This is a genomic window from Rubrivivax sp. JA1026 (assembly GCF_011065555.1).
Taxonomy (GTDB): Bacteria; Pseudomonadota; Gammaproteobacteria; order Burkholderiales; family Burkholderiaceae_C; genus Rubrivivax; species Rubrivivax benzoatilyticus.
On record NZ_JAALCQ010000004.1, the window covers coordinates 110,959 to 221,121 of the forward strand.

Sequence of the window (110,163 nt, forward strand, 5' to 3'; positions counted from 1 at the left end):
CTGGGCTCCTGGGAGCCGGCGGCCTTCGGCGTCAACCGCTCGTTCGACCTGCTGTTCATGATCATCATCGGCGGCCTCGGTTCGATCATGGGCAGCTTCTTCGGCGCCGCGTTCATCGTCGTGCTGCCGATCGTGCTCGACAGCCTGCCGTACTGGTTCGGCATCCCCATCGACACGGCGCTCGCCGCGCACCTGACCTTCATGATCTTCGGCGCGCTGATCGTCTTCTTCCTGATCGTCGAGCCGCACGGGATCGCGCGGCTTTGGTCCACGGCCAAGGAAAAGCTGCGCCTCTGGCCATTCCCCCACTGAAGTCCCGCTTCCCGTTCCCCCGCACCAGAACACCACGGAGACAACGACCGATGAAGCTGAAGCTCGCCACTTACGCGCTGGCCGCGACCGCCCTGCTGTCCGCCACCGGAGCCTCGTTCGCCCAGGCCAAGGAGCAGTTCTTCCCGCTGCTGGTCTACCGCACCGGCCCGTACGCGCCGAACGGCACGCCGTGGGCCAACGGCAAGCAGGACTACCTGAAGATGATCAACGCACGCGACGGCGGCGTGAACGGCGTCAAGCTGAGCTTCGAGGAGTGCGAGACCGGCTACGCCACCGACAAGGGCGTCGAGTGCTACGAACGCCTGAAGGGCAAGGGCGCGACGCTGTTCGACCCGCAGGCCACCGGCATCACCTTCGCGCTGACCGACAAGGCGCCGGCCGACAAGGTGCCGCTGCTGACGCTGGGCTACGGCCTGTCGGCCTCGGCCGACGGCGGTGTCTTCAAGTGGAACTTCCCGCTGATGGGCAGCTACTGGACGGCCGCCGACATCCTGATCCAGCACCTGGCGAAGAAGGAAGGCGGGTTCGACAAGCTCAAGGGCAAGAAGATCGCGCTCGTCTACCACGACAGCCCCTTCGGCAAGGAGCCGATCCCGCTGCTCGACGAGCGCCAGCAGATGCACGGCTTCGATCTGGTGAAGATCCCGGTCACGGCACCGGGTGTCGAGCAGAAGTCGGCCTGGCTGCAGGTGCGCCAGCAGCGCCCCGACTACGTGCTGCTGTGGGGCTGGGGCGTGATGAACTCCACCGCGCTGAAGGAGGCCCAGGCCACCGGCTACCCGCGCGAGAAGATGTACGGCGTCTGGTGGGCCGGCGCCGAACCCGACGTCAAGGACGTCGGCATGGGCGCCAAGGGCTACAACGCGCTGGCGCTGAACACCTCGGGCACGACGCCGCAGGTCATCCAGGACATCCTCAAGCACGTGCATGCCAAGGGCCAGGGCACGGGGCCGAAGGACGAGGTCGGCTCGGTGCTGTACACGCGCGGCGTGATCATCCAGGCGCTGGGCGTCGAGGCCGTGCGCCGCGCGCAGGAGCGTTTCGGCAAGGGCAAGGTGATGACCGGCGAGCAGGTGCGCTGGGGCCTGGAGAACCTGGCGCTGGACGACAAGAAGCTCGCCCAGCTCGGCCTGACCGGCGTGATCCGCCCGATCAGCACCTCGTGCATGGACCACCAGGGCTCGACCTGGGCGCGTGTGCAGACCTGGGACGGCGCCAAGTGGGGCTTCAGCTCCGACTGGTACCAGGCCGACGAGCAGATCCTGAAGCCGATGATCAAGAGCGCGGCGGACCGGTATGCGGGCGAGAAGAAGCTGACGCGGCGCTCGCCTGCCGATTGTCAGAGTTGACCCCCCCGTAGCGGCTTCGCCGCTCCCCCCCAGGGGGGCCACGCCAGTGGACCGGCGGAGCCGGTCCACGGCGTGTGCTTGAAGGGCGGGGCGCGCTTCGCGCGGCCCCTGTAGCGCGCGGCAACAACTGTTGAAGGACGGCGATGAGCAATGTGCTGCTGAACGTCAACGGCATCGAGGTCATCTACAACCACGTGATCCTGGTGCTGAAGGGGGTGTCGCTGCGCGTGCCGGAAGGTGGCGTGGTGGCGCTGCTGGGGGGCAACGGGGCGGGCAAGACGACCACGCTGCGTGCGGTGAGCAACCTGCTGGCCGGGGAACGTGGCGAGGTGACCAAGGGGGCGATCGAGCTGCGTGGCGAGCGCATCGAGAAGCTGTCGACGGCGCAGATGGTCGAGCGTGGGGTCGTGCAGGTGATGGAAGGCCGGCACTGCTTCGCCCACCTGACGATCGAGGAGAACCTGATGACCGGCGCCTACACGCGCCGCGACGGGCGCGCCGCGGTCGCCGAGACGCTGGACAAGGTCTACACCTACTTTCCCCGCCTGAAGACGCGCCGCACCAGCCAGGCGGCCTACACCTCGGGCGGCGAGCAGCAGATGTGCGCCATCGGCCGCGCGCTGATGGCCAACCCGAAGATGGTGCTGCTCGACGAACCGTCGATGGGCCTGGCGCCGCAGATCGTCGAGGAGGTGTTCGAGATCGTGAAGGACCTGAACACGCGCGAAGGCGTGACCTTCCTGCTCGCCGAACAGAACACCAGCATCGCGCTGAAGTACGCCGACTACGGCTACATCCTCGAGAACGGCCGCGTCGTGATGGACGGCAGCGCCGAGGCGCTGCGCGAGAACGAGGACGTCAAGGAGTTCTACCTCGGCATGGGCGGCGGCGATCGCAAGAGCTTCCGCGATGCGAAGAGCTACAAGCGGCGCAAGCGGTGGTTGAGTTGAGCCCCCAAGCTCGCTATCGCTCGCTACCCCCCGAGGGGGCCGCTCGCCGGCGGACCGGCGGAGCCGGATCCGCGGCGAGGGCTTGATGGCGAGTGCCGTGCTGGCCTCGCAGGCCCGCTGACCGCGAGGATGAAGAATGGCGGTTCTTCGACCGCATCGAGATCCGCCATGAACGACGACGATTTCCTGGGGTTCGCCCCGCCGGCTTTCAACCCGGCCGAGGCGCTGCAGCGGCTGCGGCGCGACCTGCGCGAGCTGGGGCTGGCGGAGCGGGCCGGGGTGTTCGAGCGCCGCGGCTGCGCGATCGCGCGGGTGGATCTGGACGACACGGCGCTGAAGGCGCAGACGGTGAAGCGGCCGTCGCGCAGCAGCCCGGAATGGCAGTCGAAGACGCTGCGCTCGGGGGCCGACGTGCGCGACTTCGTTGCCGACCTGAAGAAGCGGCTCGCCGCCTGGAGCGACCGCGATGACTAGGAGCCCTCGACGATGAGCGACACCGCCCTGGACCCGCTGGAGACCCGCGACCCCGCCGAACGCGAGGCGGCGCTGATGGCGGCACTGCCGGCCCAGGTGGCCGCGGCGCTGTGCACGCCGGCCTTCGCGGCGCGGCTGCAGGGCGTCGAGCCGGCCGCGGTGACCAGCCGTGCCGCGCTGGCCGCGCTGCCGGTGACGCGCAAGCACGAGCTGCTCGAACGCCAGGCTGCCGAACGTGCCGCCGGCGGCGACCCCTTCGGTGGCTTCGCGGCGATCGGCTGGCGCGGCATCGGCGCGGTGCGTGTCGCCCGCCGTGTCTTCCAGTCGCCGGGGCCGATCTACGAGCCCGAGGGTGCGGCCGCCGACTACTGGCGCTTCGGGCGTGCGCTGCGCGCCGCCGGCTTCACGGCCGGCGACCTGGTGCACAACAGCTTCAGCTACCACCTGACGCCGGCCGGCTCGATGATGGAAGGCGGCGCGCTGGCGCTGGGCTGCGCGGTCTTCCCCGGTGGCGTCGGCAACACCGAGCTGCAGCTGCAGGCGCTGGCCGAGCTGCGCGCCGACGCCTACGCCGGCACGCCCAGCTTTCTGCGCATCCTGCTGGAGAAGGCCGACATCGCCGGCCTGCGCCTGCCGGCGCTGCGCAAGGCCGCAGTCAGCGGCGAGGCCTTCCCGCCGGCGCTGCGCGACGCCTTCCGCGCCCGCGGCATCGAGGCCTACCAGAGTTACGCGACGGCCGACCTGGGCCTCGTCGCCTACGAGACCGAAGCGCGCGAAGGCCTGGTGCTCGACGAGTCGGTGATCGTCGAGATCGTGCGCCCCGGCACCGGCGAGCCGCTGCCCGACGGCGAGGTCGGCGAGGTCGTCGTCACGGTGCTGAACCCGGACTACCCGCTGATCCGTTTCGGCACCGGCGACCTGTCGGCGATCCTGCCGGGCGCCTGCCCGACCGGCCGCAGCAACGCACGCATGCGCGGCTGGCTCGGCCGCGCCGACCAGACGGCCAAGGTGCGCGGCATGTTCGTGCACCCGGCGCAGGTCGCCGAGGTGCTGCGCCGGCATCCGGAGCTGGGCCGCGCGCGCCTGGTCGTCGAAGGCGAGATGGCCGACGACCGCATGACGCTGATGGTCGAGTGCACGCGCCGGCCCGAGGGCCTGGCGGCGTCGATCGCGCAGACGGTGCGCGACGTGACCAAGCTGCGCGCCGAGGTCGAGCTCTGCGACCCGGGCCAGCTGCCCAACGACGGCAAGGTCATCGACGACCTGCGCCGCGTCGGCTGAGGCCGGGCCTCAGGCCACCAGCTTGGCCTGGCGCGCCAGGCGCTCCCAGCGCTTGAGGTCCAGGCGGATCGCGCCGGCCCACTCGATCGGCGTCATCGTCACCGGCGTGGCGCCCATCTGCAGCAGCTGGGCCTTGAACTCGCCGCTGTCGAGCAGGCGGTTGACGGTAGCGTTCAGGCGCTCGACGGTCGCGCGCGGCGTGCCGGCGGGGGCAACCGCGCCGTACCAGACCGGGGCGTCGAAGTTCGACAGCCCGGCCTCGGCCAGCGTCGGCACGTCGGGCAGCGCGAAAGAGCGTTTGGCCGTCGACACCGCCAGCGCCCTCACCTTGCCGGCGCGGATCTGGGCCAGCGCCGACGGGATGGTCTCGAACGCGAGCTCGATGTCGCCGTTGGCCAGCCCGGCCATCATCGCGTTGCCGCCGGGGAACGCGACGCCATCGAGCTTGATGCCGGCGCGGATGCGGAACAGCTCGGCCGTGGCCTGCTGGGTCGAGCCGGCGCCGACCGAACCGTAGCGCAGCCGGTCCGGCCCCGCGGCGGCGGCCGAAATCAGCTCGCGCACCGAGCCGACGCGCGAGCGCGCCGCGACCACCAGCACCGAGGGCACCGCGGCCATCGCGGCGACGGGCTCGAAAGCGGTGGCGAAGTCGTAGCCCAGCCCGGTCTGCACGTACTGCGCGACGAGGTGGTGCGAGGAGGCCAGCATCAGCGTCGAGCCGTCGGGCTCGGCCTTGGCGACCGCGGCTGCGGCGGTGGTTCCCCCGGCCCCCGGGCGGTTCTCGACGACCAGCGGCAGGCCCAGCGCCGGGGCCAGGCGCTCGGCCAGCGCACGGCCCATCGCGTCGCTGGAGCCGCCGGACGGGAAGCCGATGACGAAACGCAGCGGCCGCGCCGGCTGCGCGAAGGCCGGAGGCAGGGCCAGCGAGGCGGCGGCAGCGAGCAGGGAACGACGCGTGAGCGGGAGGTTCATCGGCGGCAAGGTGTCGTCATGGGTGAAAACCCGCAGGATTCTGCGGTGCCCGCCCGGTCCGCGCCGCGACGAACGGCGGCAGAGCGGCCATCCGTCACGCTCTCGGCCGGCGCGGCGGCCCGATGCTGCTGACAGGCGTCAAGTGCAGCGCGGGCGCGGGTTTGCCGCTACGTATTTCCCGACGTGGCGGGCCGTTTGCGCGCCCTAGGATTCGCGCATCCCGGACCTTGACCACCACTGAAGGAGACAGACATCTTGAAGAAGACGCTGCTGGCCCTGGCCGCCACCCTGGTTGCCGCCACCGCATCGGCCGCCTATCCCGAGAAGCCGATCACCGTCGTCGTGCCGTTCGCAGCCGGCGGCCCCACCGACAAGGTCGCGCGCGACCTGGCCGAAGCGCTGCGCAAGCAGCTGAACAACACGACCATCGTCATCGAGAACGTCGGGGGTGCCGGCGGCACGCTGGGCGCGGCCAAGGTCGCCAAGGCGACGCCGGACGGCTACACGCTGCTGGTGCACCACATCGGCATGGCGACCTCGCCGGCGCTGTACCGCAACCTGCCGTACAAGACGCTGGACGACTTCGAGTACGTCGGCCTCATCAACGAGGTGCCGATGACGGTGATCGGCCGCCCGGACCTGCCGGCCAACAACTTCGCCGAGCTGCGCAAGTGGCTCGAGGCGAACAAGGGCCGCATCAACCTCGCCAACGCCGGCCTCGGCGCCGCCTCGCACCTGTGCGGCGTGCTGTTCCAGCAGAGCCTGGCCATCGACATGACGACCGTGCCGTACAAGGGCACCGCACCGGCGATGACCGACCTGCTCGGCGGCCAAGTCGACATCATGTGCGACCAGACGACGAACACCACCGGCCAGATCGAGAGCGGCAAGGTCAAGGCCTACGCCGTGACGACGACCAAGCGCCTGACGGCGCCGGCGCTGGCCAAGCTGCCGACGCTGGACGAGTCGGGCGTCAAGGGCTTCAACGTGACGATCTGGCACGGTGTCTACGCGCCGCGCGGCACGCCCAAGCCGGTGCTCGACACGCTGAACGCCGCGCTGCGCAAGGCGCTGAAGGACGCCGACTTCATCAAGCGCGAGGAAGCGCTGGGTGCGGTCGTCGTCACCGACAGCCGCGTCGGCCCGGCCGAACACAAGAAGTTCGTCGAGGCCGAGATCAACAAGTGGGGCCCGATCATCAAGGCCGCCGGACAGTACGCTGACTGAGGACGTGTGACCGTGCCTGCTCACGGTCACACGCTGCAGTCAGGGTCCGAGCTCTGCGAGGACGCGGCCTGCAAGGCTGACTGAGCCCGGACGTGCGACGCCGGAAGGCGTTGCACGCCAGGCGAAGGCCCGAGCGCGATTTCACGCGCGAGGGCTGAGGACGTGTGAACGTGCCCGCGCACGGTCACACGCTGCAGTCAGGAGCAGCCCGGAGGCAGCCCGGGGTCAGGTCTCGCAAGACCTGACCCCGTCTTTCCCTCGCGCGACGTTCTGGCAGCCCGGGGTCAGGTCTCACGAGACCTGACCCCGTCTTTCCATCGTCCTCAGCCGGACGCCAACGAGGTCAGGCGATCCGCATCGGGATCGTCACCGGCCCGTCGTTGACGAGATGCACCTGCATGTCGGCGCCGAAGACCCCGGCAGCCACCGTCGGATGGCGCTCGCGCGCCAGGCGCAGCACATCCTCGTAGAGCGCACGGCCGAGTTCGGCCGGCGCGGCGCCGGTGAAGCTCGGGCGGTTGCCGCCCGAGGTGTCGGCCGCCAGCGTGAACTGCGAGACGATCAGCAGCCCGCCGCCGACGTCCTGCACGCTGCGGTTCATGCGTCCGGCCTCGTCGCTGAAGATGCGCAGCTTCAACAGCTTGTCGACCAGCCTGGCGGCCTGCGCCGGCGTGTCCGACGGCTCGGCGCAGACCAGCACCAGCAGGCCCTGCGCGATCTGGCCGACGACACGGCCTTCGACCTCGACACGCGCGCCAGCGGCGCGCTGGATCAGCGCCATCATGGGTTCGGGTCCTCCTCGCCCGGCAGCGCGATCGCCTCGGCGTCGACGGGCAGCAACTGAATGCTCGCGCGCAGCCCGGGCACCGCGGCCATCAGCGCCGCCTCGACCTCGGTGCGCACCTGGGCGGCATGGGACAGCGTCCAGCCGCCGGGCACGTGCAGGTGCAGGTCGACGAAACGCCGCTGCCCGGCACGGCGCGTGACCACGTGATCGAAGCGGATCGGCTGCCCGGCGAACGCCGCCAGCGCGGCGTCGACCTTGGCGATGACCTCGGGCTCCAGCGCCTGGTCCATCAGGCCGCTGGCCGAGCGCCAGATCAGCGAGGCGCCCTCGCGCAGGATGTTCAGCGCCACCAGGATCGCGAGCACCGGGTCCAGCCACAGCCAGCCGCTGAAGTGCACCAGCACCAGCCCGCCGACGACGCCGGCCGAGGTCCAGACGTCGGTGAACAGGTGGCGGGCATCGCCTTCGAGCGCCATCGAGCCGACGGCGCGCGCCTTGCGCAGCATCGACCAGGCGAGCGCGCCGTTGAGCACCGAGCTGATCACCGACAGCGCCAGGCCGAAGCCCAGCTGCTCCAGCGGCTGCGGGTTCAGCAGGCGCTCGACCGCGGCCCAGACGATGGCCAGCGCGGCGACGAAGATCAGCACGCCCTCGAAGCCGCTGGAGAAGTACTCGGCCTTGTGGTGGCCGTAGGGATGCTCCTCGTCGGCCGGGCGCGCGGCGATCGTCACCATCGCCAGCGCGAAGGTGGCGCCGGCCAGGTTGACCAGCGACTCCATCGCGTCGGACAGCAGGCTGACGCTGCCGCTGACCCACCAGGCGCCGGTCTTCAGCGCGATCGTCGCGATGGCGACCGCGACCGAGATCTTCAGGTAGCTGCTGACCTGCATCGCGGGGCGGACGCAGCGGACGCGGCGGGCGGGGCGCTCAGGCGCCCAGCGTCACGCGCGCGAACTTGCGCTTGCCGACCTGCACGACGTAGGTGCCGGCCGCCAGCTTCAGCGCCTTGTCGGAGACGACACCGCCGTCGACACGCACGCCGCCCTGTTCGACCATGCGCATCGCCTCGCTGGTCGACGGCACCAGGCCGGCCTGCTTCAGCAGCGCGGCGATGCCCAGCGGCGCGCCGGACAGCGAGCACTCGGGGATCTCGTCGGGCACGCCGCCGGCGGCGCGGCGCTGGAAGTCCTCGTGCGCGGCCTCGGCCGCGGCGGCGCTGTGGAAGCGCGTCGTGATCTCCTTGGCGAGCATTACCTTCGCGTCCTTCGGGTTGCGCCCGCCCTCGACCTCGCGCTTGAGCGCCGCGATCTCGTCCTCGCTGCGGAAGGACAGCAGCGTGTACCAGCGCCACATCAGCTCGTCGCTGATCGACAGGATCTTGGCGAACATGGCGTTCGCCGGCTCGGTGATGCCGACGTAGTTGCCCTTGCTCTTGGACATCTTCTCGACGCCGTCCAGGCCTTCGAGCAGCGGCATCGTCAGGATGCACTGCGGCTCCTGGCCGTACTCGGCCTGCAGCGCGCGGCCGACGAGCAGGTTGAACTTCTGGTCAGTGCCGCCGAGTTCGAGGTCGCTCTTCAGCGCCACCGAGTCGTAGCCCTGCATCAGCGGGTAGAGGAACTCGTGCACGCTGATCGGCGTGTTCGACTCGAAGCGCTTCTTGAAGTCGTCGCGCTCCATCATGCGTGCCACCGTGTAGCGCGCCGCCAGCTGGATCATGCCGCGAGCGCCGAGCGCGTCACTCCACTCGCTGTTGTAGCGGATCTCGGTGCGCGCCGGGTCCAGCACCAGGCTGGCCTGCTTGTAGTAGGTCTGGGCGTTGGCCTCGATCTGCTCGCGCGTCAGCGGCGGGCGCGTCGAATTGCGGCCCGAGGGGTCGCCGATCATCGACGTGAAGTCGCCGATCAGGAAGATCACCGTGTGCCCCAGGTCCTGGAGCTGGCGCATCTTGTTGAGCACGACGGTGTGGCCGATGTGGATGTCGGGAGCCGTCGGGTCCAGCCCGAGCTTGATGCGCAGCGGCGTTCCGGTGGCCTCGGCACGGGCCAGCTTCTTCAGCCAGTCGGCTTCGGGGAGCAGTTCGTCACAGCCGCGGCGGGAGATGCGCATCGCCTCCATGACGCGGTCTGTGATCGGCGTCAACGGGGCGGCAGAGGAGTCGGACATGGCAGGTTTTTTGATGCGGGCGGCCCCCTTGCTCGTGGGGGGCTTGGCTATACTCGCGCGGCCCGTTGTAGGACTGGGCGAAAGATTCTAGAGGACGACACGACGCCGACCCCGAAGCAGGGGCCTACAACGAGACCGGATCGACACGTTGGGACCGAGCATCTCCCCGGAGCGCCTCATCAGCCAGGCGCAGGCGTTCGCAGGACGCCACCGCCGCAGCATCATCGCCTCGGTCGTCGTCGCGCTCGGCGGCTTCGGCATCACCGCTTTCGGCATCGCGCCGCTGGCTCCCGACGCTTCGCTGCTGCCGCAGCGGCTGGTCACCGAGGACGTCGTCCCCGAGGACATCGCCAGCCAGGCCGCAGCGCTGGCCGATCTCTCGCTCCAGCTCGACCGCCACGAGATCACGCGCGGCACCGACACGCCGCAGAGCCTGCTGGCGCGCCTGGGCGTCACCGACGAGGCCGCCGCACGCTTCCTGCGCAACGACCCCTCGGCGCGACGCATCGTCGGCGGTCGCGGCGGCAAGATGGTGCGCGCCCGCGTGTCCGAGCTGGGTGAACTCGACGAACTCGTCGTGCGCTACCCGGCCGAGAACGCCGAGCAGGCACGCACCCACTTCACCCGCCTGACCGTCAAGCGCGACGGCAAGGGCTTCGTCAGCAGCACCGAGACGGCGCCGCTGGCGGTGCAGGTGCGTCTGGGCAGCGGCACGATCCAGAGCTCGCTGTTCGCCGCCACCGACGCCGCGATGCTGCCCGACGCGGTCGCGATCCAGATCGCCGACATCTTCTCCGGCGAGATCGACTTCCACCGCGAGCTGCGCAAGGGCGACACCTTCAGCGTCGTCTACGAGGCGGTCACCGCCGACGGCGAGGTCGTGCCCTGGAACGAAGGCGTCGGCCGCGTGCTGGCCGCCGAGTTCATCAACCGCGGCCAGACCTTCCAGGCCGTCTGGTTCAACCCCGGCACCCGCGGCGGCTATTACGACCTCGACGGCCGCAGCCTGCGCCGCAGCTTCCTCGCCAGCCCGATGGAGTTCTCGCGCGTGACCTCCGGCTTCGCGATGCGCCTGCACCCGATCCAGAAGACCTGGCGCGCGCACAAGGGCGTGGACTACGGCGCCCCGACCGGCACGCCGGTGCGCACCGTGGCCGACGGCCTCGTCGACTTCGCCGGGCGCCAGAACGGCTACGGCAACGTCATCCAGATCCAGCACGGCGGCGGCAAGGCCACGCTGTACGCCCACCTGAGCCGCATCGACGTCAAGAAGGGCCAGCGCGTCGAGCAGGGCCAGCGCATCGGTGCCGTCGGCGCCACCGGCTGGGCCACCGGCCCGCACCTGCACTTCGAGTTCAAGATCAACGGCGCCCAGCACGACCCGCTGCGCATCGCCCGCAGCGCCGAGCAGGTGACGCTGGACGCCGCCGCCCGCGCGCGCCTGGCCCAGGTCGCGCAGGGCCTGCGCGTGCAACTGCAGCTCGCCGAAGCGCGCTCGGGCCGCCCGAGCTTCGAATAAACCAGCCAGGGCGCCCACGGTGGCGATCGAGCTGGGGCTGATGTCGGGCACGTCGCTCGACGGCATCGACGCCGTCGCCGTCGACTTCGACGGCCCGGCGCCTCGTGTGCTCGGCCACCTGCACCAGCCTTTCGCACCGGCGCTGCGCGCCGAGCTGCTGGCGCTGAACAGCCCCGGCGCCGACGAACTCCATCGCGCCGCGCTGGCCGCCAACGCGCTGGCACGGGCCTACGCCGGCGCCGTGGCCACGCTGCTCGACACGCAAGCCATCGCGCCGAGCTCGGTTCGAGCCCTCGGCGCCCACGGCCAGACGGTGCGCCACCGGCCACGCGAGTTCGACGGCACCGGCTACACGCTGCAGCTGCTCAACGGCGCGCTGCTCGCCGAGCTGAGCGGCATCGACGTCGTCTGCGACTTCCGCAGCCGCGACGTCGCCGCGGGCGGCGAAGGCGCGCCGCTGGTGCCGGCCTTCCATGCCGAGGTCTTCGCGTCGCCGGGCGAACACGTCGCGGTGCTCAATCTCGGCGGCATCGCCAACCTGACGCTGCTGCCGGCTGACGGTGCGGTGTCGGGCTTCGACTGCGGGCCAGGCAACGCGCTGCTCGACCTCTGGATCCAGTGCCACCTGGGCCGGCCTTACGACGACGGCGGCGCCTGGGCATCCGGCGGCCGCGTCGACACGGCACTGCTGGCGGCGCTGCTGACCGACCCGTTCTTCATGCGCCTGCCGCCCAAGAGCACCGGCCGCGACCTGTTCAACGAGCCCTGGCTGGCGGCGATGCCGCTGGTTGGCGTCGCGCCACAGGACGTGATGGCGACACTGGCCGAGCTGACGGCGCGTGGCGCCGCCGATGCCGTGGCCCGCCACGCGCCGGCGACGGCACGCCTCGTGGTCTGCGGCGGCGGCGCCTTCAACGGCCATCTGATGTCGCGGCTGGTGGCGCTGCTGCCGGGCGCACGGGTGATGTCCAGCGCCGAACTCGGCGTGCCGCCCGATCAGGTCGAGGCCATCGCCTTCGCCTGGCTGGCGCGCGCCCACCTCGAACGGCGCGCCAGCAACCGCGTCGCCGTCACCGGCGCGCGCGGCGAGCGTGTGCTCGGCGCGTTCTACCCCGCCTGAAACGACAACGGCACGCGGGCGGGTGCCGGCGTGCCGTGTCAGAGAGCGCAGGCCGAACGGCCGCGCGGGGATTCAGACCGAGAACGAGGACCCGCAGCCGCAGGTCGTGGTGGCGTTCGGATTGCGGATCACGAACTGGGCACCCTGGAGGTCGTCCTTGTAGTCGATCTCGGCGCCGACGAGGTACTGCAGGCTCATCGCGTCGATCAGCAGCGTGACGCCGTTCTTCGTCATCTGCGTGTCGTCCTCGTTGACTTCCTCGTCGAAGGTGAAGCCGTACTGGAAGCCGGAGCAGCCGCCGCCCTGCACGAAGACGCGCAGCTTCAGGTCCGGGTTGCCTTCCTCGTCGACGAGCTCCTTCACCTTGGCGGCAGCGCTGTCGGTGAAGATCAGCGGCGCGGGCATTTCCTCGGTGGCGGGGGTGGCCAGATCGGCGATCGCGTTCATGAGTTCTCCAGTTCGGGCGTGACGGCACGCCGCCGGCGACCCGCCGGCTTCGACATTGTGGCGCCGCGCCATCGCAGGCCGGAGCGCCAGGAAACGACGACCGCGACGGCATCGCGGTCTTTCGCCGCCCACCGCGGACGGCAAAACGCCGCGCCGGCCGGTGAGGCCGCGCGGCGTCGTGCAACAACAGGGGAGCCGGACGAGCCGGCCCTCCCGATCAGCGCTTGCTGAACTGCTTGCGACGGCGGGCGCCGTGCAGGCCGACCTTCTTGCGCTCGACTTCGCGCGCGTCACGCGTCACGAAGCCGGCACGGCTCAGGTCGGGCTTGAGCGCCGCGTCGTAGTCGATCAGCGCACGGGTGATGCCGTGGCGCACCGCGCCGGCCTGGCCGGATTCACCGCCGCCGTGCACGTTGACCTGGATGTCGAAGGCCGCGTCATTGGCCGTCAGCAGCAGCGGCTGCTTGACGATCATGATCGACGTCTGACGACCGAAGTAGGCTTCGATCGGCTTGCCGTTGATGACGATCTGGCCGGTGCCCTTCTTGATGAAGACGCGGGCCACCGAGCTCTTGCGGCGGCCGGTGCCGTAGTTCCATTGTCCGATCATCGCAGTCCTCAGATCGCCAGCGGCTTGGGTTGCTGGGCGGTGTGCGGGTGCGTGTCACCGGCGTACACCTTCAGCTTCTTGATCATCGCGTAGCCCAGCGGGCCCTTCGGCAGCATGCCCTTGACGGCCTTCTCCAGCGCGCGGCCGGGGTGCTTGGCCTGCATGTCCTTGAAGGCGGTGGCGTAGATGCCGCCCGGAAAGCCCGAGTGACGGTAGTAGATCTTGTCGGTGGCCTTGGTGCCGGTGACGCGGATCTTGTCGGCGTTGACGACGATGATGAAGTCACCGGTGTCGACGTGAGGCGTGTAGATGGCCTTGTGCTTGCCGCGCAAACGGAGTGCCACTTCGCTGGCGACACGTCCGAGCACCTTATCGGTGGCGTCAATCACGTACCACTCGTGCTTCACCTCGGCCGGCTTGGCGCTGAAGGTCTTCATGAGGGGGTCTTCACAATGAGCGCGCCACCGGACGGCGACACGCGTGGGATCGGCTTGAACTTCCCGCCTCCCCTCGGCACCGCTTGTCAGGGGCGGCCTCTCGGGGCTGGCCGCGGCACCACGGGGGCGCCCGACCTGGACGTGCTTTTCCCAGCCGAAATCGGGAAAGCCCGCGAGTATACACGGTTCAGCGACGCCAACTATCGCCGGTTAGAACGGCAAATTGGGGAGATGGGTCCAGGGTTAACCCTAGGTCTTCCGGTAGGATGCGGGCACCCGAGCCGACCCGGCCTGATGCCGGTCGAGCCCAAGCCCAAGGGGCGGCGGACTCCGCATCGCCCCTGGAAGTGCCCAGAAGCAGTCGTTGGGGGCCCCGATGAAGACCGATTCCGAAATGCCCGGGCCTGCGCCCGACGCCGCTGCGCAGCAGTGGGTGCCGATCCGCAAGCTCGCCGACCGCCACCGGCCGCGCGTGCTGCAGCACCTGCTGGGGCTCGAGGGCCGGGACCGCTACCTGCGTTTCGGCTACGCGGCGGGCGATCACCAGATCGAGCAGTACGTCGCCCGGCTGGACTTCGAGCGTGACGAGCTCTTCGGCGTCTTCAACCGCCGCCTCGAACTGGTCGCGGTCGCCCACCTCGCCCACCTGGGCGACAGCGACCGGCCCGGTGCCGAAGCGGAGTTCGGCGTCTCGGTCTCGGCGCGCGCCCGCGGGCGCGGCTGGGGCTCGCGCCTGTTCGCGCTGTGCACCGTGCACGCCCGCAACCGCGGCGTCTACACGCTGCTGATCCACGCGCTGGCCGAGAACTCCGCAATGCTGCGCATCGCCCGCAACGCCGGCGCCGAGGTCGGCTTCGACGGCCCGGACGCGGTCGCCCGCGTCTACCTGCCGCCGCAGGACATCGCCTCGCACGTCGAAGCGATGGTCGAGCAGCAGGTCGCCGACCTCGACTACGGCCTCAAGCGCCACGCCCGGCGCTTCGACCGCTGGCTGAACCTGTGGGGCAGCGTCGGCACGCTCCCCGACCTCGGGGACGCGAACGTGTCGCATGCCGCGCGCCGGGGGGGGCGGTGCGACCGCGGGCCGACGCCCCCGGTTTAACATCGACCACGCATCGGCCGCGGTCCGGCGGTGCCTCCCGAGATGCCGCCCGCCCTGCCCTGGATCCTCAGCTCGATCGCCTTCGCCCTGCTCGGGGGCGCGGCGGCGCTGTGGTTCATCCGGCGGCGCAGCGGCGCCGAACCCGAGCCTTCACCCGACGGGCTGTTCGCCGCCCGGCCGGTCTTCGACGCCGTCGAGCGCCGCGTGCACCGCGAACTGCGCGCGGCCCTGCCCGACCAGCTGGTGCTGGCACGCGTGCCGCTGCGCCGCTTCTGCCGCCCGCTGGAGCCGCAGCACGCGCGCCCCTTCATGGCGCGCATGGCACCGCTGGACGTGGCTTTCCTGATCTGCAGCGGTAGCGGGCGCGTGCTCGCCGCGATCGACCTCGAGCGCAGCGAGGACCCGGCGGTGCTCGAGCAGCGCCGCTTCAAGGCCGAGCTGCTGGGCGCCTGCCGCGTGCGCTACCTGCGCTGCCTGCCCGAGGCGATGCCGGATGCCGAGGAGCTCAGGCGCCTCGTCGACGCCGGCGCGCCGGCGCGCGACCGCGGCACGCCCGAACGCCCGCCGATCCCGCCGCGCAGGCGCGAGCACCACGTCTGGATCGAGACCGCGCCGGCGCCGCTGGCCGAGACCTCGTGGGTCGGCGAGCCCCCCGCCGCACCGGCGCCACCGGCCACGCCGCCGGCGCCACCCTGGGTCACGCCGAGCCGCCGCTCGACGGATCACCGCGCGCGCGACGTCCGCGGCCTGCCCTCCCGCCGGCACTGAGGCCGATGTCCGCACCCGGTTACGCCGATCTGACACCGCAGCAGGTGCTCGACGCGCTCGACGCGGTGGGGCTGCGCGGCGACGGCCGCATCCTGCAGCTCAACTCCTACGAGAACCGCGTCTTCCAGCTGTTCCTGGAGGACGGCAGCGCGGTCGTCGCCAAGTTCTACCGCCCCGGGCGCTGGAGCGATGCGCAGATCCTCGAGGAGCATGCCTTCGCGCTCGAGCTCGCCGCCGCCGAGGTGCCGGTGGTGCCGCCGCTGGTGCTGGCAGCGGCCGAAGACGGCACGGCGCTGGCCGGCACGCCGCCGACGCTGGCGCTTCGCGGTGCGCACCGCTGGTCGGTGTCGGCACGCTGCGCCGGGCGTGAACCCGAGCTCGACGATCCCGAGACGCTGCGCCGCATCGGCCGGTTCATCGGCCGGCTGCACGCCGTCGGCCGGCGCCGCCCGTTCGAGCACCGCCACCGGCTCGACGCGCGCCGCGACGGCCGCCGTGCGCTGGCCGTGCTGCTCGAAGGCGGTTTCGTGCCCGCCGACCAGCGCCCGGCCTGGTTGTCCAGCTGCGAACAGGCGCTGGCCGCGGTCGAGGCCGCGTTCGACGCCGCGCAGCCGCTGGCCACGCTGCGCCTGCACGGCGATTGCCACCCCGGCAACGTGCTCTGGCGCGACGGTGCGCCGCACGTCGTCGACCTCGACGACGCGATGCAGGGCCCGGCGGTGCAGGATCTGTGGATGCTGGTCTCGGGCGACCGCTCGACGATCGCCCGCCAGCTCGACCTGCTGCTCTCCGGCTACGAGGAGTTCAGCGAGTTCGACGACCGCGAACGCGCGCTGATCGAGCCGCTGCGCACGCTGCGCATGGTGCGCCACGCAGCCTGGCTGGCCGAACGCTGGGGCGACCCCAGCTTCCCGATCAACTTCCCGTATTTCGGAACGTCGGCCTACTGGTCGCAGCAGACGACGCAGCTGCGCGAGCAGCTCGAGGCGATGGCCTGACGCGCCCGCGGCGCGCGGCCGCGGGCGTCGCGGCCACCGCTCAGGGCGGCGGCAGCACGGTGTAGACCGGCACGCCGCCCGAGGGCTGCGGGTAGGTCGCGAGGATGTCGTAGCTGGCGAGCGTGCCGCCGGACTCGGTGATGACGGCGCGGTAGCGGACCGTCGTCGCCGTCGTCGACTGCACGCTGACGGTGATCGTGCGGGTGCCGACGGAGACGGCCGCGCTGCTGCCGGCCACGGGCCGCCCGTCCACACGCTGCCAGTTGGCGAAGCCGACGTCGACGTAGGCCCCGGCCTGCGCCGGGTGCTCCAGCCGCACCGTGCCGGCGGAGATGACGGCCGCGCCGCCGGAGCTGCCGACCTCGAGCGCGGTGTAGCGCACGCCGTCGGCCGTCAGCTGCAGGCCGTTGCTCGACTGCTGCAGCCGCGCCGAGAAGTCGATCGGCCCGTACGCGACGTCGCCGACGCTGCCTTGCAGGCCGTCGAAGGTGATGCGCAGGGAGTCGCCGACGCGGAAGCCGACCAGGAAATCGAACGAGGTCTCGAAGTCGATGCGCAGGCCGCCGTCGAGGGTGACGGCCTCGGCACCGCTGCCGAAGGCGATGCTGCGGAAGTCGAGCGCCAGGTAACGACCGGCCGCGACCTGGTCAGCCGCCAGGTCGAAGTCGCTGCTGACGGCGATCGTGCCGGCGCAGGGCATGACCTCGAAGACGTCGTAGCAGGTCGCCGTCCCGGAGTCCTGGGCCTGCACCGTGCCCGCGGCCTTGGCGCCGGCCCGGCCGGACACCGTGGCACCGTCGCCCAGCAGGAAGTCAAGGCCGAGCAGCGAAGCCTGGGCGTCGATCGCCCGGTCGGCAGCCGCCACTGCCGAGCGCACGCCGCCGATGGCGCCGTCCGAAGTCACGTCGATCGTGGCTGCCGCGGTGGGCGGCGCTTCGACACCGTCACCGTAGCTCGTGCCGCCACCGCCACCACCGCCGCAGGCCGCCAGCGCAGCCGTCACCAACGTCGTCCCCACGAAGCGCCAACCACGACCGGCTGGTCGCGACGGGCGTCCGATGATCTCGTTCAACATCAAGGCCTCCTGCCGGGGCACCCCCGGACGATTCCGCCGGATTCGTGCCTCGCACCATTCCGACGGGCAGGATGCTAGGCCCGCGGCGGCGGGCCTTCACCCCCCGGACAGGCAGTGTTGCCGCCGCGCCAACGCCGGGCGCGGCGCGGACGCGAACTCAGCCGACCAGCATGCGGTTGACGCGCTGCACGTAGGCCGCCGGGTCTTCCAGCTGCCCGCCTTCGGCCAGCAGCGCCTGGTCGAACAGGATCTGCGCGAGGTCGTCGAAGCGCGCGTCGCCGTCCAGCCGCTTGACCAGAGGATGCTCGGCGTTGACTTCCAGGATCGGCAGCGACTTCGGCGCGCTCTGGCCGGCCTGCTTCAGCAGCCGCGCCAGATGCGAGCTCATGTCGCCTTCGTCGGCGACGATGCAGGCCGGCGAGTCGACGAGTCGCGTCGTCGTGCGCACGTCCTTGGCACGCGCCTTCAGCGTCTCCTTCAGGCGCTCGAGCACCGGCTTGAAGGCCTCGGCGGTCTGCTCGGCGGCCTTCTTCTCCTCCTCGTCCTGCAGCTTGCCCAGGTCGACGCCGCCCTTGGCGACGCTCTGCAGCGGCTTGCCGTCGAACTCGTAGAGGTGCGAGAGCATCCACTCGTCGACGCGGTCGGTCAGCAGCAGGACCTCGATGCCCTTCTTGCGGAAGATCTCCAGCTGCGGGCTGCTCTTGGCCGCGGCCAGCGTGTCGGCGGTGATGTAGTAGATCGCCTCCTGGCCTTCCTTCATGCGCGCCACGTAGTCGGCGAAACCGACGCCCGAGTCGGCCTGCGTCGACGCGAAGCGCAGCAGCTTGGCCAGGCGCTCCTGGTTGGCGTGGTCCTCGCCGATGCCTTCCTTCAGCACGGCGCCGAACTGCTGCCAGAACTCGGCGTACTTGTCCTTCTGGTTCTCGGCCACGTCCTCCAGCATCGCCAGCACGCGCTTGGTGCTGCCTTCGCGGATCGCCTTCACGTCGCGGCTTTCCTGCAGCAGCTCGCGGCTGACGTTCAGCGGCAGGTCGGCCGAGTCGATCACGCCCTTGACGAAGCGCAGGTACACCGGCATCAGCGCCTCGGCGTCGTCCATGATGAAGACGCGCTTGACGTAGAGCTTCACGCCGCCGCGCTTGTCGCGGTTCCACAGGTCGAACGGCGCCTTGGCCGGCACGTACAGCAGCTGCGTGTACTCGGTGCGGCCCTCGACGCGGTTGTGCGTGTAGGCCAGCGGCGCCTCGCTGTCGTAGGAGATCTGCTTGTAGAACTCCTGGTACTCGGCGTCGGTGACGTCGCTCTTGGAGCGCGCCCACAGCGCGGCGGCCTTGTTGACGGCCTCCCACTCGTCGGTGGTGACCTGCTCCTTCTTCTCGTCGTCCCAGCGCTGCTTGGGCATCAGCACCGGCAGCGAGATGTGGTCGCTGTACTTGCTGATGATGCTGCGCAGCTTCCACGCCGCGAGGAACTCGTCCTCGCCGTCGCGCAGGTGCAGGATGACGTCGGTGCCGCGCTCGGGGCGGTGGATGGTCTCGACCTCGAACTCGCCGGTGCCTTCGCTGGACCAGCGCACGCCCTGCTCGGCCGGCAGGCCGGCGCGGCGGGTCTCGACGGTGATGCGGTCGGCGACGATGAAGCCCGAGTAGAAGCCGACGCCGAACTGGCCGATCAGGTTGGCGTCCTTCTTCTGCTCGCCTTCGAGCGCGGCCATGAACTCGCGCGTGCCGCTCTTGGCGATCGTGCCCAGGTGCTGCACGGCCTCGTCGGCGCTCATGCCGATGCCGTTGTCGTGGATGGTGATCGTCTTCTTCTCGGCATCGAAGCTGACGCGGATCTCCAGGTCGGGGTCGTCCTCGTACAGCTCGGCCTTGTCCAGCGCCTCGAAGCGCAGCTTGTCGCAGGCGTCCGACGCGTTGGACACGAGCTCGCGAAGGAAGATCTCCTTGTTCGAGTACAGCGAATGCGTCACGAGGTGCAGGATCTGCTTGACCTCGGCCTGGAACGACAGGGTTTGCTTGTCCATGGTGTTGGCGGCGAGTAGTGGCTCCGCCCGGCGAAACCGGGCACGGCGATGCACAGTGGGGGCGCCGCGGCGCCCTTCAAGAGGGGCGGGATTGTCGCCTGTGCGCCCGCGGGGGCGCCGTGCGGCGCATCAGGCCGCCAGCCAGGCGCCCAGCGCGGCGTTGACGGCCGCCGGCGACTCCAGCGGCGCCATGTGGCCGCAGCGGCCGATGACGACGTGCGAAGCGCCGGGGATGCGCCGGCGCATCTCGGCGTGGGTCTCGGGCGGCGTCAGGCGGTCGTCGCTGCCGGTCAGCAGCAGCGTCGTGCAGCGCAGTTGCGGCAGCAGCGGCGAATGGTCGGGGCGTGCCAGCAAGGCCTCGATCTGGGCCTCGAAGACGGCCGGCGTGCGCCGCGCGAACATCTCGACGACGGTGTCGACGACCGGGCCGGGGCGGCGGCTCTCGTGCACCGCGCCCTGCACCCAGTCCAGCGCCATCGCACGCATGCCGTCGCGGCGCGCCAGCTCCAGGAAACGCAGACGTGCGGCGCGTTCGGCGGCACCGGCCTCGCCCTCCGGCAGCGGCAGGCAGCCGGTGTTCAGCAGCGCCAGGCGTTGCACGCGTTCGGGCGCACGATGGCAGATCTCCAGCGCCACGCGCCCGCCCATCGAATGCCCGGCGATGGCCAGCGGCCCAGGCGGCGCGGCGGCGAGCGCGGCTTCGGCCATCGCGGCGATCGAACGGGACTCGCCGTACTCGGCGACAGTGCAGGACGCCGGCAAGTCGCGGCTCTGCGGGCGCCAGAGATCGGCGTCGCACAGCAGGCCGGGCAGCAGCAGCAGGGACGGCTTCATCCGGGGCTCCTCCATCGACGTGCCAGTCATTCTGGCGCGCCGCGCGGCGGTGCGGATTGAGCCAGCGACAGAGGCCCGTCGTTCAGGCGGCCTGCGTGGACCCCGCTTCCGCGACACCCGCATGGCGGGCCAGCGCCGTGTCGAAGACCTCGCGCGCGCAGTCGTGGCAGCAGCCGCAGGAGGAGGCGACACGCAGATCGTCCTGCAGCACGTCGAAGCAGCGCGTGCCGGTCTGCACGGCGGCGGCGATGTCGCGGTCCGAGACGCGGTGGCAGAGGCAGACGATCATGGGCGCGACTCCTGTCGGAATGCGCCGGATCGTAAGCTAAATGCGAATCCGTCTCAATAGACAAGCTCGCAGCAGGGACTCCAGGCGACTCAGGACGCCTCGCCCATCTGCGACTGCAGGTAGTTCGGCTCGCCAACCTTGCCGACCAGCTCGAGCTGGGTCTCGAGGTGGTCGATGTGTTCCTCGGTGGCCTCGAGGATGTCCTCGAGCAGTTCGCGGCTGACGTAGTCGCGCACCGACTCGCAGTGCGCGATGGCCTCCTTCAACTGTGCCTGCGAGGCGAGCTCGAGCTTCAGGTCGCATTCGAGAACCTCGACCACGGTCTCGCCGATCAGCAGCTTGCCCAGGTCCTGCAGGTTGGGCAGGCCCTCGAGCACGAGGATGCGGTCGACGATCTTGTCGGCGTGCTTCATCTCCTCGATCGACTCTTCGTACTCGTGTTTCGCCATGCGCGCGAAGCCCCAGTTCTTCAGCATGCGGTAGTGCAGGAAGTACTGGTTGATCGCGGTGAGCTCGTTCTTGAGCTGGCGGTTCAGGTGCTCGAGTACGACGGTATCGCCCTTCATGGCCGTGGCTCCATCCGGTGGGGGGGTCGGCGCATTGTGCGGCGGGCGCCGATTTCGTGCTCAGGCCAGCAGCGCCGCCGCCAGCACCAGCATCGTCGCGCCGATCGCCAGGTCCAGCACCTGCCAGGCCCGCGGCCGCGCGAACACCGGCGCCAGCCAGCGTGCGCCGTAGCCCAGCCCCGAGAACCACAGCGCGCTGGCCGAGGCCGCGCCGAGCACGAAAGCCGGCCGCGCGGCCGCCGCCTGCTGCGCGCCGATCGAGCCGACCAGCAGCACGGTGTCCAGGTAGACATGGGGGTTGAGCAGCGTGAACGCCGCCACCTGCGCCAGCGCCTGGCGGCGCGTCAGGCCACCGGCGCCGGCCGCCGCCAGTGCGCCGGGCCGACGGGCACGCCACAGCGCGCGCAGGCCGTAGGCGGCGAGGAAGGCCGCGCCGCCCCAGGTCAGCAGCGTCGTCAGCACCGGCGCGGCGCCGATGACGCCGCCCAGCCCGGCGACGCCGGCGGCGATCAGCAGCGCGTCCATCGCGGCACAGAACAGCACGATCGGCCCGACATGCTCGCGGCGCAGCCCCTGGCGCAGCACGAAGGCGTTCTGCGCGCCGATCGCGACGATCAGCGCCAGGCTGAGGGAAAAGCCGGTGATCCAGGCGGAAGTCATGGCGACAGCATGCCCGCCAACGCCAAAAGCGATGCTAAAACCTCCTGCATCGTCATTAGCGATGCTTCATCTCATGCTCGACTACGCCCTGCTCGACGCCCTGGCCGCCGTCGTGCGCGAAGGCAGCTTCGAACGCGCCGCGCGAACGCTGCACGTCACCGCGTCGGCGGTGTCGCAGCGTGTGCGCCTGCTCGAGGAGCGCCTGGGCCAGGTGCTGGTCGTGCGCGGCCAGCCCTGCAGCGCCACCACCGCCGGCCGGCTGCTGTGCCGCCATGCGGAGCAGGTGGCGCTGCTCGAAGGCGCGCTGCGCGCCGAGCTGCCGGCGCTGCAGCACGACGCCGGCTGGGCCACGCTGCCGGTGGCCGTCAACGCCGACAGTCTGGCGACCTGGTTCGTCGGCGCTGCGGCGGCGTTCGCGCAGGCCGAACCGCGTGTGCTGCTGGACCTGGGCGTCGACGACCAGGACCACACCGCCGAACGCCTGCACGCCGGCGAGGTGCTGGCCGCCGTCAGCGCCGACGAACACGCCGCACCGGGCTGCCGCCGCGTGCCGCTGGGACGGCTGCGCTACGTCGCCACCGCCAGCCCGGCCTACGTCGCACGCCACTTCGCCGCCGGCGTCGACGCCACCGCACTGGCGCGTGCGCCGGCGCTGGTCTTCGACCGCAAGGACCGGCTGCAGCAGCGCTGGGCGCAGCGCGCCGCCGGCCACGCGGTGGAGATGCCGCGGCACTGGCTGCCGTCGAGCCAGGGTTTCGTCGACGCGACGCTGGCCGGCCTGGGCTGGGGCCTGAACCCGGAGCCGCTGGTGCGGCCGCTGCTGGCGGCCGGCACGCTGGTCGAACTGGTGCCCGACAGCGCGCTGGACGTGCCGCTGGCCTGGCAGCACACGCGCATCGCGCTGCCGGCGCTGCAGCGGCTGACCGACTGCGTCGTCGAGGCCGCACGCGGCACGCTGGAGCCCTGACGCCGACGCCACGTTACGCTTGCGCAAGATCAACCCGCCCACCGCGACCGTGCAGGGCGCACGAGCGCGGGATCAGGCGCTGGCCTATCCTCGACGGTTGACCCAGACGACGAAAGCTCCATCGTGGACCGCCATATCCTCAGCTCGCTCTTCGCGCCGAAATCGATCGTCGTCTTCGCCGGCGACCCCGACAGCGACGAGGCCCCGACGCCGCTGGCGCGCACGCTGCGCCGGGCGCTGATCGACGGCGGCTACACCGGCCCGGTCACCTGGCTGGACATCTCGATGACCGGCACGCTGGCCGACCTGGCGGCCTCGCGCGCCGACCTGGCGCTGATCGCGCTGCCGCCCGAGCAGATCCCGGCGGCGCTGGAGATCGTCGGCCGCATCCGCTGCCGCGCCGCGCTGATCGTCTCCAGCGGCCTGCCGCTGGAGGCCTGCAGCGAACTGCACCAGGTGGCCAAGCGCTACGGCGTGCACCTGCTGGGCCCCAACAGCATGGGCTTCCAGCGCCCGTCGCTGAAGCTCAACGCCAGCGCGCTGGGCCCGCTGGCCGCGCCCGGGCCGCTGGGCCTGATCTCGCAGTCGGGCGCGCTGACCGCGTCGATCCTCGACTGGGCGCGCCACAACGGCATCGGCTTCTCCAACGTCATCTCGCTGGGCCCCAACACCGCCGTCGACCTGCCGCAGGCGCTGGACTTCCTGGCCAACGACGGCCAGACGCAGAGCATCCTGGTCTACATGGAAGGCATCCGCCACGCGCGCCGCTTCATGAGCGCGCTGCGTGCCGCGGCCTATGCCAAGCCGGTGGTCGTGATGAAGGCCGGGCGCAAGCCGGCCGGCTCGCACGCCGCGCTGACGCACTCGGCCTCGATCGTCGGCGCCGACGACGTCTTCGACGCCGCGCTGCGCCGCGCCGGCGTCGTGCGCGTGCGCACCTTCGTGCAGCTGTTCTCGGCCGCCAAGTGCCTGGCCTCGCGCTTCCGCCCGGTCGGCAAGCGCCTGGCGATCATCACCAACGGCGGCGGCCCCGGCGTGCTGGCCGCCGACTGGGCCGACGAGATCGGCCTCGAAGTCGCCGGTGTCGCCGACCTCGGCGAGGACGCCGACGGCGCCCGCTACCGCGAGGCGCTGCAGCAGGCACTGGCCGACCGCGGCGCCGACGGCATCCTGCTGATCTACTCGCCCAAGGCCGGCGAGGACCCGCTGGCCATCGCCCAGGCGATCGGCGAGGCGTACTCGCCTTCGGGCAAGCCGGTGCTGTCGTGCTGGATGGGCGACACCGTCGTGCGCCCGGCGCGCGAGTACCTGGCCTCGCGGCTGATCCCGACCTTCCGCACGCCGGAAGCCGCGGTCGACGCCTTCCACAGCATCGCCAGCTTCTACCGCAACCAGCAGTTGCTGCAGCAGACGCCGGCCTCGCTGTCGCACCTGGCCGACCCCGACACCGAAGGCGCGCGCCTGCTGATCGAGGGCGTGCTGACCGAGCGCCGCCGCGTGCTCACCGAGATGGAGAGCAAGGCGCTGCTGGCGGCCTTCCACATCCCGGTGACGCGCACGATGCTCGCGCGCACGCCCAACGAGGCGATGCTGATCGCCAGCCAGCTCGGCTACCCGGTGGCGCTGAAGATCGATTCGCCCGACATCTCGCACAAGAGCGACGTCAAGGGCGTGGCGCTGGACGTTCACAGCGCGGCCCAGGTGCGTGACCGCTTCAACGACATGATGGAAGCGGTGCGCCGGGCGATGCCCAGCGCGCGCATCAACGGCATCACGGTGCAGCCGATGGCCGGGCGCAACTCGCGCGGCAAGACGCGCGAGGTCTACGTCGGCCTGACCACCGACGACCCGTTCGGCCCGGTCATCACCTTCGGCGCCGGCGGCACGATGATCGAGCTGATCGCCGACCGCGCGATGGAGCTGCCGCCGCTGAACCAGTTCCTGGCCCACCGGCTGATCGAGCGCGCGCGCGTCGCCGAGTCGCTCGGCGAGTGGCGCGGCGCGCTGCCGGCGGACATCCAGGCGCTCGAGCAGGTGCTGCTGCGCGTCTCGGAGATGGTCTGCGAGCTGCCGCAGCTGCGCGAGATGGACATCAACCCGATCATCGTCGACGAGAACGGCGCGGTCGCGGTCGATGCACGCATCGTCATCGACCACTCCGCGGCCTCGCCGCACAGCTACAACCACCTGGCGATCCTGCCCTACCCGTCGAGCCAGGAGCGCGAGTGGCCGATGAAGGGCGGCGGGCTGTACACGATCCGCCCGATCCGCCCCGACGACGCCGACATGCTGCAGTCCTTCGTGCGCGGGCTGTCCGAGGAGAGCCGCTACTTCCGCTTCGCCAGCACGATGCCCGAGCTGCCGGCGCGCATGCTGGCGCGCTACACGCTGATCGACTACGACCGCGAGATGGCGCTGGTGGCCGTGCTGCGCGAGCGCCACGTCGCCGAGGACGGCAGCTTCCACGAGAGCGAACGCATCATCGGCGTGTCGCGCTACATCACCAACCCCGACCAGACGAGCTGCGAGTTCTCGCTCGCGGTGGCCGACGAGTTCAAGGGCCAGGGGCTGGGCTCGCGGCTGATGCTGTCGATCATCGACTTCGCGCGTGCCAAGGGGCTGGCCGAGATCGAGGGCCTGATCCTGGCGAACAACGCCAACATGCTGCGCCTGATGAAGAGCCTGGGCTTCACGATCTCGCCGTTCCCCGAGGACCCGGACTTCAAGCTCGCGGCCAAGACGCTGTAGCGCCCGGCCGGCGGCACACGGCCGCCGCCGGGGGTCAGCGCGTCAGGAAGCGGTCGCAGACGGCGAAGAACTCCTGCGGCCGCTCGAAGTACGGCAGCGCGCCGGTCTGGAAGACGTTGAAGCGCCAGTTGGGCTTCTTCTCGACCGCCTTCTTCGCGCGGTAGTCGGTGAAGTCGCCGCGCACGCCGTGGCACATCCAGACCGGCTGGCGCAGCTTCTCGTAGACGTCGAGGATGTCGGCGCTGAACAGCCCGCCGGACAGGAACTGCAGCGGCGCGTGGCGTGCGCCCGGCGCACGCGCGGTGGCCACCGCGTAGTTCCAGGCCTGCTCGTCGATCTGGCGCTGACCCCAGGCCTTCTCGAGGAAGTAGCGCACGACCTTGGGCCGCGTCAGGTTGTCGAACAGGAACGGCGCCCACAGCGGCACCGACAGCACGGCGTGCAACCCGGGGATCGCGCGCGTGGCGCCCGGTGCACCGCGCAGCGGCTTGGCGCCGCGGAAGCCCGTCGGGCTGACCAGCGCCAGGCGGCCCCAGTTGCGCGGGCGCTCGGCGGCCGCGCGCGCCAGGAACTCGCAGCCCAGCGACAGCGCCATCGCGTCCAGCGGCTGCGGGCCGCAACGCTGGCGGATCTGCGCCGCCACCTCGTGCAGCGCGTCGGTCATCAGCCGCGGCGTGTACTCGCGGTCGGCGCGATCGGACAGGCCGAAGCCCGGCAGGTCGAGCGCGAACACCGTGCGCCAGGTGGCGTAGTGCTCGTAGACCGGCCGCACCTCGGCCGCCGAGGCCGCGGCGTTGACGCTGTGCACGAGCAGCAGCGGCTCGCCCTGCCCCATCGTGTAGCAGACGAGCCCGCCCGGGATCGACAGGCGTTCGCCCGGCAGCGCCGGGCCCAGAGGCTGGCCCTGGCGGGCCATCACCGGATCGAGTGCGGCATTCATGGTTTCCTCAGGACCTTGGGAACGGGGGCGCGCCGCAGGCGGTAGGCGTCGGGCATGCGCGAGCCCAGCAGCGGACGCAGGTACATGCGGAAGGCGTCGGTGACGTCGGTGCCTTCGGCGGTGATGAACTCGTCGTCCATCGTGCGCGTCTTGCCGGCCACCGCCGCCAGCGGCAGCAGCTCGTAGTCGACCGAGTAGAAGCCGGTGCGCTTGATCGCCACCGAGCCGTCGCTGCGGCCCCACATCGCGAACTGCACGGCCTTCTCCCCGACCTCGCGCGCCTCGCGCTGGTCGACGTCGCTGACGCAGCCGATGAAGCTCCTCTGCAGGTAGCCGAAGGTGTCGCCGCGCACGCGCTTGATGCCCAGGCGCGACTTGATGGCCTCGCACAGCAGGTCGGCCAGCGCGCCGTTGCCCGACAGCTGCACGTTGCCGTGCGCGTCGTGCTCGACGGTCTTGGCCAGTTGCACGACGATCGGCGTGCCCGAGGCGTCATGGATGCCTTCGCTGACGGCGATGACGCAGCGGCCGTGGCGCTCGTACATCGTCTTCACGTCGGCGAGGAAACGCTCGATGTCGAAGACACGCTCCGGCACGTAGATCAGGTGCGGGCCGTCGTCGGGGAACTTCTTGCCCAGCGCGCTGGCGGCGGTCAGGAACCCGGCATGGCGGCCCATCACGACGCCGACGTAGACGCCCGGCAGCGCCGCGTTGTCGAGGTTGGCGCCGGCGAAGGCCTGGGCGACGAAACGCGCCGCGCTGGGGAAGCCGGGCGTGTGGTCGCTGCCGACGAGGTCGTTGTCGATCGTCTTCGGGATGTGGATCGCACGCAGCGGGTAGCCGGCCTTGATCGCCTCCTCGCTGACGATGCGCACCGTGTCCGACGAGTCGTTGCCGCCGATGTAGAAGAAGTGCTCGATCTCGTGCGCCTGCAGGACCTTGAATATCTCCTGGCAGTACTTGAGGTCGGGCTTGTCGCGCGTCGAGCCCAGCGCCGACGACGGCGTGTTGGCGACCTGCTCGAGGTTGTGGCTGGTCTCCTGCGTCAGGTCGACGAAGTCCTCGTCGACGATGCCGCGCACGCCGTGGCGCGCGCCGTAGACCAGGCGCACGTCGCGGAAACGCCGCGCCTCGAGCACGACGCCGACGAGCGACTGGTTGATGACCGCGGTCGGCCCGCCACCCTGGGCCACGAGAATCTTGCCTGACGACATGCGTCGACCTCCTGCGGGCATTGTGCGCCCGCCCCCGGGCGACACACCCGGCACAGGTCAGGAAACGGCTTGTCGCGCGACGCCGCGTTGGGGGGTCAGCGCAGCCCGCGGCGGTGGGCCATCTCCTCGGCCATGCGCACCAGGCAGCGGTCGTCGATCGCCGCGGCGGCGGCCGGATAGGCGCGGTCGTCCTCGTCGGCGACGTGGCGCCGGTACATCGCGACGAAAGCCTGCCACTGCGGCACGACGGCGGCGTCCCAGCGGCCGTCGGCGAGCGCGGCCAGCGTCGGCTTCAGCGCGCTCCAGGCGGCGGCCATCTCCGCGTGTTCGGCCTGCAGCCGGTCGGCCAGCGCGGCCTCGCCCTGCTCGCGCAGCGCCGGGAAGACGTGGCGCTCCTCGTCCTCGTGGTGGTTGGGCGCGGCGAGGTCGAAGTAGCGCATCACGTCGCGCGCGGCCTGGCGGGCCTGGTCGTCGACGGCGCCGCCACGCTGCTCGAGGTGCGAGCGCAGGCGCTCCAGCAGCGACAGCATGCGTTCGACCCGGCCGTGGCAGGCCTCGAGCATCTCGAACGGGGCGTCGAAGCCCGCACTCGGGCCGTCGTGCAGCGGAATCGTGGCCATGGCCTGCCCTCCGGATCAGCTCCACCCGGCGGCGAACACGCCCAGCGGATGGTGCGCCCGCGCCACCGACACCATGTAGAGGAACACCGCCAGCGCGGCGACATAGGCGGCAGCGCGTGCCCCCGGTGTGCGGCCGCGCTTGAGCGCGACCGAGCCGAGCACGACGTAGACGACGAGCAGCGCCAGCTTGGTGCCCAGCCAGCCGTCACGCCAGGGCTGCAGCGCGAGCAGCGCCCACAAGCTGGCGCCGGCCGCCAGCAGCAGCGTGTCGATGACGTAACTGGCCACGCGCAGCGGCCTGACCATCGCCCAGCGCTGGCCGGCCAGCACCGCCGCGCCGCGCACGGCGAACAGCGTGCCGCTGGCCGCGACGAGCGCGACATGGGCCAGCTTGATCTCGGCGTAGGCGGCGGCCAGGGACATCACGGACCCTCGTGCCGGCCGGGCCCGCGCCCGCCGGCAACGCGGCGTCAGGCGTGGGCGTAGGCGCCGACGGGCACCGGCGTCAGCAACTTCTCCAGCAGCTCGCGCACCTGGACGATGCGGTTGCCGAACGGCATCTGGCCGACGCCGCGGAAGAACAGGCCCTTCATGACGTCGCCACGCACCGCGGCGGCAAGCTGGGTGTCGATGCAGAACTGGCCCCAGCCCTTGAAGCCGTCGCGCAGACCGCATTGCGCCAGGCAGTCGAAGGTCACGACGCAGCGCGGCTTCTTGTGTGCGATCTCCTGCAGCTTCGGCTCGGCGTTGAGGTAGTTCTTCAGCCAGTGCGTCTTGACCGCACGCGCCGGCAGGCCGGCGACGCTGGTGAACTCGACCAGGTCTTCGTCGCGCGCCTCGGCCAGCACCTTCTTGAACGCCGGGTGGGCGTCGCATTCCTCGGTGGCGACGAAGGGCGTGCCCAGTTGCACCGCGGCGGCGCCCAGGCTCTGCAGGCGGGCGATGTCCTCGTGCGTGCGGATGCCGCCGGCGGCGATCACCGGCACGTCTTCCATGCCGGCGGTGCGCAGGAACTCGCGCGTCGCCGGGATCACGTTCTCGAACTCGAAACGCGGGTCGTTGAGGTCCTCGACCCGCGCCGCGCCGAGGTGGCCGGCGGCCAGCCGCGGGTGCTCGATGACGATGGCGTCGGGGCGACGCTGCTTGCGCTCCCACTTCTTGACGATCAGCTGCACGCCGCGTGCGTCCGACAGGATCGGGATCAGCGCGGTCTTCGGGTGCTCCTTGGCCAGGTCCGGCAGGTCCAGCGGCAGGCCGGCGCCGACGACGACGGCGTCGATGCCCGAGCGCAGCGCGCGCACCACCGACGGTGCGTACTCGCCGACGGCGCGCATGACGTTGATCGCCAGCAGGCCGCGGCCCTGGGAGATCTCGCGCGCGGCGCGGATCTCGCGGTCGATGGCTTCCAGGTTGGCGTCGTTGATCGCCTTCTTGTCGGCTTCGCCGTTCAGGCCCTTGTGGCAGTGCTGGGTGCGCTCCATCAGGTCGGGGTGATGGCGGCGCAGGTCGACCGAGGAGAGCGTGCCGACGGCCCCGAGCGACGCGACGCTGCCGGCCAGGCGGTGCGCCGAGATGCCGACGCCCATGCCGCCCTGCACGATCGGCAGCAGTTCGCGACCGGCCAGCTTCAGCGGGCGCAGCACGCTGCGCTCGAGCTTTTCGCGCAGGATTTCGACGGTCTGGTCGACCGAGGCGGGCATCAACATCGTGGGTTCTCGCGGTCAGGCACGCGGGACAACCGTGTCCGGCGTGCGGCATTGCATCGCGCCCGGCAAGGGGCGGCCTTGACTTCAGTCAGATCGGCACCCCGTAGCGTAACGGATTCCGGGGCGCCTCCGCCTGACGGGGCGCCGCGCCGCTCAGAACTCGATGAGCTCGATGCGCTGGCCGGCCTTCACGAGCCGGTCGCGCAGGCGTTCGGCCTCGTCGCGACGGGTCAGCGGCCAGCAGACGGCGCGCCAGTCATCGCCGGCGGGCATGACGTCCAGGCGCGGGCAGCGCGGCGGGCCCGGCAGCGCCGCCATCGCCGCCTCGAGATCGCGGCCGAGCAGGCGCGACTCCGTCGGCGTGCGAGCCGGCCGCGTGACCAGCGCGTAGGCGGTCTCCTGCCGCTCGGCACGGCGCGCGGCCGACGCGGCTCTCGCCGACTCGCCGGCGGCGCGTGCGGCGCGGCGCTGCGTGTCGTCGAGCAGGAACTCGGGCGGCTCCTGGATGCGGCGCCCGTCGGCGTCGGTGCGGCGCGGCGCGATGACCGGCGGCGGCAGCATCGTCGCCGGGCGCGCCGGGGCCTCGGCCAGCGGCGCGGCGGCCGCCGACGCACGGGCGGGCGGCGGCGCGGCCGAGGCCGCGGGCACGGGCGCGGACGCCGCGGCGGACGCGGCGGACGGGGCCGGCGCCGCAGCGGAGGCCGCGGAAACGGCCGAAGCAGAGGACGAGGCCGCCGCCGAAGGGGCCGACGCCGTCGGCGGCGCCGCGGCGGCGGACGCCGCGGACGCCACCGGCGGGGCCGCGGGCGCGGCCTTGTCGCGGCCGCGATGCACGATCCAGGCGAAAGCCGCGGCCAGGGCCAGCGCGGCGGTCAGGCCGGCGGCGGCGACCGCCACGCGGCGCGGGCTGCGGCGGCGCCGGCCCAGCACCGCACCGCCCGGGCGGGCGTCGAGCAGCACCTCCACCGGCCCGGCCGCCGTCTCCAGCGTCGCGCGCAGCATCCAGAGCACCACCGCGTCGGCGCCGGCGGGCACCCGCGCACGGTCGATCTCGACCTGGTGCAACGGCAGGCCGTCGGCGGCGGGGCGTTCGTCGTGGCCGTGGCGGCGGGCCCAGGCGGCAAGCCGGGCGGGCGGCAGGTCGGCGAGCACACGCTCGCTGAACACCGGCTGCCAGCGCGAACGCGGGCCGCCACCGGCGAACGGCAGGTCCAGCCAGGCGAAGCCGCTGACCTGCTGCGGCGTGACACGCAGCGCCAGCGGGTCGCGCTGGTGCCAGGCCGCCACGCGGGCGGCCCATTCGTCACGGCGGTCGGGCTCCATCGGGCCGCATTCTGGGCGGCCGCGCGGCGGCGAAAGCGCCGATGAACGGCAGCCGGACGGCGCTGTTCCGCCCGCCGGCGTCAGCCGCGCACGGTGGAGGCGAGCGTGCCGAAGCCGATGCGCACGGCGCCGCGGCGCTGGCAGCTGCCGCGCAGGATCACGCTGTCGCCGTCGTGCAGGAAGACCCGCTGCTCGCCGCCGGGCAGCGTCAGCGGCTGGCGGCCGCCCTGCGTCAGCTCCAGCAGCGACGCGCCCTGCCCCGGCTGCGGCCCGGAGATCGCGCCGGTGCCCAGCAGGTCGCCCGGATGCAGCGGGCAGCCGTTGCTGGCGTGGTGCGCGACGAGCTGCGCCGGCGTCCAGTAGGCGTCGAGCAGGCTGGACGTGGCCAGCGGCGCCGGCTGCACCATCGCCGGCGTCGCCAGCCAGGACTCCAGCGCCACGTCCAGCGCGCCGGCGGCGCGGTTGGCGGCCGAGTCGAGGTAGGGCAGCGGCGGCGGGTCGCCGGCCGGGCGCACCTGGGGCCGGCGGAACGGCGCCAGCGCCTCCATCGTCACGATCCACGGCGAGATCGAGGTCGCGAAGTTCTTGCCGAGGAAGGGCCCGAGCGGCGCGCCCTCCCAGGCCAGCAGGTCACGCGCCGACCAGTCGTTGAGCAGCACCAGGCCGAAGATCGTGTCCTCGGCCTGGGCCATCGTCAGCGGCTCGCCCGGTGCGCTGGCGCGGCCGACGACGACACCGATCTCCAGCTCGAAGTCGAGGCGGCGCGTGGGCACGAACTCCGGCGCCTCGGCCGCACCCTTGACCTGGCCGCGCGGGCGCTGCACCTCGGCGCCCAGCCCGACCGACGAGGCCCGCCCGTGGCAGGCCAGCGGCACCCACTTGTAGTTCGGCAGCAGCGGGTGGTCGGGACGCGCCAGCCGCCCGACCGCGGCGGCGTGGTGGATGCCGGCGTGGAACTCGGTGAACTCGGCGATGCGGCAGGGCAGCGCCATCTCGGCCTGGGCCTGCGGCAGCAGGCACAGCTCGAGGAAGGGCCCCTGGTCGCTGCCCTCGGCCAGCGCCTCGGACAGGGCCTCGCGCAGCCGGCGCCAGGCGCCGCGGCCCATCGCCATGAAGGTGTTGACGTCGCCGGCGGCCAGCGGCCCGAGCAGCGGGTAGACGTCGTCGGCCCAGGGGCACTGCTCCAGGGCCAGCCTGAGGTCGAGGATCTGGTCGCCGATGGCGACGCCGGCACGCAGCGGCTCGTCGCTGCGCCGCGGGCGGAAACGCCCGAGCGGCAGGTTCTGGATCGGGAAGTCGGCTCCCGGCCGGTTGGCCGACTCGACCCAGCTCAGCAGCAGCGGGTCGTGGGTCGCATCGAGGCGCGCAGCGCTCATCGGGAATGTCGCCTGACCGGGCGTCCGGGGTGAACTGGCACGGGCACGGGCTTTGCTCTTGGGGGGACTGCACTGCAGCCCGTGAAGGCCATGCAAGATCGTAGTTCCCGAGGCCCCGACCACAACCCCGAAGGCGCAACGCGCGGTGAAACAGGCGGTGACACGCCCGGCAGCCGCAGCGACGCGCTCCCGACCTTTCACGGAGGTCGACGATGAGCAGGAACGGTTACCGCCCGCCATGGGACCGCTGGCTGACGATCGCCACCCTCGCCGTGGCGGTGTTCAGCGCCTGGATCTGGGCCGAGGCCGCGGCGGCGCCCGCGGTGCCGCCGGTCGCGCTGCGCTGAACGCGGCCCGCACGGGCCGCAGCGCCGGCGCCGCTATGCTCGGCGCATGCGACTGCTGCTCGTCGAGGATGACCGCATGATCGGCGAGAGCCTGCGCGCCGCGCTCAGGCTCGAAGGCCATGCCGTGGACTGGGTGCGCGACGTCGCCGCGGCGCGCGCCACGCTGGCCAGCGAACGTTTCGACTGCGTGCTGCTCGACCTGGGCCTGCCGCCCGGCGGCCCGCCCGGCACGCCGCCGGCCGACGGCCTGGACGTGCTGCGCGAGCTGCGCGGCCGCGCCGACACCACGCCGGTCATCGTGCTGACCGCGCGCGACGCCAGCGGCGACCGCGTGCGCGGCCTGGACGCCGGCGCCGACGACTACCTCGTCAAGCCCTTCGAGTTCGACGAGCTGACGGCGCGCATCCGTGCCGTCACGCGCCGCCACGGCGGCCGCGCCGCGCCGCTGCTGACGCACGGCGGCGTCACGCTCGACCCGGCGACGCGCCAGGTGACGAAGGACGGCCAGCCGGTGCTGCTGTCGGCGCGCGAGTTCGCGGTGCTGGAAGCCTTGATGCAGCGCCCCGGCGCGGTGCTGTCGCGCGCCCAGCTCGAAGACCGCCTCTACGGCTGGGGCGACGCGGTGGAGAGCAACGCCGTCTCGGTCTACGTCCACCAGTTGCGGCGCAAGCTGGGCGCCGACTTCATCCGCAACATGCGCGGCGTCGGCTACTTCCTGTGAACTCGATCCGCGCGCGTGTGCTCGCGCTGCTGCTGGCGATGCTCGCCTTCGCCGCGGCGGTGATGGGCGCCGTCACCTACCGCAACGTGCTCGCCGAGACCGAGGCGCTGTTCGACTACCAGCTGCGCCAGATGGCGCTGTCGCTGCGCGACCAGGGCGAGATCGCGCCCGACCAGGCCGGCGCGCTGGCCGACCGCGAGCTCGACTTCGTGATCCAGATCTGGAGCGCCGACGGCCAGACGATCTACGCCTCGCGCCCGCACGACGAGCTGCCGGCGCGCGCGCTGCTCGGCTTCGCCGACGTCTCGGCCGGCAAGCAGACCTGGCGCACCTTCACCGTGCTGCGCGGCCAGCGTGTGATCCAGGTCGCGCAGCCGCGCCAGATCCGCCAGCGCCTGGCCGCCGGCGCGGCGCTGCGCAGCGTCGCGCCGCTGCTCGGCATCGCACCGCTGATCGCGCTGCTGACCTGGGCCGCGGCGACCCGCGTGCTGCGCCCGCTGCGCAGCGTCGCGCGTGCGGTGCACGAGCGCGAGCCGCAGTCGCTGGCGCCGCTGCCGGCCGCCGGGCTGCCCGACGAGCTGTCGCCGCTGGTCACCGCGCTCAACGGGCTGCTGGCCCAGCTCGCGCAGGCGATGGACACCCAGCGCGCCTTCGTCGCCGACGCCGCGCACGAGCTGCGCTCGCCGCTGCAGGCGCTGAAGCTGCAGATCCGCCTGCTCGAACGCGCCGAGGACGAGGCGGCACGTGCCGAGGCCGTGCGCGCGCTGGGCGAAGGCGTGGAGCGCAGCGCCTGGCTGGTCGAGCAGCTGCTCGTGCTGGCGCGCAACGAACCCGGCGCGCCGCCGCTGCCGACGGCGCGTGTCGACCTCGCCGAAGCCGCGCGCAGCGCGCTCGCCGCGACGGTGCCGCTGGCGCGGACGCGCGGCACCGAGCTGGCGCTGCAGGCCGACGCGCCGGTGCCGCTGCAGGGTGACGCCGGCTCGCTGGCGGTGCTGGTGCGCAACCTCGTCGACAACGCGGTGCGCCATTCGCCGCCCGGCGCGCGAGTCGAGGTGCGCGCGGCGCTGGACGGCGGCGCGCCGCTGCTCGTCGTCGACGACGCCGGCCCGGGCATCCCGGTGGCCGAACGCGAGCGTGTCTTCGACCGCTTCTACCGCCGCGACCCCGGCGCCGGCGAAGGCAGCGGCCTGGGGCTGGCGATCGTGCGCACGATCGCCGAGCGCCACGGCGCCCGCGTCACGCTGGCCGAGTCGCCGCTGGGCGGGCTGCGCGCCAGCGTGCGTTTCCCGACGGCGGCTTAATCCTCGCTTCACGCAGCGCTAACGCTGCACTCATCGTCCGGCCCCAATCTCGCGTCCATCGGGCTTCGACCAGGGCCCGTTCTCCGCGAAAAGGACATGGACACGATGAAGATGAAGCCTTTGGCCGCCGCCCTGCTGGCCGGCGGCGTGCTCGGTGCGAGTGCGGCCAGCGCCTTCGACCTGCCGCCTTGGCTGCGGCTGGACCGCCCCGCACCCGCCGCCGCGATGGCCGGTGCCGCGGCGGCCACCACCGCCGCCACGACCGCGCCGGTCGCGCCGATCCCGGCCCAGGGCACGGTGCCCGACTACCGCGCGATCTTCAAGCAGGCCGGCCCGGCCGTCGTCGGCATCACCGTCGAGGGCCTGCACAAGGCCACGGCCGAGGAGCAGGGCCTGCCCGAAGGGCTGGAGAACGACCCGTTCTTCCAGTTCTTCCGCGGCATGCCCGGCTTCGGCCAGCGCGGCCGCGGCGCCAACCCCTCGGTGCCGTTCCGCGGCCAGGGCTCGGGTTTCATCGTCGCCGCCGACGGCCTGATCCTGACCAACGCCCACGTCGTGCGCGAAGCCAAGGAGGTCACCGTCAAGCTGAGCGACCGGCGCGAGTTCCCGGCCAAGGTGCTGGGCAGCGACCCGGTGACCGACATCGCCGTGCTGCGAATCGATGCCAAGGGGCTGCCGACGGTGCGCCTGGGCGAGCCGCGCCGGCTGGAGGTCGGCGACCCGGTGATGGCCATCGGCGCGCCCTACGGCTTCGAGCAGACGGCGACGACCGGCATCGTCAGCGCCAAGGGCCGTTCGCTGCCCGGCGACACCGTCGTGCCGTTCATCCAGACCGACGCCGCGGTCAACCCCGGCAACTCGGGTGGCCCGCTGCTCGACGGCGGCGGCGCCGTCGTCGGCATCAACGCCCAGATCTATTCGCAGAGCGGCGGCTTCCAGGGCCTGTCGTTCGCGATCCCGATCGACGTCGCGCTGAAGATCAAGGACCAGATCGTCGCCACCGGCCGCGCCCAGCATGCGCGGCTGGGGGTCTCGATCCAGGACCTGAACCAGGGCCTGGCCGAGTCCTTCGGGCTGGAGCGGCCCGACGGTGCGCTGGTCGCCGCGGTGCAGCCCGGCAGCGCGGCGGCCAAGGGCGGACTCAAGCCCGGCGACGTGATCACCGAGGTCAACGGCCAGACGGTCGAGCGCAGCGGCAACCTGTCTTCGCTGATCGGCCTGTCGGCGCCGGGCGAGCGCGTCAAGCTCAAGGTCTGGCGCGACAAGAGCTGGCGCGAGCTCGAGGTCAAGCTCGGCAGCGCCGAGGCCGAGGTGGCGCGCGCCGACGACCCGGCGCGCCCCGAAGGCACGCAGCTCGGCCTGGCGCTGCGCCCGCTGACACGCGACGAGCAGCGCCAGGTGCACGTCGACGGCGGCCTGCTGGTGCAGGACGTCGCCGGCCCGGCGGCACGTGCCGGCGTCGAGCGCGGCGACGTGCTGCTGGCGATCAACGGCCAGCCGGTGCAGTCGATCGAGCAGGTGCAGAAGGTGCTCGAAACCAAGCCGCGCCACGTCGCGCTGCTGGTGCAGCGTGACGGCGAGACGATCTTCGTGCCGATCCGCATCGGCTGATTCGTGTCGCCTGCTCGCCGACGGCCGCCCCGGGCAACGGGGCGGCCGTCGTCGTTTGTGGCGTGGGACGTGACGTATTGGCGCAATTCATAGCGATAGAAATGCTAGATTTGATCACTTCAAGTGATCGCCGCCATGTTGACCCTCAGTTCCACGCTGCAGCGTTTTGCTGCCTCGGCCGCCCCCGGCGCCGAACGCCGCCTGAGCAAGCTCGCGATCGGCGCCGCCGGCGTGCTGATCGTGCTGGCTTGGGCCACCGTCGCGCTGGTGCTGTGGTTGCGCTGGCACGACGCCATCGCCGGCGAACTCCGCCAGAACACCAACCTGGCACGCGCCTTCGAGGAACAGACGGTTCGGGTGCTGGCCGCGGTCGACCAGGCCACGGTGCGCGCGCGCGACGACTTCGCGCGCCACGGCGGCGACGGGCTGGAACTCCCGCGCTATGCCAACGAGACCGGCCTGGTGCCCGGCATCCTGGTGCAGCTGTCGCTGGTGGGCGCCGACGGCCGCTTCATCGGCAGCAACCTCGACCCCGATGGCCGCAAGACCGGCCACGTCGACCTGTCCGAACGCGAGCACGTGCGTGTGCACCTGGCGCCGACGACGCTGCCGCCGGGCACCGGGCTCAAGAGCGCCGACGACCTGTGGATCGGCAAGCCGGTGCTGGGCAAGGTGTCCAAGCGCTGGACGATCCAGATCTCGCGCCGCATCAGCGCCGCCGACGGCCGCGTCATCGGCGTCGTCGTCGCCTCGCTGGACCCGGGCTACTTCGAGGACGTCTACCGGCGCGCGGCGATCGGCTCGCTGGGCGCGGTGACGCTGGTCGGCCAGGACCTGAGCATCCGCGCCCGCGTCGTCGGCGGCGAGAGCGCCAACCAGATCGGCGAGAAGCTCAAGCGCGGCGGCGCGTTCTCGCAGCAGGACCTGCAGCGCGAAGGCACGTTCAGCGGCGTCAGCACGCTCGACGGCCTGGAGCGCTACACGGCCTACCGGCGCATCGCCGACTACCCGCTGTACGTGCTGGTGGCCACCGCCAGCCAGGAAGCCCTGGTGGGCTGGCGCACGACACGCAACATCGCCGTCGTGCTGACGCTGCTGCTCACCGGCGCCGTCGCCGCCGGCGCGCTGGTCTTCGTCGCCGGGCTGCGCCGGCTGGAGGCCCACAACGCCGCGCTGCGCGCCAGCGAGGCCCAGGCCAACGCCGCGAACAACGCCAAGAGCGAGTTCCTGGCCGCCATCTCGCACGAGCTGCGCACGCCGCTGACCAGCATCCGCGGTTTCGCCGAGTTGATGGAGCACCGGCTGGACAACCCGAAGTTCCGCGACCAGGCCGGGCTGATCCGCAAGGGCGCCGAGTACCTGAACCAGCTGCTGGGCGAGATCCTCGACCTGGCCAAGGTCGAGGCCGGTTCGATGACGCTGAGCTCCGAACCCGTGAACCTGGGCTCGCTGGTGCAGGGCACGGTCGACTTCTACGCCCTCACCGCGGCCGGCAAGGGGCTGACGCTGGCGGTGGAGATCGACCCCGAGGCGCCGCAGGTCATCGTCGCCGACGGGCTGCGCGTGAAGCAGATCCTGAACAACCTGCTGTCCAACGCGATCAAGTTCACCCCGGCCGGGCGCGTCGACGTGATGGTCGAGCGCCTGGGCGACCGGGTGCTGATGCACGTCGAGGACACCGGCCCGGGCATCGCGCCCGAACTGCACGAGACGATCTTCGAGCGTTTCCGCCAGGGCAGCGCGCGCGTGAGCTACGAACACGGCGGCACCGGCCTGGGGCTGGCGCTGTCGCGCGCGCTGGCGCAGCTGATGGGCGGCACGCTGACGCTGGCCTCCGAGCCCGGCCGCGGCGCGCGCTTCACGCTGGCGCTGACCATCGTGCTGCCGGCGACGGCCACGCCGCCGCAGCCGATGGCCGTCAGCGGCTGAGGTATCTGGCCAGCAGCACCAGGCCGGCGGCCGCGGCGCCGACGACGGCGATCGCGGCCAGCCAGAGGCCGGTCGAGCTGCGCCGCGGCGCGGCGGCGCGCGGGCGGCGCCGCTCCAGCGTCGAATCGGGATGGCGCGAAGGCTCGTCCCAGAGCGTGGGGCGGGTGCTCGAGTCGCCGAACTCGCTCGGGCGGTCGGCACCGTTGTCGAAGACGGTCACGCCCTGGAAACGACGAACTCCGGCTGGACGTACATCTTGTGACATATGACCATTTTCCCGGCGCCGGGCGGGATTGCATTTCCCGCAGTTGCGGGGTCCGCTGCAGCCCGCCCCCGATCCCCGTGACCGACTTGACGAAAGATTGATCTGAATGCGCGTCGTGGTCGCGGTGCGCCGCTTACGTTGGCACGACGCCGGGCCGGCAGGCCGCATCGGCGCGAAAGCGAGAAAAGGGCATGCAAGCCTTGAGCGGGGTGGACGGGGCCTTCCTCCACCTGGAGACGACGCAGACGCCGATGCACGTCGGCTCGCTGCACCTGTTCGTGCGGCCGCCGGGCGCACGCGGCGACTTCGCCACCGCGGTGCGGCGGCTGATGAAGCAGCGGCTGCACCTGGCGCCGGTGCTGACACGGCGGCTGGCGACGATGCCGCTGCAGTTCGCCAACCCGGTGTGGGTGGAGGACGACAGCGCCGACATGGACTGGCACGTGCAGCGTGTCGCGGTGCCGGCGCCCGGCACGCAGGCCGAACTGGAGGCCACGGTCGCGCGGCTGCACGCCGAGCGCCTGGACCGCACGCGGCCGCTGTGGCGCATCTGGGTGCTCGACGGCCTGGCCTCCGGCGAAATCGGCTACTACGTGCAGGTGCACCACGCGCTGCTCGACGGCAAGGCCGGCGTGCTGCTGGCGCAGACGCTGTTCGACCCGTCGCCCGAGCCGCCGCCGCGGCCGCGCGGCCGCACGCGACGCGCCGAGGCCCCCGGCACGCTGGAACTCGCCGCCGCCGCGCTGGCGCGCGACGCGGGCCTGTACGTCAAGCTCGCGCGCCAGCTGCCGCAGGCGCTGCAGCTGATCGGCACGCTGTTCGCCAGCCCGCGCAAGCCGCGCGGCAGCGCCGCCAAGTCCGACGGGCATCTGCGCGAGAACTTCGGCTTCGGCCCGAAGACGGCGCTGAACGTGCCGATCGGTGCCGAACGCAGCTTCGCCGCCGTCTCGGTGCCGATGGACACGCTGAAGGCGCTGGCCGCGGCCCACGAGGCCAAGCTCAACGACATCGTGCTCGCGCTGTGCAGCGGCATGCTGCGGCGCTGGCTGGCGGCACACGGCGGCGTGCCGAAGAAGCCGCTGCTGGCGTCGATGCCGATCTCGCTGCGCGCCAGCGGCGACCAGGAGTTCACGACCAAGGCCACGCTGTCGCTGGTCAACCTGCACACCGACATCGCCAACCCGCTGAAGCGCCTGCACGCGATCCGCGACGCCGCCGGGGCGGTGAAGTCGGCGGCCAAACGCGCGCGCGGCGTCATCCCGACCGACTTCCCGTCGCTGGGCGCGCCCTGGCTGCTGCAGGGGCTGGCCGCCGTGTACGGCGCCTCGGGCATCGCCGGCGCGGTGCCGCCGCTGGCCAACGTCGTCATCTCCAACGTGCCCGGCCCGCACGAGCCGCTGTACCTGGCCGGCGCACGCATGACGAGCTACTGGCCGCTGTCCATCGTCGAGCACGGCATCGGCCTGAACATCACGGTGATGAGCTACGCCGGCGAGCTGGGTTTCGGCTTCACCGCGGCGCAGGCGGCGGTGGCCGACGCCGGCGAACTGAGGGCGGCGCTGCACGAGGCGCTGGACGAGCTGGTCGCCGCCAGCCGCCCGAAGCCGCCACGCAAGCGCGCCGGCACCGCGGCGGCACGCGCCCTGCCGACGCCCTGACCCTGCAGGAGACCCCATGCGCCAGCTGAGCGGCCACGAAGCCGGTTTCCTCTACGCCGACACGACGCACGCCAACGCGAACGTCACCTTCGTCCAGATCTACGACCAGAGCACCGCGCCGGGCGGCACGGTGCGCTTCAAGAGCATCCTGGCGCACGTCGCCGGGCGGCTGCAGCGCTCGCCGGTGTTCCGCCAGCGCCTGCTGCGCGTGCCGCTGGAGCTGGACTATCCGTACTGGGTCGAGGACGAGCATTTCGACCTCGAGTACCACGTGCGCCACATCGCGCTGCCCAAGCCGGGCGACTGGCGCCAGTTCTGCATCCAGGCCTCGCGCATCCACGCCCGCGCGCTGGACCTGAACCGGCCGCTGTGGGAGCTCTACGTCATCGAAGGCCTGGACAGCTTCGTCGACCTGCCGCCGGGCAGCTTCGCGGTGCTGACCAAGATCCACCACGCCGCCGTCGACGTCGCCGGGCGCCACGAGATCGTCGAGGCGCTGCACGACCTCGTCGCCGAGCCGCCGCGCGCCGAACCGCCCGAGCCCTGGTTCCCCGAACGCGCACCCGGCGCGCTGCAGTTGCTGGCGCGCGGCGCGCTGCACACCGCGCTGTCGCCGCTGTCGCTGGCCGCACCGCTGCTGCGTCTGGCGCCGGTGGCCTGGACCTTCGCCGCCGACGTCGTCGCGCCCGAGCAGCACCACGCGACCCGCTTCAACTCGGTGGTCTCGCCGCACCGCGTGTTCGACACGCGCCGCTTCACGGTGGCCGAGTTCGAGTGCATCCGCGCGCTGGTGCCGCGCGCCACCGTCACCGACGCGGTGCTCGCGGTCTGCGCCGGCGGCCTGCGGCGCTATCTGCAGGCCCAGGGCGAGCTGCCCGAAGCCGACCTCGAGGCCATCGCGCCGGTCGCCGGTGCGGTGCCCGAGCCCGGCGTCGAGCCGCCGTGGCAGCTGGTGTCGCTGGGCACCTCGATCGACGATCCGGTCGCCCGGTTGCGCCACATCCAGCGCCAGGCCGCCAGCGCCCGTGCCGGGCTGCGCGCCCAGGCCGCACGCGGGCTCACCGAGCTGGCCGAGCACGCGCCCGCGGCGACGATGAAGCTCGCCTCGCGCTGGCTGGGCCTGCGCGCGAACGAGCTGCGCCGGCCGGCGGCCTGCTGCACCGTCACCGCCGTCGGCAGCCCGCGCCAGCCGCTGTACCTGTGCGGCGCGCGCATGACCTACTTCTCGGCCATCCTGCCGATCGCCGACGGCATGGGGCTGGTGTTCGCCGTCACCGAGTACGACGGCCGCATCGTCGTCTCGCCGACGTCCTGCCGTGAGCTGGTGCCCGACCCCGAGGCCTTCACCCAGGCGGTGCGCGACAGCTTCCAGGAGTATCTGGCGCTGGCCGCAGCGGCACCGGCGCCGCTCAGACCGGCAGCGCGCGGTGCGTCAGCAGCCGGTAGGCCCGGCCCCAGGCCCCGTGCGGCTCGAAAGGCCGCCAGCGGCCGTCCGGCAGCGCCAGGCGGTCGGCGACGATCCACAGCACCACCGGGTTGAAACCCAGCCCGAGGTGGCTGCCCGGCACGCGGATGTTCTCGTGCCGCGCCGGGTCGCCCTCGATCGTCGCCTCCTGCGGCGGCACGACGCCGTCGCTGAGCGAGTACAGGCAGGACACCGGCACCGCCAGCGGCACGCGCTCGCGCAGCTTCTTCGCCCGCGGCTGCATCGTGTGCGCCGACGGCCCGTGCGGGTGGGCGATCAGCCGGTACATCGCCTTGACCAGCGGCGGCGACGCGCTGCCCTCGGGGTCGACGCTGACCGGGCTGCCCAGCGTGACGACCTGGCGCACGCACTCCGGCGCCTGGTGCGCGCCGTAGACCGAGAACACGCCGCCCAGGCTCCAGCCGACCAGGCTGACCGGCCGCCCGGCGCGGTGCGCCATGTGGCGGATCTTCTGCTCCAGCGCCGTCGCGTGGCGCGGGTTGAAGCCGACGTTGCGGCCCAGGCCCCAGGTCTCGACGGCATAACCGCGGCGGCGCAGGAAACGCTCCAGGCCGATCAGCGACAGCTCGCTGCCCATGAAGCCCGGCAGCAGCAGCACCGGATGGCCGTCGCCGCGCGGCGCGGCCAGCGACAGCGCCGGCAGCGTCCACGGCAGCACCGCCAGTTCGGCGAAGACACGCGCCTCCAGCGCCGAGTGCAGCAGCCGCGGGCGGCCGCGATGCGTGTGACGGGTGGCCATGCGGCCACTGTAAGCCCGCCGCCGCAAGGCCGGGCAGCGAGGATGTCACGCAGCGGACAGCCGGCGGCAGCCTACGCGGTCTCCACAACTGGACGGATGAGACCGGCACTCCAGAATCACCCGGCCATGCCAGACCGCCTGCCGATCCTCGCCACCCGCGCCGCCACCGAGCGGGACCTGCCGTGGATCGCGGTGCTGCACCACGGGCCGGGCGCCGCCCAGCTCGAAGGCGAGGCGCTGGCCTCGCTGCGCACCCAGCTCGCCGGCGCGGCCGTCGTGCTGCTCGACGGCCAGCCCGTCGGCCTGCTGCGTGTGCACCGCGGCAGCCGCGACTGGGCGATCCAGCAGGTGCAGCTGCTGCCCGCGTATCGCCGCGCCGGCATCGGCAGCCGGTTGATCGCCGAGGTGCTGGCCGAGGCCCGGGACCAGGGCGCACGCGTCAGCCTCTCGGTGCTCAAGAGCAACCCGGCGCGCAGCCTCTACGAGCGCCTGGGCTTCACCGTCACCGCCGAGTGCGAGAACGGCTACAGCATGCGCGCCGGCTAAGCTCGCGCCGTGGTGCACCCCGCCGTCCCCGACACCTGGACCGAGCGCGCCGCGGCGCTGGCCCGTGCCGGCGGCCGCCGGCTGCTGGGCATCGCCGGGCCGCCGGGCGCCGGCAAGTCGACGCTGGCCGCGGCGCTGGCGGCCGCACTCGCGCCGGCCGCCGTGGTCGTGCCGATGGACGGCTTCCACCTCGCCAACGCCGAGCTCGACCGCCTGGGACGGCGCGGCCGCAAGGGCGCACCCGACACCTTCGACGCCGCTGGCTACGTCGCGCTGCTGGCACGGCTGCGCGCCGCCGAAGACACCGTCTGGGCGCCCGAGTACCGGCGCGACCTGGGCGAGCCGGTGGCCGGCGCGATCGCCGTGCCGCCGCAGCTGCCGCTGGTCATCACCGAGGGCAACTACCTGCTGCTCGACGGGCCCTGGGCCGGCGTGCGGCCGCTTCTCGACGAGGTCTGGTACGTCGAGGTCGACGACACGCTGCGCCGCGAGCGCCTGGCCGCGCGCCACCGCCTGCACGGCCGCAGCGCCGCGGACGCGGCGGCCTGGGTCGAACAGACCGACGAGCCGAACGCCCGCCGCGTGGCCGCCACCGCGTCGTGTGCCAACCTGAGGTTGCGCTGGGACGCCGCCCCCGGCCATCCGCCGGTGCTGTCGACCCCCCCTGTTTGCTAGGGATCGGATATCCCACGGATACCGCACCGGGCACCCATCATTCGGGGTGGTGCGGCCGCTGCAGTTCTGGGGTCAGGCCGGCATCCACGCGGACCCAACCGCGACGTGCACCCCACATCACGCCACGGCGAGAGCGACATGAGCGAGACCACGAGACGAGACGGAGACGAGGCCCGCAAGCGGGCGGCCCTGTGGGGCCTGCTGGCCAGGGTGGTGATCGAGCGGCCGACGCCGCAATGGCTGGACGAGCTGGAGGCCGCGCTCGGCGCCGCCGACGGCTCGCGCCCGCTGGCGCCGCAGCTCGGTGCGCTGCTGGCCGCGTTGCGCAAGTCGCGCCGCCACCCCGGAGGCGCCACGGTGCTGGCCGTCGACCGCACGCGGCTGCTGTCGATGGTGATGCACGGCGAGACGCTGACCGCCCCGTGCGAGTCGGCGGCGCTGGGCGTGGCACCCGGCGGTGACCGCGTGCTCGACGTGCTGCGCTCGTACCGCGAGGCCGGTTTCGAGCCGATGGCGCTGCTCGGCGCGCCCGACCACCTCGGCAACGAGCTGCAATTCGTCGCCCACCTCTGCCGCCAGGAAGGCGAGGCCCTGGCCGCGGGCGACGACGCCGCGGCCCAGCGCTGCCGCGCCCAGCAGCTGCGCTTCCTGTCGCGCCACCTGATGGCCTGGGTGCCGGCGCACTGCGAGCAGCTCGCGGCCAAGGCCGCCACCGGCTACTACGCCGCCGCCGCGACACTGATCGGCCGCGCCTGCAAGCTGTCGATGGACGAGGTCGACCCGTTCACGCCGATGGCCGTCGCCGCCTGACGCGCGGCGCGCTCCGCGACACGAGCCCGGCCGCGCGCCGGGCTCGGCGTTTTCAGGCGATGCGGCCGATCCAGTCGAGCAGCCGGCCGATCGACGGCTTGTACGGCGGCGCGATCAGCCCGGTGGCCGCCAGCGCCGACTGCTCGAATACCGGCTTGTCCTTGCTGAACTGGCGGAAGCCCGCCTCGCCGTGGTACGCGCCCATGCCCGAGGCGCCGACACCGCCGAACGGCAGCCCCTCCTGGGCGACGTGCAGCAGCGTCTCGTTGAGCGACACGCCGCCGGAGATCGTCTGCGCCAGCACCTTGCGCCGCGCCGCGGCGTCGCTGCCGAACCAGTACAGCGCCAGCGGCCGGTCGCGGTCGTTGACGTAGGCGATGGCGTCGTCCAGCGTGTCGTAGCCGACGATCGGCAGCACCGGGCCGAAGATCTCCTCCTGCATCACGCGCATCGCCGGCTCGACGTCGAGCAGCAGCGTCGGCGGCAGCTGGCGGCTGGCACGGCCGATGCCTTCGCCGGGCGCCTCCAGCTCGATCACCGTCGCGCCGCGCTCGCGGGCGTCGTCCACCAGCTCGCGCAGGCGGCGGAAATGGCGTTCGCTGACGATGCTGGTGTAGTCGGGGTTGGCGCGGAAGCTGGGGTAGAGCCGGCCCATCGCCGAACGCAGCGCGGCGACGAAGCGCTCGCGCTGCGCGCGCGGCACCAGCACGTAGTCGGGCGCGATGCAGGTCTGCCCGGCGTTGACCAGCTTGCCGAAGGCGATGCGCTCGGCCGCCTTCGCGAGCCGGGCCGAGGCGTCGACGATGGCCGGCGACTTGCCGCCCAGCTCCAGCGTCACCGGCGTCAGGTTCTTCGCCGCGGCCTGCGCGACCTCGCGGCCGACGGCCGTCGAGCCGGTGAAGACGAGGTGGTCGAACGGCAGCGCGACGAAGGCGCGTCCGGTCGCCGCGTCGCCGGTGACCACCGTCACCTCGTCGGGCGCGAAGTGCTCGGCCACCGCCGCCTGCAGCGCGGCCGAGAAACGCGGCGTCAGCTCCGACGGCTTGATCATCGCCCGGTTGCCCGCCGCCAGCGCGCCGACCAGCGGCCCCAGCGCCAGCTGCAGCGGGTAGTTCCAGGGGCTGACGATGCCGACCACGCCCAGCGGCTGCGGCAGCAGCCACGAGCGCCCGGGCCAGAAGGCCGGCGAGGTCGGCACGCGCCGCGGCTTCATCCAGCGGCCGAGGTGGCCGCGGGCCTGGCGGATCGCGGCCTTCAGCAGCATCGTTTCGGTGATGCGGATCTCCACCGGCGAGCGGTTGCCGAAGTCGTCGCCGATGGCCGCGGCAAAGGCCTCGGCGTGGCGGTCGAGCAGCTGCTCCAGCCGCCGCAGGCGCTCCAGCCGCTGCGCGCGCGTGGGCAGCATGTCGGCGCGGTGGGCGCGGCGCAGGCGCTCCAGCAGCGGCGGCAGCGCCTCGGCGGGCGTGGACGGCGGCAGGACGGGCGAGGTGACGCTCATGCGCGACTCCTGGGTTCGGCGGCGGGACATTCGGGCGGGCTCGGCATGGCGGCGCCGGCGCGGCACCACCCCAGCCGCCGACCTTATCGACCGATGTTTACGCTGTCAACATGGGCATATACTGAGCCGATGGACCGCCGCGCCGCCCCTGTCGACGAGCCGCCCCGCCGGGCGTACCACCATGGCGACCTGCGCGCCGCGCTGCGCGAGGCGGCCGAGCGTGTGCTCGTCGAGCGCGGTGCCGCCGAGGTCAGCCTGCGCGAGGTGGCGCGTGCCGTCGGCGTGTCGCACGCCGCGCCCTACCGCCACTACGCCAGCCGCGAGGCGCTGCTGGCCGACATCGCCGCCGGCGGCTTCGACCGGCTGCGCGCGGTCTTCGCCGCGCTGCCGGAGCCGGCCGACCCGGCGGCGCGTTTCGTCGCGATGGCACGCGCCTACGTCGACTTCGCCGTCGCCCAGCCGGCGATCTACCGCCTGATGCTCGGGCCCGAGGTGCGCAAGGCCGACCACCCGGTGCTCGCCGAGGCCGGCCACCGCGTGCTCGGCACGCTGCGCCAGGCGCTCGTCGCGCTGGGCGTGCCGGCACCGGCCACCGACGAGGCGATGGCCGCCTGGGGCTTCGCGCACGGGCTGGCGCAGCTGCTCGTCGACGGCCGGCTCGAGGTCGATCCGGAGGTCGACACCGCGCCCGATCCGCAGCGCCTGGTCGAGCGCTCGGCCCGGCTGTTCATCGCCGGGCTGCAGGCCGGCGGGGCCGCCGGCAACACCGCCTGAAGCCGCGCGACGAGGCGGCCGGACCACAGCACACGGCTTCCCGCCCACCCCGCCGCCGGTGGGGGTAAACTGGTCCAAATCGCAAAAAACACCATTCAGGGGATAGCCCGGGTGCTTGGTTGGCTGCGGGTTGTGCTGGAACAAATCCATGCGGGCCCGGCATCGCCAGAGTCAGCAGACGCCACCACCCGGTGCGGCTTTTCACGATGCAGGAGACCAACATGATGACGTGTTCGACCGAGACGACAGGTCCGGACGCTGATTCGGCGTCGCAGCCCGCGCACGCGAGTTTCGTCACGGGCACTTTCGAGGACGACGTTGCCCTGCTGCGCATCGCCTTCGCGCCGCTGACCGTGCCCGACTCGACGCTCGTCAGGCTCAGCGACGCCTCGCGCATGATCTGTTGCCCAGCCGGGCGGTTCACGCTGGGTTCGCCGCGCCGGCCCGAGCCGTCGTGGTGGCTGGTGCGCCACGGCTGCGCCAGCTTGGGCCGCCTGGGTGCCGACGGCGGCTTCATCGAGCGCCGGCTGATCGGCCCCGGCGAATGGTTCGACGTCACCGGCGCGCTCGACCTGCCGGGCGGCTGGGCCGAGGCCGCGGTGATCCGCGAGCCGATCGAGCTGCTGGCGTTGCCGTTGGAGTCGCTGTTCGAGGCCTGCGACGGCGACGAGGTCTTCGCCCGCGCCTTCGCGCTGACGCTGGCCACGCGCCTGCGTGAACTCGCGCTGCACCGCCCCGAGGTCCCGCAAGGCGCCGAGCGCCTGTCGGCCGCCGAACTGGCCGACCTGCGCAGCCACGCGCGCCTGCCCGGCGACCCGATGGCGATGCTGGGCCGCTGAGGCGGCCACCGCAGACGAAGGCGCCCCGCGGGGCGCCTTTTTCATGTCTGCGCCGGGACGATCAGGGCTGCACGACGCGCCCCACCGCCGTCGTGCGCCGCGGGCCGAAGCGCAGGAACAGGTCCTCGTCCTCGGCGGCGACGTGCTGCTGCAGGTCGTCGATCAGCTTGCGGCAGCCGGCGGCCAGCAGCGCGGCCTCGGGCGTGGCCGGCAGGCGCGCCAGCAGCGCCTGCAACCGTTCGATCGAGACCTCGTGCGCGCGGTGCTCGCGCTCCAGGTCGTCGAGCAGCAGGTCCAGCAGCGTGCCGCCGCCCTGCTCCATCATCGGGAACAGCCGCATCTCCTCCTTGAACATGTGCTCCTCGAGCGCTGCGCCCATGTGCTCCAGGTGCTCGGCGAGTTCGGGCAGCACGCCGGCGGCGGCCAGCGCACGCGCCTGCGCCACCAGCACCGGGACCTCGGCGCGGTGCGTCTCGTGGAAGCGCAGCAGGATGTGGGCGATCAGGTCGGTCACCGCGTGCGGGACCTTGTCGGCAGGGCTCATCGTCGGGTTCTCTGGACGTGGGAACGGGGCGGCCCGCCGCTCGCGGGCCAGGCCCGGATGCTCTCCCGGGGCCTCCGGTCGAATCCTTGAACGGGTTCAAGGAAAGTACCCGAGCGAATCAGGAGGATAAGCGCACCGAAGTCAAGGAGGCGCTTTCCATGAGCCAAGTCCGGGGCGGGTTCACCAAGCAGATGGCCCGCAACATGTTCTACGGCGGCACAGTGTTCTTCGCACTGCTGTTCGCCGCACTCGTCTTCCACACCGAGCGGCGCATCCCGCAACGCTCCAACGCCAGCGCGATCACGCCTCAGGTCATTGCCGGCAAGAAGATCTGGGAGACCCGCAACTGCATCGGCTGCCACACGCTGCTGGGCGAGGGCGCGTATTTCGCGCCCGAGCTGGGCAACGTCTACCAGCGCCGCGGCGGCGAGTTCATCAAGGCCTGGATCCAGGCCCAGCCGACGCACATCCCGGGCCGCCGGCAGATGCCGCAGTTCGACCTCACCGAGCAGCAACTCGACGATCTCGTGCAGTTCCTGAAGTGGACCGGCGAGATCAACACCGAGAAGTGGCCTCCCAACATCGAAGGCTGAGCGCCGGAGCACCTTCCATGAATACCCAACAAGTCCTCAAGTACCGCTCGCAGGCGGTGGCCAAGCCGTACTTCATCGCGGCGATGCTGCTGTTCGCCGGCCAGATCGTCTTCGGCATCAGCCTCGGGCTGCAGTACGTCATCGGCGACTTCCTGTTCCCGTACATCCCGTTCAACGTCGCCCGCATGGTGCACACGAACCTGCTGATCGTGTGGCTGCTGTTCGGCTTCATGGGCGCGGCCTACTACATCGTGCCCGAGGAGTCGGAGACCGAGCTCTGGAGCCCCAAGCTGGCGAAGGCGCTGTTCTGGATCTTCCTCGCCGCCGGCGTGCTGACCATCGTCGGCTACCTGACGCTGCCCTACGCCAAGCTCGCCGAGCTGACCGGCAACGACCTGCTGCAGACCATGGGCCGCGAGTTCCTGGAGCAGCCGCTGCCGACCAAGATCGGCATCGTCGTCGTCGCGCTCGGCTTCCTGCTCAACGTCAGCATGACGGTGCTCAAGGGCCGCAAGACCAGCGTCTCGGTGGTGCTGCTGATGGGGCTGTGGGGCCTGGCGATCTTCTTCCTGTTCAGCTTCGTGAACCCGCACAACCTGGTGCGCGACAAGATGTACTGGTGGTTCGTCGTGCACCTGTGGGTCGAGGGCGTGTGGGAGCTGATCCTCGGCGCGCTGCTGGCCTACGTGCTGGTCAAGACCACCGGCGTCGACCGCGAGGTCATCGACAAGTGGCTGTACGTGATCATCGCCTTCGCGCTGATGACCGGCATCCTGGGCACCGGCCACCACTTCTACTTCATCGGCCTGCCGGGTTACTGGCAGTGGATCGGCAGCATCTTCAGCGCGATGGAACCGATCCCGTTCTTCATGATGACGGTCTTCGCGTTCAACATGGTGCAGCGCCGCCGCCGCGAACACCCGAACCAGGCCGCCGTGCTGTGGGCGCTGGGCACCGCGGTGATGGGCTTCCTGGGCGCCGGCCTCTGGGGCTTCATCCACACGCTGAGCCCGGTGAACTACTACACCCACGGCTCGCAGGTCACCGCCGCACACGGCCACCTGGCCTTCTACGGCGCCTACGTGCTGGTGGTCATCACGCTGATCAGCTACGCGATGCCGACGCTGCGCGGGCGCATCGCCAACAGCCAGCGTGCCCAGGCCGTCGAGATGTGGAGCTTCTGGATCATGTCGATCGGCATGGGCGTGATGGTGCTGGCGCTGACCGGCGCCGGCATCCTGCAGGTCTGGCTGCAGCGTTTGCCGACCGAAGGCGCGATGAGCTTCATGTCCACCCAGGACCAGCTGCGCTTCTTCTACTGGGTGCGCATCGCCGGCGGCGTGACCTTCCTGCTCGGCCAGTTCACCTACTTCGCCAGCTTCTTCGTCGGCGGCGAGCCGGTGAAGACGGACACGGTGCCGGCCGGCAAACTGGCGCAAGCCTGAGCTGAAGGGAGCCGCTGCCATGGACATGAGCGAACGCGGCGCCCTCGGGCTGGAGCTCTTCCAGCCCGACGCCGGCCGCACCGGCGGGGCACCGCTGCCTTTCTACGCCGAGCAGGCGGGCGAGGCGGCGCTGTTCGAGCAGGCCTGGCGGCAGCGGCTGCCGCTGCTGCTGAAGGGCCCCACCGGCTGCGGCAAGACCCGTTTCGTCGAGCACATGGCGGCCCGCCTGGGCCGCCCGCTCGTCACCGTCAGCTGCCATGACGACCTGTCGGCCGCCGATCTGGTGGGCCGCCACCTGATCGGCGCGCAGGGCACGGTCTGGGCCGACGGCCCGCTGACACGCGCCGTGCGCCAGGGCGCGATCTGCTACCTCGACGAGGTCGTCGAGGCGCGCAAGGACACCACCGTCGTGCTGCACCCGCTGGCCGACGACCGCCGCGTGCTGCCGATCGAACGCACCGGCGAGCTGCTCGCCGCGCCGGCGGGCTTCATGCTCGTCGTCTCGTACAACCCGGGCTACCAGAACCTGCTGAAGAGCCTGAAGCCCAGCACCCGCCAGCGTTTCGTCGCGCTGACGCTGGGCTACCCCGAGCCGGTGCTCGAGACACGCATCGTCGAGATGGAGTCCGGCGTCGCGCCGGACCTCGCCGCGCGGCTGGTGCGCCTGGCCCAGGCGCTGCGCCGCCTGACCGAACACGACCTCGAGGAAACGGCCAGCACCCGGCTGCTGGTGATGGCCGCCCGCCTGGCCGCCGGCGGCGTGCCGCTGCGCGCCGCCTGCCGCGCGGCGATCGTCGACGCGCTGACCGACGACGCCGACACCGCCGCCGCGCTCGACGAGGTCGTCGGCGCGGTGATCGGCAGCTGAACTGCGCGGCCGCCTTCGGGTGGCCGCCACCATTGCACCCGCCCCGTGTCCGCCGCCCTGCAACGCCGCCGCCGGCTTTTCCAGGCCGCCTTCCTGGCGCTGTTCGTCAGCGCACCGGCGCTGGACCTGCTGCGTTTCGACCTGCACGAGGCTCAGCTCTGGCTGCTGGGCCGGCCGTGGACGCTGGGCATCGCCGACTTCACGGCCGGGCACATCGGCGCCACCGAAGTCGCGCTCGCCATCCTGCTGCGCGCCTTCGTGCCGGCCATCGTGCTGGCCGTCGGCTTTCTCTACATCGCCTGGCGCTGGGGCCGGCTGTACTGCGGCTGGCTGTGCCCGCACTTCAGCGTCGTCGAGACGCTGGACCGGCTGATGCGCCGTGCACTCGGCCGCGCCAGCCTCTGGGACGCGGCCGCCCCCACGGCGCAGGGCGAGGGGCGCTGGTGGCCGCCGTTCGTGCTACTGGCCGCCGGACTCGGGTTCCTCTGGGCGGTGACGCTGCTGAGCTATTTGCTGCCGCCGGCCGAGGTCTGGGGCCGGCTGCTGGCCGGCGAGTCCACGCCCAACCAGGCGCGTTTCCTGGCCGTCGCGACGCTGCTGTTCACCGCCGAGTTCGTCTTCGCGCGCCACCTGTTCTGCCGCTTCGGCTGCGCCGTCGGGCTGTTCCAGAGCCTGGCCTGGATGGCCAACCCGCGCGCGATGGTCGTCGCCTACGACCGCGCCCGTGCCCGCGACTGCCGCAGCTGCAGCACCGCCGCCGCGCCCGGCGGCAGCGCCTGCGACAGCGTCTGCCCGATGCGGCTGAAGCCGCGCGACATCAAGCGCCGCATGTTCTCCTGCGTGCAGTGCGGGCGCTGCCTGGACCAGTGCGAGCAGTCGCAAGGCGCCCAGGCGCGCGCGCCGCTGCTCGAATGGCGCACCGGCGCCGACGCGCTGCGCGAGACGCTGCACCAGCGAAAGGGCGAACTGCGGGCCCGGGGCGAAGGCCGCGGTCTCTCCACCACCCTCACCCTGCCCCGCTCCCGCGAGCGGGAGAGGGAACTCGAGCCAGACCCCGCGCTGGCACTGTCCCGCGTGCGGCTGAGCGAGCTCGAGCCCGGCCCCGCACTGCCCCCTCTCCCGCTCGCGGGAGAGGGCTGGGGTGAGGGCCGCAGCCACACAGCCGCCCTCGCGCAGGCGCGGGAGCACCGCGCCGAGGAGTTCTGAGATGGAAGAGTGGGTCGGCCAGCGCTGGCACCGTTTCATCAGCCGCGTGGCCGACCGCCGCCACGCCGAGGCCGCCGTCACGCTGCCCGAGGTGCAGCGCACGATCACGCTGATGTTCCGCGCCGGCGGCGGCGCGCCGGGGCTGCGTTTCGCATCCGCCACCGCCGCACGCGCCGGCGGCCCGCGCGGCTGGCTGCAGCGGGTGGCCGGCAGCGGCACGCACGCCGCCACCGCGCGGCTGGACGCCGAGGCGCTGTCGCTGCCGCCGGAAGTGGCGGTCTTCGCCGACGCCGCGCTGAACCGCCGCCTGTACCTGTGGCTGGCGGCGCTGGCCGCGCACTACACGCCGACCGGCGACTGGCTGGCCGACAACCTGCACGCGACGGCCGCCGCGCTGGCGCAGTTCCCCGGGCTGCACGAGACCCACGCCGCGCTGGTGGCCGCGCAGCTGGCGCTGCGGCCGGCGCCCGCCACGCTGCGCGGCGCCGCCGCGGCCGCCGAGGCCACCGTGCAGCAGGCGCTGCGCGGCGAGCCGGTCACCCTGCCCGCCGGGCTGAAACCCGCCGACGCCGCGCCGGTCTGGCTGTGGCTGGACGCCGCCGAAGCCGCCGCGGCCACCGCGCGCCAGGACCCGGCCGACACCGGCACCGACGAGGCCAGCCGCGCCAAACCGGCCACCAGCGACCGCCGCCGCCACGCCGAACGTGTGCAGGACGAACGCAGCCAGGCGCCGCTGATGATGTTCTTCCGCGCCGAATCGATCCTGTCCTGGGGCGAGTTCGTGCGTGTCGACCGCGCCAGCGACGACGAGGACGACGGCAACGCGCTGGCCGCCGCCGACGACCTGGACACGCTGGCCATCGCGCCCGACGGCAGCCGCGCCGCGTCGCGCGTGCGCTTCGACCTCGACCTGCCCAGCGCCGCCGCCGACGACCGCCCGCTGGGCCCCGGCGTGCGCCTGCCCGAATGGGACTGGCGCCAGCAGCAGCTGATCCCGGAACACTGCGCCGCGCAGGTGCTGGTGGCCGCCGCGCCACCGCCCTGGCAGCCGCCGCCGGCGCTCCGTGCCGTGGCGCGCCGCGTGCGCCGCCGCATGGAGGTGCTGCGTGCGGCGCCGCTGCGCGCACGCGCCCAGGCCGACGGCGACGAGCTCGACCTCGACGCCTGGCTGCGCCACCGCGTGCTGGCCGACGCCGGCCGCGTCGACGAGCAGCCCGCCGTCTGGCAGCGCCGCGTGCGCGGCGAACGCAGCCTGGCGACGCTGCTGCTGGCCGACCTGTCGCTGTCCACCGACGCCTGGGCCGGCGGCGACGCACGCATCGTCGACGTCATCCGCGACGCGATGTGGGTCTTCGGCGAGGCCCTGGCCGCCGGCGGCGACGCCTTCGAGATGCTGGGCTTCTCGTCGGTGCGGCGGCAGAACGTGCGCATCCAGCACCTGAAGGGCTTCGGCGAACCCTGGAACGGTGACGTGCGCGCGCGCATCGGCGCCATCAAGCCCGGCTACTACACACGCATGGGCGCCGCGCTGCGCCTGGCCACCACGCGCCTGGCCGCGCGCCCCGAGCGCCAGCGGCTGCTGCTGATCCTGACCGACGGCAAACCCAACGACCTCGACGTCTACGAAGGCCGCTACGGCCTGGAGGACACGCGCCACGCGGTGCAAGCGGCACGCGACGCCGGGCTGCAACCGTTCTGCGTCACCATCGACGAAAGCGCGCACGACTACCTGCCGATGCTCTTCGGCCAGCACGGCTGGGCGCTGGTGCACCGGCCGCAGGACCTGGTGCAGCGCCTGGCCGCCGTCTACGCGCGCATGACCCGCGGTTGAGCACGCAGCACGCGACTGCGAGAATTGACACCCATCAAGACTAGGCCCGCAGGGCAAATCGCGGCATCCTCGGCGCCGAGCCCGGCACGCGGGCCGGGGACAGGAGAACGAATGGAGACGAGGAGCTTCGACATCCCGCGCTACCTGGCGGTGCTGCCGCTCTTCCAGGAGATGAGCCCCGAGGAGCTGCAGCGGCTGGCCGAAGGCTGCCGGCTGCGGCGCTACTCGCGCGGTGACACGGTGTTCCGTGTCGGCGAGCCCTGCGAGGAGCTGCACGTCACGGTGATGGGGCAGGTCAAGCTGTTCGCCATCTCGCCGGCCGGGCAGGAGAAGGTCATCGAGCTGGTCGGCCCGGGCAACACCTTCGCCGAGGCGCTGATGTTCACCGGCAAGCCCTACATCATCAACGCGCAGGCGCTGGGCGACACGCTGGTGCTGAGCGTCGGCAAGGCCGCGGTGCTGGCCGAGATCGAGCGCGACTCGCGCTTCGCGCTGCGCATGCTGGCCGGCATCTCGCGCCGGCTGCACGGGCTGGTGCACGACGTGCAGGCGTATTCGCTGCACAGCGGCATGCAGCGCGTCATCGGCTACCTGCTGCGCGCGCTGCCCGAGGAGGCCGAGGACGCCGCCGCGTTCTCGCTGGCCGACGCCGGCGTGACGCCGGCCGCCCAGGCCCAGCGCCGCGACCTGCGCGTGAGCCTGCCGGTCAGCAAGGCGACGATCGCGTCGCGGCTGTCGCTGACCCCCGAGTACTTCTCGCGCGTGCTGCACGAGCTGGAAGCCGCCGGGCTGATCGTCATCGACAAGCGCGAGATCCGCATCCCCGACCCGAAGCGGCTGGCGGGGCACAAGCTGCAGTAGGCAACGCCACCAGCGCCAGCGCGAGGCACCTCGCGCCCCTTGGCCTGCAACGTCCGAAACGCAACCGGTCTGATCGCCCGGGGGCTCGTGCTGCGCGAGGTGGGGGGATTCTAGGAGCGGGGAGGCGAAGTGCGGACGGATCAACGGGTGCGCCGCGTCAGGGCCGCGGCTTCGTCGACGATGCGCTGGGCCGGGGTCTGGAGGATGGTGCGGGCGGCGCGCGGCTCAACATCGACAAGCACTCCAAAGTTCATCGGGATCGAGGCGGAGCGCCTCGGAGACGTATTCGAAATGCAGCCGCTGCACGATGGCACCGTTGCTTCAATGAGGCCGAGGCAGAGCGCCTCGGATGACGATCTGGTCGCGCGGCGCGGTGCGGGAGTGCGTGCCGCTTCAATGAGGCCGAGGCTGAGCGCCTCGGATGACCGGCACGAGCGACTGGATGGTCTTGAGCGTCGTGTCGCTTCAATGAGGCCGAGGCTGAGCGCCTCGGATGACTCTCGGTCGCCTTGCTGGCCTTCTCCATGGCCTTCTCGCTTCAATGAGGCCGAGGCTGAGCGCCTCGGATGACGCCAGCTCTCGCGCACCCGCTTGTGGCTGTCCTTTGCGCTTCAATGAGGCCGAGGCTGAGCGCCTCGGATGACCCAAAAGACGCTGCGCATCGTCTCGCTGCCGGCCGCGCTTCAATGAGGCCGAGGCTGAGCGCCTCGGATGACTCGGTGCCGCTGGTGATCAGCGGGAACGTCTGCAAGCTTCAATGAGGCCGAGGCTGAGCGCCTCGGATGACCGTCATGGCCGAGAGGGTCCGTCTCGAAGGTGAGATGCTTCAATGAGGCCGAGGCTGAGCGCCTCGGATGACCTGCGCGTGCTGCTGCAAAGCGCCGCGTTCACGGCGCTTCAATGAGGCCGAGGCTGAGCGCCTCGGATGACACGCACGAAGGGCAGCGGGCGCGGGTCGTGCATCACGCTTCAATGAGGCCGAGGCTGAGCGCCTCGGATGACCCGCGCCACGGCTGCGGCTCTACACCGCGCGCAAGGCTTCAATGAGGCCGAGGCTGAGCGCCTCGGATGACGACGTCGCGGTGCAGGGCGGCCAGGTGCACGAGATGCTTCAATGAGGCCGAGGCTGAGCGCCTCGGATGACCGGTAGACAAGGCGCTGCGCGCCGTGGAGACGCCATGCTTCAATGAGGCCGAGGCTGAGCGCCTCGGATGACACGCTCGGTCGCGTAGATCTGGAAGGCGTCCTTGCCGCTTCAATGAGGCCGAGGCTGAGCGCCTCGGATGACCGCAGTGCGTTCGTCAACGCGCAGAAGACCGTGACGCTTCAATGAGGCCGAGGCTGAGCGCCTCGGATGACGGCAGGGTCAGCTTTCACTGGATGCGTGATCATGACGCTTCAATGAGGCCGAGGCTGAGCGCCTCGGATGACGGCATGCTGGGCCTGGGCGGCCTGCGCACCGTCGAGCTTCAATGAGGCCGAGGCTGAGCGCCTCGGATGACCGGCAGCTGATCGAGGCCATGGCCGACCTGCGCGGGCTTCAATGAGGCCGAGGCTGAGCGCCTCGGATGACGCGACGCTGCGGCTACCGACCGACCACGAGGTGCAGATCGCTTCAATGAGGCCGAGGCTGAGCGCCTCGGATGACGGCGCGGCTTTACCGGCGGCACTCACCGGGGCGAGAAGCTTCAATGAGGCCGAGGCTGAGCGCCTCGGATGACCGCGATCGGTTGACGCCCGTCTGCAGGATCGTGACACGCTTCAATGAGGCCGAGGCTGAGCGCCTCGGATGACCGCGACGCCCTGGCCGCCGGCGCCCGCGAGGTCCAGCTTCAATGAGGCCGAGGCTGAGCGCCTCGGATGACGAGGCTGCGCCGTCCGTCGACTGGACGCTGGCCGAGCTTCAATGAGGCCGAGGCTGAGCGCCTCGGATGACGACGTGGCCGCACGTGGGGTCGGTGACCAGGCCGCAGCTTCAATGAGGCCGAGGCTGAGCGCCTCGGATGACTGCAGCAGCGTCATCAGCGCCTGCGCCGAGCCGTAGCTTCAATGAGGCCGAGGCTGAGCGCCTCGGATGACCGCGCCCACGATGAAAGCGCGTCAGCGGCCGCATCGCTTCAATGAGGCCGAGGCTGAGCGCCTCGGATGACGTCACCTGCAAGCTGCGTCACGAAGACGGGCACGAGGCTTCAATGAGGCCGAGGCTGAGCGCCTCGGATGACCCCCGCCCCGCCGCTCCAGCCCTTCCACCCCAACCAGCTTCAATGAGGCCGAGGCTGAGCGCCTCGGATGACGAGGGTCATCTGTCGTCGCGGGTGAGAACCACTGAGCTTCAATGAGGCCGAGGCTGAGCGCCTCGGATGACCGCCGGCGCCGGCGAGTTCGCGATCGGCATCCTGCAGCTTCAATGAGGCCGAGGCTGAGCGCCTCGGATGACCGGAACGCTGGACGTGGCGCGGCATCACCGGCGGCAAGCTTCAATGAGGCCGAGGCTGAGCGCCTCGGATGACGACATCGAGCGCACCTTCCCCGGCGCCACGGTCACGCTTCAATGAGGCCGAGGCTGAGCGACTCGGATGACGCGATCCGGTCGCAGGAAAACGCCATAGACGGCGTGCTTCAATGAGGCCGAGGCTGAGCGCCTCGGATGACGAGCTGGTGCGCTACTCCAGCTCTGTCACGCCTACCCGGCTTCAATGAGGCCGAGGCTGAGCGCCTCGGATGACATCTTCGTGATCTACGTGCTGGGTGCCGAGAGCGCCGAGCTTCAATGAGGCCGAGGCTGAGCGCCTCGGATGACAGCGCGACCTGTGCACCGACCCGACGTGCTGGGAGACGCTTCAATGAGGCCGAGGCTGAGCGCCTCGGATGACTCGAAGCGGCACACGTAGCCCAGGCGCTGGCCCTCGCTTCAATGAGGCCGAGGCTGAGCGCCTCGGATGACCGGCAGGTACGTGCGACGCACGCTCTGCAGCAACAGCCGCTTCAATGAGGCCGAGGCTGAGCGCCTCGGATGACGTGAAGATCGGCACGAATTCGATCTTCGGCGTGAAGCTTCAATGAGGCCGAGGCTGAGCGCCTCGGATGACTCGTCCTCAAGATCAACAACAAGGAGGCGGCGCGCTGGCTTCAATGAGGCCGAGGCTGAGCGCCTCGGATGACCGGATCGACGGCGCTGTCTGCCCCCGTCGTCAAGCTGCTTCAATGAGGCCGAGGCTGAGCGCCTCGGATGACGAGCTGGAGCAGGAGCCTCTGGTCATTCAGCGTGAGCTTCAATGAGGCCGAGGCTGAGCGCCTCGGATGACTTGAGGCCCACGAGCTGCTTGACGAACTTGCCAAGATGCTTCAATGAGGCCGAGGCTGAGCGCCTCGGATGACTGGGAGGACTTCAAGAACGTGTACGTGAGCGCCTGGGCTTCAATGAGGCCGAGGCTGAGCGCCTCGGATGACACTAGCACTCGCACCGGCGTCGCGCTGATCGACGCGTGGCTTCAATGAGGCCGAGGCTGAGCGCCTCGGATGACCTCGGGGGCAAGTGCGGCGTCCCTGAGCACCACGCGGCTTCAATGAGGCCGAGGCTGAGCGCCTCGGATGACCGGCCTGGCGCCGCGCTTCAACTCGAAGAGCGCGCAGCTTCAATGAGGCCGAGGCTGAGCGCCTCGGATGACTGCTCATGCGCCGCCACGACTCGCCGCTCATACGCCGCGCTTCAATGAGGCCGAGGCTGAGCGCCTCGGATGACCAGACGTTCTCGTCGCGGGCGCCGGTGTTGACGGCGCTTCAATGAGGCCGAGGCTGAGCGCCTCGGATGACGCGCTGCTCGGCCAGCTTGGTCGGGTACGTGGCGTTGCTTCAATGAGGCCGAGGCTGAGCGCCTCGGATGACAGCGGACGCCAACGCCGCGCCCGCCACTCGTCGGCTTGCTTCAATGAGGCCGAGGCTGAGCGCCTCGGATGACTCGGGCACAGCGTCGAGATGTTCCTGCGCAAGTACTCGCTTCAATGAGGCCGAGGCTGAGCGCCTCGGATGACGACGCCAAGCCGGGCGGCAGCACCGAGCAGGCACTGCTTCAATGAGGCCGAGGCTGAGCGCCTCGGATGACATCGCGCTGGCTGGAGTGATGCCGTGACCGAGACGGCTTCAATGAGGCCGAGGCTGAGCGCCTCGGATGACCACAAAGACGGTGCGCGAGGTTTTCAGCGACCAGACGCTTCAATGAGGCCGAGGCTGAGCGCCTCGGATGACCGCCTGCGCTGGACAAGAAAGCCATCGGCGATGCGCTGCTTCAATGAGGCCGAGGCTGAGCGCCTCGGATGACGCCAAGAGCGTCTGACCGCTGCGCAGATTGCGGCGCTGCTTCAATGAGGCCGAGGCTGAGCGCCTCGGATGACGGCTCGTCGGATCAGACGGGCATCATGTACGCGCACCGCTTCAATGAGGCCGAGGCTGAGCGCCTCGGATGACAGGCCCTCGCAGAACGCCCGCCAGCAGCGGATTTTGGCCCGCGTTTGCGAGCGCTGGCGGAGACATGGCCTGGCGAGCGGCGATGCACGCACCAGGGTCCAGGGTCGGGCAATGCAAGTGCTTGTCGGCGCTGAGCTTTGCGCTGCGCGAGCGCTCCCCTGGGGCGGCCGCCAGCACCACAGCGCTCGCGGCTCGGCGGCAGGCCGTCATGCCGCGATCAGACGATCGTCGGCACGCGCTCGATCGGCACGAAGCTGCGCTTGCCGAGGCTCTGCACACGCGGCTCGACGCGGTCGGCGGGGCCGAGGTCGACGATCAGCACGTGATCCTCGGACGGCGCGATGGTGTCGGTGATGCGCGCCATCAGTTCGGCACGACGCATGGCACCAAGCCGGCACTGGAACACCGACAACTGCATCCACTCGCCGAAGCCGTTCATCAGCTTGAACACCGCGCGCCAGCGCCGTTCGTCGGCGATGTCGTAGGTCACGAGGATCAGGTGTTCGTCGCTCATGCGCGGCCTCCCGGGGTTGCGCTCATCGCGTCGTGAAGTGCGGGCACTGCTCCAGTTCGCCCAGCAGGTGGCGGCCCAGCAGCCGGCACTGGATCTCGACGATCTGACGGTACTGCGCCGCGTAACCGAACAGCGGGTGCGTCACCTCCTGCGACATGCGGCGCTCGAATGCCGCGATGACGGCCCTGCGCCCGCGTTCGTTCAGGCCGACGGCCCCGGCGACCGTCACGAAGTCGCCAGCATCGACCTCGCCGTTGTTCACCAGGGTGAGCAGCACCGAGTCCGCGAGCAGCGGCCGGAAGGGCTCCATCATGTCCAGCGCCAGCGCGGGCCGCCCATAGCGCGGCTGGTGGTAAAGCCCGCGATAGGCGTCAAAGCCGACCGCGGTCAGCGTTACCGCCAGCGTGCGCGACAGCAGCGAGTACAGGTACGACAGCAGCGCGTTCACCGGATCGCGCGGCGGGCGGCGGTTGCGCTGTTCGAAGTCGAAGGTCCAGGGCGTCGGCGGTTCGGCGCCCGAAGCATCGCCGGTGCCTCCCAGCATCTCGCCGAAGTGCCGGAAGTAGCGTGCCGCGGCATTGCCCTCGATGCCCAGCAGTTGCGCCAGGTCGTGCGCGCGCTCGGCGGCCTCGATGTCTTGGCGGAACTCGCTCAGCAGCGACTCCGGCAAATCGCCACGCTTCCAGTTGCGGCGCAGCAGCGTGCGCTGGTTGCGGATCTTGGCGGCCACGAGCCCGCGCGCGAAGCGCAGACAGGCCCCGGCGTCGAAGCTGGCGCGGTACTGCGCGGTGCGCAGTTCGACATTGCGGTGGCCCAGCCCGATCGTGTGCCCCAGGAACCAGCCGCCGTGCGACAGCCAGGTCACCGGAATGCCGCGCGCCATCAACTCGTGCTGGGCCGGCGCGGTGAGATAGACCCCGCCCTGCAGCACGAGCTGCGACACGTCCATCAGCCGCGCGTCGGCCACCTTCTCGTCGTCGACCGAGACCTCCAGCACCTCGCCCTTCTTGGACACCTTGGCGCCGCGGGCTTGCACGTACATCGGCAGCGCCGGCGTCTGCCCGACGACCAGCGGCCGCGGCGGTGTCTGCGCGGTCTTCAGGTAGTGCACCTCGTCGGGCAGGCAGATGGACGCCAGCGAGCAGCGCGGGCACTTAGGGCTGTTCTCCAACGGCGGCGGGATCTGCCCGCCGGTGGCCAGCAGGCGCAGCCCCGCGGCAGCCTGGCGCGCGGCCTCGCGCAGCTCGGCGTCGAAGGCGACGGGCACGCGCTCGCGCGACGCGGCGAAGTACAGCACGCCTTCCGGCGACTCGTAGCCGTGTTCCTCCAGCAGCAGCGCCTGCACGCAGAGTTGGATGCGCTCAGGCTCGTAGGCGCCGCGGGCGACGTGCGGTCTCCGGCCGTGCTTGTAGTCGACCGGCACGGCCCGCCGCCCGTCGAACTCGGCCAGGTCCAGCTTGGCCACCAGTCCCAACGCCGGCGACGACAGCTCCAGCGATTGCACGTGCACACGCACGGGCTCGGCCGCCGCGTCGTCGGGCGCCGGTGGCGTGCCGGAGCGCTTGTCGACACGCCGGTGCCTGCTGCGCCCCTCCACGGTGTCGGCCGACTCGGCCCATTCGCCCTGCACCCACTCCAGGTAGGCCAGCCGCGGGCAGTAGGCGTACTCGTTGACCATCCGGGCGGGAAGGAGGGGGAGGTCGGCGGAAAGCGGGGGGGCATCGAGTGGCAGCGCGGGTTGTCTGATGGTGTCCGCGGGAGCGGGGGGCAGCGGGTCCATTGCGAGTCCTGTTCCGAAGATCGATCCCACCGTTGGCACGACAGCTGTCAGACGACGCTGTCTCCCAGCGGCGCGAAAAGCCCCAGGCCGAAGTGGCAGCCGAAGCCGAGAGCCACGGGTCCCCGCACCGGTCGCTCGAAGCGCAACTGCACGAAGCGCCCCAAGGTGTCCGGCTGGACGAGTCCACGCTTCTTGCGGAACCGATGAAAGTGCACGGGCGCCAGCGCACGTCCTCCCGCCTGCACTTCGTCGACCGGAAGCACCTCGATGATCGGCGCGAGCCCGTCGGCGCGCGCCTGCCATTCGCGCTGTAGCTGCCCTTGCACCGCGGAGTGCACCGCTTCCGGCGAACGCATATCCCGCGCCTTCAGGTGCCACGGGTGCAGGTAGGGCGTGACGCTGCGCCAGACCGCGGATTCGCCGACCAGCGAGCCCGCGTCGGCGAACCGCGATAGGGCGCCGACGTCCTCCAGCATCACGCGCAGCGGGTCGCCGTCCTCGCTGCGCAGGAAGCGGATCGCGTGCAGCGCGAGGAGCGCGTCCTCGCTGAAACCGCCCGGCGCATGGACAACCAGGTGATCCACTTCACCCGACGGGTTCGGCTCCGGGAGCCAGAACGCGTGCGGGTGCCGGTGGACGCCGCCGCCGGTGTCTACGAAGTGGCCGGACAACTCCGGCGGAAGACGATCGGGGCCGAACAGGTAGCGCGAGACGGCCATCGCCGCAACTCTGGCGGCCTCGCCGACCCGGACCGCCCGCTCGATCCGCGGCAGTGGCTTGCCGTAGAGGGCGAACCTCGCGGTCGTCGGCCGTGTGGTGGAAGGCGCCGACGAAGCCGGCGGCGGGGGTCGACGTGCCACCGCCGGCAGCGCGCCCGCGGGCCGCCGGTAGGGAACCGCGCGCGCGGCCGGCGGCTTGTTCCAGCCGGCCGCCTGGAAGTCCGCGGTATCCGCGCCGATCGCGTCCAGCCAGTCCTCGGGCAGCGACTTGCGAAGTCGCGCGGCGGGACGCGCCTCGCGTCCCAGCCGCTGCTCGCGGAGCGTCCGGTAATCTTCGGGCGCCAGCGGCACTTCCAGCCGCACGATCTCGCCGAGGATCTCGCCGGTCTCGTCGTCGACCGCCGGTGCCGCCGGTGCCGCCGGCAGGCAGTTGAAGCCGCCCGCCCACTCGCACCGCCGAGCGATCGCCCAGGACTCGGCACGGCCGAAGTACGAGAGCCCCGCCAACAACTCGTCCAGCAGACGCAACTCGGCCGCGGGCAACTGCAACTCGGGCCAGCCGAAGACGATCGGGTCGTCCGGCGCCAGGCGCGCGAAGGCGTCGAAGACCAGCGTCGTCTTGCCCTGCCGCGCGGGCATGTAGTGGCGGGTGTGGCCGTGGATCGCGTCTTCCGGCACGCGGATCCGCGGCGCTGGCGCCTGCGCCATACGGGCCAGCAGCGACGCCAGCCGCTCGCGCGGATGCGCGGCGGGGCCGAGCTTGCGGTGCCAGACCGCGATCAGCGCCCGAAACAGCCGCAGCGGCTCCGGCGGCCACGCCACGGCGGCCTCGTTGACGTGTCGGCCCCACGGCGTGGCGTGGAAGCGCCCTGCCGGAAACGTGATGGCAATGGCCAGCATATGCGCGGTCCCGGTCAGTCGGCGCTCTCGGCGGCCGGCTCGTCGCCGTTGCCCTTCTTCTTGCCCGCCTTCGCGCTGGCCTCCCAGCGCACGAGCGTGGCGCGGTCGGTCGGCCACTGCTGCTCCCGGGCGACGACGGCGATCAGGTCGCGCAGCTCGGCCACCAGCACCGCGCGTTCCGGCACGTCGAAGCCGGCCGGGCGCGTGACGACGAGCGACTGGCACTGCAGGTCGCAGGCCGTGCGCAGCCGCAGCCCGTCGTCGAGCAGCGCGCGGATCTTGTAGAGCGCCATCGCGATCAGCAGGTCGGTCGCGGCCTCGCCGAGGCCGTAGCCGCGCAGCTGGGCGAGGTCGACGTTGAAGTACGCGACGACCGACGGCGCGGTGAACTCCGAGCGCGCGAACGGCACGTTGCCGAAGCCGCGCGCGGTGTCGCCGGACGGGTTCACGTGGTCGTTCTTCACGCCGCCGCTCTGCGCCTCGCGCACGTCGGCGGCCTCGATGAACGAGGACAGCGCCCGCGCCAGCCGCAGGCGCCCGCCCGCGAGGTCGGACTTCGCGAGGAAGACGCCGTGCAGCAGCGCGTTGACGTCCAGCCGCAGCAGCAGCTTCGCGAGCTTGCGGGTGTCGACCGGCCCCTCCTCCATGCCGGCCAACTCGCGCTTGAGCACGTCCAGCACCGAGGTGTCCTTGCCTTCGAGGATGTAAGGCGAGTTGATGCGGTGCGCCTCCAGCACGCTGTTCGTCAGCGGCCGCCCCTGACGGTCCTGCACGCGGATCAGCGGCAGGCCCTTCAGGGCCGGCACCCAGTCGTCGGCGAGCCGGTCCCAGCAGACCGTCTCCAGCCGGTTGGCCATGCTCTGCGCGGATTCGACGAGCAGCATCCGCTGGCCTTCCGGACCGTCGTAGGTGGCGGCGCCGAGGTTCGGGAAGCCGGTGGGCTGGAAGCGGGTGCCCTGGACGGGCTGCAGCCGCGCCTCCATCAGCAGGCGGGGCACGGTGGCGAGGGCTTGGAATCGGGACACGGGTTGCTCCTTCAGGTAGAGGATTCGTCAGTGACGGAAGCCGCCGCGCTGGCGGCCGGCGTGAGGTCCAGCCAGCGGACGAGGCGGGCGGTGGCGTGGTGCGTCAACGGCACGGTCAGCGCGGCGAGCAGGCGCGGCCCGGCGACGCCGGAGGCGCCGGGCGGATGCCGGCCGGGCAGCGCGATGCCGAGACCCCGCAGCCGCTGCCAGGCGAGCGCGAGCGCACCGGGGACGTCGTGCGCGGCCAGCCGCGCGGCCAGCGCCGGCGGCCGGGGCATCGGCAGGCCGTCGGGCAGCCAGCCGATCGCGTGCAGCGTCGCGTCCGAGGTAAAGAACGGCTTCAGCAGCGCGTAGCACGCAGACAGCGCGTCGACGCGGTGTCCCGGCCGCTCGCCGAAATGCCGATGGTTCAGGTCGACGGCGGCCAGCCCGGCCGCGAGCTCGGCGATCCGGCGGTCGTCGGTGCGCCCAGCCAGGAACTCGTGCAGGTCCGCGAGTTCGGCGCCAGATCGGCCGTGCAGCGCGTACCCGGCGGCCCCCCAACGGGTCGCGAGCAGCGTGCGGCGCTGCGCCACCGCCGCCAGGTTGCGGTCCAGCGGCCCCGGCCCCCAGCAGACGAGGTGGCTTTCCGGATGCCAGCCGCGCGCGTCCAGCCCGACCGGCGCGAGGTGCTGGCGCAGCCCCGCGACGACGGAACGCCCGTCCTGCTCGCCCCGCATCGCGAGGCCAGCCAGTGCCTGGGCGATGCGGAACTCGGCGCTGCCGTCGTCGGCGCGGAGCGCCCAGGCAGCCGAGAGTTGCGGCAGCGGACACAGCGTCTCGCGCGTCCTCACACTGGTGGCGCACAGCCCTTCAATTCGGCCGGCCAGCCGCAGCACGCGCTGCACGGTGGTCCGGTCCGACCGCTGCGTCAGCGCGAACAGCGCGGCGTCGAGCTGCGCGGCCAGCGCGCGGAACGAGCCGGGGGCATTGGCGTCGCGAGCATGGCGCTGGACTCGGGGGAGCCAGTCGTGGCGCTCCAGTTCGTCGATCAGGTCCGCCGCCGCGTTTCGCCGGACGGCCACGCGGTCCAGCGGCGTCGCCAGGAAGGCCTTTCCGGAGCGCATCAGGAACCCGAAGCGCTGGAAAGCATGGAGGCCGCGGTCGACGCCCAGTCGCGCGACGGCCCGCGCGAAATCCAGCCCGTCGCGGGCCGCGCGCTGTCCGATCGCGGCACGGCCTTCGGCGAACAGGGTCGCGACTTCCGCTTGCGACATCGGAGCCGACCACAGCGGCAGCCATATCTCGCCGCGCGCGTCTCCGTCATCGGCGGCAGCCGCCGCTCCGGCGCTGCCGACCCGGCTGCGGACGGTGAACGGTGCCGCCAGCGCCGCCTGACCGCCGGACTCCAGGCGACGCACCACGGACGCGGCAAAGGCCAGCGCGCCCTCGAGCATCAGCACGAAGTCCCAGGGGTTCACCCGTGCGCCGCTGTCGAACCCGGCTCCGCCGTTCGGCCCGCCGGAAGAGCCCGGAGCAAACTGGCCGATCGCGCGGTCACGCAGGCCGTCAGCGGGGCGGCCCAGCAGGCTGGCCTGCAGGAGCGGCCCAGCTGCATCCTGCGCGGAGCCGCTGTCCTTGTCGAAAAGCTCGGTCAGCCGCTGCATCTGGTTGTTCGTGAAGTCCAACCGGCCGTCGTTGCCACCGGTTCCCAGCAGCGGCGGATAGCGCGGCTCGCCGTCGGCCAGGATGACCGCGGCGTCGATCCACAGCAGCAGCGCTTCGGGCGCCCCGTTGCGCAGAGCTAGCAGGAAAGCGAGCTTGTCCGCTCCCTTCGGGCTCTCCAGCAGGCTGGCCCGCTGAACCATGGCCCGCGCATATGCGATCGCATCCCGGAACGCCGCGAACCGCTGGGCCGTCGACGAGCCCAGCGCGTCGATGCCGTCCCGGTTGTCCTTCGGGTAGAAACCGCTGCCGCCGTTCCAAGGCGCCACCAGCGGCGTCGGCGCGTAGTCCTCCAGCAGGAACTGCAGCAGCGCGGGCCGGTCGAGCGTGCTGCGCAGCACGAACACGTCATCGCGCCAGAAGCCAGTGGCGTCAGGATCGCCGCCCTGTTCGGCGACCAGACGCAGCACGGCCAGGACCTTCAGGTACGAACCCAGCGGCGTTGGCGTGCAGCCGGCCAGTTCGACCTCGTGGATCGTCGTCTTCGTTTCGGTGGTCATTGCTGCTCCTTGCGCGACGCGCGCCAGTCGGCGATGCGCACCAGCGCCTCCAGCCAGGCCAGTTCGAACGGTCCGATTGCGGCCAGCAGACCGCGGACGCGGGTGGTCCACGACGGGCCCTGTTCGCCTTCGCCCAGGCGCATCAGCCCCAGCCGCAGGGTCTGCGCCGGCACCGTCTCGCCGTCCTCGAACGTCACCGCCGGCAGCGTGTCGCCATCCCACACGCCGCGCGCGAACAGCCGGCCATTGGGGGCCTCGGCCTCGACCGGCAGGGCCCGCAACGACATCCGTACCTTGCCGTGGTGCGCGGCGATCAGGTAAGCGACGAGATCGGTTCGACCATCGCGCGCATGGCCGTTCGCAGCCAGCCAAGCCAGCGCCGACGCCAGTTCGTGGCGGAAGCCCGGGCGTTCCTCGCGGTGTCCCTCCCGTTGCACCCAGTACCGCGGACGGACGCAGCGGCGCCCGTCGATGCGGCCGGCCTTCGCCCACGGCCCTTCGCCCAGGACCCGGCCGGTGCCCTGCTCGTGCGCGTCGCGCAGCATGTTGTCCATCGCCTCGTGGGACTTGCCGACGTCGTGGCGGCGGGCGGCCTGGACGACCGCCTCCGCGTGCGCCGACGGCAGCGCGGCGCAGAGAAGCCTCGCCTCGCGCTCGCAGTCCCCGAGGTGCCGGGCCAGCGCGACTTCGGTAGCCAGCAGGCTTCGCGGGTCCTCGCCGTAGGCTTCGCCACCGCGCGCGTCGGCAGCCGCCGGCATCGCGGGCACCGGCTGCTTCTCGTCGACGGCGAAACCCAGATCGGCGCGGTAGCCGCCAGCTTCGGCATGCAGCAGCACGGTCTGGCCCGGGCGGATCCGTGCCTGCCGGGCCAGCGGCTGCCAGCGGGCGACCAGCGGATCCCAGGTCCAGGCGTGGACCGGGTCGACGCGCCGCAGCAGTTCGCGCGCATCGCCCAGGCCGACGCGGCAGAGTTCGTCGCGCGCGGGCGCCGCTTCGGGGCGCTCGTTCGGGTCGCGCTGGAACGCCCGCCAGAACACCATCACGTCGGCCTCGTCGAGATCGCGGACGTAGGGCGCGATGTCGATATCGAAACCGGCGAGATCGGCGTCGGTGTTGAACAGTTCGACGAAGTCCTTGCGCCGGATGACCGGATGCAGCGGCGCGGCCTCGTCGACCGGCGGCAACACCACCGGGCTCGCGCTGTCGAGCGCCAGCAGACGGGCTCGCGCCGGTGCGATTCGGGCGGCCTCGTACGGACGCGCCGCGTCGTCGGCCACGTCGATCCAGAAGACCCGGGCACCGCCCCGATCGTTGCATTCGCCATAGCGGTTGCAGCGGCCGAACCGTTGCACCAGTGATGCCCACGGCGCGAGTTCGGTGAAGAGCACGCTGCTGGTGAAGTCCACGCCCGCCTCGATCGCCTGCGTCGCGACGACGATGCGGCCGGCCGACGTCGGCGGTGTGCCGAGCACAGCTTCGCGCGCCTGGCGGTCGGGTCCGCGGAACCGGGCGTGGACCAGCAGCCGTTCGGCGCCGGTGTCGGCGCGGTGGCGGACACTGCGTGACGGCGGTTCGCCCAGCAGCCGGTACAGCGCCTGGGCGCGCTCGACGGTGTTGACGATGACCAGCGTGGTCTCGCCGGGTCGGTGTGCGCGAAGCACCTCGTCGGCCAGTGCCTGCAGATACCGCGACACCTCGGCCTTCACCGACGAACCCAGCCGCGCCGCGGCTGGCTGCAACGCCTTCACCGCCTCCCGCCGCGCCTTGACCGGTGCGGATTGCCGCTCGCTCTCCGACAGTTCGTGCAGCGCCAGTCCGCCGGCATCGAGGTCGACAGTCGTCAGCCAGTCCCGGTTCAGCGTGGCGGAAACCCAGAGGCTGCGGCTGGATGCGGCCAGCGGCATCGAGCGCCGGAACGCCTCGAGCTGGACGCTGGTCGGCAGGGCCGGACCCATCGCTTGCACTTCGTCGAACACCCAGAAGGCGTCGTTGTGCAGCCAAGCGAAGTGGATCGGCCACTGGTAGCGGCTCATCCCGTAGCCGCGCATCAGCGCCCTCGAAAGCAGCATGTCCTGCGTGCCGATCAGCACCATGTCTTCTTCGGGGTGCTCGGCCCAGTTGGCGGTGGCGATGTCTTCGCTGCCGCCCATCAGCATGTGGACCGAGACGCGCCCCTCGCCGGGCTGGCCGGCGACGCCCAGGTTGCGCAGCCATTCCTCGATCTGGCGCTGGCTCTGCCCGACCAGCACGCGCATCGGCAGGCACAGCACCAGCCGGCGGGGGGTGCCGCCGTCGGGGCGTTCGCGGCGGCCGCCTTGGCGCCAGCCCCGCTTCCACAGCCACGCCAGCACGACTGCTGCGGTCTTGCCCATGCCAGTGGGAACAGCCAGCAGATCGGGCCAGGCTTCGGTCGCCAGGCGACGCTGGTAATCGAACGGCGCAAAACCGTCGCTAGGTCGACCGTAAGCCGCGCAGAAGAACCGATCGAAATCGTCCATCCTCGTCCTTCGTCTCCGGAGTCAACGTTCCTTCAGCCGCCGTCGCGGCCCGGGCGCAACAAAGCGCAGCGCTCCACATCCACTGTCGCAAGGCGCGGGTTCAGCACGTGAGCCTGGGAAGAGCTCATCAGCTGGCTTTTCATCCAGCCAGCTTCGCCAAACCCGTCCGCAGCCGCGCCAGCACCTCGTCCGCCAGCTCCTGCGGCCACAGCACCTCGACTTCGGGCGCGTGGCGCAGCACGTCCATCACCAGCTCGCGCGGGTCGGCGTAGGGCAGGTCCAGCAGCCAGCGGCCCTCGGCGTCGAAGCGGCCGCGCTGGTCGGCGTGCCAGCGCTCGGCGGCTACCCAGCGCGCACGCTCGGCGCTGAAGCGCAGCCGCGCCCAGGTGACGTCGCGGCCGGCAAAGATGCCGTAGCCGGCGCCCAGCACGGCGTCGAGTTCTTCTTCCGGCACGTCGATGGCGGCGCGGTCCAGCACGCGCACCTGCTGCACGGCGTCGACGCTGAAGTGGCGCAGCGCCTCGCGCTGGTGGCACCAGGCGTCCAGGTACCAGTTGTCGCGGTAGTGCACCAGGCGCTGCGGCGACACCTCGCGCTCGCTGGTCTCGGCGCTGGTGCGGCTGCGGTAGCCGATCTGCAGCCGCTGGCGGCGCAGCAGCGCGGTGCCGATGGCCTGGAAGCCCGGCAGGTCGATGCGGCGCGCGCCGACGGTCTGCACGCGGATGCGCCGCGCCACGTCGCTGCGCGGCGGCGCGCCGGTGCCCAGCAGTTGCGACAGGCGCTTGCGCAGCGGCTCGATGTGCGGGCCCAGGAAGCCGCCTGCGTCGAGGTTGGACAGCAGGTGCTGCATCGTCAGCAACGCGTGGATCTCCTCGGCGCTGAACCACAGCCCGGGCAGCTCGTACTGGCCGTCGGGCCCCGCGGGCCGGCGCTGCAGCCGCCAGCCGCGGCGCTCGCGGTCCCATTCGACGGGCGTGTTCAGCCGGTCGCGCAGCAGCGCGATGTCGCGCTTGAGCGTGGAGGCCGACACCTCCAGCTCGCGCATCAGCCACTCGCGGCTCACGCAGCGGCCCGAGTCCAGCCACTGGCGGATCTTGTAATGGCGGTCGGTCTGTGCCACCTGCCCTCCCTGGCCGCGACGTCCGCGGCGCGCCCAATCTAGTGCAGGGCGCAGGAGATGGCTGCCCGGCAGCGCAGCAATCTGCCCTGCGGGCGGCGGACGGCACCGCGGATGAGGGGTCGCGGCGTCGTCAGCAGGCCGGAGCAACGAAAGGATCCGGACCTGGCCGAACAGGTCGCCCGCGTCGGGCGGCTGATCGACGGCTACCAGTCCTCGTACGGCATGGAACTGCTGGCCTCCGTCCACTGGGTCGCCACGCGCGAAGAGGGCGTCACGTCGTCCGATGACGCGCTGGCCGCCGTGCAGGCGTGGAACGACCGCAAGCGCCGCCTGATGAAGCGCGAGCATGTCGCCGCCGCATGGCAGCGCCTGCAGGACGAGGGCTGGCTGAAACCGCTCGCCGAAAGCCCGACGGCCGCACAAGCCATCTCGGCCTGAAGGCTGCGAGACCCCGCGCCGCTGGGTCCAGTCCCTCCGGGCCCGCCGGCCCCGCACCTCACCCGCGCCGCCGCCCTCCCGCCCGCTCCCGGTGCAGCCAGGTCAGGCCCGAGGACGTGCCCAGCGGTTTGCCGCCGCGCGCGGGCCGGTACTCGCAGCCGATCCAGCCGTCCCAGTGCCCCTGTGCGGCCAGCTCGTCGATGAGCTCGAAGAGGTACGGGTAGTGCACCTCGCCGCGGTCGGGCTCGTGGCGTTCGGGCACGCCGGCGATCTGCAGGTGGCCGACCTGTCCGCTGGGCAGCCAGCGGCGCAGCTGCATCGCCAGGTCGCCCTCGGTGATCTGGCAGTGGTACAGGTCCATCTGCACCTTCAGCGCCGGCGAGCCCAGGGCCTGCACCGCGTCGTGCGCGTCCTGCTGGCGGCTGAGGAAGTAGCCCGGCATGTCGCGCTGGTTGATGGGCTCGATCAGCAGGGTGCAGCCGGCAGCCGACGCGCGTGCCGCGGCCCACGCGAGGTTGTCGTGCCAGAGCGCCAGGCGTTCCTCGCGGCGCACGCCGGCGGGCAGCAGGCCCGACATCACGTGCACGCGGCGGCAGCCCAGCACCCGCGCACAGGCCAGCGCACGCTCGATGCCGTCGCGGAACTCGGCCTCGCGCCCGGGCAGGCTGGCCAGGCCGCGCTCGCCGCCGGCCCAGTCGCCGGGGGGCGCGTTGAACAGCACCTGCGTCAGGCCGTGCTCGTCGAGCAGGGCGCGCAGCGTCGCGGCGTCGTGCTCGTAGGGGAAGAGGTACTCCACGCCCTCGAAGCCGTCCTGCGCCGCGGCGCGGAAGCGCTCGAGGAAGGGCTGCTCGGGATACATCAGCGACAGGTTGGCGGCGAAGCGGGGCATGGTGGCGGCTGGTCGCGTAACGAGTGGGATGCGGTGGCGGGGCCGGCCGGCGGCCACCGCGGGCCGGCCCGGCCGGCGCAGGCCCGGGTCGTCCTGCGCGTCGGCCGGCCCCGGCGGTGTGCCGGGCGCGGGCTTACTTCGCTTCGCGCAGGCGTTCGACCTCGGCGGTCACCTCGCTCACCAGCGCCTCGCCGATGTCCTTGGCCAGCTTGGCCGAGACCGGCGCCAGGTGGCGGCGCATGCGCTCGATCTCGGCGGCGCTGACCTCGTTGACGAGGGTGCCGCGGGCCTTCAGCGAGGCGGTGGACTTGGCCTCCATCTCGCGCGAGACCTGGCGCTGGTAGGCCCGCGTCTCGACCGCGGCCTCGGTGAGCACGCGGCGTTCGGCGTCGTTGAGCCGCGCCCAGGCCTTGCCGCTGGCCAGCACGATGAGCGGGTTGTACTGGTGGCGCGTCAGCGAGAGGTACTTCTGCACCTCGTTGAACTTGTTGGCGTCGAACACCGCGGTGGGGTTCTCCTGGCCGTCGACGGCCCGGGTCTCCAGCGCGGAATAGACCTCGGTGAAGGCCATCGGCGTGGCGTTGGCGCCCAGGCCGTTGATGGTCTCGATGATCATCGGCGACTGCGACACGCGGATCTTCAGCCCCGCGAAGTCCTCCAGCCGGGCCACCGGACGGCGGCTGTTGCTGACGTTGCGGAAACCGTGGTCCCAGTACGCCAGGCCCACCAGGCCGGCCGGCGCCTGCGCCATCAGCTTCTGGCCGACGGGGCCGTCGAGCAGCGCGTCGGCCTCGGCGAAGCTGTTGAACAGGAAGGGCATGTCGAAGACCGCGAACGGCTTGGACAGGCCCACCATCAGGCCCGGCGGCATGGTCGTCATCTCGACGGTGCCGCCCTGCAGCGCCGAGATGGTCTGGATGTCGCCGCCCAGCGTGCCGCCGGGGAAGAGCCGGATCTGCATGCGCCCCTTGGACTTGGCCGCCACCAGCTCGGCGAAACGCACGGCGCCGGCGCCCATGTGGCTGTCCTTGGGCTGGACGAAGGCGAACTTGAACGACTGGTCGCGGATCTCCTGCGCGGCCGCGGGCAGCGCGGCGGCAGCGAGCAGAGGGGCGGCGATCAGGGCGCGGGCGAGCAGGCGTCGCAGGGTGTCGGGGGTCTGCATGGTGATGTCTCCGTTGTGTCGAGGGCCTTCTGGGGGCGGTGGGCCCGGCGCCGTGGCGGCGCCGGGGCGGCGTCGTGGCCGCGGGGTCAGGGCCGCAGTTCGCGGCGGAACATGTCCTCCTGGGCGCGGCGCACCTGCACGGCCTGCTTGCTGGCGTCGTAGTCGACGTCGTCCCAGCTCACGACCTCGCCGGCCGCGATGTCGCGCTTGAGCACCATGTTGTGCGCCAGGCCGATCGGCAGCGCGCGCCGGCGCAGCGAGGTGGCGGTGGGCATCAGCTTGCCGTAGACGGTGAAGCCGCCTTCGCCGTCGAGCTTCTCGCCGGCCCTGAGCGCACGCTTGGCGGTGGCGCCGACGTCGCCGCGCCACTGGCCGGTGGCGCCGGTGGCTTCCTGGCGCACGGCGATGCTGGCCACCGAGATGCCCAGCTCCAGGCCGATCAGGTGGTAGGGCTTGTACATGGCGGCGTAGCGGCCGCTGGCGTCGGTCTTCAAGCCGTACTGCTGGAAGCAGTCCTTCACGTAGGGGCTGGGCGCCTCGAAGACGGCGTACACGCCCCAGCGCAGGTCGCGGAACACCGGGCGGCCGTCGCGCTCGAGCGAGCTGACCACCTCGACCATGCCCTTCTTCGGCAGGATGCCGCCGTCGGCGGCCGGGCGCAGGACGTGCGGCAGGTCGTCCACGCCCACCGGCGGGAACACCAGGCCGTCCTCCGGCGGCGACAGCTCGCAGCCGTTGGCCACCGCGGCCATCTCCAGCGCCGACTTGGTGCCGTCGAGGAAGCTGTTGAACATCTGCGCGTTGAAGTCGCCGCCGGCGACCTGCGCCTCGCTGAAGCCGTAGTGGCCCCAGACCGTCTCGGGCGTGCTGGCGTGGTAGACCGGCAGGTACTTGGTGCCCTTGCCGGCGCACACGACCTCCATGCCGATGGTGCGCGCCCAGTCCACCAGCTCGGCGATCAGCGCCGGCTGGTCGCCCGAGGCCATGCTGTAGATGATGCCGGCCTCGGCCGCCCGGCGCGCCAGGTAGGGGCCGGCCAGCACGTCGGCCTCGACGTTGACCATGATGATGTGCTTGCGGTGCTCGCAGCACAGCAGCGCGTGGGCGATGCCGGCGGCGGGGCTGCCGGTGGCGTCGATGACGATGTCCACCGCGTCGCTGGCGATGACGGCGTGGGCGTCGTCGGTGATGAAGGTGCTGCCGTCCTTCTTCGCCTGGGCCAGCGAGGTGGCGGCGAAACGCGGCGCGTCCCAGCCGACGCGCGCCAGCGAGGCGCGGGCGCGGTCGGGCGAGAGGTCGACCACCGCGGTCAGGTGGATGCCCGGCGTGCGCGGCGCCTGCGACAGGTACATGGAGCCGAACTTGCCGGCGCCGATCACGGCGACGCGCACCGGCTGGCCGTTCTGCGCGCGGGTCTTGAGCTTGCGGATGAGGGACATGGACTCGGGGTCTCCGTCTGGGGGTTGGGAAGGAGCGCCGTGCGCTCCGGATCGGGCGAGCCGGCCTGCCGGCTCTCTGTCGGAAGCAGTCGAAACGGTGAACGAGCCGCGCGTGTGCGGGCCACTCGCCCGGCGGCGCCGGGCGGGTGTGGCGGGCTCGTTCACGGCCTGTCAGCCGTGGAGCCAGCGCAGCGGCACCAGGACCAGTTGCGGAAAGAAGACGAGCAGGAACATCACGGCCGTCTGCGCGGCCATGAACGGCAGGACGCCGCGCGTGACCTCGGTGATGTTCATGCGGCCGACGCCGGCCACCACGTTGAGCACGGTGCCCACCGGCGGCGTGATCAGGCCGATGGCGTTGTTCATGATGAACAGCACGCCGAAGTAGACCGGGTCGATGCCCGCGGCCTTCACCAGCGGCATCAGCACCGGGGTCATGATCAGGATGGTGGGCGTCATGTCCATCGCCATGCCCACCAGCATCACCAGCGCCATGATGGCCAGCAGCAGCAGCGTCGGGCTGTCCAGCAGCGGCTCGAGCAGGCTCACCACCTGGCTGGGCACGTCGGCCACCGTGATCAGCCAGGCGCTGACCATCGCCGCCGCGACCAGGAACATGATCACGGCGGTGGTGCGCGAGGCGCTGACGAAAACCTCGGTCAGCTGCTGCCAGCGCAGCTCGCGGTAGACCAGCGTGGACACCGCCAGTGCGTAGACCGCCGCCACCACGGCCGCCTCGGTGGGCGTGAACACGCCCATGCGCAGGCCGACCACGACGATCACCGGCAGCGCCAGGGCCCAGGTCGATTCGCGCAGCGCCTTCCAGCGTTCGGCCGCGGAGGCCGGCGGCGGCGGCTGCACCGCCTCGCGGCGCGAGATCCAGCCCCAGGTCAGCGCCAGCGCCAGGCCCATCATCAGGCCGGGCACGATGCCGGCGAGGAAGAGCTTGCCCACCGACACGTTGGCCGCGACGCCGAAGACGATGAAGCCGATGGACGGCGGGATGACCGGCGCGATGATGCCCGCCGAGGCGATGAGGCCGCCGGCGCGCGCCCGGTCGTGACCGGCGCGCACCATCATCGGCAGCAGCAGCGTGGCCAGCGCCGCGGTGTCGGCCACCGCCGAGCCCGACAGCGCGGCCATCAGGCAGGCGGCGACGATGGTCACGAAACCCAGGCCGCCGCGGCGGTGGCCCACCAGCGCCAGCGCGAGGTTGACGATGCGGCGCGACAGCCCGCCGACGTTCATGATCTCGCCGGCCAGCATGAAGAAGGGCACGGCCAGCAGCGGGAAGCTGTCGGCGCCGTTGATGACGTTCTGCGCCAGGATCTGGGCGTCGAACAGGTCGAGCTGCCACATCAGCGCCACGCCGCTGGCCAGCAGCGCGTAGGCGATGGGCGTGCCCAGGGCCATCACGGCCAGCAGCGAGCCGACGAAGAGAAACACGGTCATGGCCTGCTCCTCAGTGGCGCCAGGCGGCGCTGCGGTCCAGGTGCAGATCCTGGATCTGGGCCACGTCCTCGGACTCCTGCAGCGGCGCCAGCTCTTCGTCGCCGGCGCCGGTGAGGGTGCGCAGAGCCTGGCGCAGCAGCAGCCCCAGCACGAGCACGCCGAAGACCACGCCGGCGCCGTAGAACCAGGCCATCGACAGGCCGCTGACCGGCGCGCGCACCGGCCAGTTGATCGCCGCCTGCTGCCAGCTGCCCACCAGGAGCATCGCGGTGATGCCGATCATCAGCGCCTGGCTGAGCAGCAGGCAGGCGCGGCGCGCGCCGGGGCCCAGGCGCTCGACCAGAAGGTTGCTGCCCAGGTGGCCCCGGTTCTCGACGGCCACCACCGCACCGAGCATCGTCATCCAGACGAAGGCCCAGCGGGCCAGCTCCTCCGACACGGTGATGCTGGCGTCGAAGCCGTAGCGCATCACCACGTTGCCGAAGACCAGCACCACCATCAGTGCCAGCAGCGTGGCGCAGGCGAGGTCGAGCACCCGCATGCCCCTGCGTATCCAGAAAGCCATGTCTGTCTCCGATCTTGTCTCGTCGGTCACCTCTGCGGGTGCCGGCCCCGGCCGGTGTGGACGGGGCGAGGCCACGATAGCATCGGCATTCCTGCAAAAAAACCTGCAAATCAGCACACCGGTTGTGCAGAAACTCGCATGCCCGACTTCGACTGGAACGACCTGCGCGCCTTTCTGGCGATGGCCCGCACCGGGCGCCTGACGGTCGCCGCACGGCAGCTGGGCGTGGACCACAGCACGCTGAGCCGGCGCATCAGCGGCCTGGAGGCGGCGCTGGGCACGCCGCTGTTCGACCGCCGCCCGGCCGGCTTCGTGCCCACGCCCGAGGGCGAACGGCTGCTGCCCGACGCCGAGGCCATGGAGGCGACGGCGCTGCGCCTGACGGGGCGCCTGGCGGACGCCGGCCAGCAGCTCTCGGGCAGCGTGCGCGTGGGCTCGCCCGAGGGTTTCGGCACCTATTTCTTCGGGCCGCGCCTGGCGACGCTGGCCACGCGCCACCCGCAGCTCGAACTGGAGCTGGTGGCCATGCCGCGCAGCTTCAGCCTGTCCAAGCGCGAGGCCGACCTCGCCATCACGATGACGCGCCCGGCCCAGGGCCGGGTCTACGCGCACAAGCTGGTGGACTACGCGCTGGGCCTGTACGCCAGCCCGCAGTACCTGCAGGGCCGGCGGGCCATCCGCCAGCGCGAGGACCTCACCAGCCACCGCTGGATCGGCTACGTCGAGGAGCTGATGTGGACCGAGGAGCTGGACTATCTGCCCCAGGTGCAGCGCGGCCTGGTGCCGCAGCTGCGCATCTCCAACGTCATCAGCCAGATGATGGCGCTGGCCGGCGGCGCGGGCCTGGGCGTGCTGCCGCACTTCATGGCGCGCCAGCAGCCGGGCCTGGTGCAGGTGCTGGCGGACAAGGTGCGCCTGGTGCGCAGCTACTGGTGCGTGACGCACGAGGACACGCACGAGCTGGCCCGCGTGCGGCGTGTGGTCGAGTTCCTGGACGAGCAGGTCGCGGCGGCGGGCGAGGACTTCTGGCTCGACTGAAGCGGGTGTGGACGCCGCGCGTGGGGGCCGAGGCCCGGCAGCGCCGGCTCGCGCCGAGACACCGGCCGCCCGCCTCGAGGCGACTGCGTCACGCAGGAGGCAGGCTCGGCGTGATCTCGTCACGCCTCTTGACATAGGTCTAGTCACAAGCCTGGGCCGGCCCCGGGTCACCGTGTATCGTCCCGTCGAGTCCGATCCGCCCGTCCGTCTCGAATCCGATGAACCTCGCCCTGCCCCCCGGCCACCCGCTGCGTCTGTGCAGCGCCGCGCTGGAGATCGCACCGCTGCCGCCCGAGCGCCTGCTCGCCGCGGGCGGCGAGCCGACGGCGGCGTTCCTGGCGCCCAACGGCGAGTCCTGGGTCGGCATGGGCGCGGTGCGCTGGCTCACCGGCAAGCCGGGTGACGCGCACGCGCTGTGGGCCGGGCTGGCCGACGTCAGCCCCGACGCCCCGCCGCCCACCGCGCTGGGCGTGCTGCCGTTCTCGGCACGCGAGCATCCCGACGCGCTGTGGGCCGGCCTGCTGCCCGGCGGCGTGGTGCTGCCCGAGCGCCTGGTGGTGCAGCGCGGCGGCCGCGCCTGGCTGCGCCTGACGCTGCCGGCCGCCGAGGCCGACACGCTGCGCGCCCGGCTGACCTCGGTCGCGCGCGAGCTGGCGGCGCTGCCGGCGGCCGAGGCCGTGCCGCTGCCGGGCTTCGAGACCTTCGAGGACCGCGCCGCGGCGCGGCAGTACACCGCCGCCGTCGGCGACGCGGTGGCGCGCATCCGCGCCGGCGAGCTGGTCAAGGTGGTGCTGGCGCGCCGCGCCAGCATCGCGTTCGACGGCACGCCCACCGCCGCGGCGGTGCTGCGCCGGCTGTCGGCGCACCAGAGCGGCGCCGTGCGCTACGCCTGGTGCCGCGGCGGCAAGGCCTGGCTGGGCGCGACACCCGAGACGCTGCTGCGCCTGGACGGCCGCACGCTGCGCACCGAGGCGCTGGCCGGCACCCGCCCCGAGGCGCAGGCCGACGAGCTGCACGCCGACGCCAAGGAGCGCCACGAACACGCCGTCGTCGTCGACGCGGTGCGCGCCGCCATCGCGCCCTGGGTGCAGGCGCTGCCGCCGACGCGCCCGCCCGGCCTGCGCCGCACACGCGGCCTGGCCCACCTGCACACCCCGATCGAGGCCACGCTCAGCGCCGACACCGACGCGCTGGCGCTGGTGCACGCGCTGCACCCGACGCCGGCGGTCTGCGGCCTGCCCACCGCGCGTGCGGCACAGCTGCTGGCGTCGCTGGAAGGCCAGCCGCGCGGTCTGTACGCCGGGCCGGTGCTGCGCCTGTCGGCCGACGGCACGGCGCACGCCGTCGTCGGCCTGCGCGGCGCGGTGCTCAGCGGCCGGCTGGCCGTGCTGCCGGCCGGCGCCGGCATCGTCGAGGGCTCCGACGGCGACCGCGAACTCGCCGAGACATGCGCCAAACAAGGCAGCGTGCTCGACGCCTGGCGCGCCTTCGTCGCGGCATGAGTCCGCAAGGCTTGTCCGGGGCGCGTTCCCGCGGGGCGGGGCCGGCCGCAGGACCGGGGGTGCCCCGATGAGCGACCTGCACACCGCCTGGGCCCGGCTGTTCGCCGGCGCGCTGCGCGCCGCGGGCGTGGGCCACGCCGTCATCAGCCCCGGCTCGCGCTCGACGCCGCTGGCGCTGGCGCTGGCGCGCACGCTGCCGCACACGCTGCTGCACGACGAACGCGCGGCGGCCTTCTTCGCGCTCGGCCAGGCCCGCGCCAGCGGCCGCCCGGCGGTGGTGCTGGCCACCAGCGGCACCGCGCCCGGCCACTGGCTGCCGGCGGCGATGGAAGCGCGTGAAGCCGGCATCCCGCTGCTGCTGCTCAGCGCCGACCGGCCCTGGGAGGTGCAGGACGCGCAGGCCTCGCAGACGGTGGACCAGCAGCATCTGTTCGGCCGCCACGTGCGCGCCTTCTACGACCTGGGCGTGCCCGACGAGCACCCGGCCGCGCTGCGCGCGGTGCCGCGCATCGCCGCGCAGGCGGTGCTGGCCACGCAGTACCCGCTGGCCGGCGCGGTGCACGTCAACGCGCGGTTCCGCAAGCCGCTGGAGCCGCAGCCCGGCCCGGGCGACGAACCCTGGCGGCCGCTGGTCGAGCGCCTGGCACGCGACGGCGCGCCGCGCCTGCTGCCGCCGGCGGCGCAGCCCTCGCCCGAGGCGGTGGCGCTGCTCGTCGAGCGGGTGCGCGCGACGCCGCAGGGTGTCATCGTCGCCGGCCCGCTGCCCGCGCCCGACGCGCCGGCGCTGCGCCGCGCGGTGGCGCGTTTCGTCGCCGCCAGCGGCTACGTGCTGCTGGCCGAGGCGACGAGCCAGCTGCGGTTCGGCCTGCCCGACACGGTGCTGCCGCGCTGCCTGGGGGCCTTCGACGCGCTGCTGCGCTCGCGCCCGGTGCGCGCGGCGCTGGCGCCGGCGCTGGCGCTGGAGATCGGCGCGCCGGCGGTGTCGGCGCAGTGGCTGGCGCTGGTGTCGGGGGCCGACGCGCCCGAGCGCATCGTGCTGCCCGGTGAACGCCCGGCCGACCCGGCCGGCGGTGCCGCGGCGATGCTGCTCGGCCCGGTGGCCGCGCTGCTGGATGCCGCCGCCGAGCGGCTGGAGGCCGAGCCCCGCACGGCGGCCGGGCAGCAGGCCGCGAGCTTCTACGCCCAGCGCTGGCAGTTCGCCGAGGCCGGGGCCTGGGCGGCCCGCGAGGACGCGGCCGACGGCGGCGACGACGGCCCGCTGCACGAGCACCAGATCCCGGCGCTGCTGCGCGCCGCGCTGCCGGCCGGCGCGACGCTGATGGTCGGCAACAGCAACCCGGTGCGCGACCTCGACCACGACCTGCGCCCCGACACGCAGCCGCTGGCCATGCTGCACCAGCGCGGCGCCGCCGGCATCGACGGGCTGGTGGCCGGTGCCGCCGGCGCCCGGCGTGTGCTCGACGGCCCGCTGGCGCTGCTGCTGGGCGACGTCTCGCTGCTGCACGACGCCGGCGGCCTGGCCGCGGCGGCCGCGGTGCGCGGGCCGCTGGCCATCGTCGCGGTGCACAACGACGGCGGGCGGATCTTCGAGCGCCTGCCGATCGGGCGAGACCCGGCGCTGGCCGACGACTGCGACACGCTGTTCGTCGCCGGCCACGGCCGCGGCTTCGAGGGCCTGGCCGCCACCTGGGACCTGGGCTACGCACGCGTGGCCACGCCGGCCGCGCTGCGAGACGCGCTGGCCGCGGCGCTGGCCGCCGACCGGCCGGTGCTGATCGAGGCCCGTGTCGCCGACGGCGGCAGCGCCACGCGCGCCGCGCTGCTGGCGGCGATGGCCGACGCCGGCGCCGCCGCGGTGGCGATGTCGTGAACGCCGGCCCCGGCACCCGCCACGCCGCACGCGGCGACGGGCCGCCGCTGGTGCTGCTGCACGGGTTTCTCGGCCACCCCGGCGCCTGGGACGGTGTGCTCGCCGCGCTGCCGTCGCACGGCGAGGCCTGGTGCCCCTGGCTGCCCGGCCACGGGCCGGCGGCGGCCACGCCGGCCACCTGGGCCGAGGCGGTGGACACGATCGCCGCCACGCTGCCGGCCGGCGCGCTGCTGGCCGGTTATTCGATGGGCGCGCGGCTGGCGCTGGGCGCGGCGCTGGCGCGGCCCGGCCGGGTGCGCGCGGTGCTGCTCGTCGGCGGCCATGTCGGCCTGGCCGGCGAGGCCGAACGCGCCGAACGTGCGGCGCAGGACGCGGGGCGTGCCGCCGCGCTGCGGCGCGACGGCCTCGCGGCATTCGTCGACGCCTGGGAGGCGATGCCGCTGTTCGCCAGCCAGCAGGCGCTGCCGGCCGAGGCGCAGGCGGCCCAGCGTGCCGCCCGGCTGGCGCACGACGCCGAAGGGCTGACCTGGGCCTTCGAGGTCGCGGGGCTGGCGTGCATGCCCGACTACCGTGCCGCGGTCGCCACGACCGGGCAGCGGCTGCACTGGCTGACCGGCGCCGAGGACCCACGCTTCGACACGCTGGCCGCCGGGCTGGCACGGCCACCGCAGGTCACGCACGAGCGTGTGGCCGGCGCCGGCCACAACCTGCTGCTGGAGGCGCCGCAGGCCGTGGCGGCGGCGCTGGCGAGGCTGGCTGCATGAGCGCCGGGGCTCTGGCCCGTCTGGCAGAACCGGCCGCAAGCCGGAGGGTGCCAAGGTGAGCGCCGCCCCGCTGCGGCTGACGCTGGGCGCCCCGCAGCGCGTCGTCTGCGGCACGGTCGTCGTGCGCGGCACGGCGCGGCCGCGTGTCGCGCTGCGCGTCGCGCTGACGGCCGGCGCGCTGGCCGGCCACGGCGAGGCGCTGCCGCTGGCGGGGTTCAGCCCCGACGACGCGGACAGCGTCGAGGACACGCTGGCCGCACTCGCCGGCAGCGAGCTCGCACTGCCGGCCGCCGGCACGCCGGCGGCGCGGCTGGACGCCGCGCTGGCGCCGCACGCGGCCCGGCTGGCGCGCACGCCGTCGGCCCGCTTCGCGCTGGAATGCGCGCTGCTGGACGCCGCGTCGCAGGCCGAAGGCCGCAGCGCCGCCGAATGGCTGGCCGGCGGCCGTGCGCTGCAGCCGGTGCCGGTGAGCGTGCTGCTGCCCGACGACGAACGCGCGCCAGCCGTCGCCGCGGCCGCCGCGGCGCGAGGCCACCGCGTGCTGAAGCTGAAGATCACGATCCCCGGCCGCAGCGACGCCGACGAAGACCGGCGGCTGGCCGCAGTGCGCGCCGCAGCCGACGCCGCCGCCGGCCCCGGCACCGTGGCGCTGCGGCTGGACGCCAACGGCGCGCTGGCCCCGGCCGACGCGCCGGCCCGGCTGGCGGCGTTGGCGCAGCACGGCGTCGAGCTGGTCGAGGAGCCCTGCCGGGGCATCCCGCCGCCGCTGCCGCTGCCCTGGGCCGCCGACGAGTCGCTGGCCGACCCGGCGCGCGTGGCCGCGCTGCTGGCGCTGCCGCCCGGGCGCCGGCCCGCCGCCTGGGTGCTCAAGCCGGCGCTGCTGGGCCTGGCACGCTGCCTGACGCTGGCCGACGCGGCGGCCGCGGCCGGCATCGGCCTGATCGTCACGCACGCCTTCGACGGCGACACCGGCTTCGCCACGGCCTGCGCGCTGGCGCAGGCGCTGCCGCTGCCGCCGCTGCCCTGCGGCCTGGCGCCGCACGCCGGGCTCGGCCGGGCCTGGCCCGACCTGCCGGAGCTGCCCGTCCGCGACGGCACGGGCCTGCTCTAGGGCGGCCGGGGTGGCAAGCGCCGCCGGGACAGGAAAGACGCGAGACCTGACCCCAAGCGATGAAACGTATACGTTTCGTATACTGACTGCATGGGAATCGTCAAAATCTCCGAGCCGATGCACGAGAGCCTGCGCATCGCCGCCGGCGCGCTGTCGCGCTCGATCAACGCGCAGGCCGAACACTGGATGCGCATCGGCATGCTCGCCGAGCTGCACCCCGACCTGCCGCACGGCGAGCTGTGCCGGATGCTGGTGCGCGCCGAGCTGGCCGGCGGGCTGGACCTGGCCCGGGTGGCCGCGGCGCCCGAAGCGAGGGTGCAATGAGGGGCCCGATCCCGCGCCGCAGCCCGGCCGAAGTCGCGAAGGCGCGTGCCGCCGGCCAGATGGCCGCGTCGGTGCTGGCGATGATCGCGCCGCACGTGCGTGCCGGCGTCAGCACCGAGGAACTCGACACGCTGTGCCACGACTACATCGTCGGCACGCTGAAGGCGGTGCCGGCCAACGTCGGCTACCACGGCTTCCCGAAGACGGTCTGCGCGTCGGTGAACGAGGTCGTCTGCCACGGCATCCCGTCGCCGGCCACGGTGCTGGCCGACGGCGACATCGTCAACATCGACGTCGCCGTGATCCACGACGGCTGGTACGGCGACTGCAGCCGCATGTACTGCGTCGGCGAGGTCTCGCCGCTGGCGCGGCGGCTGGTGGACACCACCTACGAGGCGATGCGCGCCGGCATCCGCCGCGTGCGCCCGGGCGCGACGCTGGGTGACGTCGGCCACGCGATCCAGACGGTCGCGCGGCGCGAGGGTTTCGGCGTCGTGCGCGAGTACGGCGGCCACGGCATCGGCACCGTCTACCACGGCGAGCCGCACGTCGCGCACTACGGCCAGCGCGGCCAGGGGCTGCGGCTGGCCGAGGGCATGATCTTCACGATCGAGCCGATGCTCAACGCCGGCAGCGCCGCGATCCGCGACGCCGGCGACGGCTGGACCGTCGTCACGCGCGACGGCTCGCTGTCGGCGCAGTGGGAGCACATGGTGGCCGTCACGCGCGACGGCTGCGAGGTGCTGACGCCCTGGCCCGACGGCCTGGGCGGCTACGCGCCGATCTAGACACGAACGCGCCGCCCGAGAGGCGCGCCGCGCCCGACCTCACTGCTTGAGCACCCAGGCGATGACGGTCTTCAAGTCGGCGTCGGAAATCTGCTGCGGCGTGTGCGGAATCATCGGCACCGGCCCCCAGACGCCGCCGCCGCCCTTGCGCACCTTGTCGAAGAGCTGGGCCTCGACCTTCTTGCCCTTGTACTTGGCCGCGATCTCCTTGTAGGACGGGCCGACGACCTTCTTGTCGACCTGGTGGCACATCAGGCAGCCGGACTTCTTGACGATGTCCTCGGGCGCGGCCTGGGCGCCGGCGGACAGGAGGGCGAGGCCGAGTGCGGCCAGCAGGGGCTTGATCATCTGGAAGGTTCCTGTTCCGGCCCGCGGCGTCTGCTCGCCCGACGGGCTCGATGCAAATGGGAACGCTTATCGTATTCAGTCTAGACGGCTTGGCTTTGATCAAGAACAGGCCGGCCTGCGCAGCCGGCTCAGTGCGAAGTGCCCTCCGAGCGCGTGATCTTGTTCCAGACGTTGTACTTGCCGACCGGCTTGCTCATCGGCAGGCGCTTCACCTCCTTCAGCGTCTTCGCGTCGTAGACGACGAGCGCGCCGTCCAGCTCCCAGACGCTGGCCAGCGCGTAGCGGCCGTCCTTCGTGAACTCGATGTGCGCCAGCGTGCGGCCGGGCTCGCGGATCGTCGCCACCGGCGAGAGCGTCGCCTTGTCGATCAGCGTCAGCGTGTCCTTGGCCGTCGGGCTCATCATCGAGTCGGCCCAGGCATAGGGCGTGGCCTCGTGGCTGCGCATGAAGAAGCCCGGGCCCGGCGTGGGGATGGTCTTCACCGGCTTCCAGGTCTTCATGTCGATGACGTCGATCGCGCCGCCCTTCAGGTTGGGGCTGGCAAGCACCGTCGTGCCGTTCCACGCGAAGGTGATGCCCGAGCCCAGGTGCGGCATGCCGGCGATCGGCAGGTCGGCCACCTTGCGCCGGATGTCGAGGTTGACGACCTGCGCGCTGGCGCCCTGCCCGTCGGCCTTGGGCCGCGTCGCGCCGAGCACGTGGCGGTAGCCCTGGTCGAAGAAGAAGTCGTCCAGCGGCTCGTCGAGCACGGTGCGGCGCGGGTTCTGGAAGCCCGGCGTGGCGATCGCCTCGCCCATCTTGTAGTCGTGCACCAGGCCGTCGTGGATGGGCTCGGCCTTCGGGTCGTAGCTGATCTCCCAGACCTCGGGGATGTCCTTCATCGCGACGACGAAGCTCTTGCGCGGCGCGGCGTCGTACACGGCCGAGACCCGTGACGCCTGCTTGCCGTCCAGCGTCTGCGCGGCGATCGTCTTCACGAGCTTCAGGTCGGCGTCGAACAGCGCCACCGTCTTGGGCAGGTAGTTGGCCGCCATCACCCAGCGGCCGTCGCCGCTGACGGCGATGTTGCGCATGTTGAGCCCGGCACGCACCTCGGCGACCACCGTCAGGTTCCAGAGGTCGTACTTGGTGATCCAGCCGTCGCGGCTGCCGAAATAGACGTAGCGTCCGTCGGGCGTGAACTTCGGGCCGCCGTGCAGCGCGTAGCGGCTGGCGAAGCGGTGGATGAGCTCGAAGCGGTCGCCGTCGACCAGCGAGACGTGGTGGTCGCCGCCTTCGACGACGACGAAGAGGTTCATCGGGTCGGCACGCCACACCGGCTTGGCCGGCAGCTTCGCGGCGCCCGGCGTCTCTTCGCGCGAGGCGCGGATGTCGGCCTCGCTCCAAGCCGGCGCCGGGTTCACCGGCTGGTAGACCCAGGCGGCCAGCGCGTCGATCTCGGCGGCGCTCAGCGTGGCGGCAAAACCCGCCATCTGCGTCGCCGGGCGGCCCTGGGCGATGACCTTGCGCGCTTCGGCCGGGCGCAGGCGCTCCAGGCTCTCGGGCAGCAGCGCCGGGCCCATGGCGCCGGTGCGCTGGGCGCCGTGGCAGGCGGCGCAGTGCGTCGTGTACAGCGCCGGGGCGGCCGGTTCGGCCACCGGCTGTGCCAGCGCGACGTCCCAGCCGGCCCAGACGACGGCCGCGGCCTGCACCAGCTTCAGCGTGCGCTTACGCATGTTCGTTCTCCCGACGGCCGAAGGGCGCCAGCGCGACGCGCGCCGCGTCGGCACCGGCGGCCAGGCCGATCTCCTCGTCGTCGAGATAGCAGCCCGGGTCTTCGGCCCAGGCGTCGCCGGTGAGCTGCTGGGCACGCACACGCGTGTTGCCGCCGCAGATCACGCAGTGGCGGCAGCCGGCGCAGCGGCCGCCGACCGGGCGCGGGTGCGCCTTCAGGCCGGCCATCAGCGGGTCGCTGGTGTCGCTCCAGATCGCCGAGAACGGCCGCTCGCGCACGTTGCCCAGCGTGTGGTGCCACCACATCGTGTCGGGGTGCACGTTGCCGAGGTTGTCGATGTTGGCGACGTTGACGCCGCTGGAGTTGCCGCCCCAGGCGATGAGGCGCTCGCGCAGCGCCTCGGCCCACTCGGGCCAGCGCGCGGCCACCCACTGCAGCAGGAAGGGGCCGTCGGCGTCGTTGTTGCCGGTGACGTAGTCCTCGTCGCGGCCTTCCTGCACGCTCTGCCAGGCGCGTTCGAACAGCAGCGCCATCGCCTGGCGCGTGGCGGCGAACTGCGAGTCCTTGCCGCGGTGGATGTTGCCGCGGCCGGCGTAGTTCAGGTGCGAGAAGTAGAACTTGTCGACCTGCTCCTCGCGCATCAGCGCCAGCAGCGCCGGCAGGTCCTGCTGGTTCAGCGCCGTCATCGTGAAGCGCAGGCCGACCTTGACGCCGCGTGCACGCAGCAGGCGCACCGCGGCCAGGCTGCGGTCGAAGGCGCCGTCCAGGCGGCGGAACTTGTCGTGCGTGGCTTTGAGCCCGTCCAGGCTGATGCCGACGTAGTCGAAGCCGGTGGCGGCGATGCGGTCGGCTGTAGGCAAGTCGATCAGCGTGCCGTTGGTCGACAGGCCGGTGTAGAAGCGCATGGCCTTGGCGCGCTCGGCGATCTCGAACAGGTCCGGGCGCATCAGCGGCTCGCCGCCGGAGAGGATCAGCACCGGCACCTGATAAGCCTTCAGGTCGTCCATCACCGTGCCGACTTCGGCGTTGGACAGCTCGCCGGCGTAGTCGTGGTCGGCCGACAGCGCGTAGCAGTGTTTGCAGGTCAGGTTGCAGCGCCGGATCAGGTTCCAGATGACGACCGGCCCCGAGGGGCGCGGCGTGCGCACCGCCGGCCAGGCGCCGGTGCGGATCGCGGCATCGAGTTCACGCAGGTACTGGCTGATGCGGAACATGGTGTTAGGGCCTTCTCGATTGCTCCCTCTCCCGCCTGCGGGAGAGGGTGGGGGTGAGGGCTCGCGGCGCACCACCACCCTCACCCCGGCCCTCTCCCGCACGCGGGAGAGGGGGCAAGGCAGAGCGGCACGAGGCACCGGAGCTCATATCCGCAACCCGGTCTTCTTGAGGATCGCGGTGGAGTAAAGGATGTCGTGGCCGCGGCAGGCGCTGCCGAGCAGCGTTTCGACCTCGCGGGCCTGGGCCTCGACTTCGGCGCGGCTGCGGCCGTGCAGCATCGCGAACAGGTTGTAGGGCCAGGCCGGCAGGTGGCGCGGGCGGCGGTAGCAGTGGCTGACGCCGGCCAGCGCGCCGATGCGTTCGCCGAGCGCGTCGACCTGCTCGTCGGCGACGTCCCAGACGCTCATGCCGTTGGCGGTGAAGCCGAGCCGGTAGTGGTTGGGCACGGCACCGATGCGGCGCACCAGGCCTTGCTCGAGCATCTGCGCCAGGCGCTCGCGCACACGTTCGCCGGACACGCCGAGCATCGCGCCGACGGCCTCGTAGGGCCGCGGCACCAGCGGCAACCCGCCTTGCGTGGCGGCGATCAGTTCACGGTCGAAGGCGTCAAGCGGCATCGTCGGCCTCCTCGGTCTCCAGCGCCGCGGCGGCGTCCACCAGCGGCAGGCGCAGCTCGACGAAGTACTCGCGCTCCTTCGGGAAGGCGAGCACCGGCAGGCCGGTCTCGGCTTCGATGCGTGCGATCGCGACGTCGGCCGCTGCCGGCGATTCGGCGGCGACGACGAACCACATGTTCAGCGCGTGCTCGCGGCGGTAGTTGTGCGCCACCTCGGGCAGCGCATTGACGATCGCGGCGACGGCGTCGAAACGCTCCTCGGGCACGGCGATCGCGGCGAGCACGAAACGCCCGCCGGCACGTTCGATCTGGAACAGCGGGCCGAAACGGGTCAGCACGCCGGCCGTCAGCCAGCCGTGCACCCGTTCGATCAGCGTGTACTCGCTGCAGCCGAGTTCGGCGGCGAGTTCGGCGAACGGCCGGTCGCTGAGCGGCAGGCCGCCGTGCAGGCGGTCGATCAGCCGCAGGTCCTCAGGCGTGAGCATGGGCGGACTCCAGGACGGGGGCGCCGAAACGCGAGGCACCGGTCTGCTTGAAGCGCCGGCACGAGAACAGCACCGAACGCGGGACGTGCTGCAGGCCGGCGGCCACGGTGGCACGCTCGAGCACGGCGTGCACCGCCTCGCGGTCGCGGCCGTGCACCATGCCGTACAGGTTGAAGGGCCAGCCTTCGCCACGCGCGCGGCGGTAGGCCAGCGTGACGCCGGGCACCTGCGCCAGCGCTTCGCCGCGCGTGTCGACCTCGGTGTCGGGCACGTCGAACACGGCCATCGCATTGGCGGCGAAACCGAGCTCGTGGTGGCGCACGATGGCGCCGAAACGTTTCAAGGTGCCGTCGCTCAGCCAGCCGCCCAGCGTCGCGAGCACGGCTTCGGGCTCGCGGCCGAGTTCACGCGCCCAGAGGTCGTAAGGCCGCGCCACCAGCGGCAGGCCTTGTTCGACGAGCGCGGCCAGCGGCCGGTCGGCGGCCGGCACCGCCGGCGCGCGGCGCTGCGGCGCCATCGCCTCGGGCGCGGTGCGTGCGCGCAGGTCGAAGCCGAGGTCGATGCGGTAGGGCCGCACGAGCGGCAGGCGCAGCGCCGGCAGGCCGGTGGCGTGTTCCAGCCGCGCGACGACGGCCTCGACCGCGCCGGCGTCGCCGGCGTTGACGACGAACCACAGGTTCAGCGTGTGCTCGCGCTCGTAGTTGTGGTTGACCTGCGGCTCGGCCGAGACGAGCGCCGCCACCGCCTCCAGCCGCGCCGGCGGCACGGCCATCGCGACCAGCAGCCCGGCACCGCCGGCACCGGGGCCGAAGACGCCGCCGATGCGCGACAGCGCGCCGCGGCGCAACGCATCGCGGAACGCCGCCAGCACCTCGGGCGCCGGGCGGCCGGTGGCCGCGGCGATCGCCGCGAACGGCGTGCGCTCGAGCGGGAAACGCTGCTGCCAGCGGTTGAGCAGGTCGGTGCCGTCCATGCCTAGAACCCGACCCGGTGGGCACGCGAGGTGAAGAAGATGCCGCTGGGCGAGTCGACGGCCAGCGTCGCCAGCGTCGTGAAACGCGTGGTGTCGACGATGCTGACGCGGTGGTCGTCGCGGCTGCTGATCCAGACCGCGTCACCGCGCGGCGTGAACTCCAGGTGCAGCACCGCCTTGCCCGGCGAGAAGGTCTGCACGACCTGCTGCGTCAGCGTGTCGATGACCTGCACGCGGTCGTAGTCGGGCACGGCGAAGTTGACCCAGACCTGGCGGCCGTCGGGCCGCGCCATCACGAACACCGGCTGGCCGGCGACCGCGATGCGGCCGACTTCCTGCCAGCTCTCGGTGTCGACAACCAGCACCTCGTGGCGGCCGATCGCCGGCAGGTAGGCGCGGCGCCCGGCGACGGCCCAGCCGCGCAGATGCGGCATCTTGTAGACCGGCAGCGGCTCCTGGCCGCGGCCGTAGCCCGACAGCACCTTGCGTGCGCGCAGCGGCTCGGCCCAGAGGTCGACGAGCGCCAGGCCGTCCTCGCCGAACAGGCCGGCGACGTAGTGGCGGCCATTGGGCGTGACCAGCGCGTCGTAGGGCTGGCGGCCGATGCCGGCGAGCTGGGTCGTCTTCGGCGCCGCGGCGTCGCTGCAGTCGGTGATCCAGATCGCGTCGGCGTCGAACAGGCTGTAGGCGAAACGCCGGCCCGGCAGGTCGACGAGGCCGACGACACGCGAGCGCTGGCCGGGCGCGTATTCCGCCGGCACGTCGGCCACGAGCGCCAGCGTCGCGGCGTCGAAGACCTTGATGCCGCCGGGCGTGTAGTTCTGCGCCGCGACCAGCGTGCCGTCGGCGCTGATCGCGCCGCCGATCGAGTTGCCGGCCTGCATCACGCGGCCGGCGATGCGGCGCTCCAGCAGGTCGACCTTGCTGAGGCCGCCGTCGCGGCCGAAGACGTAGGCGTAGCGGCCGTCGCGCGAGAACACCGCCGAGGCGTGCGACAGGTCGCCCAGGCCGCCGACGCGGCCGAGCACGGCGCGCGCGCTGGTGTCGACGACGACGACGGAACCGGCGGCACGTTCGACGACGAGGCCGAGGTCACCGGTGCCGCGCAGGGCGGGCGTCTGGGCACAGCCGGGCAGCAGCGCGGCCAGCGGCGGCAGCGCGAGCGCGGCGAGCAGGTCGCGGCGTTTCATCGGGAGGCGGGCAGTTCGGGGAAGCCTGTGAGCAGCCGTTCGGCGATCCAGCGCGCCTCGCCCTCGTCGAGCATCGCGCGCCAGGGCGGCATCGGCGTGCCGGGGCGTCCGTGGAAGATCGTCGCGGCCAGGCCGTCGACGGGTTTGTCGGCCAGGGCCTGCGGCGTCAGCGCGGGGCCGAGGCCGCCGCCGAGCCGCATGCCGTGGCACGAGCCGCAGTCCTGCCGGACCATGCGCACGAGCTGCTGCTGGCGTGGGGCATCAGGCTCGGACGCAGGTTCGGCGGCCGCGGCCGTGGCGGCAGCCGTCGTCAGCACGACGGCCGCCCACCGGCGCAGCCTCAGCCTTGCTTGAGGATCCACGCGATGACCTCCTTGAGGTCGGCGTCGGAGATCTTCTCGGGCGGGTTCGGCGACATCGGGATCGGGCCGAAGCTGCCCGAGCCGCCCTTGCGCACCTTGTCGAAGAGCTTGGCGCTGACGTCCTGGCCCTTGTACTTCGTCGCGATGTCCTTGAACGACGGGCCGACGAGCTTCTTGTCCTTGGTATGGCAGGCCATGCACGCGGCCTTGGTGAGCGCGTCCTCGGGTGCGGCCAGCGCACCGGCGGAGACGAAGGCGAGGCCGAGCGCGACCAGCAGGGTCTTCTTCATGGGAGTCCTTTCGGGGCGGGGAGGCCGGGAGCGGCGCCGGTGCCGCCCCCGGTGCGCGACATCAGTAGATGTCGTGCTGGGTGTTGAAGATGTTGAAGTGGCCCGTGGGCGTGATCAGCCGCGGGTCCTTGATGACGGCCTTCAGCTTCAGCGTCTTGTCGTCGACGACGACCAGCGCGCTCTGCTTGTTCTTGGCCGACCAGACCGAGAACCAGACCTCGTCACCGGCCTTGTTGAACTCCGGCTGCACGACCCGCTTGGCGCCGTCGTCGCCCAGGCCCGCCCACTGCGCGATCGGCAGCACGGTGAAGCCCTTGTCGAGGTTCTTCACGTCGTAGACCGCGACCGACTGCGACAGCGCCGGGTCGGGGTTCAGCGGCGTGTCGACGTACAGGTGCTGCGACTTCGGATGGCTCTTCAGGAACAGCGAGCCGCCGCCCTGGCCGGTGAGCTTGGCGACTTCCTTGAAGGCGTAGGGCTTGTGCTTGACCGGGTCGGTGCCGATCAGCGAGATCGTCTCGTCGCCCAGGTGGCCGGTGGCCCAGACGGGGCCGAAGGTCGGGTGCACGAAGTTGGCGCCGCGGCCCGGGTGCGGGATCTTGCCGACGTCGACGATGGCCGCCAGCTTGCCTTGCTTGGCGTCGATGACGGTGATCTTGTTGCTCTGGTTGGCCGCCACCATGAAGTAGCGTTTGCTGGCGTCCCAGCCGCCGTCGTGCAGGAAGGGCGCCGAGCCGATCTCGGTCATCTTCAGCGCGTCGAGGTTGGAGTAGTCGACCATCAAGGTCTTGCCCGTCTCCTTGACGTTGACGATGAACTCCGGCTTGTAGTGCGACGCGACGATCGACGCGACACGCGGCTCGGGGTGGTACTCCTGCGTGCCGACGACCATGCCGCGCGTGGCGACGATCTTCTTCGGCTCCAGCGTGTCGCCGTCCATGATCGTGAACTGCGGCGGCCAGTAGGTGCCGGCCACGGCCAGCTTGTCCTCGTAGCCCTTGTACTTGGAGGTCTCGACCGAACGCGCCTCCAGGCCGACGCGGATCTCGGCCACCGTCTCCGGGTGCTCCATCCACATGTCGATCATGTTGATCTTGGCGTCGCGGCCGATGACGAACAGGTAGCGGCCCGAGGCCGAGGTGCGCGAGATGTGCACCGCGTAGCCGGTCTTGATGACGCTGATGATCTGCTTGCTGTCGCCGTCGATCAGCGCGATCTCGCCGGCGTCACGCAGCGTCGTCGAGAAGATGTTGTCGATGTTGAACTTGTTCATCTTGCGCGTCGGCCGCTTCTCGGGCGGGACGAGCACCTTCCAGGTCTGCTTCATCTGCGCGAGGCCGAACTCCGGCGGCTGCGGCGGCTCCTGCTGGATGTAGCGGGCCATGATGTCGACGGTCTTCTCGTCGAGCTCGCCCGAGGTCAGCCAGTTCGGCATGCCGGCGGGGCTGCCGTAGGAGATGAAGACCTTCAGGTAGTCGGTGCCCTTGGCCAGCGTGATGTCCGGCGTCAGCGGCTTGCCGGTGGCGCCCTTGCGCAGCACGCCGTGGCAGCCGGCGCAGCGCTCGAAGTACGTCTTGCGGCCGAGCTCGAACTCGGCCTCGGTCATCGCCGGGGCCTTGGGGTTCGTGCTCTGGTGCATCGGCTCGTGGGCCAGCGGCGACGGGGCGCCTTGGTAGCTCTGCTGCGCCGGCGGCATGGTGCCGTGGGTGTCGGCAGCGGCGGACGCCGCGCCCTGGGCCATCGCGCCGGCGGACGCCAGCAGGGCCGCCAGCGCGGCGGCGCCTGCGACCGAGGTCTTGCGGATCATGTTCTCTCCTTCTTTCTCAGCAGGTCGCGACCGGCAGGAAGACCGGCGGCGTGACGCGGGCGCGGCCGTGCCGCTTCCGTGGAACGCATGGTCCGCAGCGGCCGCCGGGGCGTCCTTAAACTGGTTCAAGGACGCTCCCGCCACCGCATTTCGACAATGGCCCCACATCGCGACACACCGGCAAGGAGCTCGGCATGACTGCATTCCCTGAGGCGCCGTACCTGCTGGCAGACCCGTCGCGCTACGGGCACGTGACGCTGCTGGGCGCCGGCCCGGGCGACCCGGAGCTGCTGACCCTCAAGGGCGCGAAGGCGCTGCAGCGCGCGTCGCTGCTGCTCTACGACGCGCTGGTCAGCGAGGAGATCCTGGCGCTGGCGCCGCCCACGGCCGAACGCCTCTACGTCGGCAAGCAGGCTTCGCGGCACGCGCTGCCGCAGGAGCAGATCATCGAGCTGATGCTGCGCCTGGCGCGCAGCGGGCGCTCGCTGGTGCGGCTGAAGGGCGGCGACGGCTACATCTTCGGCCGCGGCGGCGAGGAGGCGATCGCGCTGGCCGAAGCCGGCGTGCCGTTCAGCGTCATCCCGGGGCTGAGCGCGGCGCAGGGCGCCGGCGCCAGTGCCGGCATCCCGCTGACGCACCGCGACCACGCGGGCGCGCTGGTCTTCGCCACCGGCCACCTGCGCAGCGACCGCAACGCCGTCGACCTGGACTGGCAAGCGCTGGCGCGGCCGCGGCAGACGCTGGTGATCTACATGGGTGTCGGCACGCTGCCGATCATCTGCCGCGAGCTCGTCGCGCACGGGCTGGCGGCCGACACGCCGGCGGCGATCGTCGAACGCGCGACGCTGCCCGACGAACGCTGCCTCACCGGCACCGTGACGACGCTGCCGGTGCTGGCGGCACGGCAGAAGGTGCGCACGCCGGCGCTGATCGTCATCGGCAGCGTCGTCGGCCTGCGCCCGCTGCTGGCGCAGCGCCGGCGCGAGATCACCGAACTGGAGGCCTGCGCATGAACGAGAGCCGTGCCGCGGCCTTCGCCCGCATCCCCTACGAAGGCCCGCCCGAGTGGCGCGAGCCGGTGCTCGAGGCGCTGGCGCGGGTCGTCGACCCGGAGATCGCGCTGACCATCGTCGACGTCGGCCTGGTCTACGGCGTGCGGCTGCAAGACCGCATCGCCTCGATCCTGCTGACCACGACCTCGGCCGCCTGCCCGCTGGCCGACTCGATCGCCGACGACGTCGAGAGCGAGCTGATGCAGGTGCTGCCGGCCGGCTGGGCGGTGGACCTGGAGCTGACCTGGACGCCGGAGTGGACGCCGGAGCGCATGAGTCCGTCGGCGCGCCAGTTCATGGGCTGGTAAATGGACCACCCCCGTAGCGCCTTCGGCGCACCTTGCAGGCCGCGCCGGGCCGGTGGCCCGGCCCTTCGGCTGGCGCGGACCGTCCACCGGACGGTCCACGTCCCGCCGAAGCCCCCTCGAGGGGGCGCCGCCAGTGGCCCGGCAAAGCCGGTCCACGGCGTCCGCTTGATGCGCCGAAGACTCTCCACCCGATGCGCGTTCGTCCGAGCACGAAAGTCATGAAGTACCTGCGCCCGCTGGTCGCCACCGCCGTCGTCACCGTGCTCGTCTCGGCGGTGATCGGCGGGCTGCTGCGTGTGGGTGTCGGCCAGACGCTGCTGGCCACGGATGCCGGTGCGGCGGTCTTCGGCCGCGCGGCGGTGTTCCACGCGGCGCTGATGCTGTCGGGTTTCTTCGGCACCGTGATCGCCATCGAACGCGCGGTCGCGGCGCGGGTGCGCTGGGCCTTCGCGGCACCTGCCCTGTCGGGCGCCGGGGCGCTGGCGCTGCTGGGCGGGGCCACTGCGCTGGCGGCGGCGCTGTCGCTGGCCGGCGCGGCGGTGTTCGTCGCGGTGCACGCGCTGCTGCTGAAGCGCCAGGCGATGACGCACACCCGGCTGCTGGCGCTCGCCGCGGGGGCCTGGCTGGCCGGCAACGCCTTGTTCGCCGCCGGCCGCGGCGCCGACGCGCCGGTCTGGTGGTTCGTCTTCCTCGTGCTGACGGTCGGTGCCGAACGGCTGGAGATGACGCGTTTCGCGCCGCGCAAACCGGCGGCCGAACCGGCGCTGCTGGGCATCGTCGCGGCACTGCTGGCCGGCGCGCTGGCGTCGGCCTGGCAGCCGGCGGCCGGCGGCGTGGTCTACGGGCTGGCGCTGATCGCGCTGGGCGCCTGGTTCGCGCTCTACGACGTCGCGCGGCGCACGGTGCGCGCGCCGGGGCTGCCGCGCTACATGGCGCTGTGCCTGCTGTCGGGCTACGCCTGGCTGGTGGTCGGCGGGCTGGCCTGGATGGGCACCGCGTTGGGCTGCCCCGGGCGCGACATGGCGCTGCACGCGCTGGGCCTGGGCTTCGTCTTCAGCATGGTGATGGGCCACGCGCCGGTGATCCTGCCGGCGGTCGCCAAGGTCAAGCTGCGTTTCGGCGCACGTTTCTACGTGCCGGTGGTGGCGCTGCAGGCGTCGCTGGCGCTGCGGCTGTTCGGCGGCGCCGAAGACGCCGGCCTGAAGGCGCTGGGCTCGGCGCTGAACGCGGCCTCGGTGGCGCTGTTCGCCGCGATCGTCGTCAGCGCCATCGTCGCCGCGCGGCGCGCGGCGCGCCAGGCGCCGCCGCCGAAGCCGGTGGACGCCGCCGACGCCGAGGCCCGCCTGGCCGCGGCGCTGGCCGCCGCCCGCGCACGCCGCGGCGACGCGCCGCACTGATCAGCCCGGCGGCGCGAGCCACTCGCGCAGCGCCGGCGACGGCGTGCGCGCGCGGTGGTGCACGAGGTACAGCGGCCGCATGATGGGCGGCAGCCCGCCGTCCAGCAGCCGGACGCGGCCCAGCGCCAGCGCGTCGGCCACGGCCAGCGCGCTGAGGCAGCTGATGCCCAGCCCGGCGGCCACGCCCTGCAGCAGCGCCTCGTTGGTGTCGAACTGCAGCGTGCGCGCGAAGTGGTCCAGCCGCGGCAGCAGCGCCTGCTCGACGGCCTCGCGTGTGCCCGAGCCCGGTTCGCGCAGCAGCCAGCGGGCCTGGCGCAGCTCGTCGAGGTCCAGCCGCCGGCCGGGGGCGGCCAGCGGGTCGTCGGCCGCGGCGACGAGCAGCAGCCGGTCTTCGGACCAGCGTTCGACGTTGAGCTCGGGTTCGCTGCAATGGCCTTCGACCAGCGCGACGTCGAGCTCCAGCCGCGCCGCGGCGGCGGCGATGGCGCGTGTGTTGTCGATCTGCAGCGTGACCTGCGCGTCGGGCCGCTGGCGCAGCAGCCGCGCCAAGAGCGGCGGCACGAGGTAGTTGCCGACGGTGCGGCTGGCGCCCAGGCGCAGCGCCAGCGGCGGCCCGGCTTCGCCGCCGCTGAACTGGTGCTCCAGCCGGCGCAGACGGTCCAGCGCCTCGCGCAGCTCGGGCAGCACGGCCCGGCCGCGTTCGTTGAGCAGCAGCCGGCGGCCGACACGGTCGAAGAGCCGCGTGCCGAGCAGCGACTCCAGCTCGCCGAGCGCGGCGCTGGTCGCCGACTGCGACAGCGCCACCCGTTCGCCGGCGGCCGCGGTGCTGCCGCATTCGGCCACCGCGAGCAGCACCTCCAGTTGGCGCAGCGTGAAACGCATCGTTCGATCGAGTTGCTTAGTCGATCGATGATACGCAAACAACTCGTTTTTCAGATCGTTCGGCGCGGCGCACGATGCGCGCCTTGTCGTTTGCCCTCCCCTCCTCTTCGATGAGCGCGCGGCTGCCCGGGCTGGCGCTGGCCGGCGCCATCGCCGCCGCGGCCACGGCGCTGGCCGCCGTGCCGGGCTTCGCGGCCCACGGCCTGGGTGCGCTGACGCTGGCCATCGTGCTCGGCATCGCCGTCGGTCACATGCCGGCGGCACGGCATGCGGCCACCGGGCCGGGCATCGAGTTCGCGAAGCAGCGCCTGCTGCGCTGGGGCATCGTGCTCTACGGGCTGCGGCTGGGGCTGGCCGACCTGGGCGCGCTGGGCGCCAGCGGGCTGGTGATCGATCTGCTGATGGTCGGCACGACCTTCGTGCTGGCCTACACGCTCGGGCGGCGCGTCTTCGGCCTGGACCACCGCACGACGGTGCTGATCGGCGCCGGCAGCTCGATCTGCGGCGCCGCCGCGGTGATGGCCTGCGCGCCGGTGCTGCGCGGCCGCGCCGACGAGGTGGCGGTGGCGGTGTCCACCGTGGTCGTCTTCGGCACGCTGGCGATGTTCGCCTACCCGCTGGCCTACCCGCTGCTGGGGCTGGACGCGGCGGGCTTCGGGCTCTACGTCGGCTCGACGCTGCACGAGGTGGCGCAGGTCGTCGCCGCGGCGCGGCCGGCGGGCGAGAGCGCGGCCGACGCCGCAGTGGTGGCCAAGCTGGCGCGTGTGATGCTGCTCGCGCCCTTCCTGCTGCTGCTGTCGGCCTGGGACACGCGCCGCGGCGATGGCGGCACGGGGCGCATCACCGTGCCCTGGTTCGCGCTCGGCTTCGTCGCCGTCGTGCTGCTGCACCCGCTGCTGGCGCTGCCGCCGGCGCTGGTGGACGCGCTGCTCGTGATCGACGCCGCGCTGCTGGCCACGGCGATGGCCGCGCTGGGGCTGACGACGCACGTCTCGGCGCTGCGCCGCGCCGGCACGCGGCCGCTGGCGCTGGCGGCGCTGCTGCTGGTCTGGCTGGCGGTCGGCGGGCTGGCGATCAACCTCGCCGTGCCGGCGCTGGCCGGCTGATCAGTCGAAGGCCGGCGCCTCGGGCCGCACGACCGGCTTGCCGGCCGCGACCCAGGCGTCGTAACCGCCGGCGATCGACACGACGTCGGTGTAGCCCATCTCCTGCAGCGCCACCGCGGCCAGCGCCGCGCGGCCGCTGCTCTTGCAGTACAGCACGACCTTCTGGCCGCGCTCGGCCAGCGCCGGCGTGGCGCTCAGCTTGAACTCCAGCATGCCGCGCGAGACGTGCAGCGCCCCGGGCAGATGGCCGGCGGCGTACTCGTCGGCCTCGCGCACGTCGAGCAGCACGTCGGCCTGCGCGACGGCGGCCTCGGCCTGGTCCGGCGGCAGTTCGCGGATGCGCGCCTTGGCGGCGACGACGAGGTCGTGGGCGGTCTTCATCGGGAGTCCTCGGGCGACGGGTGGGAAGGACGACGACTATACCGGCCGCGGTATGCGACGCCTTGCGCCGGCCCGGCCCGGGCCGGCCTGCAGCGGCACGCGGGAACGCCGGGCCCGCCCCTGCCAGATCGGCGAAATGCAGCACGACTGCCCGGCCGCGGTGCGCTGCGGCCGCGCGTGCCGCCGGCGACAGCGGACAAAATCGCGGCCAGAGAATCCGCCCCATTGCCCGCCCGATGCTCCAGTACCGCACCGTCCCCGTCACCCCTTTCCAGCAGAACTGCAGCATCCTCTGGTGCGACGAGACGCGCGAAGCCGCGGTGCTGGACCCGGGCGGGGACGTGCCGGCGATCCTGGCGGCGCTGCAGCGTCTGGACGTCGTGCCGCGGCTGATCCTGCTGACGCACGCCCACATCGACCACGCCGGCGGCGCCGGCCGTCTGGCGCGCGAGCTGTCGCTGCCGATCGTCGGCCCGCACGAAGGCGACCGCTTCTGGATCGACGGCCTCGCGCAGCAGGCGGCGATGTTCGGTTTCCCGGCCGCCGAGCCCTTCGTGCCGGCACGCTGGCTGAAGGACGGCGACACCGTCGCCGTCGGCCGCTCGGCGCTGGCCGTGCGCCACTGCCCCGGGCACACGCCGGGCCACGTCGTCTTCCACAGCGCCGAGGCGAAACGTGCCTTCGTCGGCGACGTGCTGTTCGCCGGCAGCATCGGCCGCACCGACTTCCCCGGCGGCGACCACGCGACGCTGATCGACAGCATCGTGCAGCGCCTGTGGCCGATGGGCGACGACACCGTCTTCGTGCCCGGCCACGGGCCGGAGAGCACGTTCGGCGACGAACGGCGCCACAACCCCTACGTGCGCGGCACCTGAGCCGCCGCACCGCCGGGGCCCGCCCGGCCGGTTGCAGGGCTCGCGCCGGGCGCCCGGCACGGGCCGGCCGCGGGAGGACAATCCGGCGCTCCCGGCCGTCGTGCGGACGGCCGTCACCCGGAGAACCCTGACGATGGCCGAACCCAACCCGCTGCGGGTCGAGCGCGACGGCGCGATCCTGCGCCTGACCGTCGACCGGCCGGAGCGCCACAACCCGCTGTCGATGGCGGTGCTGACCGCGCTGCGCGAGGCGCTGCTGCAGCACGCGCACGACCCCGCGCTGCGCTGCGTGATCGTCACCGGCGCCGGCGAGCGCTACTTCGCCGCCGGCGGCGACGTGCTGGAACTGGAGGCCGTGCGCAGCGAAGACGACGCGCGGCTGATGTCCGACCGCGGCCGCACCGTGCTGGACACGGTGCGCGACTGCCCGGTGCCGGTGGTCGCGGTGCTCAACGGCGACGCCATCGGCGGCGGCAGCGAGCTGGCCGTGGCCTGCGACTTCCGCCTGATGCGCGAAGGCACGCACATCGGCTTCATCCACGGCCGGCTGGCCATCACCTCGGCCTGGGGCGGCGGGCCGGACCTGGCCTCGCTGGTGGGCCCGGCGCGCGCGCTGCGCATGATGTCGCGCTGCGAGCTGGTGCCGGCGCAGACCGCGCTGGCCTGGGGCCTGGCCGACCTCGTCGTGCCCGACGCCGCGGCGATGCCGGCGGCGGTGGACGAGTTCATCGCCCCGATCCTGCGCCAGACGCGCGCCGCGCTGACCGGCGCCGTCGAGCAGACGCGCGCGCTGCGCCGGGGCGAGCCCTACCGCGAACGGCGCGAGATCGAGCAGCGCCACTTCGTGCAGGCCTGGGTGCACGAGGACCACTGGGCCGCGGTGGATCGCTTCAAGGCGCGCAAGCGCGGCGCCTGAGGGCTCATCAGGGCGGCGGCGTGCGCGCGTAGATGCGCGTCGTGCGCAAGCGCCCCTGCAGGTCCAGCCGTTCGTTGACCAGCGTGCCTTCGTGGCGGAAGCCGGCGCGTTCGGCCAGCTTCCAACTGCGCACGTTGCGTTCGTCGCAGGTGATGAAGACACGGTTGGCGGCCAGTTCGCCCAGGGCGTGCTCGGCCAGCGCGCGCACGCCTTCGGTCATCAGGCCCCGGCCCTCGTGGCCGGCGCGGCACCAGTAGCCGATCTCGAAGCGGCGCAGCGTCCAGTCGGCGTCGTGCAGGCCGCTGCCGCCGACGAGGCGGCCCGAGGACTTCAGGAAGAAGAACACCACCAGGCTCTCGTTGAGCAGCCAGCGGGCGTGGAAGCGGCGGCAGCTGGCCTCGGACTGCGCCGGCGTCGGCGGCGGCGTCACCCAGCCCAGCCAGGGCGCGAGCTGCGGCAGCGACTCGTGCACCGCCACGTTGAACACCGGCCCGTCGCCGGGGCGCGGCACGCGGATCAGCAGGCGCTCGGTCTCGAGCTGTTCGGGCAACTGGTTGGATGGCATCGGGACACTCCGGCGGAGTCGGCCGCAGCCTAGCCGCAGGACCGGCCGCGCGAAAGCGCGGGGCGCACGACCCGGGGATCAGCCGCCCAGCGGCTTGTCGTACAGCTCCAGCGTCTCGCCGCCGTGCTCGACGCACCGCAGCCGGCGCCAGCCGCAGCGCTGCAGCAGCGAGGCGGCCGACGCGGTGGCGCAGTACAGCCGCGTCTCGCCCAGTGCCGCGGCGCGACGCTGCAGCTCGAGCAGCAGCGCGCGGCCGATGCCCAGACGGCGCAGGCCCGGGTGCACGACCGCCGCGCCGACCCACGGCCCGAGTTCCGGCAGCGAAGCCAGCCCTTCACGCTTGAGCGCCATGAAGCCGCAGGGATGGCCGTCGAGCCGGGCCACCAGGCCCAGCGGCAGCGCGTCGTGGCGGGCGTAGTGCTGCAGATCGTGCAGCGCGTCGCCCGGCGCGCCGGGGCCGTACCAGGCCGGCCACTCGGCCTCGAAGCGGCGGCGGATCAGCGGCATCAGGTCGGGCCGTTCGGCCAGCGGCACGATCTGCGGCACGGCCGGGCCGCCGCGCATGACGACGACCTCGAAGCGCGTCTCGGCCGCGCCGCGCACGAAGAAGCCGTCCTCGACGGCGGCGAAGCCGTGGTGCTCGTAGAAGCGGCGCGAGTTGCGTGTCGCCACCACCGTCACCGGCCCGTCGTGGCCTTGCCGGGCGCGCAGCACCGCGACGTGCAGCAGATGCCCGCCCAGGCCGCTGCCGGCGGCCTCGGGGCGCACGAAGAGCAGCGTCACCTCGCCCGGCACGGCGGCGCAGAAGCCGAGCACGCGGCCGTCACGCTCGGCCAGCGTCATCCGGCCGGCCTCGATGCCCGGGTGGTGGATGGCGGCGCTGCGGCCCTCGAACCAGGCCGCCATCTGCGCCGGCGTGTAGGCCTCGGCACAGAGATGCAGCACCGAGTCGCGGTGGGCGTCGTAGACGGCCGGCGCGTCGGCGAGCACGGCGGGGCGCAGCGTGATCGCGCCGGAGGCCAGTTGTTCGAGCAGCGTCATCAACCCGGTCTTGCCCGCGATGGGGCGGGGAGAAATCGAGCGGTGCAGGGGCGGCGACAGGTGAGTCATTGAAGCTTGCCACAGCCGCTAAACTGGTCAGCACACTGGTTTGAAGGAGTCGACCATGAAGCACTGGCCTGTCCAGGACGCCAAGGCACGCTTCAGCGAGTTCCTCGAAACCTGCCTGGCCGAAGGCCCGCAGATGGTGACCAAACGCGGTGCCGAAGCGGCGGTGCTGGTGCCGGTGCAGGAATGGCGGCGGCTGCAGGCGGGCGCGCGCCCGTCCTTGAAGGAGCTGCTGCTGTGCGACGAGGCACGCGGCGATCTGCTGCTGCCCAGCCGCGGGGCAGCCCGCCGCCGCACGCCGAGCGCCGCGCGCTGACGGCGATGTACCTGCTCGACACCAACGTCGTCTCGGAGTTGCGCAAGCCCAGGCCGCACGGCGCCGTGCTGGCCTGGCTGCGCGGGCTGGACGAAGCCCAGGTGCATCTGTCGGCGGTGACGATCGGCCAGATCCAGGCCGGCATCGAGCTGACGCGCGAGCAGGACGCCGCCAAGGCCGCGGAGATCGAGGCCTGGCTGGAGATGATCGCGGCCTCGTTCCAGGTGCTGCCGATGGACGCCAGGACCTTCCGCGCCTGGGCGCGGCTGATGCACCGGCGCTCGAACACGCTGTACGAAGACGCGATGATCGCGTCGACCGCCCAGGTGCACGGCCTGACGGTGGCGACACGCAACGTCGCCGACTTCGACGCGCTCGGCGTGCCGGTGCTCAACCCGTTCGCACGCTAGCCCGCCGCCGCTCAGGACGCCCGGATCACCCAGCGCGCGAACGCCGGCAGGTCGGCGACGACCGGCACGTCGTCGTCGCCGTCGGACGGCGCGGCGCCGGCCGGGTTCAGCCACACCGCCTGCACGCCGAAGCGCCGCGGCGCCCGCACGTCGTGCTCCAGCGAGTCGCCGACCATCGCGATGCGCGAGCGCGGCACGCCCAGGCGGCGTTCGACGGCCTCCCAGAACTCGGGCTCGTTCTTGCGGTGGCCGAGTTCGGTGAAGCAGAAGACGTCGGCGAAGTGGCGTCCGAGGCCGACGCGGCGCAGCGCCAGCTCGATCATCGGCCGGCGCGAGACCGTGGCGTTGGTGGCGATGGCCAGCGGCAGCCGCCCGGCCAGCAGCGCCAGCGCCTCGGCGGCGCCGGCCAGCGCCTGCACCTGCGGCCACAGCCCCATCGGCGTGTCTTCGGGGCCCTGCTCCGACATCAGCGTGCCGCCCCAGTCGAAACACACGGCCTGCACCTCGTGCAGCGGGTTGGGCGCCTCGTCGCCCGCGACGGCCGCCACGGCCGGCAGCCCGGCCAGCGAGCGGCGGTAGAAGACCACACGCTCGGTCTCCTCGAACCCCAGGCGCTCGTGCAGCGCCTGGCTGGCGAGGTTGTCGAGCGCCGTGTCCGACGCCAGCTCGGCACAGCCGCGGCTGCGCGCCCAGGCGGCGACAGCGCCGACCAGCGCACGCGAGACGCCCTGCCGGCGCGCCTCGGGCACGACGTACAGGCCCTCGAGGAAGCCGACCGGGCTCGTGTCGGTGCCGTTGACGTAGTCGCGCCGGATCGAGGCTTCGGCCAGGCCGAGCGCGGCGCCGTCGTCGTCACGGGCCAGGAACTGCGCGTAGCGCTCCGGTTCGGCCAGCTGCGACTGCATCTCGTGCAGGTGCCCGGCCGCGTCGGCGTCGGGCCACAAGGCCTGGCGCAGTTGCAGCCAGGCGGGGGCAGGCAAGGTGGTGACGGGGTCGATCTTCATCGGCGATGGATGTGGGCGGCGGCGCGCCGGACGGCTGTCAGCGCGCGGGCGAGCCCGGCAGGCCCTGGCGCAGCCGCCACTCGTCGGCGTCCAGACGCGCCAGCGCGGCCTCGTAACGCGCCTGCGACGCGGCGGCGAGCTGGCCGCCGCGGCTTTGCATCAGCTCGAAGAAATGCTCGGCCAGCGCCGAACAGACGGCGTGCACCGCCTCGTGGCGGCCCAGCCCCTGGCCGACGAGCCGCGAGACGGCGTCGACGACCGCGGGCACGCCGAGCGCCACCTGGTTCTCGACGATCGCGTGGAACACCGCGTGCGCGCGCACGTTGGGCAGCGGGATGCCGGCCTTGCGGTGGTGCTGCTCGGCCAGCTCGATGCGCGCGCCTTCGTCCAGTTCGAGCCAATGCGCGGGGTCGGGGGCGAAGTCGGGGTCGTAGCGCTGCATCGGGGGGCCTCCGGCGGTCAGGGCGGGGAGTGGCGCTTCATTGTCGCCGCGGCCTGCCGCGCCGGGGCCGCTGACGCCGCGCCGCCGGCACGGCAGGCAGCCCGCGGACGTGGCTGCGGCTACTCCAGCACCACCGCCGTGCCGCTGGCCGAGACCATCAGCATGCCGTTGCCCTGGCCCAGCACCTCGTAGTCGAGGTCGATGCCGACGACGGCGTTGGCGCCGGCGGCGCGGGCGCGCTCCTCCAGCTCGGCCAGCGCGATGTCGCGGGCGCGCTGCAGCTCGCGTTCGTAGGTGGCCGAGCGCCCGCCGACGATGTCGCGGATGCCAGCGAACAAGTCCTTGAAGACGTTGGCGCCGAGGATGGCTTCGCCGGTGACGATGCCGCAGTAGCGGCTGATCTTGCGGCCTTCGACGCTGGGGGTGGTGGTGACGATCATGCGGGCTCCTGAGGGGCCGGCCGGAGAAGCGGCCGGCGCCCGGAGGCTAAGACGGCGCCCCCCGGGCGTCCAAGCGCCCTGGCCGCACGGGTTCATCCGGGCGGCCGAGCATCGCGGGGCCTGGCGGCAGGCGCGTCGGCCTCAAGCCTCGGCCGGGCCGGGGCCGTCGCCGCAGGAGCGGCGCGTGACGTAGGTCTCCAGGTCCCGGGCCTCCCGCTCGTCCAGCACGCCCAGCGTGCGCGCCACCGCGGCCGCGTATTGGCGGTAGGCCCAGGGCTGGGCGGTGATCAGCCGGCCGTCCTGCACGAGGTCGGCACGCACGAACTGCATGCCATCCCAGAAGTGGCGCGTCGCGGCGACCTTCTCGGGCGGCGCGTGTTCGGCGGTGTAGTTGTGCGTGCCGCGGCGCCCGACCAGCAGCCCGGCGCCGGCCATCACCAGGTTGCCGGCGCAGATGCCGGCGACGAGCGCACCGGCGGCGGCCTGCGCACGCAAGGCCTCGCTGGCGCGCGGCACCGGCAGCATCAGCGAGCGCGGGTCGCCGCCCGGCACCAGCACGGCCTGCAGCGAGGCCGACTTCAAGGCCGACAGGCCGCCCGCCGGCACGAGCGTGGCGCCGTTCGACGCGCGGTGCGGTTCGCCGTCCGGCGTGTAGTAGCTCAGCGTGCAGCGCCCGGCCAGCGTCTCGGCGGCCAGGGCGATCTCGAAGAAGATGCAGCCTGGGTAGAGCAGGACGGCGACGTGCATCGTCAGGACTCCAGGGTTGAGGAGCCGGGGCTCACGGCGCGCCGGGCTCGGGCATCACCGGCGGGCCGATCGGCGGATGACCGGGCGATCACATCAGTTGGCGCACGCTGCAGACCTGCTCGGTCGAAGCCGCGACGCGCACACGCGGCAACGGGATCAGGCGGTCGTCGATGCGGAGGCCGGGAAGCGAGAGCACGAGGGGATCGGCCACGGCGAACGGCTCGCCGACGATGACGAAGACGTGCTGCCGCCAGTTCTCGGTCTTGACGAACAGGCGCAGGAAGTCAGGCCCGCTCCTGTCGGCCGCACCCACGAACGGTGACGTGGGCGCGAAGGAGTACTTGAAGACCTCAAAGTGCTCGCCGCCGATGTAGGCCATGCCGTACAGCCGGACCCGGGAAGCACCCGCCGTCGGCATGTCTTCGGACGAGCTGCAGCGGCGCTCGCCGTTGGCCTTGTCGAGGCAGAAGACCTGGTACGAGGCCTCCGACAACGCCAGCGTTCCAGCCTGACCGGGCGCGGCCTCGGAGACATAGGGCAGCTCGGCACGCTCCAGTTGCAGCCGCCGCCCCTCGGGCGCCAGAACGGTCATGCAAAGGGTTCCGAAGGGCTCTCCAGGGCACCGGGAGAGATGGATCTCCGCTTCGGGCTCGAGTTGCAGGTTCAGGAAGTAGGGCTGCGGCTGCAGGGCCGTCACGGCAGGCGACACCGTGCCGACCGGTTCCACGCGCAGCACGCGCGCGTCGTGGCAGTTGGCGCAGCCTTGCAACAGCACAGCAAGCAGCAGCGCGCCCCAAGGCCACGGCCGCCCTCGCGAGTGCGGGGCGCCGGCAGGGTGCGGATGCGGGGAGCCCTCGCGGTTCATTCCGTGCACTCCACGAAGAAATGGCTGGTCAGCCGTGCGTACTCGTAGGCCCGGACGATGTCGGGGCCCGTGAAACCGTGCGGGCACAAGCCGCGCTCCACCAGAAGATCCGCCGCATGGCGGCGCATGCCTTCGCGGATTCGCTCGCTGGCCGCAAGTGGCAGCGCCTGGATCTCGGGGTACTTCTTCAAGCCAGGGTCGCCATGCACCACGAACCGCACCCGCTTCGGGTTGTCCGGGTCGACAGTCACCGTCTCGGGCACCGGCCGGCGAGACGGGTCGGTGACACAGCCGGCAACGGCCAACACCGCCAGGAGCAGCAAGGCGACGGTGCGAGCCTGCTGGCCGAGGGGGCCACGGGCCGAGGTGAGCGCGGTCATGGTGTGGTGCCGGGGCAGCCACCAGGCGACAGCTGAAGCCATCGTGGAGCGGATGTGATTTGGGCGACCGCACGGCGAGGTCGCCGACGGGCACCTGCGTGCGCAGCCGCCAGTGAGGCGAGGCCGGCGAGCAGCAAGCGGTTCAGGGCGAATTGCATGTCCGATTCCGACGCGACGCCGCGTCGAGCCACGACCAGACTGCAAGCCACTTTTTGCAGGAGCAGACCGATGCATGACTTGAACGGCAAGGTGGCGATCGTCGTGGGCGCCAGTTCCGGGATCGGGCGCGCGACGGCGTTGTTGTTCGCATCCTGCGGGGCGGCCGTCGTCCTGGGGGCACGGCGCCGCCACGAATTGGACTGGGTGGCGAAGGAAATCAGCAGCCGCGGCGGACGCGCCGAGTATCTCGCCGGCGACGCGAGTGACGAAGGCTTCGCGGAAAGCCTGGTCGCCCTGGCGGAGGAGCGTTTCGGCGGTCTGGACATCGCCTTCAACAACGCCGGCACGCTGGGCGAGATGGGGCCGAGCGACACCGTCTCGGCAGAGGGCTGGCGCCAGACCCTCGACACCAACCTGACGGGCGCGTTCTTCGGCGCCAAGCACCAGATCCGCGCGATGAAGAAACGTGGCGCCGGCAGCATCGTCTTCACGTCGACCTTCGTCGGCCACACCGTCGGCTTCCCGGGCGTTGCCGCTTATGCCGCCAGCAAGGCGGGCATCGTCGGGCTGACCCAGGCGCTGGCCGCAGAACTCGGCCCGGTCGGCATCCGCGTCAACGCGCTGCTCCCGGGCGGCACCGACACCGCGATGGGGCGGCAGATGAGTTCGACACCCGAGCAACGGCGCCGGGTCGCCGACCTCCATGCGCTGAAACGACTGGCCAGCCCGGAGGAACTGGCGCAGAGCGCGCTGTTCCTGGCCTCCGAAGCGTCGTCGTTCATGACCGGGGCGGCGATGCTGGTGGACGGCGGGGTTTCGATCAACCGGACGTAGGTGCAGCCGGAGCTTCCTGCCGGTTCAACGCCCACGATCCGACGTGCGGGAGCTCACAGCGCGCCGGCCTCGGGCATCACCAGCCGGCCGATCGACATCAGGCCCTGGGCGTCGAGTTCGGTGACCTCCGTCCAGCGGCGGCTGCCCGGCGCCGTTTCCAGTTCCGGCAGCGGCAAGCCGAGGACGAAGCGGGTCGACGCACCGGACAGGGCGAAGAAGCGGCGCGAGCCTGGCGCCAGCTTGACGGCCAGCGGCGGGGCCATCTCCCCGAACACCGGCAGGCCGGCGACGGTGCGCAACAGATGGTGGCCGGGCGGCAGGCTGATGACCGTGCAGGTACCCGAGTCCAGCGTCGCCAGATGGCGATCGCCCTCGACCACCCGGACGAGCTTCGAGTCGTGCGGCGCACGCAGCAGGTAGACGAGGGCCTGCCCCGGCGGCGCGTCCTGCAGCGGCAGGTCGACCGGCGGCACGTGGGGCTTGAACTCGGTGGCGCAGGACGCCAGTGCGGCGGAACAGAGCAGCAGCCAATGGCGGCGCGAGAGCGGGCGTTGCGTCATGCCTCAAAGACGCCCGGCGTCACGCGACAGGTCGTCGAGGGCCTCGAAGAGCACCTGGTGGATGTCGTCTCCGGCGATGTGGCCGGTGAGGCTTTGACGGGACAGCCCGACGACCGGCACGCCGTCGACCGTCGCTTCGATCCTGGCCGAGACGAGCGAGGACCGCGAGCGCCGCGCGATGTAGTCGATGACGACCGGCGCCAGCAGGCTGCCGACGACGGCCGACCTGCCGGAGCCGGCGGCGTCCACCGGCATCGGCAACGGCGCCGGGCCCGAGGCGAGACTGCTGTTGCCCGCCGCCGGCTGGAACACCTGGACCTTGAGCTCCTTCAGTTCGACCCTCTTGCCGGCCAACGCGGTGCCGGCACGGTCCTGCAGCCAGTTGCCGACCAGCACCGACGGCGGCCGCGTGAACGCGTCGTCACCGAAGAAGACCGTGGTGCCGAGCGAGTCCTGCTCTTGCGTCGTGACCAGCCGCAGTTGGCTGCGAGCATCGACGAAGGCGAACGACAGCGCCGTCGCCTCCGGTGGCGCGGTCTGGCAGCCGGCCACGAGAACGACGAGTGCGAGGAGCAGGCGGGTCATGGCGGGGCGCTGGTGGGATGAGGAACAGGCGGAATGGACTCTCACCGCACCCCCGCACCCGCCGCCTGGGGCCACGTCACCCGATAGACGGTCACGCCGTCACGCCAATAGGACGGGCCTTGGTGAACGCGGATGCCGAGGGCGGGCGAATCACCGATGGTCTCGCCGTCCTGGATGACGGGGCCCTTGGAGATCAAGTACTGCGCCATGCCCTGCAGGAGCACGAACACTTCCAGGCCGGGGCGGTTGACGTCCTTGGCCTCGATCTCGCGCAGGTCGAACTGCTCCATGCCCTGGGTCGACACCGAGAACCCGCGCTCGGCATCACGGCTGACCCGGAAGTTGATCCACAGCCATGCCGGCGGCTGGTCGCGGTTGGTGGCGGCGCTTTGGCGCAGGAAGGCGTCGCGCGACTGGAGGCTCGCGCCCCAGTAGCTCGCGATCGCGTTGCCGTCCATCAGCGAGGCGACCACGTCGGTGAGCAGCAGCGACGCGTCGAGCTTGTCGAGGCCCGTGCCGAGAACGCTGACGGCCACGTGAGCCCGGTGACCGGCCGTGGCTTGGCACGCCTGGCGCCAATACCAGGCGGCAGCACACAGATCGTCGATCTGGCCCTTGGGCAGCGGCGCGTCGATCAGGCCGACCATGACGGTGCCGCCGGCCACACGCAGCAGGATGACGTCGCGCCCATCGGCCTCCATGCCGGTGATCGCCAGACGCCCGGCCAGACGCTTCTCGACCTGGGCGCGGAACGCCTTCGCCTCGGGCAGCCTGGGCTCCGACAGCAGCACGAAGGACAGCACGTCGGCCTTGCTGGTCTCCGCCGCGCGGGCCGGGAGGAGCGTGAACAGCAGGCAGAGCAGCAGGGCGAGGGTGCGGATGGGCATGACGGTGTGGCTCAACGACTGATGCTGTTTCGCGACGTTCGATTGTTCCCGCAGACAGTGCGCACTGGCCCCGGTTCCCCGGGACCTCGATGGACCATCATCGAGCTTGGCTCAAAAGCCGGAATCCATTTCGCACATCACTGCGGACCACGCCATTTTTGAAAGGCACGCGACATCACTCAAGGCTGACCTTCACAGTGAAACCATACTCGTTTAGCTTGGCAGCAACTTTTGGTTCATAGCCTTCTTTGGGCACCAACTCCGCCGCACGAAAGAAGTCGCGTTTTGCCTGTACTCTGTCGCCGAGAGCCTCATACGACAGCGCACGCTGGTATAGGGCGTAGCCGTAGTCGGGCTGCTTTGGTATCCCGCTGGTCATGGCCTCAATCGCGTCGCTGTATCGCCCCATCTCATGCAGGGTCCTGGCGGTGTGATAGTGCACCGCCATCCCGGGCCCGGATCCTGGACCATCCTCGTCGAACTGCATCGCCGCTCGCAGCGCCTCGAGCGACTCGTCGAGCCTCCCGGCCTCCCTGAGGTATGCCCCAAGCATGATGTGCGGCCACGCATCCTTGGGTTTCTCTTCGAAGGTGGATTGGCGCTGATCCTCAGCGGCAAGGGCCCACTCTTTCATGTCCGCATACGCATTCGCTCGAGCCTGCAGCACGAAGGCTCTCGCCCGAGCGGGCAACTGTTGCTTTAGGCATTGCGAGAGCGGATCAATTGCCTCCGCTGGCCGGTTCGCTTGAAGGGCCTCCAACCCGTGCCGGCAGTCAGCGGGCTGCGCACTTGCGACACCGACAGAGCAGAGGACGAGCGCGAATAGTGAGCGACGCATGGCGGACCAAGGGTTGATATGTGAAAGCTGACGCAAGCAGATGTCCATCACGATCCTGGAGTCAGGTCTCCCATGGGAGCGGACTTGTACAGCCTCGGTCACTGCCC

Annotated in this window: 108 protein-coding genes, 1 pseudogene and 1 CRISPR repeat array (2 of these 110 cut by a window edge); of the genes and pseudogenes, 48 read left to right on the top strand and 61 right to left on the bottom strand. The window is 72.2% G+C overall.

The genetic code is table 11. From position 1 onward, the window contains the following. From G5B56_RS08810 to G5B56_RS08830, 5 genes are all read left to right on the top strand, one after another. Positions 1-312, top strand: the 3' portion of a protein-coding gene (locus G5B56_RS08810; RefSeq protein ID WP_164962946.1) for a branched-chain amino acid ABC transporter permease. It extends 753 nt beyond the left edge of the window; only the last 312 of its 1,065 coding nucleotides appear in the window; its start codon lies beyond the left edge, outside the window; it ends in the stop codon at positions 310-312. 50 nt (positions 313-362) lie between these two features. Further along, positions 363-1,682, top strand: a complete 1,320-nt coding sequence (locus tag G5B56_RS08815; protein WP_164962947.1) for an ABC transporter substrate-binding protein — start codon at positions 363-365, stop codon at positions 1,680-1,682. A 143-nt stretch (positions 1,683-1,825) separates the two neighbouring features. Continuing rightward, on the top strand, positions 1,826-2,632 hold the full coding sequence (locus G5B56_RS08820) for an ABC transporter ATP-binding protein (protein ID WP_164962948.1): 807 nt from the start codon (positions 1,826-1,828) through the stop codon (positions 2,630-2,632). Between the two features lie 168 nt (positions 2,633-2,800). After that, positions 2,801-3,106 (top strand): hypothetical protein, encoded by a 306-nt coding sequence (locus G5B56_RS08825; RefSeq protein WP_009858086.1) that lies wholly within the window; start codon positions 2,801-2,803, stop codon positions 3,104-3,106. Positions 3,107-3,118: 12 nt separating this feature from the next. After that, the gene (locus G5B56_RS08830; protein WP_164962949.1) at positions 3,119-4,387 is read left to right on the top strand and encodes a phenylacetate--CoA ligase family protein; all 1,269 of its coding nucleotides are present in this window, start codon (positions 3,119-3,121) and stop codon (positions 4,385-4,387) included. Positions 4,388-4,396: 9 nt separating this feature from the next. Here the strand turns inward: G5B56_RS08830 and G5B56_RS08835 are convergent, their stop codons facing one another. Beyond that, positions 4,397-5,359 carry a tripartite tricarboxylate transporter substrate binding protein gene (locus G5B56_RS08835; protein WP_164962950.1) on the bottom strand — a complete coding sequence of 321 codons (963 nt, stop codon included), beginning with the start codon at positions 5,357-5,359 and terminating at the stop codon, positions 4,397-4,399. 255 nt (positions 5,360-5,614) lie between these two features. Between G5B56_RS08835 and G5B56_RS08840 the strand changes: the two genes are divergently transcribed. Next, positions 5,615-6,586: a tripartite tricarboxylate transporter substrate-binding protein gene (locus G5B56_RS08840; RefSeq protein ID WP_009858089.1), complete on the top strand. Its 972-nt coding sequence runs from the start codon at positions 5,615-5,617 to the stop codon at positions 6,584-6,586. A 343-nt stretch (positions 6,587-6,929) separates the two neighbouring features. Here G5B56_RS08840 and dtd read toward each other — a convergent pair whose 3' ends face one another. The 3 genes from dtd to tyrS are packed head-to-tail and all read right to left on the bottom strand — an operon-like array spanning position 6,930 to position 9,539. After that, complete coding sequence (gene dtd, locus G5B56_RS08845; RefSeq protein WP_164962951.1) at positions 6,930-7,370, bottom strand: D-aminoacyl-tRNA deacylase; 441 nt, start codon at positions 7,368-7,370, stop codon at positions 6,930-6,932. Continuing rightward, positions 7,367-8,263, bottom strand: coding sequence for a cation diffusion facilitator family transporter (locus G5B56_RS08850; protein WP_164962952.1), 897 nt, complete (start codon positions 8,261-8,263; stop codon positions 7,367-7,369). The genes dtd and G5B56_RS08850 overlap by 4 nt, the downstream gene beginning before the upstream one ends. A 37-nt stretch (positions 8,264-8,300) precedes the next feature. Further along, on the bottom strand, positions 8,301-9,539 hold the full coding sequence (gene tyrS / locus G5B56_RS08855) for a tyrosine--tRNA ligase (RefSeq protein WP_029718725.1): 1,239 nt from the start codon (positions 9,537-9,539) through the stop codon (positions 8,301-8,303). A 148-nt stretch (positions 9,540-9,687) separates the two neighbouring features. Between tyrS and G5B56_RS08860 the strand changes: the two genes are divergently transcribed. Next, positions 9,688-11,058: a M23 family metallopeptidase gene (locus G5B56_RS08860; RefSeq protein WP_009858093.1), complete on the top strand. Its 1,371-nt coding sequence runs from the start codon at positions 9,688-9,690 to the stop codon at positions 11,056-11,058. A gap of 40 nt (positions 11,059-11,098) precedes the next feature. Further along, positions 11,099-12,178: an anhydro-N-acetylmuramic acid kinase gene (locus G5B56_RS08865; RefSeq protein ID WP_206026717.1), complete on the top strand. Its 1,080-nt coding sequence runs from the start codon at positions 11,099-11,101 to the stop codon at positions 12,176-12,178. Between the two features lie 72 nt (positions 12,179-12,250). Here the strand turns inward: G5B56_RS08865 and erpA are convergent, their stop codons facing one another. From erpA to rplM, 3 genes are all read right to left on the bottom strand, one after another. After that, positions 12,251-12,625, bottom strand: coding sequence for an iron-sulfur cluster insertion protein ErpA (gene erpA, locus G5B56_RS08870; RefSeq protein WP_009858095.1), 375 nt, complete (start codon positions 12,623-12,625; stop codon positions 12,251-12,253). A gap of 217 nt (positions 12,626-12,842) precedes the next feature. Continuing rightward, positions 12,843-13,235, bottom strand: a complete 393-nt coding sequence (rpsI, locus tag G5B56_RS08875) for a 30S ribosomal protein S9 (RefSeq protein WP_009858096.1) — start codon at positions 13,233-13,235, stop codon at positions 12,843-12,845. Between the two features lie 8 nt (positions 13,236-13,243). Continuing rightward, entirely contained in the window at positions 13,244-13,672 is a 429-nt protein-coding gene (gene rplM / locus G5B56_RS08880) for a 50S ribosomal protein L13 (protein WP_009858097.1), read from the bottom strand. A 376-nt stretch (positions 13,673-14,048) separates the two neighbouring features. Here rplM and G5B56_RS08885 point away from each other — a divergent pair, with 376 nt between their 5' ends. Genes G5B56_RS08885 through G5B56_RS08895 form a run of 3 tightly spaced genes read left to right on the top strand, consistent with a single transcriptional unit; the run spans position 14,049 to position 16,540 of the window. Then, the gene (locus tag G5B56_RS08885) at positions 14,049-14,774 is read left to right on the top strand and encodes a GNAT family N-acetyltransferase (protein ID WP_029718724.1); all 726 of its coding nucleotides are present in this window, start codon (positions 14,049-14,051) and stop codon (positions 14,772-14,774) included. 42 nt (positions 14,775-14,816) lie between these two features. Then, positions 14,817-15,542, top strand: coding sequence for a DUF2726 domain-containing protein (locus G5B56_RS08890; protein WP_164962953.1), 726 nt, complete (start codon positions 14,817-14,819; stop codon positions 15,540-15,542). 5 nt (positions 15,543-15,547) lie between these two features. Beyond that, positions 15,548-16,540, top strand: coding sequence for a serine/threonine protein kinase (locus G5B56_RS08895; RefSeq protein ID WP_164962954.1), 993 nt, complete (start codon positions 15,548-15,550; stop codon positions 16,538-16,540). Positions 16,541-16,580: 40 nt separating this feature from the next. Here the strand turns inward: G5B56_RS08895 and G5B56_RS08900 are convergent, their stop codons facing one another. The 6 genes from G5B56_RS08900 to G5B56_RS08925 all read right to left on the bottom strand — a co-directional run bounded on the left by G5B56_RS08900 (position 16,581) and on the right by G5B56_RS08925 (position 21,990). Beyond that, positions 16,581-17,543: a hypothetical protein gene (locus G5B56_RS08900; protein ID WP_164962955.1), complete on the bottom strand. Its 963-nt coding sequence runs from the start codon at positions 17,541-17,543 to the stop codon at positions 16,581-16,583. 229 nt (positions 17,544-17,772) lie between these two features. Next, positions 17,773-19,641 carry a molecular chaperone HtpG gene (gene htpG, locus G5B56_RS08905; protein WP_009858101.1) on the bottom strand — a complete coding sequence of 623 codons (1,869 nt, stop codon included), beginning with the start codon at positions 19,639-19,641 and terminating at the stop codon, positions 17,773-17,775. 129 nt (positions 19,642-19,770) lie between these two features. Then, entirely contained in the window at positions 19,771-20,475 is a 705-nt protein-coding gene (locus G5B56_RS08910) for an alpha/beta fold hydrolase (protein WP_164962956.1), read from the bottom strand. A gap of 82 nt (positions 20,476-20,557) precedes the next feature. Continuing rightward, positions 20,558-20,764, bottom strand: a complete 207-nt coding sequence (locus tag G5B56_RS08915) for a bacterioferritin-associated ferredoxin (protein WP_009858103.1) — start codon at positions 20,762-20,764, stop codon at positions 20,558-20,560. Between the two features lie 89 nt (positions 20,765-20,853). After that, positions 20,854-21,330, bottom strand: coding sequence for a bacterioferritin (gene bfr, locus G5B56_RS08920; RefSeq protein ID WP_009858104.1), 477 nt, complete (start codon positions 21,328-21,330; stop codon positions 20,854-20,856). Between the two features lie 60 nt (positions 21,331-21,390). Then, positions 21,391-21,990, bottom strand: coding sequence for a LysE/ArgO family amino acid transporter (locus G5B56_RS08925; RefSeq protein WP_164962957.1), 600 nt, complete (start codon positions 21,988-21,990; stop codon positions 21,391-21,393). A 73-nt stretch (positions 21,991-22,063) separates the two neighbouring features. Between G5B56_RS08925 and G5B56_RS08930 the strand changes: the two genes are divergently transcribed. Continuing rightward, positions 22,064-22,957: a LysR family transcriptional regulator ArgP gene (locus G5B56_RS08930; protein ID WP_164962958.1), complete on the top strand. Its 894-nt coding sequence runs from the start codon at positions 22,064-22,066 to the stop codon at positions 22,955-22,957. A gap of 123 nt (positions 22,958-23,080) precedes the next feature. Then, a complete protein-coding gene (locus G5B56_RS08935) occupies positions 23,081-25,705 on the top strand; it encodes a bifunctional acetate--CoA ligase family protein/GNAT family N-acetyltransferase (protein ID WP_009858107.1) in 2,625 nt (874 codons plus the stop codon). Between the two features lie 34 nt (positions 25,706-25,739). On the opposite strand, the gene G5B56_RS08940 is transcribed toward G5B56_RS08935, so the two are convergent. The 7 genes from G5B56_RS08940 to fahA all read right to left on the bottom strand — a co-directional run bounded on the left by G5B56_RS08940 (position 25,740) and on the right by fahA (position 32,884). Further along, the gene (locus tag G5B56_RS08940) at positions 25,740-26,645 is read right to left on the bottom strand and encodes an alpha/beta fold hydrolase (RefSeq protein WP_164962959.1); all 906 of its coding nucleotides are present in this window, start codon (positions 26,643-26,645) and stop codon (positions 25,740-25,742) included. Then, positions 26,642-27,859 carry a 6-phosphofructokinase gene (locus G5B56_RS08945; protein ID WP_009858109.1) on the bottom strand — a complete coding sequence of 406 codons (1,218 nt, stop codon included), beginning with the start codon at positions 27,857-27,859 and terminating at the stop codon, positions 26,642-26,644. The genes G5B56_RS08940 and G5B56_RS08945 overlap by 4 nt, the downstream gene beginning before the upstream one ends. A gap of 95 nt (positions 27,860-27,954) precedes the next feature. Further along, on the bottom strand, positions 27,955-28,479 hold the full coding sequence (locus tag G5B56_RS08950) for a hemerythrin domain-containing protein (protein ID WP_164962960.1): 525 nt from the start codon (positions 28,477-28,479) through the stop codon (positions 27,955-27,957). A gap of 15 nt (positions 28,480-28,494) precedes the next feature. Continuing rightward, positions 28,495-28,902, bottom strand: coding sequence for a SirB2 family protein (locus G5B56_RS08955; protein WP_206023500.1), 408 nt, complete (start codon positions 28,900-28,902; stop codon positions 28,495-28,497). 47 nt (positions 28,903-28,949) lie between these two features. Continuing rightward, positions 28,950-30,179, bottom strand: a complete 1,230-nt coding sequence (locus G5B56_RS08960; RefSeq protein WP_164963080.1) for a nitronate monooxygenase family protein — start codon at positions 30,177-30,179, stop codon at positions 28,950-28,952. Between the two features lie 159 nt (positions 30,180-30,338). After that, the gene (locus G5B56_RS08965; protein ID WP_164962961.1) at positions 30,339-31,508 is read right to left on the bottom strand and encodes a hypothetical protein; all 1,170 of its coding nucleotides are present in this window, start codon (positions 31,506-31,508) and stop codon (positions 30,339-30,341) included. An 80-nt stretch (positions 31,509-31,588) separates the two neighbouring features. Beyond that, positions 31,589-32,884 carry a fumarylacetoacetase gene (gene fahA, locus G5B56_RS08970; RefSeq protein ID WP_164962962.1) on the bottom strand — a complete coding sequence of 432 codons (1,296 nt, stop codon included), beginning with the start codon at positions 32,882-32,884 and terminating at the stop codon, positions 31,589-31,591. A 212-nt stretch (positions 32,885-33,096) separates the two neighbouring features. On the opposite strand from fahA, the gene G5B56_RS20015 reads away from it, so the two are divergent. The 5 genes from G5B56_RS20015 to G5B56_RS08990 all read left to right on the top strand — a co-directional run bounded on the left by G5B56_RS20015 (position 33,097) and on the right by G5B56_RS08990 (position 38,793). After that, on the top strand, positions 33,097-33,231 hold the full coding sequence (locus G5B56_RS20015) for a hypothetical protein (protein ID WP_009857608.1): 135 nt from the start codon (positions 33,097-33,099) through the stop codon (positions 33,229-33,231). A 46-nt stretch (positions 33,232-33,277) separates the two neighbouring features. Further along, positions 33,278-33,952 (top strand): response regulator transcription factor, encoded by a 675-nt coding sequence (locus G5B56_RS08975; RefSeq protein ID WP_164962963.1) that lies wholly within the window; start codon positions 33,278-33,280, stop codon positions 33,950-33,952. After that, positions 33,949-35,253: an ATP-binding protein gene (locus tag G5B56_RS08980; protein WP_164962964.1), complete on the top strand. Its 1,305-nt coding sequence runs from the start codon at positions 33,949-33,951 to the stop codon at positions 35,251-35,253. Before G5B56_RS08975 ends, G5B56_RS08980 begins: the two co-directional genes overlap by 4 nt. A 105-nt stretch (positions 35,254-35,358) precedes the next feature. Continuing rightward, on the top strand, positions 35,359-36,864 hold the full coding sequence (locus tag G5B56_RS08985; RefSeq protein WP_164962965.1) for a Do family serine endopeptidase: 1,506 nt from the start codon (positions 35,359-35,361) through the stop codon (positions 36,862-36,864). Between the two features lie 135 nt (positions 36,865-36,999). Further along, a complete protein-coding gene (locus G5B56_RS08990; RefSeq protein WP_164962966.1) occupies positions 37,000-38,793 on the top strand; it encodes an ATP-binding protein in 1,794 nt (597 codons plus the stop codon). Here G5B56_RS08990 and G5B56_RS08995 read toward each other — a convergent pair. Next, positions 38,783-39,013, bottom strand: a complete 231-nt coding sequence (locus G5B56_RS08995; RefSeq protein ID WP_009857613.1) for a hypothetical protein — start codon at positions 39,011-39,013, stop codon at positions 38,783-38,785. The two genes, G5B56_RS08990 and G5B56_RS08995, sit on opposite strands and share 11 nt — an antisense overlap. Before the next feature lie 236 nt (positions 39,014-39,249). Between G5B56_RS08995 and G5B56_RS09000 the strand changes: the two genes are divergently transcribed. The 5 genes from G5B56_RS09000 to G5B56_RS09020 all read left to right on the top strand — a co-directional run bounded on the left by G5B56_RS09000 (position 39,250) and on the right by G5B56_RS09020 (position 44,972). Continuing rightward, the gene (locus tag G5B56_RS09000; RefSeq protein ID WP_240920678.1) at positions 39,250-40,716 is read left to right on the top strand and encodes a wax ester/triacylglycerol synthase family O-acyltransferase; all 1,467 of its coding nucleotides are present in this window, start codon (positions 39,250-39,252) and stop codon (positions 40,714-40,716) included. 16 nt (positions 40,717-40,732) lie between these two features. Next, complete coding sequence (locus tag G5B56_RS09005; RefSeq protein ID WP_164962967.1) at positions 40,733-42,256, top strand: wax ester/triacylglycerol synthase family O-acyltransferase; 1,524 nt, start codon at positions 40,733-40,735, stop codon at positions 42,254-42,256. 811 nt (positions 42,257-43,067) lie between these two features. After that, positions 43,068-43,487 carry a GNAT family N-acetyltransferase gene (locus tag G5B56_RS09010; protein ID WP_009857617.1) on the top strand — a complete coding sequence of 140 codons (420 nt, stop codon included), beginning with the start codon at positions 43,068-43,070 and terminating at the stop codon, positions 43,485-43,487. 9 nt (positions 43,488-43,496) lie between these two features. Then, a complete protein-coding gene (locus G5B56_RS09015) occupies positions 43,497-44,162 on the top strand; it encodes a nucleoside/nucleotide kinase family protein (RefSeq protein ID WP_206023502.1) in 666 nt (221 codons plus the stop codon). Positions 44,163-44,300: 138 nt separating this feature from the next. Continuing rightward, a complete protein-coding gene (locus tag G5B56_RS09020; protein ID WP_081467628.1) occupies positions 44,301-44,972 on the top strand; it encodes a molecular chaperone in 672 nt (223 codons plus the stop codon). Positions 44,973-45,024: 52 nt separating this feature from the next. Here G5B56_RS09020 and G5B56_RS09025 read toward each other — a convergent pair whose 3' ends face one another. Next, positions 45,025-46,470, bottom strand: a complete 1,446-nt coding sequence (locus tag G5B56_RS09025; protein ID WP_206023503.1) for a coniferyl aldehyde dehydrogenase — start codon at positions 46,468-46,470, stop codon at positions 45,025-45,027. A gap of 129 nt (positions 46,471-46,599) precedes the next feature. On the opposite strand from G5B56_RS09025, the gene G5B56_RS09030 reads away from it, so the two are divergent. Together G5B56_RS09030 and G5B56_RS09035 are read left to right on the top strand one after the other, a co-directional pair. Then, entirely contained in the window at positions 46,600-47,244 is a 645-nt protein-coding gene (locus G5B56_RS09030; protein ID WP_164962969.1) for a TetR/AcrR family transcriptional regulator, read from the top strand. Positions 47,245-47,465: 221 nt separating this feature from the next. Continuing rightward, positions 47,466-48,083: a Crp/Fnr family transcriptional regulator gene (locus tag G5B56_RS09035; protein ID WP_230248410.1), complete on the top strand. Its 618-nt coding sequence runs from the start codon at positions 47,466-47,468 to the stop codon at positions 48,081-48,083. A 61-nt stretch (positions 48,084-48,144) separates the two neighbouring features. On the opposite strand, the gene G5B56_RS09040 is transcribed toward G5B56_RS09035, so the two are convergent. After that, positions 48,145-48,627, bottom strand: coding sequence for a hemerythrin domain-containing protein (locus G5B56_RS09040; RefSeq protein ID WP_009857623.1), 483 nt, complete (start codon positions 48,625-48,627; stop codon positions 48,145-48,147). 158 nt (positions 48,628-48,785) lie between these two features. Between G5B56_RS09040 and G5B56_RS09045 the strand changes: the two genes are divergently transcribed. From G5B56_RS09045 to G5B56_RS09070, 6 genes are all read left to right on the top strand, one after another. Further along, a complete protein-coding gene (locus G5B56_RS09045; protein ID WP_009857624.1) occupies positions 48,786-49,220 on the top strand; it encodes a cytochrome c in 435 nt (144 codons plus the stop codon). 17 nt (positions 49,221-49,237) lie between these two features. Next, positions 49,238-50,665, top strand: a complete 1,428-nt coding sequence (locus G5B56_RS09050) for a cbb3-type cytochrome c oxidase subunit I (protein WP_164962970.1) — start codon at positions 49,238-49,240, stop codon at positions 50,663-50,665. Between the two features lie 19 nt (positions 50,666-50,684). Next, positions 50,685-51,533 (top strand): CbbQ/NirQ/NorQ/GpvN family protein, encoded by an 849-nt coding sequence (locus G5B56_RS09055; protein WP_164962971.1) that lies wholly within the window; start codon positions 50,685-50,687, stop codon positions 51,531-51,533. Between the two features lie 45 nt (positions 51,534-51,578). Further along, on the top strand, positions 51,579-52,739 hold the full coding sequence (locus G5B56_RS09060) for a 4Fe-4S binding protein (RefSeq protein ID WP_164962972.1): 1,161 nt from the start codon (positions 51,579-51,581) through the stop codon (positions 52,737-52,739). 1 nt (position 52,740) lies between these two features. Beyond that, complete coding sequence (locus tag G5B56_RS09065) at positions 52,741-54,570, top strand: nitric oxide reductase activation protein NorD (RefSeq protein WP_164962973.1); 1,830 nt, start codon at positions 52,741-52,743, stop codon at positions 54,568-54,570. Between the two features lie 111 nt (positions 54,571-54,681). Beyond that, the gene (locus G5B56_RS09070) at positions 54,682-55,431 is read left to right on the top strand and encodes a Crp/Fnr family transcriptional regulator (RefSeq protein WP_009857629.1); all 750 of its coding nucleotides are present in this window, start codon (positions 54,682-54,684) and stop codon (positions 55,429-55,431) included. Between the two features lie 318 nt (positions 55,432-55,749). Continuing rightward, positions 55,750-59,895: direct repeats of the CRISPR family, unit length 36 nt; unit sequence GCTTCAATGAGGCCGAGGCTGAGCGCCTCGGATGAC. A gap of 217 nt (positions 59,896-60,112) precedes the next feature. On the opposite strand, the gene cas2 is transcribed toward G5B56_RS09070, so the two are convergent. The 7 genes from cas2 to G5B56_RS09105 all read right to left on the bottom strand — a co-directional run bounded on the left by cas2 (position 60,113) and on the right by G5B56_RS09105 (position 70,655). After that, positions 60,113-60,409: a CRISPR-associated endonuclease Cas2 gene (cas2, locus tag G5B56_RS09075; protein ID WP_164962974.1), complete on the bottom strand. Its 297-nt coding sequence runs from the start codon at positions 60,407-60,409 to the stop codon at positions 60,113-60,115. A gap of 22 nt (positions 60,410-60,431) precedes the next feature. Then, positions 60,432-62,087: a CRISPR-associated endonuclease Cas1 gene (cas1, locus tag G5B56_RS09080; protein WP_206023504.1), complete on the bottom strand. Its 1,656-nt coding sequence runs from the start codon at positions 62,085-62,087 to the stop codon at positions 60,432-60,434. A 149-nt stretch (positions 62,088-62,236) separates the two neighbouring features. After that, positions 62,237-63,808: a type I-U CRISPR-associated protein Csb2 gene (gene csb2, locus G5B56_RS09085; RefSeq protein ID WP_164962976.1), complete on the bottom strand. Its 1,572-nt coding sequence runs from the start codon at positions 63,806-63,808 to the stop codon at positions 62,237-62,239. Between the two features lie 14 nt (positions 63,809-63,822). Next, a complete protein-coding gene (gene cas7u / locus G5B56_RS09090) occupies positions 63,823-64,833 on the bottom strand; it encodes a type I-U CRISPR-associated RAMP protein Csb1/Cas7u (protein WP_206023505.1) in 1,011 nt (336 codons plus the stop codon). Between the two features lie 11 nt (positions 64,834-64,844). After that, positions 64,845-67,037: a type I-U CRISPR-associated protein Csx17 gene (gene csx17, locus G5B56_RS09095; protein ID WP_164962977.1), complete on the bottom strand. Its 2,193-nt coding sequence runs from the start codon at positions 67,035-67,037 to the stop codon at positions 64,845-64,847. Then, positions 67,034-69,535 carry a CRISPR-associated helicase Cas3' gene (gene cas3, locus G5B56_RS09100; RefSeq protein WP_164962978.1) on the bottom strand — a complete coding sequence of 834 codons (2,502 nt, stop codon included), beginning with the start codon at positions 69,533-69,535 and terminating at the stop codon, positions 67,034-67,036. The genes csx17 and cas3 overlap by 4 nt, the downstream gene beginning before the upstream one ends. A 139-nt stretch (positions 69,536-69,674) precedes the next feature. After that, positions 69,675-70,655 carry a YafY family protein gene (locus tag G5B56_RS09105; RefSeq protein WP_164962979.1) on the bottom strand — a complete coding sequence of 327 codons (981 nt, stop codon included), beginning with the start codon at positions 70,653-70,655 and terminating at the stop codon, positions 69,675-69,677. Between the two features lie 57 nt (positions 70,656-70,712). Here G5B56_RS09105 and G5B56_RS09110 point away from each other — a divergent pair, with 57 nt between their 5' ends. Beyond that, entirely contained in the window at positions 70,713-71,093 is a 381-nt protein-coding gene (locus tag G5B56_RS09110) for a hypothetical protein (protein ID WP_206023506.1), read from the top strand. Between the two features lie 58 nt (positions 71,094-71,151). Here G5B56_RS09110 and otnI read toward each other — a convergent pair whose 3' ends face one another. From otnI to G5B56_RS09135, 5 genes are all read right to left on the bottom strand, one after another. After that, positions 71,152-71,982 (bottom strand): 2-oxo-tetronate isomerase, encoded by an 831-nt coding sequence (gene otnI, locus G5B56_RS09115; RefSeq protein WP_164962980.1) that lies wholly within the window; start codon positions 71,980-71,982, stop codon positions 71,152-71,154. 133 nt (positions 71,983-72,115) lie between these two features. Then, positions 72,116-73,147, bottom strand: a complete 1,032-nt coding sequence (locus G5B56_RS09120; RefSeq protein WP_164962981.1) for a TRAP transporter substrate-binding protein — start codon at positions 73,145-73,147, stop codon at positions 72,116-72,118. Positions 73,148-73,233: 86 nt separating this feature from the next. Beyond that, entirely contained in the window at positions 73,234-74,586 is a 1,353-nt protein-coding gene (locus G5B56_RS09125; RefSeq protein ID WP_164962982.1) for an NAD(P)H-dependent oxidoreductase, read from the bottom strand. A 171-nt stretch (positions 74,587-74,757) separates the two neighbouring features. Next, on the bottom strand, positions 74,758-76,038 hold the full coding sequence (locus tag G5B56_RS09130) for a TRAP transporter large permease (RefSeq protein WP_009856775.1): 1,281 nt from the start codon (positions 76,036-76,038) through the stop codon (positions 74,758-74,760). Between the two features lie 10 nt (positions 76,039-76,048). Further along, entirely contained in the window at positions 76,049-76,603 is a 555-nt protein-coding gene (locus tag G5B56_RS09135; protein ID WP_230765323.1) for a TRAP transporter small permease, read from the bottom strand. A gap of 138 nt (positions 76,604-76,741) precedes the next feature. On the opposite strand from G5B56_RS09135, the gene G5B56_RS09140 reads away from it, so the two are divergent. The 7 genes from G5B56_RS09140 to map all read left to right on the top strand — a co-directional run bounded on the left by G5B56_RS09140 (position 76,742) and on the right by map (position 84,000). Next, complete coding sequence (locus tag G5B56_RS09140) at positions 76,742-77,641, top strand: LysR family transcriptional regulator (RefSeq protein ID WP_164962983.1); 900 nt, start codon at positions 76,742-76,744, stop codon at positions 77,639-77,641. A gap of 218 nt (positions 77,642-77,859) precedes the next feature. Next, a complete protein-coding gene (locus tag G5B56_RS09145) occupies positions 77,860-79,143 on the top strand; it encodes an isochorismate synthase MenF (RefSeq protein WP_164962984.1) in 1,284 nt (427 codons plus the stop codon). 67 nt (positions 79,144-79,210) lie between these two features. Then, the gene (gene menD / locus G5B56_RS09150; RefSeq protein ID WP_164962985.1) at positions 79,211-81,013 is read left to right on the top strand and encodes a 2-succinyl-5-enolpyruvyl-6-hydroxy-3-cyclohexene-1-carboxylic-acid synthase; all 1,803 of its coding nucleotides are present in this window, start codon (positions 79,211-79,213) and stop codon (positions 81,011-81,013) included. Next, a complete protein-coding gene (locus G5B56_RS09155; RefSeq protein ID WP_164962986.1) occupies positions 81,010-81,777 on the top strand; it encodes an alpha/beta fold hydrolase in 768 nt (255 codons plus the stop codon). Before menD ends, G5B56_RS09155 begins: the two co-directional genes overlap by 4 nt. 55 nt (positions 81,778-81,832) lie before the next feature. Then, positions 81,833-82,888 carry an enolase C-terminal domain-like protein gene (locus G5B56_RS09160; protein WP_164962987.1) on the top strand — a complete coding sequence of 352 codons (1,056 nt, stop codon included), beginning with the start codon at positions 81,833-81,835 and terminating at the stop codon, positions 82,886-82,888. 90 nt (positions 82,889-82,978) lie between these two features. Next, a complete protein-coding gene (locus tag G5B56_RS09165) occupies positions 82,979-83,212 on the top strand; it encodes a ParD-like family protein (RefSeq protein ID WP_164962988.1) in 234 nt (77 codons plus the stop codon). Then, positions 83,209-84,000, top strand: a complete 792-nt coding sequence (map, locus tag G5B56_RS09170; RefSeq protein WP_164962989.1) for a type I methionyl aminopeptidase — start codon at positions 83,209-83,211, stop codon at positions 83,998-84,000. The genes G5B56_RS09165 and map overlap by 4 nt, the downstream gene beginning before the upstream one ends. 39 nt (positions 84,001-84,039) lie before the next feature. On the opposite strand, the gene G5B56_RS09175 is transcribed toward map, so the two are convergent. From G5B56_RS09175 to G5B56_RS09220, 10 genes are all read right to left on the bottom strand, one after another. Next, complete coding sequence (locus G5B56_RS09175; RefSeq protein WP_164962990.1) at positions 84,040-84,348, bottom strand: c-type cytochrome; 309 nt, start codon at positions 84,346-84,348, stop codon at positions 84,040-84,042. Between the two features lie 128 nt (positions 84,349-84,476). After that, on the bottom strand, positions 84,477-86,063 hold the full coding sequence (locus tag G5B56_RS09180) for a nitrite reductase (protein ID WP_164962991.1): 1,587 nt from the start codon (positions 86,061-86,063) through the stop codon (positions 84,477-84,479). Then, positions 86,056-87,276: a heme d1 biosynthesis radical SAM protein NirJ gene (nirJ, locus tag G5B56_RS09185; RefSeq protein ID WP_164962992.1), complete on the bottom strand. Its 1,221-nt coding sequence runs from the start codon at positions 87,274-87,276 to the stop codon at positions 86,056-86,058. Before nirJ ends, G5B56_RS09180 begins: the two co-directional genes overlap by 8 nt. A 144-nt stretch (positions 87,277-87,420) precedes the next feature. Beyond that, positions 87,421-87,894, bottom strand: coding sequence for an AsnC family transcriptional regulator (locus tag G5B56_RS09190; protein WP_164962993.1), 474 nt, complete (start codon positions 87,892-87,894; stop codon positions 87,421-87,423). Next, entirely contained in the window at positions 87,884-88,378 is a 495-nt protein-coding gene (locus tag G5B56_RS09195; protein ID WP_164962994.1) for an Lrp/AsnC family transcriptional regulator, read from the bottom strand. The genes G5B56_RS09190 and G5B56_RS09195 overlap by 11 nt, the downstream gene beginning before the upstream one ends. Then, a complete protein-coding gene (locus G5B56_RS09200; protein ID WP_164962995.1) occupies positions 88,365-89,351 on the bottom strand; it encodes an Lrp/AsnC family transcriptional regulator in 987 nt (328 codons plus the stop codon). The genes G5B56_RS09195 and G5B56_RS09200 overlap by 14 nt, the downstream gene beginning before the upstream one ends. A 2-nt stretch (positions 89,352-89,353) precedes the next feature. Next, positions 89,354-90,541, bottom strand: coding sequence for a cytochrome D1 domain-containing protein (locus G5B56_RS09205; protein ID WP_164962996.1), 1,188 nt, complete (start codon positions 90,539-90,541; stop codon positions 89,354-89,356). After that, complete coding sequence (locus tag G5B56_RS09210) at positions 90,538-90,858, bottom strand: cytochrome c (protein WP_206023508.1); 321 nt, start codon at positions 90,856-90,858, stop codon at positions 90,538-90,540. The genes G5B56_RS09205 and G5B56_RS09210 overlap by 4 nt, the downstream gene beginning before the upstream one ends. 23 nt (positions 90,859-90,881) lie before the next feature. Then, complete coding sequence (locus tag G5B56_RS09215; protein ID WP_164962997.1) at positions 90,882-91,193, bottom strand: c-type cytochrome; 312 nt, start codon at positions 91,191-91,193, stop codon at positions 90,882-90,884. A 61-nt stretch (positions 91,194-91,254) separates the two neighbouring features. Next, the gene (locus G5B56_RS09220; RefSeq protein WP_164962998.1) at positions 91,255-93,000 is read right to left on the bottom strand and encodes a nitrite reductase; all 1,746 of its coding nucleotides are present in this window, start codon (positions 92,998-93,000) and stop codon (positions 91,255-91,257) included. A 194-nt stretch (positions 93,001-93,194) separates the two neighbouring features. Here G5B56_RS09220 and cobA point away from each other — a divergent pair, with 194 nt between their 5' ends. The 3 genes from cobA to G5B56_RS09235 all read left to right on the top strand — a co-directional run bounded on the left by cobA (position 93,195) and on the right by G5B56_RS09235 (position 95,757). Beyond that, positions 93,195-94,013: a uroporphyrinogen-III C-methyltransferase gene (gene cobA, locus G5B56_RS09225; RefSeq protein ID WP_164962999.1), complete on the top strand. Its 819-nt coding sequence runs from the start codon at positions 93,195-93,197 to the stop codon at positions 94,011-94,013. After that, positions 94,010-94,360, top strand: coding sequence for a metal-sulfur cluster assembly factor (locus G5B56_RS09230; protein WP_164963000.1), 351 nt, complete (start codon positions 94,010-94,012; stop codon positions 94,358-94,360). The genes cobA and G5B56_RS09230 overlap by 4 nt, the downstream gene beginning before the upstream one ends. A gap of 191 nt (positions 94,361-94,551) precedes the next feature. Next, positions 94,552-95,757, top strand: a complete 1,206-nt coding sequence (locus G5B56_RS09235; protein WP_240920679.1) for a hypothetical protein — start codon at positions 94,552-94,554, stop codon at positions 95,755-95,757. Here the strand turns inward: G5B56_RS09235 and G5B56_RS09240 are convergent, their stop codons facing one another. Beyond that, complete coding sequence (locus G5B56_RS09240; RefSeq protein ID WP_164963002.1) at positions 95,758-96,639, bottom strand: LysR substrate-binding domain-containing protein; 882 nt, start codon at positions 96,637-96,639, stop codon at positions 95,758-95,760. It abuts the gene before it with no gap. 110 nt (positions 96,640-96,749) lie between these two features. Between G5B56_RS09240 and G5B56_RS09245 the strand changes: the two genes are divergently transcribed. Further along, entirely contained in the window at positions 96,750-97,745 is a 996-nt protein-coding gene (locus G5B56_RS09245) for a YeiH family protein (protein WP_240920680.1), read from the top strand. Here G5B56_RS09245 and G5B56_RS09250 read toward each other — a convergent pair whose 3' ends face one another. Continuing rightward, a complete protein-coding gene (locus G5B56_RS09250; protein ID WP_009858427.1) occupies positions 97,746-98,126 on the bottom strand; it encodes a rhodanese-like domain-containing protein in 381 nt (126 codons plus the stop codon). Between the two features lie 236 nt (positions 98,127-98,362). Between G5B56_RS09250 and G5B56_RS09255 the strand changes: the two genes are divergently transcribed. Continuing rightward, positions 98,363-99,001, top strand: a complete 639-nt coding sequence (locus G5B56_RS09255; protein WP_009858426.1) for an MBL fold metallo-hydrolase — start codon at positions 98,363-98,365, stop codon at positions 98,999-99,001. A gap of 133 nt (positions 99,002-99,134) precedes the next feature. Continuing rightward, a complete protein-coding gene (locus G5B56_RS09260) occupies positions 99,135-99,917 on the top strand; it encodes an enoyl-CoA hydratase/isomerase family protein (RefSeq protein ID WP_164963004.1) in 783 nt (260 codons plus the stop codon). A 7-nt stretch (positions 99,918-99,924) separates the two neighbouring features. Here the strand turns inward: G5B56_RS09260 and G5B56_RS09265 are convergent, their stop codons facing one another. Both G5B56_RS09265 and G5B56_RS09270 read right to left on the bottom strand, forming a co-directional pair. Continuing rightward, a complete protein-coding gene (locus G5B56_RS09265; protein WP_164963005.1) occupies positions 99,925-100,482 on the bottom strand; it encodes a GNAT family N-acetyltransferase in 558 nt (185 codons plus the stop codon). Between the two features lie 78 nt (positions 100,483-100,560). Further along, positions 100,561-101,523: a GNAT family N-acetyltransferase gene (locus tag G5B56_RS09270; protein WP_164963006.1), complete on the bottom strand. Its 963-nt coding sequence runs from the start codon at positions 101,521-101,523 to the stop codon at positions 100,561-100,563. A 124-nt stretch (positions 101,524-101,647) separates the two neighbouring features. On the opposite strand from G5B56_RS09270, the gene G5B56_RS09275 reads away from it, so the two are divergent. Together G5B56_RS09275 and G5B56_RS09280 are read left to right on the top strand one after the other, a co-directional pair. Further along, a complete protein-coding gene (locus G5B56_RS09275) occupies positions 101,648-101,905 on the top strand; it encodes a type II toxin-antitoxin system Phd/YefM family antitoxin (RefSeq protein ID WP_009858422.1) in 258 nt (85 codons plus the stop codon). Positions 101,906-101,910: 5 nt separating this feature from the next. Then, positions 101,911-102,315, top strand: coding sequence for a type II toxin-antitoxin system VapC family toxin (locus tag G5B56_RS09280; protein ID WP_164963007.1), 405 nt, complete (start codon positions 101,911-101,913; stop codon positions 102,313-102,315). An 11-nt stretch (positions 102,316-102,326) separates the two neighbouring features. Here the strand turns inward: G5B56_RS09280 and G5B56_RS20120 are convergent, their stop codons facing one another. The 7 genes and pseudogenes from G5B56_RS20120 to G5B56_RS09310 all read right to left on the bottom strand — a co-directional run bounded on the left by G5B56_RS20120 (position 102,327) and on the right by G5B56_RS09310 (position 106,193). Then, entirely contained in the window at positions 102,327-102,782 is a 456-nt protein-coding gene (locus G5B56_RS20120; protein WP_404947957.1) for an HAD family hydrolase, read from the bottom strand. 96 nt (positions 102,783-102,878) lie between these two features. Beyond that, positions 102,879-103,319, bottom strand: a pseudogene (gene aac(6') / locus G5B56_RS20125) (aminoglycoside 6'-N-acetyltransferase); the annotation flags it as partial. 37 nt (positions 103,320-103,356) lie between these two features. Continuing rightward, positions 103,357-103,761, bottom strand: coding sequence for a hypothetical protein (locus G5B56_RS09290; RefSeq protein WP_164963009.1), 405 nt, complete (start codon positions 103,759-103,761; stop codon positions 103,357-103,359). A gap of 119 nt (positions 103,762-103,880) precedes the next feature. Beyond that, positions 103,881-104,201 carry a heavy metal-binding domain-containing protein gene (locus G5B56_RS09295; protein ID WP_009858418.1) on the bottom strand — a complete coding sequence of 107 codons (321 nt, stop codon included), beginning with the start codon at positions 104,199-104,201 and terminating at the stop codon, positions 103,881-103,883. A gap of 141 nt (positions 104,202-104,342) precedes the next feature. Then, positions 104,343-104,948 carry a DJ-1/PfpI family protein gene (locus G5B56_RS09300; RefSeq protein ID WP_164963010.1) on the bottom strand — a complete coding sequence of 202 codons (606 nt, stop codon included), beginning with the start codon at positions 104,946-104,948 and terminating at the stop codon, positions 104,343-104,345. 88 nt (positions 104,949-105,036) lie between these two features. Continuing rightward, complete coding sequence (locus G5B56_RS09305; RefSeq protein WP_164963011.1) at positions 105,037-105,813, bottom strand: hypothetical protein; 777 nt, start codon at positions 105,811-105,813, stop codon at positions 105,037-105,039. Next, complete coding sequence (locus G5B56_RS09310; RefSeq protein WP_164963012.1) at positions 105,810-106,193, bottom strand: hypothetical protein; 384 nt, start codon at positions 106,191-106,193, stop codon at positions 105,810-105,812. The genes G5B56_RS09305 and G5B56_RS09310 overlap by 4 nt, the downstream gene beginning before the upstream one ends. A 228-nt stretch (positions 106,194-106,421) precedes the next feature. Between G5B56_RS09310 and G5B56_RS09315 the strand changes: the two genes are divergently transcribed. Next, positions 106,422-107,186: an SDR family oxidoreductase gene (locus tag G5B56_RS09315; RefSeq protein WP_164963013.1), complete on the top strand. Its 765-nt coding sequence runs from the start codon at positions 106,422-106,424 to the stop codon at positions 107,184-107,186. 53 nt (positions 107,187-107,239) lie between these two features. Here the strand turns inward: G5B56_RS09315 and G5B56_RS09320 are convergent, their stop codons facing one another. The 5 genes from G5B56_RS09320 to G5B56_RS09340 form a co-directional block, all read right to left on the bottom strand. Beyond that, complete coding sequence (locus G5B56_RS09320) at positions 107,240-107,746, bottom strand: hypothetical protein (RefSeq protein ID WP_164963014.1); 507 nt, start codon at positions 107,744-107,746, stop codon at positions 107,240-107,242. A 3-nt stretch (positions 107,747-107,749) separates the two neighbouring features. Further along, positions 107,750-108,331 carry a hypothetical protein gene (locus tag G5B56_RS09325; protein ID WP_164963015.1) on the bottom strand — a complete coding sequence of 194 codons (582 nt, stop codon included), beginning with the start codon at positions 108,329-108,331 and terminating at the stop codon, positions 107,750-107,752. Positions 108,332-108,372: 41 nt separating this feature from the next. Next, complete coding sequence (locus tag G5B56_RS09330) at positions 108,373-109,233, bottom strand: DUF4261 domain-containing protein (protein WP_230248360.1); 861 nt, start codon at positions 109,231-109,233, stop codon at positions 108,373-108,375. Between the two features lie 160 nt (positions 109,234-109,393). Beyond that, a complete protein-coding gene (locus G5B56_RS09335; RefSeq protein ID WP_164963016.1) occupies positions 109,394-109,852 on the bottom strand; it encodes a tetratricopeptide repeat protein in 459 nt (152 codons plus the stop codon). Positions 109,853-110,154: 302 nt separating this feature from the next. Further along, a protein-coding gene (locus G5B56_RS09340; RefSeq protein WP_138938904.1) for a hypothetical protein crosses the window boundary here: on the bottom strand, positions 110,155-110,163 show its end. 507 nt of this gene lie beyond the right edge of the window; the window shows 9 of its 516 coding nt (coding positions 508-516); the start codon falls outside the window, past its right edge; the stop codon is at positions 110,155-110,157.

Excerpts from the sequence above, each read along its gene's own strand:
- G5B56_RS08815 (WP_164962947.1), top strand. The coding sequence starts at position 363 with ATGAAGCTGAAGCTCGCCACTTACGCGCTGGCCGCGACCGCCCTGCTG.
- G5B56_RS08820 (WP_164962948.1), top strand. The coding sequence starts at position 1,826 with ATGAGCAATGTGCTGCTGAACGTCAACGGCATCGAGGTCATCTACAAC.
- G5B56_RS08825 (WP_009858086.1), top strand. The coding sequence starts at position 2,801 with ATGAACGACGACGATTTCCTGGGGTTCGCCCCGCCGGCTTTCAACCCG.
- G5B56_RS08830 (WP_164962949.1), top strand. The coding sequence starts at position 3,119 with ATGAGCGACACCGCCCTGGACCCGCTGGAGACCCGCGACCCCGCCGAA.
- G5B56_RS08835 (WP_164962950.1), bottom strand. The coding sequence starts at position 5,359 with ATGAACCTCCCGCTCACGCGTCGTTCCCTGCTCGCTGCCGCCGCCTCG.
- dtd (WP_164962951.1), bottom strand. The coding sequence starts at position 7,370 with ATGATGGCGCTGATCCAGCGCGCCGCTGGCGCGCGTGTCGAGGTCGAA.
- G5B56_RS08850 (WP_164962952.1), bottom strand. The coding sequence starts at position 8,263 with ATGCAGGTCAGCAGCTACCTGAAGATCTCGGTCGCGGTCGCCATCGCG.
- tyrS (WP_029718725.1), bottom strand. The coding sequence starts at position 9,539 with ATGTCCGACTCCTCTGCCGCCCCGTTGACGCCGATCACAGACCGCGTC.
- G5B56_RS08865 (WP_206026717.1), top strand. The coding sequence starts at position 11,099 with ATGTCGGGCACGTCGCTCGACGGCATCGACGCCGTCGCCGTCGACTTC.
- erpA (WP_009858095.1), bottom strand. The coding sequence starts at position 12,625 with ATGAACGCGATCGCCGATCTGGCCACCCCCGCCACCGAGGAAATGCCC.
- rpsI (WP_009858096.1), bottom strand. The coding sequence starts at position 13,235 with ATGATCGGACAATGGAACTACGGCACCGGCCGCCGCAAGAGCTCGGTG.
- rplM (WP_009858097.1), bottom strand. The coding sequence starts at position 13,672 with ATGAAGACCTTCAGCGCCAAGCCGGCCGAGGTGAAGCACGAGTGGTAC.
- G5B56_RS08885 (WP_029718724.1), top strand. The coding sequence starts at position 14,049 with ATGAAGACCGATTCCGAAATGCCCGGGCCTGCGCCCGACGCCGCTGCG.
- G5B56_RS08890 (WP_164962953.1), top strand. The coding sequence starts at position 14,817 with ATGCCGCCCGCCCTGCCCTGGATCCTCAGCTCGATCGCCTTCGCCCTG.
- G5B56_RS08895 (WP_164962954.1), top strand. The coding sequence starts at position 15,548 with ATGTCCGCACCCGGTTACGCCGATCTGACACCGCAGCAGGTGCTCGAC.
- htpG (WP_009858101.1), bottom strand. The coding sequence starts at position 19,641 with ATGGACAAGCAAACCCTGTCGTTCCAGGCCGAGGTCAAGCAGATCCTG.
- G5B56_RS08910 (WP_164962956.1), bottom strand. The coding sequence starts at position 20,475 with ATGAAGCCGTCCCTGCTGCTGCTGCCCGGCCTGCTGTGCGACGCCGAT.
- G5B56_RS08915 (WP_009858103.1), bottom strand. The coding sequence starts at position 20,764 with ATGATCGTCTGCCTCTGCCACCGCGTCTCGGACCGCGACATCGCCGCC.
- bfr (WP_009858104.1), bottom strand. The coding sequence starts at position 21,330 with ATGAAGGGCGATACCGTCGTACTCGAGCACCTGAACCGCCAGCTCAAG.
- G5B56_RS08925 (WP_164962957.1), bottom strand. The coding sequence starts at position 21,990 with ATGACTTCCGCCTGGATCACCGGCTTTTCCCTCAGCCTGGCGCTGATC.
- G5B56_RS08930 (WP_164962958.1), top strand. The coding sequence starts at position 22,064 with ATGCTCGACTACGCCCTGCTCGACGCCCTGGCCGCCGTCGTGCGCGAA.
- G5B56_RS08940 (WP_164962959.1), bottom strand. The coding sequence starts at position 26,645 with ATGAATGCCGCACTCGATCCGGTGATGGCCCGCCAGGGCCAGCCTCTG.
- G5B56_RS08945 (WP_009858109.1), bottom strand. The coding sequence starts at position 27,859 with ATGTCGTCAGGCAAGATTCTCGTGGCCCAGGGTGGCGGGCCGACCGCG.
- G5B56_RS08950 (WP_164962960.1), bottom strand. The coding sequence starts at position 28,479 with ATGGCCACGATTCCGCTGCACGACGGCCCGAGTGCGGGCTTCGACGCC.
- G5B56_RS08955 (WP_206023500.1), bottom strand. The coding sequence starts at position 28,902 with ATGTCCCTGGCCGCCGCCTACGCCGAGATCAAGCTGGCCCATGTCGCG.
- G5B56_RS08960 (WP_164963080.1), bottom strand. The coding sequence starts at position 30,179 with ATGCCCGCCTCGGTCGACCAGACCGTCGAAATCCTGCGCGAAAAGCTC.
- G5B56_RS08965 (WP_164962961.1), bottom strand. The coding sequence starts at position 31,508 with ATGGAGCCCGACCGCCGTGACGAATGGGCCGCCCGCGTGGCGGCCTGG.
- fahA (WP_164962962.1), bottom strand. The coding sequence starts at position 32,884 with ATGAGCGCTGCGCGCCTCGATGCGACCCACGACCCGCTGCTGCTGAGC.
- G5B56_RS20015 (WP_009857608.1), top strand. The coding sequence starts at position 33,097 with ATGAGCAGGAACGGTTACCGCCCGCCATGGGACCGCTGGCTGACGATC.
- G5B56_RS08975 (WP_164962963.1), top strand. The coding sequence starts at position 33,278 with ATGCGACTGCTGCTCGTCGAGGATGACCGCATGATCGGCGAGAGCCTG.
- G5B56_RS08985 (WP_164962965.1), top strand. The coding sequence starts at position 35,359 with ATGAAGATGAAGCCTTTGGCCGCCGCCCTGCTGGCCGGCGGCGTGCTC.
- G5B56_RS08990 (WP_164962966.1), top strand. The coding sequence starts at position 37,000 with ATGTTGACCCTCAGTTCCACGCTGCAGCGTTTTGCTGCCTCGGCCGCC.
- G5B56_RS09000 (WP_240920678.1), top strand. The coding sequence starts at position 39,250 with ATGCAAGCCTTGAGCGGGGTGGACGGGGCCTTCCTCCACCTGGAGACG.
- G5B56_RS09005 (WP_164962967.1), top strand. The coding sequence starts at position 40,733 with ATGCGCCAGCTGAGCGGCCACGAAGCCGGTTTCCTCTACGCCGACACG.
- G5B56_RS09010 (WP_009857617.1), top strand. The coding sequence starts at position 43,068 with ATGCCAGACCGCCTGCCGATCCTCGCCACCCGCGCCGCCACCGAGCGG.
- G5B56_RS09020 (WP_081467628.1), top strand. The coding sequence starts at position 44,301 with ATGAGCGAGACCACGAGACGAGACGGAGACGAGGCCCGCAAGCGGGCG.
- G5B56_RS09025 (WP_206023503.1), bottom strand. The coding sequence starts at position 46,470 with ATGAGCGTCACCTCGCCCGTCCTGCCGCCGTCCACGCCCGCCGAGGCG.
- G5B56_RS09030 (WP_164962969.1), top strand. The coding sequence starts at position 46,600 with ATGGACCGCCGCGCCGCCCCTGTCGACGAGCCGCCCCGCCGGGCGTAC.
- G5B56_RS09035 (WP_230248410.1), top strand. The coding sequence starts at position 47,466 with ATGATGACGTGTTCGACCGAGACGACAGGTCCGGACGCTGATTCGGCG.
- G5B56_RS09040 (WP_009857623.1), bottom strand. The coding sequence starts at position 48,627 with ATGAGCCCTGCCGACAAGGTCCCGCACGCGGTGACCGACCTGATCGCC.
- G5B56_RS09045 (WP_009857624.1), top strand. The coding sequence starts at position 48,786 with ATGAGCCAAGTCCGGGGCGGGTTCACCAAGCAGATGGCCCGCAACATG.
- G5B56_RS09050 (WP_164962970.1), top strand. The coding sequence starts at position 49,238 with ATGAATACCCAACAAGTCCTCAAGTACCGCTCGCAGGCGGTGGCCAAG.
- G5B56_RS09055 (WP_164962971.1), top strand. The coding sequence starts at position 50,685 with ATGGACATGAGCGAACGCGGCGCCCTCGGGCTGGAGCTCTTCCAGCCC.
- G5B56_RS09065 (WP_164962973.1), top strand. The coding sequence starts at position 52,741 with ATGGAAGAGTGGGTCGGCCAGCGCTGGCACCGTTTCATCAGCCGCGTG.
- G5B56_RS09070 (WP_009857629.1), top strand. The coding sequence starts at position 54,682 with ATGGAGACGAGGAGCTTCGACATCCCGCGCTACCTGGCGGTGCTGCCG.
- cas2 (WP_164962974.1), bottom strand. The coding sequence starts at position 60,409 with ATGAGCGACGAACACCTGATCCTCGTGACCTACGACATCGCCGACGAA.
- cas1 (WP_206023504.1), bottom strand. The coding sequence starts at position 62,087 with ATGGTCAACGAGTACGCCTACTGCCCGCGGCTGGCCTACCTGGAGTGG.
- csb2 (WP_164962976.1), bottom strand. The coding sequence starts at position 63,808 with ATGCTGGCCATTGCCATCACGTTTCCGGCAGGGCGCTTCCACGCCACG.
- csx17 (WP_164962977.1), bottom strand. The coding sequence starts at position 67,037 with ATGACCACCGAAACGAAGACGACGATCCACGAGGTCGAACTGGCCGGC.
- cas3 (WP_164962978.1), bottom strand. The coding sequence starts at position 69,535 with ATGGACGATTTCGATCGGTTCTTCTGCGCGGCTTACGGTCGACCTAGC.
- G5B56_RS09110 (WP_206023506.1), top strand. The coding sequence starts at position 70,713 with ATGGCTGCCCGGCAGCGCAGCAATCTGCCCTGCGGGCGGCGGACGGCA.
- otnI (WP_164962980.1), bottom strand. The coding sequence starts at position 71,982 with ATGCCCCGCTTCGCCGCCAACCTGTCGCTGATGTATCCCGAGCAGCCC.
- G5B56_RS09120 (WP_164962981.1), bottom strand. The coding sequence starts at position 73,147 with ATGCAGACCCCCGACACCCTGCGACGCCTGCTCGCCCGCGCCCTGATC.
- G5B56_RS09125 (WP_164962982.1), bottom strand. The coding sequence starts at position 74,586 with ATGTCCCTCATCCGCAAGCTCAAGACCCGCGCGCAGAACGGCCAGCCG.
- G5B56_RS09130 (WP_009856775.1), bottom strand. The coding sequence starts at position 76,038 with ATGACCGTGTTTCTCTTCGTCGGCTCGCTGCTGGCCGTGATGGCCCTG.
- G5B56_RS09135 (WP_230765323.1), bottom strand. The coding sequence starts at position 76,603 with ATGGCTTTCTGGATACGCAGGGGCATGCGGGTGCTCGACCTCGCCTGC.
- G5B56_RS09140 (WP_164962983.1), top strand. The coding sequence starts at position 76,742 with ATGCCCGACTTCGACTGGAACGACCTGCGCGCCTTTCTGGCGATGGCC.
- G5B56_RS09145 (WP_164962984.1), top strand. The coding sequence starts at position 77,860 with ATGAACCTCGCCCTGCCCCCCGGCCACCCGCTGCGTCTGTGCAGCGCC.
- menD (WP_164962985.1), top strand. The coding sequence starts at position 79,211 with ATGAGCGACCTGCACACCGCCTGGGCCCGGCTGTTCGCCGGCGCGCTG.
- G5B56_RS09165 (WP_164962988.1), top strand. The coding sequence starts at position 82,979 with ATGGGAATCGTCAAAATCTCCGAGCCGATGCACGAGAGCCTGCGCATC.
- map (WP_164962989.1), top strand. The coding sequence starts at position 83,209 with ATGAGGGGCCCGATCCCGCGCCGCAGCCCGGCCGAAGTCGCGAAGGCG.
- G5B56_RS09175 (WP_164962990.1), bottom strand. The coding sequence starts at position 84,348 with ATGATCAAGCCCCTGCTGGCCGCACTCGGCCTCGCCCTCCTGTCCGCC.
- G5B56_RS09180 (WP_164962991.1), bottom strand. The coding sequence starts at position 86,063 with ATGCGTAAGCGCACGCTGAAGCTGGTGCAGGCCGCGGCCGTCGTCTGG.
- nirJ (WP_164962992.1), bottom strand. The coding sequence starts at position 87,276 with ATGTTCCGCATCAGCCAGTACCTGCGTGAACTCGATGCCGCGATCCGC.
- G5B56_RS09190 (WP_164962993.1), bottom strand. The coding sequence starts at position 87,894 with ATGCCGCTTGACGCCTTCGACCGTGAACTGATCGCCGCCACGCAAGGC.
- G5B56_RS09195 (WP_164962994.1), bottom strand. The coding sequence starts at position 88,378 with ATGCTCACGCCTGAGGACCTGCGGCTGATCGACCGCCTGCACGGCGGC.
- G5B56_RS09200 (WP_164962995.1), bottom strand. The coding sequence starts at position 89,351 with ATGGACGGCACCGACCTGCTCAACCGCTGGCAGCAGCGTTTCCCGCTC.
- G5B56_RS09205 (WP_164962996.1), bottom strand. The coding sequence starts at position 90,541 with ATGAAACGCCGCGACCTGCTCGCCGCGCTCGCGCTGCCGCCGCTGGCC.
- G5B56_RS09215 (WP_164962997.1), bottom strand. The coding sequence starts at position 91,193 with ATGAAGAAGACCCTGCTGGTCGCGCTCGGCCTCGCCTTCGTCTCCGCC.
- G5B56_RS09220 (WP_164962998.1), bottom strand. The coding sequence starts at position 93,000 with ATGATCCGCAAGACCTCGGTCGCAGGCGCCGCCGCGCTGGCGGCCCTG.
- cobA (WP_164962999.1), top strand. The coding sequence starts at position 93,195 with ATGACTGCATTCCCTGAGGCGCCGTACCTGCTGGCAGACCCGTCGCGC.
- G5B56_RS09230 (WP_164963000.1), top strand. The coding sequence starts at position 94,010 with ATGAACGAGAGCCGTGCCGCGGCCTTCGCCCGCATCCCCTACGAAGGC.
- G5B56_RS09235 (WP_240920679.1), top strand. The coding sequence starts at position 94,552 with ATGCGCGTTCGTCCGAGCACGAAAGTCATGAAGTACCTGCGCCCGCTG.
- G5B56_RS09240 (WP_164963002.1), bottom strand. The coding sequence starts at position 96,639 with ATGCGTTTCACGCTGCGCCAACTGGAGGTGCTGCTCGCGGTGGCCGAA.
- G5B56_RS09245 (WP_240920680.1), top strand. The coding sequence starts at position 96,750 with ATGAGCGCGCGGCTGCCCGGGCTGGCGCTGGCCGGCGCCATCGCCGCC.
- G5B56_RS09250 (WP_009858427.1), bottom strand. The coding sequence starts at position 98,126 with ATGAAGACCGCCCACGACCTCGTCGTCGCCGCCAAGGCGCGCATCCGC.
- G5B56_RS09255 (WP_009858426.1), top strand. The coding sequence starts at position 98,363 with ATGCTCCAGTACCGCACCGTCCCCGTCACCCCTTTCCAGCAGAACTGC.
- G5B56_RS09260 (WP_164963004.1), top strand. The coding sequence starts at position 99,135 with ATGGCCGAACCCAACCCGCTGCGGGTCGAGCGCGACGGCGCGATCCTG.
- G5B56_RS09265 (WP_164963005.1), bottom strand. The coding sequence starts at position 100,482 with ATGCCATCCAACCAGTTGCCCGAACAGCTCGAGACCGAGCGCCTGCTG.
- G5B56_RS09270 (WP_164963006.1), bottom strand. The coding sequence starts at position 101,523 with ATGACGCTGCTCGAACAACTGGCCTCCGGCGCGATCACGCTGCGCCCC.
- G5B56_RS09275 (WP_009858422.1), top strand. The coding sequence starts at position 101,648 with ATGAAGCACTGGCCTGTCCAGGACGCCAAGGCACGCTTCAGCGAGTTC.
- G5B56_RS09280 (WP_164963007.1), top strand. The coding sequence starts at position 101,911 with ATGTACCTGCTCGACACCAACGTCGTCTCGGAGTTGCGCAAGCCCAGG.
- G5B56_RS20120 (WP_404947957.1), bottom strand. The coding sequence starts at position 102,782 with ATGTCGGAGCAGGGCCCCGAAGACACGCCGATGGGGCTGTGGCCGCAG.
- G5B56_RS09290 (WP_164963009.1), bottom strand. The coding sequence starts at position 103,761 with ATGCAGCGCTACGACCCCGACTTCGCCCCCGACCCCGCGCATTGGCTC.
- G5B56_RS09295 (WP_009858418.1), bottom strand. The coding sequence starts at position 104,201 with ATGATCGTCACCACCACCCCCAGCGTCGAAGGCCGCAAGATCAGCCGC.
- G5B56_RS09300 (WP_164963010.1), bottom strand. The coding sequence starts at position 104,948 with ATGCACGTCGCCGTCCTGCTCTACCCAGGCTGCATCTTCTTCGAGATC.
- G5B56_RS09305 (WP_164963011.1), bottom strand. The coding sequence starts at position 105,813 with ATGAACCGCGAGGGCTCCCCGCATCCGCACCCTGCCGGCGCCCCGCAC.
- G5B56_RS09310 (WP_164963012.1), bottom strand. The coding sequence starts at position 106,193 with ATGACCGCGCTCACCTCGGCCCGTGGCCCCCTCGGCCAGCAGGCTCGC.
- G5B56_RS09315 (WP_164963013.1), top strand. The coding sequence starts at position 106,422 with ATGCATGACTTGAACGGCAAGGTGGCGATCGTCGTGGGCGCCAGTTCC.
- G5B56_RS09320 (WP_164963014.1), bottom strand. The coding sequence starts at position 107,746 with ATGACGCAACGCCCGCTCTCGCGCCGCCATTGGCTGCTGCTCTGTTCC.
- G5B56_RS09325 (WP_164963015.1), bottom strand. The coding sequence starts at position 108,331 with ATGACCCGCCTGCTCCTCGCACTCGTCGTTCTCGTGGCCGGCTGCCAG.
- G5B56_RS09335 (WP_164963016.1), bottom strand. The coding sequence starts at position 109,852 with ATGAAAGAGTGGGCCCTTGCCGCTGAGGATCAGCGCCAATCCACCTTC.